This is a genomic window from Vibrio sp. 10N.247.311.13 (assembly GCF_041467595.1).
Taxonomy (GTDB): Bacteria; Pseudomonadota; Gammaproteobacteria; order Enterobacterales; family Vibrionaceae; genus Vibrio; species Vibrio crassostreae_C.
Window position 1 is genome coordinate 57672 of the sequence record NZ_JBFSUX010000001.1, and the last position, 115343, is coordinate 173014.

Annotated in this window: 95 protein-coding genes and 2 tRNA genes (2 of these 97 cut by a window edge); 33 read left to right on the forward strand and 64 right to left on the reverse strand. The window is 44.3% G+C overall.

The window, feature by feature from the left end:
- The 3 genes from galK to galE all read right to left on the reverse strand — a co-directional run.
- On the reverse strand, window positions 1-53 hold the start of the coding sequence (gene galK / locus AB6E52_RS00265; protein ID WP_017060799.1) for a galactokinase. It extends 1108 nt beyond the left edge of the window; the window shows 53 of its 1161 coding nt (coding positions 1-53); it begins with the start codon at window positions 51-53; its stop codon lies beyond the left edge, outside the window.
- Between the two features lie 191 nt (window positions 54-244).
- Entirely contained in the window at window positions 245-1300 is a 1056-nt protein-coding gene (locus AB6E52_RS00270; protein ID WP_017060800.1) for a UDP-glucose--hexose-1-phosphate uridylyltransferase, read from the reverse strand.
- Window positions 1301-1573: 273 nt separating this feature from the next.
- Window positions 1574-2593 (reverse strand): UDP-glucose 4-epimerase GalE, encoded by a 1020-nt coding sequence (gene galE / locus AB6E52_RS00275; protein WP_102319940.1) that lies wholly within the window; start codon window positions 2591-2593, stop codon window positions 1574-1576.
- A gap of 393 nt (window positions 2594-2986) precedes the next feature.
- Here galE and ebgR point away from each other — a divergent pair, with 393 nt between their 5' ends.
- The 8 genes from ebgR to AB6E52_RS00315 all read left to right on the forward strand — a co-directional run bounded on the left by ebgR (window position 2987) and on the right by AB6E52_RS00315 (window position 17090).
- On the forward strand, window positions 2987-3970 hold the full coding sequence (ebgR, locus tag AB6E52_RS00280) for a transcriptional regulator EbgR (protein WP_017069515.1): 984 nt from the start codon (window positions 2987-2989) through the stop codon (window positions 3968-3970).
- 324 nt (window positions 3971-4294) lie between these two features.
- Window positions 4295-7426: a beta-galactosidase subunit alpha gene (ebgA, locus tag AB6E52_RS00285; RefSeq protein ID WP_102319939.1), complete on the forward strand. Its 3132-nt coding sequence runs from the start codon at window positions 4295-4297 to the stop codon at window positions 7424-7426.
- A 3-nt stretch (window positions 7427-7429) separates the two neighbouring features.
- Window positions 7430-7882 carry a beta-galactosidase subunit beta gene (locus AB6E52_RS00290; RefSeq protein WP_017066026.1) on the forward strand — a complete coding sequence of 151 codons (453 nt, stop codon included), beginning with the start codon at window positions 7430-7432 and terminating at the stop codon, window positions 7880-7882.
- Window positions 7883-8024: 142 nt separating this feature from the next.
- The gene (locus tag AB6E52_RS00295; protein ID WP_102319938.1) at window positions 8025-9449 is read left to right on the forward strand and encodes an amino acid permease; all 1425 of its coding nucleotides are present in this window, start codon (window positions 8025-8027) and stop codon (window positions 9447-9449) included.
- A gap of 573 nt (window positions 9450-10022) precedes the next feature.
- A complete protein-coding gene (locus tag AB6E52_RS00300) occupies window positions 10023-11456 on the forward strand; it encodes an amino acid permease (protein ID WP_017069519.1) in 1434 nt (477 codons plus the stop codon).
- A 427-nt stretch (window positions 11457-11883) separates the two neighbouring features.
- Window positions 11884-12948 carry a protein YgjJ gene (ygjJ, locus tag AB6E52_RS00305; protein ID WP_102319937.1) on the forward strand — a complete coding sequence of 355 codons (1065 nt, stop codon included), beginning with the start codon at window positions 11884-11886 and terminating at the stop codon, window positions 12946-12948.
- 15 nt (window positions 12949-12963) lie between these two features.
- Complete coding sequence (ygjK, locus tag AB6E52_RS00310; protein WP_102319936.1) at window positions 12964-15357, forward strand: alpha-glucosidase; 2394 nt, start codon at window positions 12964-12966, stop codon at window positions 15355-15357.
- A gap of 392 nt (window positions 15358-15749) precedes the next feature.
- Window positions 15750-17090: an MATE family efflux transporter gene (locus tag AB6E52_RS00315; protein WP_017060807.1), complete on the forward strand. Its 1341-nt coding sequence runs from the start codon at window positions 15750-15752 to the stop codon at window positions 17088-17090.
- 93 nt (window positions 17091-17183) lie between these two features.
- Here AB6E52_RS00315 and AB6E52_RS00320 read toward each other — a convergent pair whose 3' ends face one another.
- Both AB6E52_RS00320 and AB6E52_RS00325 read right to left on the reverse strand, forming a co-directional pair.
- Window positions 17184-18878, reverse strand: coding sequence for a solute:sodium symporter family transporter (locus AB6E52_RS00320; protein WP_102319935.1), 1695 nt, complete (start codon window positions 18876-18878; stop codon window positions 17184-17186).
- 102 nt (window positions 18879-18980) lie between these two features.
- Window positions 18981-21083 carry an alpha-galactosidase gene (locus AB6E52_RS00325; RefSeq protein WP_102319934.1) on the reverse strand — a complete coding sequence of 701 codons (2103 nt, stop codon included), beginning with the start codon at window positions 21081-21083 and terminating at the stop codon, window positions 18981-18983.
- Window positions 21084-21333: 250 nt separating this feature from the next.
- On the opposite strand from AB6E52_RS00325, the gene AB6E52_RS00330 reads away from it, so the two are divergent.
- Window positions 21334-22407: a LacI family DNA-binding transcriptional regulator gene (locus tag AB6E52_RS00330; protein ID WP_102319959.1), complete on the forward strand. Its 1074-nt coding sequence runs from the start codon at window positions 21334-21336 to the stop codon at window positions 22405-22407.
- Window positions 22408-22640: 233 nt separating this feature from the next.
- Here AB6E52_RS00330 and AB6E52_RS00335 read toward each other — a convergent pair whose 3' ends face one another.
- On the reverse strand, window positions 22641-23567 hold the full coding sequence (locus tag AB6E52_RS00335) for a LysR family transcriptional regulator (protein WP_102319933.1): 927 nt from the start codon (window positions 23565-23567) through the stop codon (window positions 22641-22643).
- A gap of 100 nt (window positions 23568-23667) precedes the next feature.
- Between AB6E52_RS00335 and chrA the strand changes: the two genes are divergently transcribed.
- Entirely contained in the window at window positions 23668-24816 is a 1149-nt protein-coding gene (chrA, locus tag AB6E52_RS00340) for a chromate efflux transporter (RefSeq protein WP_102319932.1), read from the forward strand.
- 75 nt (window positions 24817-24891) lie between these two features.
- Here the strand turns inward: chrA and AB6E52_RS00345 are convergent, their stop codons facing one another.
- Genes AB6E52_RS00345 through AB6E52_RS00430 form a run of 18 tightly spaced genes read right to left on the reverse strand, consistent with a single transcriptional unit; the run spans window position 24892 to window position 40967 of the window.
- Window positions 24892-25605: a class I SAM-dependent methyltransferase gene (locus AB6E52_RS00345; RefSeq protein WP_102319931.1), complete on the reverse strand. Its 714-nt coding sequence runs from the start codon at window positions 25603-25605 to the stop codon at window positions 24892-24894.
- A gap of 9 nt (window positions 25606-25614) precedes the next feature.
- On the reverse strand, window positions 25615-26544 hold the full coding sequence (locus AB6E52_RS00350; RefSeq protein WP_102319930.1) for a glycosyltransferase family 2 protein: 930 nt from the start codon (window positions 26542-26544) through the stop codon (window positions 25615-25617).
- Window positions 26541-28304: a hypothetical protein gene (locus AB6E52_RS00355; protein WP_102319929.1), complete on the reverse strand. Its 1764-nt coding sequence runs from the start codon at window positions 28302-28304 to the stop codon at window positions 26541-26543. The genes AB6E52_RS00350 and AB6E52_RS00355 overlap by 4 nt, the downstream gene beginning before the upstream one ends.
- Window positions 28305-28338: 34 nt before the next feature.
- Window positions 28339-29343 (reverse strand): lipopolysaccharide assembly protein LapB, encoded by a 1005-nt coding sequence (locus AB6E52_RS00360; protein ID WP_102319928.1) that lies wholly within the window; start codon window positions 29341-29343, stop codon window positions 28339-28341.
- Window positions 29340-30311: a type II secretion system F family protein gene (locus AB6E52_RS00365; RefSeq protein WP_102319927.1), complete on the reverse strand. Its 972-nt coding sequence runs from the start codon at window positions 30309-30311 to the stop codon at window positions 29340-29342. The genes AB6E52_RS00360 and AB6E52_RS00365 overlap by 4 nt, the downstream gene beginning before the upstream one ends.
- Window positions 30312-30314: 3 nt before the next feature.
- Entirely contained in the window at window positions 30315-31280 is a 966-nt protein-coding gene (locus AB6E52_RS00370) for a type II secretion system F family protein (protein ID WP_102319926.1), read from the reverse strand.
- Window positions 31281-31289: 9 nt separating this feature from the next.
- Window positions 31290-32741: a CpaF family protein gene (locus AB6E52_RS00375; RefSeq protein WP_102319925.1), complete on the reverse strand. Its 1452-nt coding sequence runs from the start codon at window positions 32739-32741 to the stop codon at window positions 31290-31292.
- Between the two features lie 33 nt (window positions 32742-32774).
- A complete protein-coding gene (locus tag AB6E52_RS00380; RefSeq protein ID WP_102319924.1) occupies window positions 32775-33989 on the reverse strand; it encodes an AAA family ATPase in 1215 nt (404 codons plus the stop codon).
- Window positions 33990-34013: 24 nt separating this feature from the next.
- The gene (locus AB6E52_RS00385; RefSeq protein ID WP_102319923.1) at window positions 34014-34505 is read right to left on the reverse strand and encodes a TadE/TadG family type IV pilus assembly protein; all 492 of its coding nucleotides are present in this window, start codon (window positions 34503-34505) and stop codon (window positions 34014-34016) included.
- Window positions 34505-34933, reverse strand: a complete 429-nt coding sequence (locus AB6E52_RS00390) for a TadE/TadG family type IV pilus assembly protein (protein WP_050652461.1) — start codon at window positions 34931-34933, stop codon at window positions 34505-34507. The genes AB6E52_RS00385 and AB6E52_RS00390 overlap by 1 nt, the downstream gene beginning before the upstream one ends.
- Before the next feature lie 2 nt (window positions 34934-34935).
- On the reverse strand, window positions 34936-36204 hold the full coding sequence (locus AB6E52_RS00395; protein WP_102319922.1) for a Tad domain-containing protein: 1269 nt from the start codon (window positions 36202-36204) through the stop codon (window positions 34936-34938).
- Between the two features lie 16 nt (window positions 36205-36220).
- A complete protein-coding gene (locus AB6E52_RS00400; protein ID WP_061032538.1) occupies window positions 36221-36493 on the reverse strand; it encodes a hypothetical protein in 273 nt (90 codons plus the stop codon).
- Window positions 36483-37937 (reverse strand): type II and III secretion system protein family protein, encoded by a 1455-nt coding sequence (locus tag AB6E52_RS00405; protein ID WP_102319921.1) that lies wholly within the window; start codon window positions 37935-37937, stop codon window positions 36483-36485. Before AB6E52_RS00405 ends, AB6E52_RS00400 begins: the two co-directional genes overlap by 11 nt.
- A gap of 8 nt (window positions 37938-37945) precedes the next feature.
- A complete protein-coding gene (gene cpaB / locus AB6E52_RS00410) occupies window positions 37946-38695 on the reverse strand; it encodes a Flp pilus assembly protein CpaB (protein ID WP_059020093.1) in 750 nt (249 codons plus the stop codon).
- Window positions 38688-40037 carry an AAA family ATPase gene (locus tag AB6E52_RS00415; RefSeq protein WP_102319920.1) on the reverse strand — a complete coding sequence of 450 codons (1350 nt, stop codon included), beginning with the start codon at window positions 40035-40037 and terminating at the stop codon, window positions 38688-38690. The genes cpaB and AB6E52_RS00415 overlap by 8 nt, the downstream gene beginning before the upstream one ends.
- A 38-nt stretch (window positions 40038-40075) precedes the next feature.
- Window positions 40076-40606, reverse strand: a complete 531-nt coding sequence (locus AB6E52_RS00420; protein WP_061032534.1) for a prepilin peptidase — start codon at window positions 40604-40606, stop codon at window positions 40076-40078.
- A 9-nt stretch (window positions 40607-40615) separates the two neighbouring features.
- Window positions 40616-40768, reverse strand: coding sequence for a hypothetical protein (locus AB6E52_RS00425; protein ID WP_198594302.1), 153 nt, complete (start codon window positions 40766-40768; stop codon window positions 40616-40618).
- A 7-nt stretch (window positions 40769-40775) separates the two neighbouring features.
- Window positions 40776-40967 carry a Flp family type IVb pilin gene (locus tag AB6E52_RS00430; protein WP_102319919.1) on the reverse strand — a complete coding sequence of 64 codons (192 nt, stop codon included), beginning with the start codon at window positions 40965-40967 and terminating at the stop codon, window positions 40776-40778.
- A 193-nt stretch (window positions 40968-41160) separates the two neighbouring features.
- Between AB6E52_RS00430 and AB6E52_RS00435 the strand changes: the two genes are divergently transcribed.
- Window positions 41161-41904, forward strand: coding sequence for an AraC family transcriptional regulator (locus tag AB6E52_RS00435; RefSeq protein ID WP_102319918.1), 744 nt, complete (start codon window positions 41161-41163; stop codon window positions 41902-41904).
- A gap of 93 nt (window positions 41905-41997) precedes the next feature.
- Window positions 41998-43686 carry an AMP-binding protein gene (locus AB6E52_RS00440; RefSeq protein WP_102319917.1) on the forward strand — a complete coding sequence of 563 codons (1689 nt, stop codon included), beginning with the start codon at window positions 41998-42000 and terminating at the stop codon, window positions 43684-43686.
- A gap of 91 nt (window positions 43687-43777) precedes the next feature.
- Here AB6E52_RS00440 and AB6E52_RS00445 read toward each other — a convergent pair whose 3' ends face one another.
- Complete coding sequence (locus AB6E52_RS00445; protein ID WP_048658140.1) at window positions 43778-43984, reverse strand: DUF1127 domain-containing protein; 207 nt, start codon at window positions 43982-43984, stop codon at window positions 43778-43780.
- A 103-nt stretch (window positions 43985-44087) separates the two neighbouring features.
- Between AB6E52_RS00445 and AB6E52_RS00450 the strand changes: the two genes are divergently transcribed.
- The 7 genes from AB6E52_RS00450 to AB6E52_RS00480 all read left to right on the forward strand — a co-directional run bounded on the left by AB6E52_RS00450 (window position 44088) and on the right by AB6E52_RS00480 (window position 50959).
- Window positions 44088-45038 (forward strand): LysR substrate-binding domain-containing protein, encoded by a 951-nt coding sequence (locus AB6E52_RS00450; RefSeq protein WP_048615573.1) that lies wholly within the window; start codon window positions 44088-44090, stop codon window positions 45036-45038.
- A 45-nt stretch (window positions 45039-45083) separates the two neighbouring features.
- Window positions 45084-45299, forward strand: a complete 216-nt coding sequence (locus AB6E52_RS00455; protein WP_102319916.1) for a VF530 family DNA-binding protein — start codon at window positions 45084-45086, stop codon at window positions 45297-45299.
- A gap of 237 nt (window positions 45300-45536) precedes the next feature.
- Window positions 45537-46175 (forward strand): response regulator transcription factor, encoded by a 639-nt coding sequence (locus tag AB6E52_RS00460; protein ID WP_102319915.1) that lies wholly within the window; start codon window positions 45537-45539, stop codon window positions 46173-46175.
- A gap of 171 nt (window positions 46176-46346) precedes the next feature.
- The gene (locus tag AB6E52_RS00465; RefSeq protein ID WP_102319914.1) at window positions 46347-46931 is read left to right on the forward strand and encodes a hypothetical protein; all 585 of its coding nucleotides are present in this window, start codon (window positions 46347-46349) and stop codon (window positions 46929-46931) included.
- 88 nt (window positions 46932-47019) lie between these two features.
- Complete coding sequence (locus tag AB6E52_RS00470; RefSeq protein WP_102319913.1) at window positions 47020-47700, forward strand: molecular chaperone; 681 nt, start codon at window positions 47020-47022, stop codon at window positions 47698-47700.
- A 10-nt stretch (window positions 47701-47710) separates the two neighbouring features.
- Entirely contained in the window at window positions 47711-50101 is a 2391-nt protein-coding gene (locus tag AB6E52_RS00475) for a fimbria/pilus outer membrane usher protein (RefSeq protein WP_102319912.1), read from the forward strand.
- Window positions 50102-50104: 3 nt separating this feature from the next.
- On the forward strand, window positions 50105-50959 hold the full coding sequence (locus AB6E52_RS00480; protein ID WP_102319911.1) for a hypothetical protein: 855 nt from the start codon (window positions 50105-50107) through the stop codon (window positions 50957-50959).
- Between the two features lie 232 nt (window positions 50960-51191).
- Here AB6E52_RS00480 and fusA read toward each other — a convergent pair whose 3' ends face one another.
- The gene (gene fusA, locus AB6E52_RS00485; protein WP_017058825.1) at window positions 51192-53279 is read right to left on the reverse strand and encodes an elongation factor G; all 2088 of its coding nucleotides are present in this window, start codon (window positions 53277-53279) and stop codon (window positions 51192-51194) included.
- Between the two features lie 234 nt (window positions 53280-53513).
- Entirely contained in the window at window positions 53514-54893 is a 1380-nt protein-coding gene (gene radA, locus AB6E52_RS00490) for a DNA repair protein RadA (protein ID WP_102319910.1), read from the reverse strand.
- Window positions 54894-55054: 161 nt separating this feature from the next.
- On the opposite strand from radA, the gene AB6E52_RS00495 reads away from it, so the two are divergent.
- Window positions 55055-57400, forward strand: coding sequence for a PilZ domain-containing protein (locus AB6E52_RS00495; protein ID WP_017058827.1), 2346 nt, complete (start codon window positions 55055-55057; stop codon window positions 57398-57400).
- 122 nt (window positions 57401-57522) lie between these two features.
- Here AB6E52_RS00495 and serB read toward each other — a convergent pair whose 3' ends face one another.
- Window positions 57523-58503: a phosphoserine phosphatase gene (serB, locus tag AB6E52_RS00500; protein ID WP_017058828.1), complete on the reverse strand. Its 981-nt coding sequence runs from the start codon at window positions 58501-58503 to the stop codon at window positions 57523-57525.
- A gap of 109 nt (window positions 58504-58612) precedes the next feature.
- On the opposite strand from serB, the gene AB6E52_RS00505 reads away from it, so the two are divergent.
- Window positions 58613-59224, forward strand: a complete 612-nt coding sequence (locus AB6E52_RS00505; protein WP_076655999.1) for a YtjB family periplasmic protein — start codon at window positions 58613-58615, stop codon at window positions 59222-59224.
- Between the two features lie 127 nt (window positions 59225-59351).
- Here AB6E52_RS00505 and deoD read toward each other — a convergent pair whose 3' ends face one another.
- The 12 genes from deoD to AB6E52_RS00565 form a co-directional block, all read right to left on the reverse strand.
- A complete protein-coding gene (gene deoD / locus AB6E52_RS00510) occupies window positions 59352-60071 on the reverse strand; it encodes a purine-nucleoside phosphorylase (RefSeq protein ID WP_017066980.1) in 720 nt (239 codons plus the stop codon).
- A gap of 65 nt (window positions 60072-60136) precedes the next feature.
- A complete protein-coding gene (locus AB6E52_RS00515; RefSeq protein WP_017063284.1) occupies window positions 60137-61357 on the reverse strand; it encodes a phosphopentomutase in 1221 nt (406 codons plus the stop codon).
- Between the two features lie 76 nt (window positions 61358-61433).
- Window positions 61434-62762, reverse strand: coding sequence for a thymidine phosphorylase (deoA, locus tag AB6E52_RS00520; protein ID WP_017063283.1), 1329 nt, complete (start codon window positions 62760-62762; stop codon window positions 61434-61436).
- 223 nt (window positions 62763-62985) lie between these two features.
- Window positions 62986-63762, reverse strand: a complete 777-nt coding sequence (gene deoC / locus AB6E52_RS00525; RefSeq protein ID WP_102319909.1) for a deoxyribose-phosphate aldolase — start codon at window positions 63760-63762, stop codon at window positions 62986-62988.
- Window positions 63763-64282: 520 nt separating this feature from the next.
- Window positions 64283-65545: a NupC/NupG family nucleoside CNT transporter gene (locus AB6E52_RS00530; RefSeq protein WP_017058833.1), complete on the reverse strand. Its 1263-nt coding sequence runs from the start codon at window positions 65543-65545 to the stop codon at window positions 64283-64285.
- Between the two features lie 204 nt (window positions 65546-65749).
- Window positions 65750-66562, reverse strand: a complete 813-nt coding sequence (locus AB6E52_RS00535) for a TatD family hydrolase (RefSeq protein WP_102319908.1) — start codon at window positions 66560-66562, stop codon at window positions 65750-65752.
- Window positions 66543-66698, reverse strand: coding sequence for a DUF5363 family protein (locus AB6E52_RS00540; protein ID WP_157936683.1), 156 nt, complete (start codon window positions 66696-66698; stop codon window positions 66543-66545). The genes AB6E52_RS00535 and AB6E52_RS00540 overlap by 20 nt, the downstream gene beginning before the upstream one ends.
- Before the next feature lie 98 nt (window positions 66699-66796).
- Window positions 66797-68377, reverse strand: a complete 1581-nt coding sequence (gene prfC / locus AB6E52_RS00545) for a peptide chain release factor 3 (RefSeq protein WP_017059244.1) — start codon at window positions 68375-68377, stop codon at window positions 66797-66799.
- 150 nt (window positions 68378-68527) lie between these two features.
- Window positions 68528-68983 carry a ribosomal protein S18-alanine N-acetyltransferase gene (rimI, locus tag AB6E52_RS00550; RefSeq protein WP_017063281.1) on the reverse strand — a complete coding sequence of 152 codons (456 nt, stop codon included), beginning with the start codon at window positions 68981-68983 and terminating at the stop codon, window positions 68528-68530.
- Window positions 68976-69374, reverse strand: a complete 399-nt coding sequence (locus AB6E52_RS00555) for a DNA polymerase III subunit psi (RefSeq protein ID WP_017063280.1) — start codon at window positions 69372-69374, stop codon at window positions 68976-68978. The genes rimI and AB6E52_RS00555 overlap by 8 nt, the downstream gene beginning before the upstream one ends.
- Before the next feature lie 198 nt (window positions 69375-69572).
- The gene (locus AB6E52_RS00560; protein ID WP_017059241.1) at window positions 69573-70076 is read right to left on the reverse strand and encodes a GNAT family N-acetyltransferase; all 504 of its coding nucleotides are present in this window, start codon (window positions 70074-70076) and stop codon (window positions 69573-69575) included.
- On the reverse strand, window positions 70060-70587 hold the full coding sequence (locus AB6E52_RS00565) for an SCP2 domain-containing protein (RefSeq protein ID WP_029235120.1): 528 nt from the start codon (window positions 70585-70587) through the stop codon (window positions 70060-70062). The genes AB6E52_RS00560 and AB6E52_RS00565 overlap by 17 nt, the downstream gene beginning before the upstream one ends.
- 258 nt (window positions 70588-70845) lie before the next feature.
- Here AB6E52_RS00565 and AB6E52_RS00570 point away from each other — a divergent pair, with 258 nt between their 5' ends.
- The 3 genes from AB6E52_RS00570 (at window position 70846) to AB6E52_RS00585 (ending at window position 74964) form a co-directional block, all read left to right on the forward strand.
- Window positions 70846-72885 carry a bifunctional diguanylate cyclase/phosphodiesterase gene (locus tag AB6E52_RS00570; RefSeq protein WP_017059239.1) on the forward strand — a complete coding sequence of 680 codons (2040 nt, stop codon included), beginning with the start codon at window positions 70846-70848 and terminating at the stop codon, window positions 72883-72885.
- 168 nt (window positions 72886-73053) lie between these two features.
- Window positions 73054-74067: a peptidase U32 family protein gene (locus tag AB6E52_RS00580; protein WP_017068227.1), complete on the forward strand. Its 1014-nt coding sequence runs from the start codon at window positions 73054-73056 to the stop codon at window positions 74065-74067.
- Window positions 74068-74085: 18 nt separating this feature from the next.
- Window positions 74086-74964 carry a U32 family peptidase gene (locus AB6E52_RS00585; RefSeq protein WP_017059237.1) on the forward strand — a complete coding sequence of 293 codons (879 nt, stop codon included), beginning with the start codon at window positions 74086-74088 and terminating at the stop codon, window positions 74962-74964.
- A gap of 85 nt (window positions 74965-75049) precedes the next feature.
- Here the strand turns inward: AB6E52_RS00585 and AB6E52_RS00590 are convergent, their stop codons facing one another.
- The 17 genes from AB6E52_RS00590 to rlmE all read right to left on the reverse strand — a co-directional run bounded on the left by AB6E52_RS00590 (window position 75050) and on the right by rlmE (window position 93338).
- The gene (locus AB6E52_RS00590; RefSeq protein WP_017065966.1) at window positions 75050-76387 is read right to left on the reverse strand and encodes an MATE family efflux transporter; all 1338 of its coding nucleotides are present in this window, start codon (window positions 76385-76387) and stop codon (window positions 75050-75052) included.
- A gap of 89 nt (window positions 76388-76476) precedes the next feature.
- Window positions 76477-76884: a MarR family winged helix-turn-helix transcriptional regulator gene (locus AB6E52_RS00595; protein WP_017056675.1), complete on the reverse strand. Its 408-nt coding sequence runs from the start codon at window positions 76882-76884 to the stop codon at window positions 76477-76479.
- A gap of 153 nt (window positions 76885-77037) precedes the next feature.
- Window positions 77038-77961 (reverse strand): lipoprotein NlpI, encoded by a 924-nt coding sequence (gene nlpI, locus AB6E52_RS00600; protein ID WP_017059235.1) that lies wholly within the window; start codon window positions 77959-77961, stop codon window positions 77038-77040.
- Between the two features lie 124 nt (window positions 77962-78085).
- Entirely contained in the window at window positions 78086-80206 is a 2121-nt protein-coding gene (gene pnp, locus AB6E52_RS00605; protein WP_017059234.1) for a polyribonucleotide nucleotidyltransferase, read from the reverse strand.
- Window positions 80207-80584: 378 nt separating this feature from the next.
- Window positions 80585-80854 (reverse strand): 30S ribosomal protein S15, encoded by a 270-nt coding sequence (gene rpsO / locus AB6E52_RS00610; protein WP_010436144.1) that lies wholly within the window; start codon window positions 80852-80854, stop codon window positions 80585-80587.
- Between the two features lie 213 nt (window positions 80855-81067).
- Entirely contained in the window at window positions 81068-82021 is a 954-nt protein-coding gene (truB, locus tag AB6E52_RS00615; protein ID WP_017059233.1) for a tRNA pseudouridine(55) synthase TruB, read from the reverse strand.
- Complete coding sequence (gene rbfA, locus AB6E52_RS00620; protein WP_017059232.1) at window positions 82021-82434, reverse strand: 30S ribosome-binding factor RbfA; 414 nt, start codon at window positions 82432-82434, stop codon at window positions 82021-82023. Before rbfA ends, truB begins: the two co-directional genes overlap by 1 nt.
- 134 nt (window positions 82435-82568) lie before the next feature.
- The gene (gene infB, locus AB6E52_RS00625; protein ID WP_017059231.1) at window positions 82569-85259 is read right to left on the reverse strand and encodes a translation initiation factor IF-2; all 2691 of its coding nucleotides are present in this window, start codon (window positions 85257-85259) and stop codon (window positions 82569-82571) included.
- Window positions 85260-85281: 22 nt separating this feature from the next.
- Window positions 85282-86769 carry a transcription termination factor NusA gene (gene nusA, locus AB6E52_RS00630; protein WP_017059230.1) on the reverse strand — a complete coding sequence of 496 codons (1488 nt, stop codon included), beginning with the start codon at window positions 86767-86769 and terminating at the stop codon, window positions 85282-85284.
- Window positions 86770-86804: 35 nt separating this feature from the next.
- On the reverse strand, window positions 86805-87260 hold the full coding sequence (rimP, locus tag AB6E52_RS00635) for a ribosome maturation factor RimP (RefSeq protein ID WP_004738265.1): 456 nt from the start codon (window positions 87258-87260) through the stop codon (window positions 86805-86807).
- A gap of 234 nt (window positions 87261-87494) precedes the next feature.
- Window positions 87495-87571, reverse strand: a tRNA-Met gene (locus AB6E52_RS00640).
- Window positions 87572-87624: 53 nt separating this feature from the next.
- Window positions 87625-87709 (reverse strand) — tRNA-Leu (locus tag AB6E52_RS00645).
- A 16-nt stretch (window positions 87710-87725) separates the two neighbouring features.
- On the reverse strand, window positions 87726-88058 hold the full coding sequence (gene secG, locus AB6E52_RS00650) for a preprotein translocase subunit SecG (protein WP_017059392.1): 333 nt from the start codon (window positions 88056-88058) through the stop codon (window positions 87726-87728).
- A gap of 294 nt (window positions 88059-88352) precedes the next feature.
- Entirely contained in the window at window positions 88353-89693 is a 1341-nt protein-coding gene (gene glmM / locus AB6E52_RS00655) for a phosphoglucosamine mutase (protein ID WP_017059393.1), read from the reverse strand.
- 21 nt (window positions 89694-89714) lie between these two features.
- Window positions 89715-90545: a dihydropteroate synthase gene (gene folP / locus AB6E52_RS00660; RefSeq protein WP_102319906.1), complete on the reverse strand. Its 831-nt coding sequence runs from the start codon at window positions 90543-90545 to the stop codon at window positions 89715-89717.
- Window positions 90546-90633: 88 nt separating this feature from the next.
- Complete coding sequence (ftsH, locus tag AB6E52_RS00665; protein ID WP_017068905.1) at window positions 90634-92601, reverse strand: ATP-dependent zinc metalloprotease FtsH; 1968 nt, start codon at window positions 92599-92601, stop codon at window positions 90634-90636.
- A gap of 107 nt (window positions 92602-92708) precedes the next feature.
- Window positions 92709-93338: a 23S rRNA (uridine(2552)-2'-O)-methyltransferase RlmE gene (rlmE, locus tag AB6E52_RS00670; protein WP_017059396.1), complete on the reverse strand. Its 630-nt coding sequence runs from the start codon at window positions 93336-93338 to the stop codon at window positions 92709-92711.
- A 114-nt stretch (window positions 93339-93452) separates the two neighbouring features.
- On the opposite strand from rlmE, the gene yhbY reads away from it, so the two are divergent.
- On the forward strand, window positions 93453-93749 hold the full coding sequence (gene yhbY / locus AB6E52_RS00675; RefSeq protein WP_004738252.1) for a ribosome assembly RNA-binding protein YhbY: 297 nt from the start codon (window positions 93453-93455) through the stop codon (window positions 93747-93749).
- 125 nt (window positions 93750-93874) lie between these two features.
- Here the strand turns inward: yhbY and greA are convergent, their stop codons facing one another.
- Window positions 93875-94348 carry a transcription elongation factor GreA gene (gene greA / locus AB6E52_RS00680; RefSeq protein ID WP_017059397.1) on the reverse strand — a complete coding sequence of 158 codons (474 nt, stop codon included), beginning with the start codon at window positions 94346-94348 and terminating at the stop codon, window positions 93875-93877.
- Between the two features lie 513 nt (window positions 94349-94861).
- Between greA and AB6E52_RS00685 the strand changes: the two genes are divergently transcribed.
- Window positions 94862-95941 carry a porin gene (locus tag AB6E52_RS00685; RefSeq protein WP_102319905.1) on the forward strand — a complete coding sequence of 360 codons (1080 nt, stop codon included), beginning with the start codon at window positions 94862-94864 and terminating at the stop codon, window positions 95939-95941.
- Between the two features lie 111 nt (window positions 95942-96052).
- Entirely contained in the window at window positions 96053-97486 is a 1434-nt protein-coding gene (gene dacB / locus AB6E52_RS00690) for a serine-type D-Ala-D-Ala carboxypeptidase (RefSeq protein ID WP_102319904.1), read from the forward strand.
- Between the two features lie 110 nt (window positions 97487-97596).
- Here dacB and AB6E52_RS00695 read toward each other — a convergent pair whose 3' ends face one another.
- Window positions 97597-98442, reverse strand: coding sequence for a magnesium transporter (locus tag AB6E52_RS00695; RefSeq protein WP_017068902.1), 846 nt, complete (start codon window positions 98440-98442; stop codon window positions 97597-97599).
- Window positions 98443-98823: 381 nt separating this feature from the next.
- Window positions 98824-100011 carry a tyrosine--tRNA ligase gene (gene tyrS / locus AB6E52_RS00700; protein ID WP_102319902.1) on the reverse strand — a complete coding sequence of 396 codons (1188 nt, stop codon included), beginning with the start codon at window positions 100009-100011 and terminating at the stop codon, window positions 98824-98826.
- A 129-nt stretch (window positions 100012-100140) separates the two neighbouring features.
- On the opposite strand from tyrS, the gene AB6E52_RS00705 reads away from it, so the two are divergent.
- Window positions 100141-101430: a peptidoglycan DD-metalloendopeptidase family protein gene (locus AB6E52_RS00705; RefSeq protein ID WP_102319901.1), complete on the forward strand. Its 1290-nt coding sequence runs from the start codon at window positions 100141-100143 to the stop codon at window positions 101428-101430.
- Between the two features lie 77 nt (window positions 101431-101507).
- Here AB6E52_RS00705 and AB6E52_RS00710 read toward each other — a convergent pair whose 3' ends face one another.
- From AB6E52_RS00710 to erpA, 3 genes are all read right to left on the reverse strand, one after another.
- On the reverse strand, window positions 101508-104597 hold the full coding sequence (locus AB6E52_RS00710; protein ID WP_102319900.1) for an efflux RND transporter permease subunit: 3090 nt from the start codon (window positions 104595-104597) through the stop codon (window positions 101508-101510).
- A 10-nt stretch (window positions 104598-104607) separates the two neighbouring features.
- Entirely contained in the window at window positions 104608-105732 is a 1125-nt protein-coding gene (locus AB6E52_RS00715) for an efflux RND transporter periplasmic adaptor subunit (RefSeq protein ID WP_102319899.1), read from the reverse strand.
- Window positions 105733-106003: 271 nt separating this feature from the next.
- Complete coding sequence (gene erpA, locus AB6E52_RS00720; protein WP_004734539.1) at window positions 106004-106345, reverse strand: iron-sulfur cluster insertion protein ErpA; 342 nt, start codon at window positions 106343-106345, stop codon at window positions 106004-106006.
- Between the two features lie 296 nt (window positions 106346-106641).
- Between erpA and hemL the strand changes: the two genes are divergently transcribed.
- Complete coding sequence (gene hemL, locus AB6E52_RS00725; RefSeq protein ID WP_010436060.1) at window positions 106642-107937, forward strand: glutamate-1-semialdehyde 2,1-aminomutase; 1296 nt, start codon at window positions 106642-106644, stop codon at window positions 107935-107937.
- Between the two features lie 140 nt (window positions 107938-108077).
- On the opposite strand, the gene AB6E52_RS00730 is transcribed toward hemL, so the two are convergent.
- On the reverse strand, window positions 108078-108203 hold the full coding sequence (locus AB6E52_RS00730) for a hypothetical protein (RefSeq protein WP_004734537.1): 126 nt from the start codon (window positions 108201-108203) through the stop codon (window positions 108078-108080).
- 76 nt (window positions 108204-108279) lie between these two features.
- Between AB6E52_RS00730 and AB6E52_RS00735 the strand changes: the two genes are divergently transcribed.
- From AB6E52_RS00735 to AB6E52_RS00750, 4 genes are all read left to right on the forward strand, one after another.
- Window positions 108280-109365 (forward strand): AI-2E family transporter, encoded by a 1086-nt coding sequence (locus AB6E52_RS00735; protein WP_017059406.1) that lies wholly within the window; start codon window positions 108280-108282, stop codon window positions 109363-109365.
- Between the two features lie 110 nt (window positions 109366-109475).
- Window positions 109476-110498 (forward strand): 16S rRNA (guanine(1207)-N(2))-methyltransferase RsmC, encoded by a 1023-nt coding sequence (gene rsmC, locus AB6E52_RS00740; RefSeq protein ID WP_102319898.1) that lies wholly within the window; start codon window positions 109476-109478, stop codon window positions 110496-110498.
- Window positions 110499-110714: 216 nt separating this feature from the next.
- Window positions 110715-114104, forward strand: coding sequence for a response regulator (locus AB6E52_RS00745; RefSeq protein ID WP_017059408.1), 3390 nt, complete (start codon window positions 110715-110717; stop codon window positions 114102-114104).
- Window positions 114105-114815: 711 nt separating this feature from the next.
- Window positions 114816-115343: the beginning of an ABC transporter substrate-binding protein gene (locus AB6E52_RS00750; RefSeq protein WP_009847561.1), read on the forward strand. The gene runs 1155 nt beyond the window's last position; the window shows 528 of its 1683 coding nt (coding positions 1-528); it begins with the start codon at window positions 114816-114818; its stop codon lies beyond the right edge, outside the window.

The window sequence follows — 115343 nt, forward strand, 5'->3', positions numbered from 1 at the left end:
TAACCAAGGACTTGCTCAAAAGATGCTTTCACGTTTTGGATTAGGTCAGACATAAGTAAACTCTCTGGTTAAACTCTTTGTTCAATTGGTTATGGCCCCTTCACGGCACCACTTTAATTCTTTTAGATTCCCTATCTCATTCGTCTCTCACGGTAGGGAATGACAACATCAGCCTTTCACCTGCCGTCATTCCAGAATCGAGGGACGAGATATCAGGAATCTCGCTCGTTATCTACGAAGTAGGCTATTCCTGCTCTTTATAGTGAACGTCACTCAAATCACGCAGACGTTGCGCGGCTTGTTCTGCAGTTAAATCACGCTGAGACTCAGCCAGCATTTCGTAGCCGACCATGAACTTACGAACCGAAGCACTGCGTAACAGTGGCGGGTAGAACAACGCATGCAGTTGCCAGTGATCGATGTCGGTGCCTTCTTCGAAGAACGGTGCATAGTGCCAGCCCATTGAGTAAGGGAATGAACACTGGAACAAGTTGTCGTAACGACTGGTAAGCTTCTTAATCGCAAGCGCTAAATCATCACGCTGCTCGTCAGTCAGTTCACTCATACGGCGGATGTGTGTTTTTGGCAGCAACATGGTTTCAAATGGCCACGCTGCCCAGTAAGGCACCACAGCAATCCAATGTTCGGTTTCAACCACAGTACGAGAGCCGTCTTTCATTTCAGCTTCAACGTAATCCACTAAAAGATTAGAACCTTGTTGTTCGAAGTACTCTTTTAACAATTTCTCTTTGCGTTCAATCTCGTTGGGCAAAAAGCTGTTTGCCCATATCTGACCGTGCGGATGAGGCTGAGAACAGCCCATGGTCTCGCCTTTGTTTTCAAACGCTTGAACCCATAGGTAGTCTTTACCTAGCTCTTCAATCTGTTCATTCCATGTGTCGATAACACCGCGAATCTTGTTTACTGGTAACTCTGGCAGCGTTTTGCTGTGGTCCGGAGAAAAACAGATCACGCGGCTCAACCCACGTACACCTTGAGTCTTGAATAGAGGGTTATCAGACTCTGGAGCATCAGGTGAGTCAGGCATCAACGCCGCGAAATCATTACTGAATACATAAGTGCCGTCGTAATCTGGGTTTTCATCGCCCGAAATACGCGTATTGGTTGGGCACAAGAAACACTCTTTCTCATACGCAGGAAGCTGCGCTGTCGATGGCTTTTCATCTTGGCCGCTCCACGGACGTTTTGCGCGGTGCGGTGATACCAAGATCCATTGACCTGTTAATGGGTTATAACGACGGTGCGGATGGTCTACTGGGTTAAATTCAACTTTTGACATGTTTAGATTGCTCTCAAATTTTGTGTCTTGGTCAATTCACCAAGATGAATAATTCTTCTACAAGGAGATTCCCTATCACGCTCGTACCTCGCTGTAGGGAATGACGTGTAATCTCGTTGTGCTATTTGTGCAAAGGCAACCACTTCATAGCCTTATGCTCATCCGTCATTCCAGAATCGAGGCACGAGATATCTGGAATCTCGCTTTTCTCATATCTTGTCTTTGCCTTCCCCAAAGAAATTGGAGTTGCAGCTAACAACGCTGCGGCTTCAATTACGAAGGGGAATAGCCGTTCGGGTTATTCGACTGCCAATTCCACGTATCCGCTGTCATCTCCATCACGCTACGCGTCGCCTTCCAGCCAAGCTCGCGCTCTGCTTTTTCAGTGCTTGCCCAACATTCGGCAATGTCACCTGCGCGGCGTGGGCAAAGTTCATAAGGAACCGGTTTGCCCGATGCTTGTGCGAAGGCTTCAACCATCTCGAGTACACTTGAGCCTTTGCCCGTACCTAGGTTGTAAATGTGTAAGCCCGCTTTCTCGCCAACCACTTTTAGTGCTGCGACGTGACCGTCGGCTAAATCCATTACATGAATATAGTCACGAACGCCTGTGCCATCGACTGTTGGGTAATCGTTTCCAAAAACAGCCAGTTTTTCACGGCGACCGACGGCTACTTGAGCAATAAACGGCATTAAATTATTTGGGATACCTTGTGGGTCTTCACCCATAGTGCCCGATGGATGTGCGCCAACTGGATTGAAGTAACGCAGTAAAGTGACGCTCCAGTCGTTCTCCGCGTTGAACAGATCGCTCAAGCACTCTTCCACCATATATTTGCTGCGACCATAAGGGTTAGTTGTCGCGCCAGTTGGTGAAGTTTCAGTAATCGGCACTACTTCTGGATCACCGTAAACGGTAGCCGAAGAACTAAATACGATGCTTTTCACGCCCGCTTTCTTCATGCTTCGAGCTAACACTAGTGAACCATTAACGTTGTTATCGTAGTACTCCAAAGGCTTAGCCACCGACTCCCCTACCGCTTTCAGGCCAGCAAAGTGAATCACCGCTTGGATATCGTTTTCTGAAAACACGCCATCTAGAAAAGATTGGTCACGAATGTCGCCAAGATAAAACGTTGGTCGCTTGCCAGTTAACGATTCGATCCGTTCCAGCACTAGCTCTTTGCTGTTGCAAAGGTTATCAACAATGATCGGCTCCATACCTGCCTGTATCATTTGAATGCATGTATGACTTCCGATGTAACCCATACCGCCCGTAACCAGTACTTTCACAATCAACCTCTCTTTGTCGTCATTCGTGGGCTAACTCGAACTGACATTCAGCTCAGTAGCACCGTATGTCAGAAATAGTAGCAGCCATTTTGACTATAATTCTGTGATCAAAACCACGAAGTGTAAACGTTTACACTAACTTTCATCATTGGAACTGATCATGACATAGAGAGAACGTATAGCTGTTAACCTCTAATTTATTGAATTTTAATAAGATAATTATAGATAGTTAGATTTGAGACATCACAGATGAGTTGAGCATTTATTTTACTAAAAGTTAATGCAATGACGTCCAGTTTGATTACAATAGGTCTGTAGAATAAAGAGGTGCATTGCTTTTTTACTAAATACCAATTTCAAAGCAGCGCAATGTTCCAATAACAGGAAGTGAGTATGGCAACGTTAAAAGATATCGCGACTGAAGCGAATGTATCATTGGCTACAGTTTCAAGGGTTCTCAATGAAGATCCAACATTAAGCGTCAAGGAAGAGACCAAAAGGCGTATCTTTGAAATTGCAGAGAAGTTGGAATACAAAACCAGCAGCTCACGAAAAACCGTTAGCAGTAAAAAACAAAACCATCACTTCCTAGCACTGTATAACTACAAGCAAGAAGCGGAAGTTAACGACCCTTACTATCTATCGATTCGCCACGGGATTGAAACCCAATGTGAAAAGATGGAAGTTAAGCTAACCAACTGTTATGAAAGTAAAATACAGATCAATTCAGCACCAATCACAGGTGTTTTGTTGGTGGGTAGAATGACACCAGAGGTTATCGAGCAAGCTAAAAAGCTGAGCGATAATATCTGTTATGTCGATTTTACCGATCACTCAGAACCTTATGACTCTGTCGATATCGACCTGGCTTTGATCAGCAAAGAGATCACCAACTTCTTTATCAACCAAGGCTATGAGCGCATCGGCTTTATTGGTGGCCAAGACGACGTCAATACCCCTGATATTCGTGAAGTCGCTTTTGCTGAATATGGTGGCCTCAAGAACGTTGTCAGTGAGCAAGACATCTACCGTGGTGACTTCTCTAGCTCATCAGGTTACAAGCTTGCAAAACAGATGCTCGCGACGGGCGACTACCCTAAAGCCATGTTTATTGCGTCAGATTCCATCGCAATTGGCGTTTTACGAGCAGTTCATGAGCACGGATTAAACATTCCTGAAGATATTGCGCTGATCAGTGTAAACGACATCCCAACAGCTAAATTTACCTTCCCATCTTTATCGACTGTTCGTATTCACTCTGAACTAATGGGAATTCAAGGCGTTAACCTGCTAATTGAGAAAGTACGCGACGGCCGAACCATCCCATTACGCGTCTATGTACCAAGCAAACTTAAGCTGCGTGACACAACAAAATAATTAAATATATCAAATAGATAAATTAAGGCTGCCTTTGTTGAAGGTGGCCTTTTTTGTGCCCATCACATACATCAATCGACACATATCCCCCTCTTTAACCTGCTGCATAAAACAGCCAATAGCATTCTTTTAAGTGGATCACACAGCACCGTAAAAAGACCATAAAAAACGTGATGAAGTTAAAGTAAAACGTTTTCACCAATTTCATTTAGTAAAACTTTTACTAATAATTACCTCAGTCCAAAAATACTCGTATTCACTACGACCCAATTACGCATAAGAACGTCGGTCAGCAAACTGCATTCAGACCGAGAGAGAGGCAACGTGAACAACTGGGAAAACTTCCTGAACTTACATGAGAACCGTATAGCACCGCGTGCATACTTCTTCTCATACGCATCAGAAAAAAATGCAAAAACGTTTCAGCGTGAACTGAGCAGCCACTTCCAACTATTGAGTGGCCAATGGAATTTCAGCTACTTCACCAATCCGCTATTGGTTCCTGAAGAGTTTTATTCTCAGGAAATGAGCGACTGGGGCAACATCACGGTTCCAAACATGTGGCAAATGGAAGGCCACGGCGATCTTCAATACACAGATGAAGGTTTCCCATTCCCAATTGATGTGCCTTTCGTACCATCAGACAACCCAACCGGCGCATACCAACGCTCTTTCTTCCTTGGCGAAAGCTGGGACGAGAAACAAACCATCATCAAATTTGATGGCGTTGAAACTTACTTCGAAGTTTACGTAAACGGCGAGTACGTGGGCTTCAGCAAGGGCAGCCGCCTAACCGCTGAGTTCGATATCTCTAGCCAGGTAAAAGCAGGCAACAACCTACTTTCTATTCGTGTGATGCAGTGGGCCGACTCTACCTACATTGAAGACCAAGACATGTGGTGGACGGGCGGCATCTTCCGTGATGTTTACCTTGTTGGTAAAGAACAACTTCACGTTCAAGACGTTACCGTTCGTACTGATTTTGACGACGCTTACCAAAGCGCGACCCTTTCGTGCAACGTTGCTCTAGAAAACCTAGCAGCAGCGACTAACGCAACTCTTGAGTACGCATTGCTCGATGGCAGCCAAGTTATCTCCCAAGGCTCAGTAGATAACTTAACTGTTCCTAACCAACAGACTGGCGGCAATGCGAACACTCAATTCTCTATCGATGTCGTGAACCCTGTTCAATGGAATGCTGAAAACCCATACCTTTACCAACTGTTGCTTACGCTGAAAGATGGTGACGGCAAGGTGTTGGAAGTGATTCCACAGCGCGTTGGTTTCCGCGACATTAAAGTTCGCGATGGTCTGTTCTACATCAACAACAAATACGTGATGCTGCACGGTGTAAACCGTCACGACAACGACCACCTAAAAGGTCGTGCGGTTGGCATGGATCGCGTAGAGAAAGACTTAGTGTTGATGAAGCAGCACAACATCAACTCAGTACGCACGGCGCACTACCCGAACGACCCACGCTTCTACGAACTGTGTGATATTTATGGCCTATTCGTTATGGGCGAAACCGATGTTGAAACACACGGCTTTGCTAACGTTGGTGACCTAAGCCGCATCACTAACGATGCTGCATGGGAAGCGGTGTTTGTTGAACGTATCGAACGTCATATCCACGCTCAAAAGAACCACCCTTCTATCATCATGTGGTCTTTAGGTAACGAATCAGGCTACGGCTGCAATATCCGCTCTATGTACGATGCGGCAAAAGCGATTGATGACACCCGCTTGGTTCACTATGAAGAAGACCGCGATGCTGAAGTGGTCGACATCATTTCAACCATGTACTCACGTGCTCAACTGATGAATGCCTTCGGTGAATTCCCACACGAAAAACCACGCATTATCTGTGAATACGCACACGCAATGGGTAATGGCCCAGGTGGCTTAACCGAATACCAAAACGTGTTCTACAAGCACGATGCAATTCAAGGTCACTACGTTTGGGAATGGTGTGACCACGGCATTCTAGCGCGTGATGAAGCAGGCACAGAGTTCTACAAATACGGCGGTGACTACGGTGACTACCCGAACAACTACAACTTCTGCATGGACGGTTTGATCTACCCAGACCAAACGCCAGGCCCTGGCTTGAAAGAGTACAAGCAAGTGATTGCCCCAGTGAAGCTTCGCGATTTCGATGCACAAACGGGCACCTTCACGGTAGACAACAAACTTTGGTTCTCAAACATCGATGACTACACCATCACTGCGGAAATCCGTGCTGAAGGTGAAACCATTGCTGTGCAACACATCAAGATTGAAGAACTGGCAGAAAACTCGAGCCGTGAACTGACACTTAACTTGCCACAACTTGATGAGCGCGAAGTGTTTATGAACTTTACCGTGCGCAAGGATTCTCGTACGCCTTACAGCGAAGCGAACCACGACATCGCGGTGTATCAATTCCAAGTGAAAGAGAACACAGCACAGCTAGAAGCCTTCACTAACAACAATGCGACAGCACTGAATGTGGAAGAGTCTCGTTTAGCTTACCTAATCAAAGGCCACAACTTCGCACTGAACTTCTCGAAAGTGAACGGCAAGCTGACGTCATGGTTGGTCAATGGCGAAGAGATGATTAAGTCAGAACCACGAATCAACTTCTTCAAGCCAATGATCGATAACCATAAACAAGAGCACGATGGTTACTGGGAGCCTGCACACTTGCAAATTATGCAGGAGCACTTCCGTAGCATTGACCTTGAATGCGTTAACGTTGAACAGGTAAATGGCAAGGTAGAGATCACCACCACCAGCATCATTGCTCCACCAGTATTCGATTTCGGCATGCGTTGTGAATATCGCTACCAAGTTAATGCTGAAGGCCAATTGAACGTTGAGCTAAGCGGCGAACGTTACGGTGAGTACCCTCATGTAATTCCTGTGATTGGTTTTGATATGGGCATCAACGGCGACTTCGACCAAGTCCAATATTACGGACGCGGCCCTGAAGAGAACTACCAAGACAGCAAGCAAGCCAACATGATTGATGTGTACCAATCAACCGTTGCAGACATGTTCGAGAACTACCCGTTCCCACAGAACAACGGCAACCGCCAACACGTTCGTTGGGCTGCGCTTTCAAGCCGCGCGGGTAATGGTATTGCAGTAAAACCACAGCAAGAAATCAACTTCAGCGCATGGTTCTACACCAACCAAAACCTGCACCAAGCACAACACACCATTGAGCTAGAGAAAAGCGGTTACATCACGTTAAACCTAGATCACCAAGTGATGGGCTTAGGCTCTAACTCTTGGGGCAGCGAAGTGCTCGATTCTTACCGCGTTTACATGGACGAGTTCCGCTACGGTTTAACTCTGATTCCATTCCAAGCAGGCGATTGCGATGCGCAGCACCTAATCAATCACAACTTTGGCGATGAGTTTTTTACGGTGAATGCACCAAAAGCTCAACCACAACTGAACGAGGCATAAGCGATGATCGTTTTAGAGAACTTAGAACAATTTAAAGTCGTCTACCGCGATGGTCGTAAATGGCAACGCTGTGTAGAAGCGATTGAAAACATCGGAAACATCAAAGATGGCGTGATGTATTCAATTGGTGATTCACTGGCTTACATGATTGAAGACGGTGTGGCTCGTAACACAGAAAACTTCACCGGTAATCGTCGTTACTTCGACGTGCACTACTACCTAGAAGGCCGTGAAACGGTTGAATTCGCAGCGAAATCAGAGCTAGAGCAGATCCAAGCTTATAGCGATGAAACCGACCGCGAACACCTAATGGGGAACGGTGAAACTCGTGAGCTAGCTGAAGGCCAAGTGGCGATCTTTGACAACAATCAGGCTTACCGTTTCCACGGTGATAACCGAGTTCGAAAAGTGGTACTGAAAGTGACCATTGAAGACGGTTACTTCCTCAATAAATAAACAATAACGCTATCTATTCACAGTATGTATCGAGCCTTGCCGTTCAAGGCTCCAACATGCTGAACAAAGCCTCAATGCTTCTTCCCTACAAGGAAGCATTGAGAAATAACGACTATAATTACGTGATTCCTTGGAGGACACTATGTCTGAATCTGTACGCGGTAAGTTAGGCAAATTTGCCCTACTCTCCATGACATTTGCAGCGGTATTTAACGTTCGCAACATTGTAAACAACAACATCGAATTGGGATTGAGTTCAGCCCCTATCTTTTTGCTCGCGACCCTTATTTACTTCATTCCGTTCGTGTTCATCATTGCTGAATTCGTATCAGCAAATAAAAATTCTGAGTCAGGCATGTATGACTGGCTAAAAAAACCACTAGGCTCAAAAGCAGCCTACCTAGGTTCCTTCCTATACTGGTTCGTAAACCTTTTCTGGTTTGTATCCCTGCTACCAAACGTAATCGCCTATGCGTCTTACGCGATGTTGGGCTATGAATACGCCTTCTCGCCAGTCGTCACATCGGCTATCTCGATTGCTCTGTTTGCTGCAGCAACTCACATCTCAACCAAAGGCGCGAGCTGGCTAGGTAAGATTGCCGAGATCGTGGCCTACGGTGTATTCGCTCTGTTTGCAATCTACGTTATCGGTGCACTAATGGCACTGGGCAGCAACCATGAGCCAGTAGAACCAATCACGCTTGAAGCAATGACACCGACCATCAACTGGGCAACGCTAGGTATCATGTGTTGGATCTTCCAAGCAGCCGGTGGTGCAGAAACCGCAGCCGCTTACCTAAACGATGTTAAGGGCGGTCACAAGTCTTTCATCAAGGTTATCATTGGTGCAGGTATCGCAATCGGCGCAATGTACGCAGTGGGCTCTCTTCTAGTAAACGTATTCGTTGCTCGTGATGAACTGACCTACGCTGGCGGCATGGTTGAAATCTTCACAGGTATGGCGAACTACTTCGACATTTCACAATCTCTAACGGGTCGCTTCGTCGGTATTATCCTATTCGTTGCTATGTTCGGTTCGATGATGATGTGGACAGCAGCTCCAGTAAAAATTCACTTCTCTGAAATCCCTAAAGGTGTTTACGGCGAGAAGACAACAGAGCTTAACGAACACGGCGTGCCAGTACGTGCAGCTTGGTGGCAGTTCGCGTTTGTATTCGTGATGCTTGTGGTGAACGGCTTCGGCTCTGAATCTGTACAAGACATGATGAATACAGCAATCAATCTAACAGCAGGTACCGCAATGCTACCGCCAATCTTCATCATGGTGGCCTACTTTGTATTCCGCTTGAAACACGACGACACACCGCGTGATTTCCGCATGGGTACTCGAGTTCAAGGTATGGCAGTAGTATCGGTACTGATTGGTATCTTCATTGTGAGCATGACAGCATCGGCATTCCCGACAGGTGTTGACCTTGTTCAAGCCTTCTTCATCAACGTCTTCATGACAGCGGTATTCTCTGGTATCGCATGGTGGTGGATCTCTCGCTTTGAAAAGAAGCAAGCAGGTAAAGAAGCAAAGCTAGAAACGGCTAAGCAGTCGTAATCCAGAATCTATACATCTAGTTAAAAGCGCCTTAATTGGCGCTTTTTTTGTTTTAAATCAGATAATTAAAATAAAAAGCCCAAAAATAAAAACGGCGTTCCGTCAAGGTTTCAGTTCACGAAAAACACCAATTAATAGGTAATAAAACTCAAATAAAAACCAAGGTAAAACATTAACTAAATTTATTTACTCAAGGTCACATATTTGATCAATTTCGATTAACTTCCCGCCGCTTAATCTTTAATCTTCTTGCTGAAGAGACAAACTGATTCATATAAAGAAAGCGACAAAAAGCCCCTACACGCCTTATAAATCGTCGCTCATGAAACAAGCAATCTCTTCAATGAACTTCTTAATCTTTAACTCTTTGTTTTGGTAATAAGTTTACTGAAATACCAAAGAAAAAAATCCCAAAGAAGTCCGATCGTAAATCTATAAAAACAACAATGAGCCAACCCTGACAAAACAAAGCGGGTGTTTGCCAAACCAACATAACAATAAAAGTGCGGCCTAGAGCTTCCCTCTCTAGGACCAAGTTATAACGATCATCAACGTGATTCACCGGAGAACATCATGTCCGAAAATAAACGCAGTACGATAGGCAAATTTGCCCTACTGTCTATGACCTTCGCGGCGGTATACAGCTTCAATAACATCATTAATAACAACATCGAGATCGGCCTTTCCTCAGCTCCGATGTTCTTTCTAGCAACCATCTTTTACTTTGTGCCATTTTGTTTGATCGTTGCAGAGTTTGTGTCACTGAATAAAGACTCTGAAGCGGGTGTTTACTCTTGGGTTAAAAGCTCTCTAGGCGGCCGCTGGGCGTTTATTTCAGCTTACACCTACTGGTTTGTTAACCTGTTCTTCTTCACCTCTCTGCTCCCTAGAATCATCGCTTACGCGTCGTATGCGTTCTTAGGTTTTGAGTACATATTCACGCCAATGACCACCGCAATTCTAAGTACTATTTTGTTTGCGGTCGCGACTCATATCTCGAATAACGGTGCGAAATTACTGGGCCCTATCACCTCACTAACATCATCACTGATGCTGCTGCTAACGATGTCTTACATCTTGCTATCTGGCGGTGCTTTGGTAGGCGGTATCGAGCCAGCTGACCCAATCACCATTGAAGCCATGACACCAAGCTTCAACTGGGCATTCCTTGGCGTAATCACTTGGATCTTCATGGCGGCAGGCGGTGCAGAATCGGTCGCGGTTTACGTTAACGACATCAAAGGCGGTCACAAGTCTTTCGTTAAAGTCATCATCATTGCCGGTATCTTCATCGGTGCGCTTTACTCGGTAGGATCTGTGTTAGCAAACGTGTTTGTTTCGCGTGAAGAGCTTAAATTCACAGGCGGCTCAGTTCAGGTATTTGAAGGGCTAGCAAGACACTTTGGCCTGTCTGAAATCTTGATGAACCGTTTCGTTGGTGTGGTTTCATTCACGGCGATGCTGGGCTCTCTGCTGATGTGGACGGCAACACCCGTTAAGATTTTCTTCTCTGAAATCCCTAAAGGTATCTTCGGTGAGAAAACGGTCGCTCTAAACAAACAAGGCGTTCCAGAGCGTGCGGCTTGGATTCAGTTCTTGATTGTGATTCCACTGATGTTCATTCCGACACTGGCGTCCGATACGGTTCAAGATCTGATGAGTACCATTATCAACATGACAGCTGCAGCATCGATGTTGCCACCGCTATTCATCATGATCGCGTACCTTAATTTACGTTTGAAGTTGGATCACTTACCTCGTGATTTCAGAATGGGCTCACGTATGACAGGCATTACCGTGGTCTCGATTCTGATCGGCATTTTCACTGTTGGCTTCTTTGCGTCAACCTTCCCAACAGGTGCTGACATCATGACCATCATCTTCTACAACGTGGGCGGGATTGTTATCTTCCTTGGCTACGCGTGGTGGAAGTACGGAAAATATGAAAAAAGCTTATCTCCAGAAGAGAAAAAACTAGAAGCAAAACCTGAACCGGCGAACGCTTAGTTTACCCTGCACTCTGATTTAAACTTCGGGCACTCTGACTTAAACTTCAGGCACTCACATTTGGTGAGTGCCTTTTTATTTGTCGGTACATTTCCACTAACCATCTCGATTAAATCAAAGCCATTCAAGAATCAAAACATTCGAACCAACAATCTAACCACCCATCAAACAATTCACCTCCCGAATACTTACAACCCTAGCCATACCTCTGCAAATTCAACTGAAAGTCAAAATAAAAACAAAGTAAATATTTACTAAAAATAGATCACACTTTTAAGCTTAATTAATTTTAAACATCAAAATTATCATTAATATTGGTTTTGCGATCGTAAGTAACCTGACCAATACGCCTTGAAGAGCACCCCATATTAGAAGTCAGAACTGCTTGCGAACCTTCATTTATAACCCCGACACAGAAGTGATTAAAATGAAAAGTAGTTTTACTAAAAACACTCTTATTACAAGCTGTATTCTTGCTGCCTTAAGTACCACTGCCCACGCGGAAGAGTCCGCAGCAAACCACAGTGATACTCAGCCTCCTCAGACAGAAACTGAAACCCTATTTAACTTTTATGGTGAGCTTGGCCTTGGTGGTCACGTGGCACTCGAAGGTGATGATAAAGGCCGCTACGCAGACGGTACTTACATTGAAGCTGGCTTGGCTATCGAGCACGGTAATTGGTTTGGTCTTGCTTATATGGAGGGCTGGACAGTACAAGCCGATGACGAAGGCAATGCTTGGGCAACGGGCCACGGCTGGGGCGGTTTTGAAGGTGGTTTCAACCGCTTTTACGCTGGCTACCGCACAGATAACAAAACAGAATTCATGATTGGTCGTATGGACTCTTCATTAGATGACGTTCAATGGTGGGGTGACCCTACGGTTGAATACGGCTACGCGATCTCAAACACGCGAGACGTGCACCTTGGTGTGAAGATTCAAAACCTAGAAGGCAAGCTTCGCTACAGCGTTTCTTTCGCGCCAGAGTCTGACTTCTCTGAAGACGATGCCCTACTTCACTTCGGCAAGTACGATAACTTTGCAGACCAATGGAAAGACAAGAACGCCATGGTCAATGGTTACCTTCAATACGATATGACCGACGACTTAACCCTAATGGGTGGTGGTGAAGTTCGTAACAACGATGGTGGTGAACTATTGCTATTGGGTGCTGAGTACAAAAACTTCGCCACTCGTGTTTGGCACGATACAGATAAAGGCAACCAAGAGTCTTTCGGTAGCGAATCAGGTATTCAAACCAGTGCATGGTATGAAGCCGCACAAGGCGTTTACCTATCAGCAGCCTACAACTACGCAAACTTTGACGGTGACAATGGCGACAAAGAGATCACCTCTTACATCAATGCTGGCGTTTGGTACGAATACGGCAACGGCGCATTTGCGACTGCTTTTGATAGCCGCTTTGGCGTAGGCAGCGACACTGAAATCGGCGACGCTCAGGTGTTCGCAATGCAATACTTCTACTGGTAATAACAGGAATTGATCATGAAACTGAATAAATCATTCGCAGCTCTCGCTATCGGTGCAGCCCTTGTCGTTACTGGTTGTGCATCAAATTCCATCTCTGGCTCAAGTTCTGATACTGAGCAACTGCAAGCCAACGAGTTTAAGAACGTTATCGACCGTACTGGCTCGCCAGAATACATGCGAGATTACGACTTCGATGACCACCAACGCTTTAACCCATTCTTCGACCTAGGCGCATGGCACGGTCACCTACTGCCAGACAGTGCAGAAGGCATGGGCGGATTCCCAGGTACAGCACTGCTTACCGAAGAATACATCAACTTCATGGCTGATAACTTCGACCGCCTAAGCGTGTTCAAAGATGGCAAAAAAGTGGCTTTCACTATGGAAGCTTACAGCCTACCGGGCGCATTGGTTCAGACACTAAAATCTGACGATGTGACTGTAGAAATGACGATGCGTTTTGCTTCAAACCGTACCTCTCTACTAGAAACTAAAATCACCACTGATTCCCCGGTTGAATTAGTGTGGGATGGTGAACTACTAGAAAAGACCCACGCCAAAGAAGGCGTTTCGCAAACCGACAAAACAATCGCTGAAACTTACCCTGAGTATGACCGTCAAATCGTCGCAACCGACGATGGCCTAAAGGTGACCTTCGGTAAGGTTCGTTCGACATGGGATCTACTGACTTCTGGTGAGTCTGAATACCAAGTTCACAAGTCGATTCCAACGAAAACCACGGTTGATGGTTTAGCGTTTACTTCAGCGGCAAACATTGAAGCATCGACGACTATCTACACCACATACTCGCATGTTCTAACGGCAGAAGAAGCGCAAGCGGAACAGCCTGAAATCAAAAAGATCATGGCAAACCCTACCGACTTCTTAGCCGCATCAGCAGAACGTTGGGAAGGCTATCTTGAGATGGGTTTAACCAACCCGAACGCGACACCAGAGCAAGAGCGTGTTGCGGTTAAAGCGATGGAAACCCTAAACGGTAACTGGCGTGGCGCTGCAGGTGCGATGGAGTTTGACTCTGTGACACCATCCGTGACGGCGCGTTGGTTCTCGGGCAACCAAACTTGGCCTTGGGACACATGGAAGCAAGCCTACGCAATGGCTCACTTCAACCCAGATGTAGCGAAAGATAACATCCGCGCGATGTTTGCCTACCAAATTCAAGCTGACGATCCTGTTCGCCCTTGGGATGAAGGTTACGTGCCAGATCTATTGGCTTACAACCTAAGCCCAGAACGTGGCGGCGACGGCGGTAACTGGAACGAACGTAATACCAAACCAAGCCTAGCTGCATGGGCCGTGATGGAAGTCTACAAGACCACCAGCGATGAAGCTTGGCTAGAAGAGATGTATCCAAAGCTAGTGGCTTACCACGACTGGTGGCTACGCAACCGTGATAACAACGGCAACGGTGTTCCAGAATACGGCGCAGCACGCGACAAAGCACACAACACACCTGAAGGTGAAATGTACTTCACCGTGGTTCGTGGCGATAAGCACGAAACAGTCGTAGGACAAGCAGCACTGGATAAAGTGGTAGCAGAAGGCAACTACGATTACATCGAGAGCCCCGCACAAACGGCTGCATCTTGGGAATCAGGCCGTGACGATGCAGCCGCATTTGGCTTCATTGATAAAGACCAGCTAGACGCATACGTTGCAAACGGTGGTAAGCGCAGCGATTGGGATGTTGAGTTCGCTCAAAACCGCGCTGAAGACGGCACTTTGCTTGGCTATTCATTGCTGCAAGAGTCCGTTGACCAAGCAAGCTACATGTACAGCGATAACAAGTACCTAGCAGAAATGGCTGACATTCTAGGTAAAGACGCAGAAGCGAAAGAGTTCCGTGAAAAAGCAGAGCACCTATCGAACTACATCAACACCTGTATGTTCGACGAAGGCACTCACTTCTTCTATGACATTCGTATTGAAGACAAGCCTTTAGCCAATGGCTGCGCAGGCAAACCGATTGTCGAGCGTGGTAAAGGCCCTGAGGGTTGGTCACCACTGTTCAACGGTGCAGCAACACAAGCTCACGCTGATGCCGTGGTCTCTGTGATGAAAGATACCTCAGAGTTCAACACCTACGTTCCACTGGGCACAGCAGCGCTTTCTAGCCCAGCATTTGGCCCAGATATTTACTGGCGTGGACGTGTATGGGTAGACCAGTTCTACTTCGGCCTAAAAGGTATGGACAGCTACGGCTACCGTGACGATGCGATTGAAATGGCAGGCGCATTCTTCGACCACGCCGATGGCTTGGTACAAGACGGTCCTATCCGTGAGAACTACAACCCGCTAAACGGTGAACAACAAGGTGCTCCAAACTTCTCTTGGAGTGCTGCCCACCTATACATGTTATACAACGATTTCTTTACTGACGCAGAGTAAGTAAAAACCTATACCTGTCTTCTGAAATTCAATGAAAATCTAACCTCATAAATTTCAGACTTTGGCACTCAGTTTCTCGCTGAGTGCCTTTTTTATATCTGAAGTAACGTAAGCGAAAAACAAGCACTTAGACCATTTGGCCTACCATGATCCTTTTACTCTGTTCGTTGTACTCAGCTAACACAGGCAAGCTTTTACTCACAAAAAGCAAAGAGTGCTCTTGCTATGAAATCCCATTCAAAAATTTCATCACCCTCACTGAAATATTGAATTCTGAAGACTTATTCGAATTTTATTTATCCTTATTAGCCTTCCGGACATTAATTTGATAGTCGTTTACTAAATAATAGCTAAACTATAGCGTCGCCTACCCCTTTTTTGAGAAAACCTAAATGCCTAATGCTGATTCCACCCTAAACAAACGTATGGGAATCGTTGCGCTCACCTGGCCAATTTTTATCGAAGTTCTTTTAAGAACCGCACTCAACACCAGTGATGTATTCATGTTATCGGGATACTCGGACAAAGCCGTGTCTGCCGTTGGTGTTATTTCTCAGATATCCTTTTTCCTGATCATTGTCTCGACCATGGTCAGCAGTGGTACGGGTATTCTAATCGCGCAATACAATGGTGCTTCCCGCACTCAAGAGAGCGCTCACGTGGGTGTAGCAAGTATCATTCTGGCCATTATTGCCGGTGTGCTACTGAGTGTGATTGCCGTTCTTGTTGCTGAATATTTTATCCCACTTTATCAACTCGAACCTCAAGTCGAACAGTACGCGCAAGAATACCTGTTCATCAGTGGTGCTCTCACCTTCAATGTAACCATAGGTGTGGTTCTCACCACTATTTTGCGCAGTCATGGCTATTCAAAGTCACCGATGGTGATCAATATGATTGCAGGTGTCATCAACGTATTCGGTAACTACTGTGCCTTATATCAACCTTTTGGTTTGCCTGTATACGGCGTGCAAGGGGTTGCGACCGCGACCGTCATTAGCCAAGTAATCGGAATGTTGATCTTGATTGGTGTGGTCAGAAGCAAAGGGATTTATCTACCAGTGAAGCAGTTTAAATCTGTGCCGAAAGCCATCTATCAAAAAATCATGAAGATCGGCTCGATGAACGCTGGAGAAGTGCTCTCTTATAACATGGCTCAGATCAGCATTACCTTCTTTGTAGTGCAGATGGGTACGTCTTCACTGGCTGCGTTTACTTACGCACAAAACATCGCTCGCCTCTCTTTTGCGTTTGCACTGGCAATTGGTCAAGGCAGCCAAATCCAAACAGGCTATTACATTGGTAAGGGTTGGATCGACGAGATTACCAAGCGCGTGCAACGTTACTTTGTGGTTGGCTTTATCGCGTCAACCGCGATCACCTGCATGGTGTATGTGTTCCGTTTCGAAATTCTCGATCTGTTCACGCAAGATCCAGAGATCATTGCGCTAACGGCGGCACTGATTGCAGGTTCCATCATTCTTGAAGCTGGACGAGTATTTAACCTTATCTTTATCTCTTGTCTAAAGGCTGCTGGCGACATTAAATTCCCGATCAAAATGGGCATTCTCAGCATGTGGGGCATTGGGGTTGCCATGAGCTATTTGCTTGGCGTGCATTGGGGTTATGGCGTATTGGGTGCTTGGATGGCAATCGCGATGGACGAGTGGTTCCGTGGAATCATCATGGCCTATCGCTGGCGAGCTAAGAAATGGACTCGATTCTCTTTTTAGACTTTTTAGCCTTCCATTTATCTTCACAAGATCGAAAAACGCCGCTCCTATTTCCAAAGAGCGGCGTTTTCGTTTTTAATTACCCGAACTCATCTACGCGGTCGCAAGTGCTTTCTTTCGCTTTGCTAGTCGTCCAAAAATACCGAGCAACATAACAATGCCACACACGCCATAAACTTGCATGATGGTTGGATCGTCCGATACAAAACCCACATCCGAGAACATAACGTAAGCACCAAGCACCATGTAAAGAATAATAGCCGAAGCCTCGAAACGGAACTCCCAAGGTGTCACATCAATATTCTCATTGACTGGCATCACGTACTCAGACTCACGCGGCATAAAGTAACCAATGATGAACATCAACGCGGTACATACCACGAACAGAATCGCTAATTGATGTAGGAAGTGAATCGGAGTTTTGAACACCAACTGCATTGCAGCGTAAGAACTTACAAACACCACCAACGCCACTTTCGCCGCTACAGCTGGTACACGTTTAGAGATATAGCCGACAAACACGATAGTGAAGATTGGCACACTGAAGAAACCTGCCACCATTTGTAGATATTGGAACAAACCTTCTGGTGCGTACATGATGAATGGTGCGATACATACCGAGATAATCGCAATCACGACACCAAAAATACGCCCTTTACCCACTAGCTCTTCATCGGTTTTACCTTGTCCGAATAGCGGCTTATACACGTTCAATGCAAACAGAGTCGTTGAGCTGTTCAACACACCATTAAAGGTACTCAAAATCGCACCAAACATCACCGCAACGAAGAAGCCCACTAGCGGCTTAGGCAAAACTTCATTAACTAAACGGGTGTACATGGTGTCTGGATTACCCGCATCAGCGCCAAACATATGGAAAGCAATGATACCCGGAATGATCAAAAACAGCGGAGAGATGACCTTAATCGCACCGGCAAGGATTACACCTTTCTGACCTTCTTTCAGGTTCTTAGCACCCAATGCGCGTTGAATGATAGATTGGTCAGTACCCCAGTAATACAAGTTCACCAAAAGCAGACCTGTGAACAATGTTGAGAACGGCAGTGGATCGGTTTCTGTACCCACCGATTGGAGCTTCTCTGGCGCGGCATAAAGCAGAATATCTAAGCCAGCACCGAAACTCCCCTCGCCCAACACCATTAAACCAAATACAGGGATCATCATGCCGCCGACAATCAAGCCTACACCATTAATGGTATCTGCAATTACAACCGCCTTTAGGCCACCATAAATCGCGTAAAAGAAGCCAAGTAGACCAATCGTCGCCGAAATCAGTGCAATTGAACTAAACTCTGAAATATTTAGCAGGGCCTGAACATCGAAGATTTCACCCAAAACAACAGCGCCCGCGTAAAGTGTGGTAGGCAAAATGTTGATCACGTATTGGCACAAGAAAAGTAACGTCACAAACTTCTTCACCGACATGTCGTAGCGGCTCTCTAAGAAATCAGGAATGGTGGTGATACCTTGTTTCAAATAACGAGGAACTAACATTAAAGCAATAATCACCAAGGTGACACCAGAAGCCACTTCCCAACCCATGACACTCATGTTGTGGGTGTAAGATTGTGCGCTCATGCCCACGAAACTGGTGGCACTCAAGTTCGTTAAGATAAGTGAGCTGGCAATTAAGCCACCGGTTAAGCTTCTTCCGCCAAGAAAGAAACCATCTTGTGAGGTGTTTTTGTCATTTTTCACTTTGTTGTAGGTAAACGCGACTACAAACCCAGTAAATAACAAAAATGACAACAGAACGGTAATAGACATTTTGTTTTCCTTAAGTTGAGTTATTGCGGCAGCAATACCTCGCTGCCGATTATAATTTTTATATTTAGATTTTTATTTGTAGGGGTACTCAGAGTCAGAGATTCACATCTTTTTTAGATGCACAATCAAGGCAGACTCTGGGTCGAGAATAGGTAAGGTCAATCCAATCTCTTTGAGGTTATCGCCGCTTAAAGTCAGAGTTTTATCTAACCATTGAGGGCGTTGTTTCATGAGTTGGAAACTGGTTTGTGGCATCTCCACTAACTTCACTTGATACAGCGCACTGTCTTCCACGCAGCTAATACGAAGTGGTGATGGCAGAGCGTATTCAGGCATGGCCAACTGACACACGGTGATCAGCATTTCATCATCATTCTGCACCCCATAGATGTTCTGGTTTTTGTCCGCGGGATCCATGCGGAAACTACGACCTGAGTGCAAAATATGGCGGAACTGCTTATGCAGAGAGATGTAGTGAGAGAAAGCTTGCTTCTCTTGTTGCGACTCTTTAACCGGGTCAAGTTCAACGCCCATGTGCCCCATCAAAGCGGTGACACCACGCATATTGATACTGTGACGACGATTGGTTGAATGGCACTCAGCAGGGCCAATGTGCGCACCCATAACTTCTGGTGGGAAGAAGTAGCTCATGCCTTTTTGAATGGCTTGTCGTTCCAATGCATCGTTACAATCGGATGCCCAGAATCGATGTGTTCTTTTAAGGATTTCAAAATCAATGCGACCACCGCCTGATGAGCAAGATTCAATCTCGACCTTAGGGTGTGCTTGATTCAGTTGATCAACGAGACGATACAAGGCTTCAGTTTGACCATGCACCGCCGCCTTACCTTGGTGGCCCGGCTGAACTAATTCACGATTCATGTCCCACTTTAAGTAGCCGATATTGTACGTAGTCAGAAGCGTATCAAGGCGAGAGAACAAGTAGTCAAAGCACGCTTCATTCTGCAAGTCTAAAACATACTGCCAACGACCAGACGGTTGATGATAACCTTGCAAACCTAGGACCCAATCAGGATGGTTACGGTATAGGTTTGAGTCTTGGCTGACCATCTCAGGTTCAACCCACAACCCGAACTCCATCCCCTGTTGGTTAACGTGTTCAATCACAGGTTCTAAGCCATTTGGGTATTTCACTTCATCGAGATACCAATCGCCTAAGGCCGTTCGTTCGCCATCACGACCAATAAACCAACCATCATCAATAATGAATCGTTCAACACCCATTGCGCCGGCTTCGGTTGCCATCTGCATGATGTATTCCGGTTTATGGTCGAAGTAGATGCCCTCCCAAGTATTTAAGTGCACAGGGCGAGGTTTATCGGTAGGGAATTGAATAATGTTGTCACGAACAAACTGCTGAAAACGTTGAGCAATACCGTTCAAACCAGAGTTGCTGTAACAGCCATAGAGCCAAGGTGTCTGGTAAGTAGCCTCTGGTTCTAGAATCGATTCACCCGCTAACAATAACTCTCCCGCTTGTACAAAGCGGCGGCCATCACTGCGAACATCAGCACGCATTTGGTGGTTACCACTCCAACCTAAATGGAAGCCCCACACCAAACCATTCTGTTCTGAGAAACCTTGCGTTCCTGCAAACATGCCAGGGAAGTTTTCATGTGAAGTACGGCCGCGACGGTTCTCTTGCATGAAGCCACCATGCTCAAAACGCTGACGTTGCGTTTGGAACTCATGACACCAACGACCATGGAACGTCATCAATTCATTGGCGTGGTTTGGCAGCGGCAACGTTGATGACAGCTTATTTAAATAGTATTTACTGCCCCCTTTGTTGGTTACTGTGATGCGCTTTTGAACCACATCCGATTCGTAATCCAGTTTAATTTCAACCGTCAATTCAAGCTTAGACACGGTGTCTTCTAGAACAAAAGTGGCTTGCTGAACCTGAGCTTCCACGCGGACGGTATTAAAAACGGGTGCCCAATCAAAACCATCACGATGCCCTTCTATTCCCGGCGCATTAAAATGACCGCTACCCAATTCAGGACAAAGAGAAAGCGGTACATCGACATCAAGGCGTGCTTGAGAGATCGGTCTCTCGGTTGATAACAAAAGATCTTCATCAATACTGGCGATCTTTGCGCCCCAGTGAAGAACCTCTGGAGTACGGCCCGATTTGATGATCAAACTGTGGTTTTTACTTGTTAGATGAATAAATTCGCTCATAGCCAATCTCATATTGTTTTCGTAAACATAAACTAAAATTAATAGTGAACTTGAAGACTGAAATTAGTACTAAAAAGGCTAAATAACGTGATCTAAAAACACTTATTCGTTGCTAAAATTTGCACAAGATCGACTGTTTCCGGAAACATATTTAATGTTTCAAATGACATTTTTTTGAAAGGGAGCAGAGTTTCATTTCGCTAAATTGGATAAGCTCATCGAACGACGGGAATATTCGATGGACGGTGTGATGAGTGTAACTTTTAAAGATGTGGCGAAGCTGGCTGGCGTATCGACTCAAACAGTATCAAGGGTGACGAACGGTTCGCAAGATGTCGCAGAATCCACTCGAAACAAAGTGAATGCTGCGATAAAGAAGCTTGGATATGTGCCCAATAAAGGGGCTCAAATGCTCAGCCGTTCCAAGTCCACCAGCATAGGGTTAGTGACGCTCGATATGGCACTGCATGGCGCCGCAATGATCGCTAACGGTGTACGAATGCAGGCTCACGATATGGGGTATGGCACCGCTTTTTCTGTAGTATCCGAACCGAACCTCACCAACACCCGCGAGGCTATTCGTGAACTGATGGCTCAACAGGTCGACAGCATCATTCTCAATGTGCCTTTAAAGAGTGCAGACGCCGAATTGCTGGTAGAACAATATCAACACTTGAACCTCATCTTCATTGATGTCCCTTCTAACAGCCAAGTTAACTATATATGCGGCGATCACGCCGAGGGCGCAAAGCTGGCGGCTCAGCATCTTATTGAAAATGGTCGCTCTGAATACTTGTTGATCAGCGGGCCTAACGAATCCAGTGCCTCACAAATCCGTCTTCAGAGTTGGTTGGGTGTGCTATCAGATGCAAACTGTCAGGTACAGTTTCAACATCAAGGAAACTGGCAAGCGGAAAGTGGCTACCTTGGCATTCGAGACGCCGTTGCGAAACAAATCCCATTTGATGCTGTGTTGGTCGCCAGTGATCAAATGGCATTAGGGGTTTTACGCGCACTGCAAGAACTGCAGATTCCAGTCCCTGACAAGGTTGCGGTCGCCGGCTTTGATGGCATCGAGGACAGTGCGTTTTTTAATCCACCACTGACCACCATCAAACAAGACTTCACCACGATTGGTCGACAAGCTGTGGTACTTGCAGAGAAGCTCAACGCTAACTCACAAGATGCTTTACTGCAGCACCATATCGAAACTGCATTACTCCCAAGAGAAAGTAGCCAACCTAAGGTGACGGCTCACTATGAAAAACAAGAGATCGAGCAACTGCTGAAAAGAATTCAGACCCTTTTGCCAGAATCGACATAAAAGAAAAAGCGCTAGGGGGAGCTAGCGCTTTAAGACCAACTAAGTCCGTTTAGCCTGGTAGTTTTTTAAGCTATATCATGAGGATATAACCAATTTTTTTACTTAGGTAAATCAAAAAGCCTATTCTTTACGACTGCCTTGAGTCGTAAATTAAGTATAGTCGGGTTCTTATAATAAACCGGATTTTTCTAAAATTAATTCATATGAATTTGACGATTAACCGACACAATAAACTATTCGGAAATCACAGATGAGATCGCATTAGTAATCAACTTTCTAAGTAGTTTATTTTTATCATCTAAATGCTTTGCCTTTCTATAAACAAGCTGGATATCAAAATCTGGAACATCAATAGGTGGCTTCACAGCTAGTAAGGTTTCTTCACTATCAATATCCTTGCGCGCGACTAGCTTGGGGACAATACACAATAGTTCTCTGCCACGAATGAGTCGTTTAACAGTTAAAAAGTTACTGGAAGATATCGCGACTTTCCGGCTTAAGCCGAGTTCACCTAAACGAGTGTCCACTCCCGTCTTTAAAGCCCCTGCAGGGGAAACAAGCGCGTGCTCGACAGCAACAAATTGTTCTAGCGACATCGGCTCCTCAATAGATAGAACCGATTGATCAAGTAAACAAACATGTTGCTCCGTATACAAATGCTTTGTTCGATATTGCTTTGGTACCTCACCAAAGCTGCCTATCGTCATATCAAGCTTGGCATCGTCAAAGACTTGCTGGTAGTTACTCAGGTTTACATTGAACAACGCTACTTGAGAATAAGGAGAGGATTGCTTAATCAGGTCAAACAATATTGGAGCGAACATCTGCTCGGCATAATCAGTGAGACCAATCTTCCAAGTCCCTTTATAAGTCTCTGCATCAAACGATTTAGATAACAGAACTTCAGACTGGATGGTATTCAGTAGCGCGTCCACGGTACTTGATAGTTCAATGGCTCGGTCGGTCGCCTCCATCTTGCTACCTACACGCTCAAACAAAGGGTCATCAAACAACTTTCGTAGCCTTTGTAAGCTATGGCTCATCGCAGATTGGCTGACATAACAACGCTCAGCAGCCTTACTCACGCTATTCGTTTTATACAAAGCCTGCAGTGCAATCAACAAGTTAAGGTCGACCCCTTTCCAGTTAAAATCAGCCACAAATCAATCCCATATCATTCATAATTATAATTAAAACAATTAATTTGAATCATAGTTCAACTCCACCTAAATTACGCTAAACATTTATCTGGAATCGATCATGCTTTCAATTTTTAAAACCTTTTTCTGGCTTGGCTGGATTAGCTTCGGTGGACCAGCGGCACACATTGGCTACTTCCGTAAAACCTTTGTTGAGAAACTGAACTGGTTGTCCGACGAAGAGTACGGGCAGATTGTCGCTCTTAGTCAATTTCTACCGGGCCCAGGTTCAAGTCAGGTTGGCTTTGCGGTCGGCTACAAGAAAGGTGGATTAACAGGTGCTATTGCTGCATTTGTCGGCTTCACTTCCCCATCTGTGATTCTGATGCTGATATTGGCGTTAGTCAGCAACCAGCTATTGGAAGATCCACTTTTCAATTCAATCATTCACGGGCTTAAGTTATTAGCGGTAGTGGTTGTAGCTGATGCAACCTTTGGTATGTACAAGAACTTTTGCCAATCGAAGATAGCGACCGCCTTATGTGTGATTACCGCGATTGTACTACTACTGATTCCAGGCATCTGGCCTCAAGTTTTAGTGCTTCTATTTGCAGCAATGGTTGGCAGTAAGTTCTTGACGTCTCAAGAGCTCAAAACGATACCTTCAACGCAAAAAATATCGGTAACGCCTCTGGTGATTTTTGTTGCTTTGCTGGTTGGTCTGCCTCTATTCAGTGCTTACTCTCAAGGTATTGAAGTGTTTGGCCTGTTCTACCAAGCAGGTAGCTTAGTATTCGGTGGCGGCCACGTGGTACTTCCGTTGCTACAAAATGGTATTGGTGACCAACTGTCTCAAGATGCCTTCCTAACAGGTTATGCAGCAGCACAGGCAGTACCAGGGCCTATGTTTACACTTGCGACTTACTTAGGTTATGTATTGATGCCATCGGCACCGATCATAGGCGCACTACTCGCAACGATTGCTGTGTTCTTACCGGGCTTCTTATTGCTACTCGGTATATTGAAAAACTGGCAGGCGATTGCAAGCAAACCATTAGTTGCTGGTGCACTTACCGGTGTGAATGCAGCGGTAGTCGGGTTACTACTTGCGGCTCTGTATCAGCCAATCTTCACAAGTGCGGTGAGTGGCGGTTTAGACTTCGCTCTGATCATCATAGGTGTGTGGCTACTGAAAACGGTCAAGATGCCAATCGTAGGGCTTGTCGGCATGTTTATGCTATTCGGCGCTCTTACTGGCTTTGTTAACTAAAGATCTAACCGAAGCAAGAAGTTAGTGAATACCTAACTTCTTGCTTACGACTGAACGATAGGAGCCGTCGAACCTTTAACTAGCAGGCTTGATTCCATGGAAGTTAAAAAACAAATTGCAATCAATTAGCGGGATTGGGCTTAACGGCCAAAAAGAGTGTTTATTATCAGGGAGATAGTACTTTAAAAAGGCGATCAAATTATTGCAGGGATTAACATGTTCTCTCGCCATAATGTAATCGTAGTTCCACCCCTTTTTCACTCCAAGTTTTCTTGTCGTCATATAACGACCAACCTTCCATGCAATACCTGGGTCTGTAGGAATCAAAATGGACAAAGTGCCGCCCGGCTTTAATACCCTAAGCCATTCTTTAATCACAAGATGAGGCTCATAAAGGTGTTCCAATATATGTGTCGCAATAACACGATCAAAGCAGTTGCTTTCAAAGTCTAACGCTCGTGCATTCGTTACATTAAAAACGAGCTTGTCATAAGTACTGGTGTTACTGAGTTGCCTTTTTGCCACTTCAAGTGCGGCAGAATCGCCATCACTGACCGTATACTCGTCAAAACTATGCTGAACATGTCTCAAGTGTTCACCCGTTCCTGAACCCACTTCTAGCACCTTCGAGAAATGATCTCTGTTACTGAAAGGCTTCTCACACGCTATATGACCCGCCCTCATCACATAGCCTGTTGTACTGCTTTCGTAGACTCGCTCGTCATATTCATCACTGAAACGGGACAAATAATCGAGCCACTCCTTGTCTTCATCCTTGTTTATTCTCATTCCTGAATCCTATTGAGATGGCTTGTGATCGTGACTTCTTAATATTGAAAGGATCCTCATCTCTCGTCTGCCGCGCGACACGTTGTCGAGTATCAAGCCGCAAAAGAAAGACATCACCGCGATAAGTGCAATTGAACTAGACAGAATAGCTGTTGGGACTCTTTCAACGAGCCCGGTATCAATAAAATCGATAATAACGGGAATCCCTAATCCTAATGAAATAAAACAAAGCAACACTGACAACACACCGAAAAAAAACATCGGCTTTACGTCTCGTAGCAGGAACAAAATAAAGTTGAGGATTTTGATCCCATCACTCAATGTATTCAGCTTACTCGCCGTGCCTTCAGGCCTTGAGTGATAATGAGTGGGTACTTCTTTGATCGACATATTGTGGTGCAATGCATGCACGGTTAGTTCCGTCTCAATTTGAAAGCCGTCACTGAAAATAGGGACCGTTTTTACAAACCGGCGACTCATCACTCGATAGCCAGAGAAAACGTCATTCAATTGAGCATTGAACCCTTTATTTATCAGAGTCGAAAACATCTTATTACCCAAAATATGTCCTGCAGGATAAGCCTCGGAAGAGCGCTCTCGACTGCCAATGATCATATCGAGCTGTTCAGTAACCAGTTGTTCAATCAGTGTAGGGCAAATGGAGGCGTCGTAGGTATCATCACCATCAGCCATAATATAAATATCAGCATCAATATCTGAGAACATCCGTCGCACAACTTCACCTTTGCCCTGACGATACTCATGGCGAACAACAGCACCAGCTTGCAGCGCCTCTTCGACCGTGCCATCAGTAGAGTTATTGTCGTACACATAAACCGTCGCACTTGGTAGTGCACGTTGAAAGTCAGCCACCGTTTTTCCAACCGCTCCGGCTTCGTTATAGCACGGGAGTAACACCGCTATGGTTTGATTCTTCATGAGCTCTCCCTGACTCGAAACACTCGGTACCCATTTTCAATATTGTCGTACACAACATCTAACCAAGTTGGCGTATCTGAGCTGTACAGCTTATTGATCAATGCCTCCTCGCTAGCCGAGTCCTTTAAAATCAACAAATGCGGATCATTGCCAATAACAATGATATCGATGCTTTTCTCTATGATTTTCCGTTCGGCTAAGCTCAGATCTTCCTCTAGCATTACTTCAATAAGAAATTGGTTCCCAACAATATTTCGATGGTAAGGAGCAGCAATAATTCGATTATCCGTTTTTGCCAACACTGGAGCCCCCGTTTCAATCCCTGAAAGTATGGTGTGCGAATTTATATCGTTATCTTTTAACACCTTATGAATCTTCAGAGATTGCTCCTTTTGATCAAGAGTAGTTGTAATTTCTTCGGTTGGCGACAACGCGAGAATGACAAAGGCGACCGCTAGTGGTGCTCCAGAAGTAATAACCGCTGCTTTTATGATGGAGGAACGGATGTAATCTGCTAACTGAAGAATCACGTATGCTTGGAGGGGAGCCGCTAGCACAAAACACAACCTCATGACTCTAATCTGCCAAAAGATCGCAAGGGCTAAATTGAACATAAAGATGAGATACAAAATTGCGCAGTGGTGATTTTTACGCTTAAAAAGTGGATACAAAGTGGCAGGAATCACGAGCAAAGCGTAATTCTCTATCGAGAAAAAACCATGACTTGCGACATATCTAACGACCGATTTCGCTTCCGTCACTTGGTCTAACCAATAGACTTTAAGTATTGGAGGGTAATCAATTAACAACGCACTGCTGAGTGATGGATAAAGCACTGCCACTGGGATTAAAAATAGAACAGCTAGAAATACGAACAGAAAAACCTTTTGCAGTAGACTGTTATCTTCATTCATAAACCGATGATAAACATTAACGAAAAGCCAGCCACAGAAGAAAAGGATGATGAGAACAAATGATATTTCGTCGTACTTAAAAACGAAAAACTCATCGTAAGGCCGATTTAATAAAACCGCACAAATCCCAAACAGAGCGGAACTCGCATACAACTTAGAGATATAGCCAAACCACTCATGGCGAACAAGACCGTAATACACGGTGTAAATCGCGAAAAAAAACATGAATAGCAAAACATTATCAAGCCCCGTCCATAAAGATAGAGACAGCAAGATAGATTGCGCATACACACGCCACGCATGGCGCAACTGCTCATGATTCAATGGCGTTAAAGCTAGAAATAGGACCGCGAAGACCAGCTGAATATTATGATGATCAATAGAACCGGGTAAAAAATGGATAATTGAAGGCGAAGAAATCGCAAACATCATACTAATAAAGCGATACTTGGCACCGAAGAGGTGGTCAGCTAGGTAAAAGCATGACAGCGAAAAAAGTAGCAAGTAAAGCAGAGGGACAAGAGAAATGGATATTGTATAAGCAAGATTATCATCGACGATAAACAACAATGGAAAAGCTACGAGCGATAAGATTAAATCAGGAAAGCGAGACCAATGAATAACAATGCCATCAGCGGCATTAAAATTATTCATTGGCTCTAGGTACCAATGTCCAGTTGCCATCCAATCCTGAAATTGAACGAAACGCATATAGTCGTCATTATCATTCAGGTTAAGAGCTGAAACACTCTCCCACTTGTAAATAAAGATCACTGTGGCACAAACTAGCCAAATGACAGAGATAACAATGATATCTTTATTAAAACTCTCACTTTTAGGCGACATGAATATCCTTTTCACTGAGCCAAAATTTAAACGACTATTGCTCCATCTCTCTCACTTCCGCTAGTGCTCTGTTTAAGTTTTCGTTCGCAACTCTGTAATACGATGGTTTCTTGTCTATTGCTTGCTGAAGGTAAGGAACGGCTTCATCCGGCTTACCTTGTAATATTAGGAAATACCCTACATTATTCAACGCTTCAGGCGTATCCATATGTCGCATAAACATATTAGTGGCTTTCTTAACATCACCGGAAGCCAGATAAATGAGGGCTAGATTGTTTTGAGCCTTCTCACTATTTGGCTCTAACTCTAGAGCTGAACGCGTGTACTGATACGCTTCCTTGTAATTGCCGTACATGTAATGGGAGTAGCCCATATTCAACAGAGCTTTGAATGAGTTTTTGTCTATCTGCAGTGACTTTTTGAAGTACTCTTGAGCTATCTGATGCTTTCCGTCGACATCTTCCAACACACCAATTCCCATATATGCTGATGCAGGAGACATACTGTCAACCTTCAAGCTAGCGACTTCACTTTGGCTTAACGCTTGGTGGTTTTTAATCGTTTCACTGCTTTTCAAACGAACTTGGTCGGCATTAATCGCTTTAAAGAAATAACTTCGACCTTCATCCGTTCGTCGCTGCTTCGTATACAAAACGCCTAATTCCTCCAGTACCTCGGTATGTGCTGGATTGAAATCTAAGGCCGCCAAATACGCTTTCTCGGCAAGCGCTGAGTTGCCACGAGATGAATGGATTTTACCTATAGTAAACAGCGTTTTGTCGTGAAACTCTTGCTCAGGAAAAGACAGAGAGCGGATGTATTCATACAAGGCTAGATCGATGTTGTTGTCCCTTAATGCTACATCACCACGCATGATCGCTTCTTTCTCACTCAAAGGAGGGTCATCATTCGTTAACGTATCTATCGGTTTACCGGAATACAGTTCTGCATCAAATTGATTCGTTGGCTCATCAGATGATGCACAACCGAGTAGTAGTATTGGTAGGAAAAGTAGAAGGAACTTATTGTATAACATCATAAACTTGCTCCCGGCGCACTCAATGCGTCCATTACGATAAGTAGTCCTGGGCCAAGTGCAACAATGAAAAAACAAGGCCAAATAAAAATCAGCATAGGAAATAACATTTTGGTCGGTATTTTCGCCGCAATTTCTTCAGCGGCTTGCTGACGTTTATCTCTAAAGTCTTCAGTATAATCACGAAGCGTTTGCGCTAAGCTACCGCCCATTCTCGATGCATGAGAAAGCAAAGAAACCAACCCTTCCAATTCGACTAAACCGGTTCGCTCGATAAGCTGTCTAAGCGCATCAGGCATAGTGACACCCGCTTGGATTTTAGCAAACACAGTCTCTAGTTCATCCGCAAGTTCCGGCTGAGAGACATAGATCTCAGATGCGACACGTCCAAGGGCTGCATTAAAACCAAGCCCAGACTCGGTACACACAACAAGAAGATCAAGCGCATCAGGGACACCATTTCTTATTTTTTTCTGACGCTCTTTTTGTAACTTGTTCAGAATAATATTTGGCGTAAATGTTCCGAGAAAAACACAAGTCATGATGAGTAAATTATTGTAATCTCCACCCAACGATATGTAATAGACCATAAAAGCAGCGACGATGCCTATTAAACTAGATAAAACCTTCAACGCGTAGAAAACTGATAACGAGCTCTTCTCATGGAACCCAGCATGCATCAGCTTTTCTGAGTAAGTTTCATTGTCCTTTTTATTACCTTTACTTATAAAGGGGCTTAATGATTCTAACGTATTAGAAAAATCATAAGGTTTTCGACCACCAGTACTCCCCTCTTCAGATATTTGTCTTAGCTTCTTATCTAAAGGAGATCTAGCACCTAAAAACAAGAACCCAATAGTCAATGTTAATAAGACAGTAGTGAGCAAAATCATCGCATAGATAACAGCCTGAGAGCTGATCCCAAACTCTGCTAACATCTGCTTCCAGACTTCAATATTTAATAATTCCATAAGTTAAATCTCTATACTGATGATCTTTTTAATCCACAAGGCTCCGATCGCCAAGAGAACAATACCGACACTGACCATCGATAGACCGCGAGGATCTTTGTAAAGTGGCTCGATATATTCAGGACTGGCTACCTTTAAGGCAAAAAATAAACCAAAAGGGGATAAGGTTAAGATCCATGCTGACAGACGGCTTTCAGCAGAGAGCGTTTTTACTTTCCTTTCTAACTTAAAGCGGGCTCTTAGTACTTCAGATACCTTTTGCAGGTTCTCTGATAGATTCCCCCCAGTTTCTTTTTGTAGCATTACTGCACTAGAAAAAGCCAACATTGATACGGTGGGAACTCGCTCTGCCATCTGTAAAATAGCTAAACGTAAGTCATAACCGTAATTAAGTAAGTTGTAGGTATTTTTAAACTCAGCACCGATAGGTTCAGGAAGTTCTTCACCAACTTCATTAAATGATTGAACAAGCGGTTGCCCTGCTTGCAGTGCTCGTCGGATAATATCTAAAGCCTCTGGAAGTTGCTCTTCGAATCGAGCCATTCTATAAGCCACTCGATTTTGTACATACAGATAAGATATAACCCAAACAGAAATGAATGCTGCTAAACTAATAAACCATTCTTGATTGGTCATTATTGATATCAATGTGAGCAAGACACCACAAAGAGAAACAATAAGTAAAAACCGGCTCAATGCTAATTTAAAACCAGCTAATTCCAACATTTTTTTTAATCCAGCAAAGTATGGAATAACTATTAACTTACGGTCTATAGGAGATAATTCTTTGTTATAATGTTCTTTTAATAAAGATAGACTCTCTTCATCGATATTACGTTGCGCCTCCTTCAAACGCCGAGACAACTCTTTATGCTTCGCTTTTTTCCCTGCAGCAGGTAATAACAAAGCTTGAGAGATAAAAAGCACCGCAATGAATAACAGACCTAATGAAACGCTTACATTATCCATAACCTCTCCTTAACCGTGAGTCTCAGTAAAGAGCTCGAAAGGCAGGTCGAGTCCACGTTTGACTAACTGGTCATGATATTGAGGAACTACCCCCGTTGCTGTGTAATAGCCGATAATATTGCCATCTTCATCAATACCTTGACGTTGGAAACGGAAAATTTCCGACATCGTAATCACCTCACCTTCCATACCATTGATCTCTTGGATGCTCACCATACGACGCTTACCATCTTCTTGTCGTTCCATCTGTACGACGAGGTGGATAGCCGAAGCTATTTGAGCTCGTAAGTTTTTGGTTGATATGTTCCACCCAGCCATCGAGAACATGTTTTCGACACGGCTCAAAGCATCACGGGGGGTATTCGCGTGAATAGTAGCAAGAGATCCATCATGGCCCGTGTTCATCGCAGCCAGCATATCAACCGCTTCGCTACCACGAACCTCACCAACCACGATTCGGTCGGGGCGCATACGCAGGGTATTTTTTACGAGTTCTCGCTGGTTGATTTCGCCTTTACCTTCAAGGTTTGCTGGGCGAGTTTCCAATCGAATAACATGAGGTTGTTGAAGTTGAAGCTCCGCAGAATCCTCAATGGTAATTATTCGTTGATCACGTGGAATAAAGCCAGAGAATATGTTTAACGTGGTGGTTTTTCCTGAACCTGTACCACCTGAAATCAATATATTGAGCTCGCCTTTTACTGCAGCTTCAACAAACTTAGCCATTTGGGGTGAAACTGAATTGTAGTCAATAAGGTTATCCATCGTTAAGCGATCCACAGCAAAACGGCGGATAGAAACAGAAGGGCCATCAAGTGCGAGAGGAGGGATAATAGCGTTCACACGTGAGCCATCAACCAAGCGCGCATCTACCATAGGTGATGCTTCATCGATTCGGCGACCAACCTGGCTTACGATACGGTCAATGATATTTCTTAAGTGGCGATCATCAAGAAAAGTATACGGCGTCTTTTCAAGTTTACCTCTTCGCTCGACATAAACGCTTTTAGGACCGTTGACCAAGATATCTGAAACGGTTTGGTCAGCGAGTAAAGGCTCCAACGGCCCAAGACCAAACACCTCATCTTCTATCTGCTTTATAACCCGCTTTCGCCCTTCAGCACTCAGCGCATGACTACCATCGTCAGCCATCAACTGTAAAATGGCTTCATGCAAGTCAACCTTAGCCCGCTCTTTTTCCAAACTTGAGAGTAATCCTAAATCTAGGGTCTCAAGCAGTTGCTTATGAAAAAAGTGTTTGATTGATAACTCTTGCTCTAACACTTTTCGAGCTTCATCAATCGCCTTTTCCTTTTCTACATTCGCTTCAGAACTGCGAGATTGACTAGACGTATCAACACTGGATAAACGCTCAACAGGGTTGGTATCTTCTGAGTCATGCGAAATCTGTTCTACTCTTTTTTCAAACTCTGGATTTACATTTTTTCGTTTAAAGAACATCACAATCCCTCGTGTTCACTATTCATCTACCCGTTATGAAAACCACTTTTTCAACCAGCCTTTTTCTTCTTGCTCTGGTGGTGAAAGAACGTGAGACAAATCGATGATAGAACGAGTAATTGAGCTTTTCTTTCTCGACTGAACTAACGGTTGCCCCAAATTGGCACTCTCTAGTGCCACTTTAAAATCATTAGGCATCAGGTGGATGTCGTGATTGCCCACCGCCTGCTCAATGTCTTTTAACTTTATAGAATGTCGTTTTTCGTAACGGTTAAGGATTACCTCTATTGCGTCGCTTTGTAAGCCGTACTCAAACTTCAGAGACTTAATTAATCTACTTGTGTTTTTTACTGACACTAAACTCTGCTGTAAAACCAGAAGCACTTTCGTTGCAGGTGATATAGCAGATGCAAATACATGATCTAACCCTCTAGATAGGTCGATCACCACATAAGGGTAAAAACGGCGCAATATAGGCAGCAGTCTGCCTATTTTTTGTGCCTGCTCGAAATCATCAGCATTGTTTTCATGTTTAAAGCTTAGAACATGAAGACCAGATTCATGTTTATTGACCAAAGTACCTAAGGAGATTTCATCTAGGTCATTCGCGCTATTTATTGCATCAGAAACGCTGTAGGTGGGAATAATATTTAAGTAATCAGGAATTACTCCAAATTGGAGATCAATATCGAGTAAGAGAACTTCATTTGGGTGTTGATTAGCCATCTCAATAGCGGTATTTAACGCTAAAGTGGTTGCTCCCATCCCTCCCTTGGTGTTCAAAAACAAGATAAATTCTCCATAACTGGAGTTTTCAAGCTTTTCGGAAGCCGTTTTCTTAAGCAAAGGGAGTAAGTCTGAAATAGTGACATTATGAGATAAGAAATCTGAGGCTCCTAAGCGAAGCGCAATTTTTAATGACCCGTTATCACTTTCGTCCCCGAGTACAACTAAAGATAAATCCTTATCCTCGAGCGATAAATCATACCCCTGTAACTCCACCATTTTTTGTGCCCAACTTCCACTTGCTTCTACAAAGATAAGCTCTGGAACATCAGCATTTTTTAGGTATTCCTCGCTCATTGCTGCGAGAGAAAATGATGTAACATGTACATTTCGACATTTCTTTAATTCAAGACTCATATGTGAAAGAAAACCTTCTGAGCTGTATATTAACCAGACCTTAAGGTTTGTTTTCAAACGCACAATATCACTCTCATTTGGCGTTATTTTAATTGCTTCCCCCATGCTACAACTCCTGTATAAAATAACTCATGGACATCTATTCCTTGTTTCGGAATCAGCTCTAACAACTCCTAAACTCTCAGCTGGCAAAATAGTTTCGAACGAAGGAGCTGTAAGATACCCACTAGTACCAAAAAAACTCAAATCTCCGATTAACTGAACGCCATATCCAGTTGCACTCGCCCTTACAAATTTAATGGTACTAAATACTGGATCAGTGTCGTAACCTGACGTAATTTCATTCCCATCAATATCTAAATAAGCAACTTCTAAATTGGCAGCGGTAAATCCTACAAGAGGAATATCTCCCACAACCATTGCGGCAATATTATCTCTATCTGCTACATAGCAAACCGTTGCTAACCTTGCTGCTTTCCTCGTGGCTTCACTTACCATCTGCAACGAAAACATATAGGCACCCAATGCCAAGATTATAAAAATCAAGAGAAAAATCAGCCATGACACTAATGTGAACTCTATGATAGCAAGCCCTTCAATACACCTTTTTGACTTTCTCATCACAGCACCCTCATAACCGAAGTGACGCTTAACGGAATCGAAAAACTCTCCGAGGAAAAGGGAATAGACAAGAAATGTGGAACATAATCATAGGTAACACTTACCCGTACATAACTATCTCCTGACGGTGGCGTAACGGTAACATCTGCAGTCGTCAATGAAGATAACACCGCAGTCCCTACACTATTCTGTCCGTAAACCACCACATTTTGAATTTCGGAAGTCGGCGCAATAGTTCCACCGATCGTTCCATAGACTTCACTAACTGCGTAACGAGCACCGTTTTGCACAGATTTAGATATCACATTGTAATGGACTAAAATATTGCCAAATTCCAGCACCAATATCAGAAAGAACAGTAATACCGGGGTCGCTATAACCACCTCAATGGCTGCAAAACCACCCTGTAATTTATTGAATAGTTTCATGGTTACGACTCCCCACTATCTGGGTCCTTATACAATACGATTTTGTATGTCCCTTCCGTAGTCGAGTTAGTACTGCCAGATCCGCTAGCTACGCTACAAGAGTGTATAAATTCACCAAAAACTGCAGGCGTTCCTGAGTTATTGGTCGGCGCTTTTTGTAGCAAGAAGAAACAACCAATTTTGTTCACCGTAAATTCAGTCGCACCGCCACTTTTACCTGAACAATCCACCATAGGTATAGGTAATATACGACGCCAAGCAACACCATTAGCCGCACACCCAGAACCATTATTAGCTATGCATGTGTTAGTCGCTGATTCATATTGAGCATAGGTATAACTGCCGTCAAAATCGATATCTCCCGTACTAGCATCGATCGTAATCTCATTAGTAGGCTCAGTCGTTACATAATCAGTGGGGTAATCTGATGCCGATAATCCTCCACCATAATCACCAAATCGAGTATTTAAGCCATCACCGGTAGGACCAACCGTTCCTCCTGGTTTGGTGGTTATATCGTCACCTATTGCAACAGGATAACTATAGTCCCCCCCTAGACCTTCTTTTACCGTTTTACCACCAGAGCCAAAGTCCAATAGGTGGTAATTTCCATTACCCATTTCAGATAGTTTGTTATCTCCAACTTTCAAAGCATGAACGGTACCGACTTCATAGCCAAAAACATTCGTTATTTCTTCACCAGTTACATCATGAAAGCCATCTTCAGGATCTATATCATTGTCAGATGTCCCATCACCAATACATACACCTATTGGTACAACGTTATTTACAACTTCTTGCCCTGAACTGGGGCCCGCAACAGCACTAGCAGATACCTCTTTATCAAGGCCAAATAATTGAATAAAGAATTCACTCATACCCAATGAATCTACTCGAACACGCACATAAACATCATCGTCGATGCCAAAAGTAGCCGTGCCCGTAAAGTCTTGAGGATCATTAGAGTAATCGATACTGATTGAAGCGGTTGAAAAATCAAACTCGTGGTTTCCCGTCGAGCCAGCCATGGCATTTAATGCAGTGCCAACCTCGGCATCTACTGCATCTTTATCCTTACTATTATCCAAAATAGTTGCGGCAGCTAAAGCAGCTGAATCTACCGCATTTTGTAACCGTGTTTTGTTCACAACCATATGGTTGATATCTACAGCTAACGCTGAGACAGCTAAAAAAACCAACAAAGCGGCTGTAATCATGACTACGACTAAGCCTTGTTGCTTTTTGGGGCTTTGTGATACTCGATACAACATGTGAGTACCTCCAGATTTAGTTAAACTCTTCTAGGATCTGGCTACTACTGCTTCCGGACAGATCATTTTCACCTCTGCCAACATATCGGTCGTAACCAGCCTGCATCCGCTCCCCTGTACCGTCCGGTACTTCGAGTAGATTCTCTTGGGTCGCATTAGGGTTATATGTTTGTTCTGTTTTCACTAGTGCTACTGAATGTCCCAAACGGGCATCATTAGCACAGCCAACTAGCACCATCACGAGAAAGACCATCATTATTCTAATCATATCTATCTCCTTATAAATCATGACCAAATGAGCCTTCACTACCGCCGTCGGTTGGCGATACGGCCTGTGCTGATTGAGATTGCTCTGAAGTGGATTCAGACGGTTCAGCAATGTAAGCGCTTCGGCCTAACAAATAATATTCCAAGTCATTAGGGTCGACGAAAGCATCTGTTGGTAATGTCACTTTCGTGCGGTCGATTGGCTTGGCAAGCCTTGGAGTCACAAGAATAACCAGTTCGGTTTCGCCAGATACATACTCTTGGCTGTTGAAAAGCTGCCCTAAAATCGGCACATCACCAAAGCCTGGCATCTTGTTGCTGATATCTCTCACATTCTCACTCAGTAAACCTGCAATACCGATAGTCTGGCCATCTGCTAACTCAAGAGTTGAAGATGCACTACGACGCGTAATAGGTGGAATGAAGTAAGTCGCGTTGGTAGTACCAGGATCAATCGTTAGCGAGCTACTATTCGCAATTTCACTCACATCAACAGCCAAGTTCAGGTTGATTTTTTTATCACTAAGAACCGTTGGGATGAATTTCAGCCCTACACCATATTCTTTGTATTCAATGGTGATGCCGTCTTCATCAGGCACAGGGATTGGGAACTCACCGCCCGCTAAAAATTCAGCTTTTGAACCACTTAACGCGGTTAGATTCGGCTCAGCCAAAACTTTGGCTACACCATTCTGCTTTGCAACATCCAAAGCAAAGGTAAACAATGTATTGCTATCGATAAAAGAACCTAAAATCCCATAATCTGTTGAGGTGGGAATATCAAAAATCGGCGTTGCACCCAATACACCAGCAGGCACAGAAGACGCTCCCCATGAAAAATCAGAACCACTGGTTTGGAAGAAATGGAAGTTAGCATCGAATTTTCGAACTAAGCTTCTTTGCACTTCAGCGACAGTGACCTCTAGCATGACTTGCTGAGCACCACCAATCGACATTAAGTTGATGACCCCAGTCGCCGCAGCTTGCTCACTACCACTCTCTTTTGACTCATCTGCGGTTTGCCCGGAGGAGTAAGTTTCTGCAATTCTCATCGCGACATTCATCTGCTGTTGGTTGCTCACCTGACCGCTCAGCAACAAACGGTTTTGCGCACTATGTACTTCGATAGTTTCATCAGGAAGGAACTCATATAACTTCGCCTTTAAACTATTAAGATCATGAGTAACCTCAATGTTAATAGACTCAATCAACCGACCTCGAGAGTCCCAAGCCATTAGGTTTGTCGCACCTAATTTTTTACCAATTAAAAACACTTCATTTGATTTTAAAATTACAATATCTAAAACTTCAGGATCACCAAGAGAAACCTTCGCCGCTTTTCCCGACAGCACGACATGCGTAGATTTATGATGTGGAACCGTGACTGTTTTTCCCGTTTGTAACGCCGCAACACTGGCCGTCGAAATACAAATTAGGCTCAAAACACACGCAATTAATATTCTCATATTTCACCTCAATCCTTGACGCGCACATTAGATGTTTCTGTACCTTTGATAATGGTGACACTTGGTCTAGGCACATATCGACGAACCACTTTTTTCTCAACTTCATGTGGGTTTCTCAAAGTCAGCTGAATACTGCCTTTGCTTTTAGCCGTGAGAAGTTTCTCGGCCTCTTTCGGCGTCATCTCAAGAGTTACCGCTCGTACAATAATTGGACTGTTTTCATTCGTTTTAGCCGTTTGATCTACAGCCAAAACCTTAATATCTTTAAGAACCGTTTGAGTAGCTGCAGAATTTTTTCCGTAAGAAACCGTATTGAGAATATCAACCTTGTTACCCGGTAATAAGAAACCTGCCACACCAATAACATCATCAACACGTATCGTTACCGCACGTTTATTTTCAGGGATAAGAGCTGCAAGCGTTGACCCTTCTCCTGGTACAGTAAATCGTAACTTGTGAAGCACCTCTCCGGCATAAATGGTATTAGCGACAACCTTACCGATTAGCTCAGATTGATCCGAATAGTTGTTTTCATTGATCCAATCAACTTCCATCAACTTCGTCGTTAAATACTGCTCTTCAATTATGGTTCCAGCTTCGATTTCTTGTGAGGCGACAACAACGGGGTGACGCTCGACCGTTTCAACTTCAACGGTTGGCTGAACTTGATCATCCATCCACTGCTTAGCAAAAAATACAGCCGCTAAGCCGAATACTACGGACAGTAAAAACAGTAGGAAAACTTGACTCTTATTCATTATTCTCTTCCTCGTGTCCATCAGAGGTAAAATAAACTTCCCATGCCATGGAAAGAATATCGAATGTGATAACAGGTGGTAGCTGCTCAAACGAAAGAATATCTTTGCTTATACCAACGAGATCTTTCGGTAAACATGGGAAAAGTGGCACCTTAAGCAGCGTGTGCATTTGAGACAAACGCTCAAAAAAACCGTCTTGAAGCTCGACCTCTTTATCAGCAACGACGCTCATCCATAAAGCTTCATAATCTCGCTGATTAAGTGGCTTGAATTCAATCTTGTAACCTAAACGACGTAAAAAGGCAGGATCGCTTATTTTCTTGGGGTTTAGATTGGTAGAAAAGGCAAGAGTTAATACAAATGGCATCGTAATTTGCTGACCGTTGGGCAGCGATAGATAATCAAAAGCGTACTCCATCGGCACTATCCATCGATTCAGCAATGTGTCTACAGGCATAGGTTGACGGCCAAGATCGTCTATCACGAAAATTCCATTGTTTGCCATCATCTGTACCGGGGCTAACCAGACTCGACTGTTTTCTGAGTGATTCACCTCAAGCATATCCATGGTGAGCTCACCACCGACCTGGATATTCGGTCTCTCACAGTTAAGCCAGCGCTTATCGTATTGATCTTTTAGCGAGATAGCTTTGGTACTGCCGTTTCTATCTAAAGGTTTATGGTGTTGTGCAGAGAAAACCTTGATGATATTGCCAAGCGCATAGACGGCATAAGGAATAAACACCGAAGTGTGCAAAGCGTTGACAATACGGCTAGCAACAAAGGTTTTACCAGTACCAGCATGCCCATATAACAAAAGGGCTCGCCCTGAGTTTATTGCCGGCCCTAGGACGGAAATCATTTTATCGATGCCATAGACATCACTTAACGCCGCCTCGACATGTGGACGAGTCACGAGCTCAGCCCTAAGGTCTTGCTGCTTGACCACCTCACTATATTGCTCAAGAGAAACTGGGGCTGGACCTAAATAAGCATCACGCTTGAAAGCTAAATCGGCTTCTTCTAGCCCTTTCTCTGAGAGAGAATAACGAACATGACTATGTGATGCAGATGAGAGAGAAAGATCTGAGGTAGGTTGAAAAACCTCAATTAGAGATTTTTTCCTCAATACCGCCAAAGCACTTTCCACAATATGAGTCACAACACATATATGGTTGGAAAGTTCTAAAACGTCCGATTTAGGGTATGCAGACAAATGCTTAAGTACGAGATTTTCAATCACGACTTCAGGAATTCCCAACGTATCAAGTGATGTTGGGACAACAGGAGCTGATATTTGCGGTTTTAATGTTGTTGAAGCCGTATGCCCTATAATATCCATTATATTATTCCTCTCCACAAAGCTTACCAACAACAGCTTTAATTAAAATAGCTATACATCGCTAATCCTATGACAACAGAGGGGGCAAAAGGCATTGTCACTTTATTTAAGTATCGATTATGAAAATTAGTACGCTCATCTTTGACTGGTGAAACACCACTCAATAAAATAAGTTTATTTTGGAAATAACCTTTAATGCTGACACTACTTGAGTTAGCGTAGTTATACAGTAAATAAAAGGATCCGATCATCCCAGAAGCAAGTAAGATAAAGTACGATGCATCAAGTATTTGTCCCCACCCAAGATACATTCCAACAACGCCCAATAACTTCACATCACCTGCAGACATTGCTCTCATAAAATACAAAAGCAAACCAAACCCAAAAAGTACTGCAAACCCTGCTAATGAAGACAAGAAAAAGCCCAACGTATAATTGCTATCAAACATTGACAAAAAATAAACAAACAAAAGAAGTATCAATATTTTATTAGGTATACGATGCTTCTCAACATCGTATACCGAAACTGCAATTAGCAGCGCCCAAAAAGCAGAAGGCTCATTAATCATATTTTCTATTTATACACTCGATATAATACTCTGGAACTTACTAAGTAAGGCTGTTGCCATTCCAGAAAAAATAAATCCAACAGCAAGAACAAGTGAAGCAGCACCAATCACGTATTCGACCGTAGTAAGCCCTTTTTGCTGTCTTGCTCTTTTCTTATCCATGATCGTATCAACCACTACTCGTAGTGTTACCAACGTTAGCAACAATAGCGTTTAATTTATTTGCCAGAGTATTACCTAGGCCAGAAAATACAGTTGTTAAGCCTAAAACCAATAATGCTGCACCGATTACATACTCGATTACAGTCAACCCTTCTTCATCTTTCATGAATTCTTTGCAATTATTCAAAAACTTACCCATGACAACCTCTCCTTGATTTTCATAACAGGCTTCGTTTACCTGTAAAGTAAATCTAGAGGTGAGTCACACATTCGGTTAGGATTTTTTTGCCATTTACTTGCACTTTTTTGTTGTACTTCTAATCTCTGTAATAACTCCCTTATTTCTAAATTTTCACATCTGGCCCTTTATATATGATACAGGTTTAGTAGAAATGAAATTAATAACACCACTGCTATCAGATATAGATAGCGAGTTTAATTCAATTATTATAAATAAAATTAGTCGCTACTTCCCTGTGGAAAATTTTCAACAAGATATATCAGTTATCAGTAACTTAGATGTAAAAATTGTATTTTTCATTTTAAATAGAGAAAGTGAAATTCAATTACTTACCATGGCATTATCTATTTGTAAAAACCTAAACAAGCGGATAGTTTTAATTTCTCCATTTGAGATACCTAATATCATTCGAAATCATAAGAATATATTTTTCATTATAGAAACGAGTAACAATCATCTGACCAGTGCCTTCGAAGAATTAAAGAGTAAAACACAGCATATCTTTGAAGCACACTTCGACCTCGATAGAGACATGAATAGCAACAACCAGGAGCCGACCAAGCAGTTTACTTCTGAAGTTGTTAATTTTGTTATGGATAACATTAACAAGGAAATAAGAGAAACGGACATAGCTGAAAAATGTCACTGTTCAGCAACCTATTTTTCTAAAAAGTTTCATCTACACTTTGGAGTAAGCTTTAGAGACTTTGTGTGCGATAAACGAATACTGTTAGCCAAAAAGTTGATTGAGGCGGATACCGAATCAAAAATAGCTGTAATTTCTTATCAATGTGGCTACAAGGATGTGTCGTATTTTTCAAGAATTTTTAAGAAAAGGACGGGCGTAACCCCTGCAAGCTACAGACGTGCCTGCACAGATAACAGAAAACGCTAATTTTACTCCCTAAAAGAAAAAATCATGGTACATTTAACATGATTTTAACAAAAATAACCAAAAATAACTTAGCGAAAAACATGGAGTTAGACAATGATTCAGCCTAACGAGTTTAGCCAAGAACAAGCAACAGCTCTCCCTACACCCAATGACATGATTTTAAAATGGGCAGAAGATCGCCCAGATGAAGTCTATTTGAAACAGATTATTAACCGTCAATTTGTCGAATTTACTTATAAAGAAGTAGCCGACAAAGCACTGAAACTGGCGTCAGCATTAGAAGGACTCGGAGCCCAACCTGGCGATCGAGTCGCTCTCGTATCGAAAAACTGTGCAGAGTGGTTCATCTGCGATCTTGCCATGATGTTAGGAGATTTTGTCAGCGTCCCAATCTTTCCAACAGCAGGTGCAGATACCATTCAGTACTGTATTGAACACAGTGAATGTAAAATTGTGATTGCGGGTAAGCTTGACGATCCTAAAGCCACTCAAAAAGTACTTGATGACAACCCGAGCTTGGTGAGTATTTCACTGCCATACGACAGCGCAGCGAAGTGCCAACACACTTTCGAGCAGCTCATTGAGACACATGAACCATCAACCAAACGCCCTCAGCATCACGACGATAAGCTGATGTCACTTGTTTATACATCGGGTACATCAGGGTTACCAAAAGGCGCAATGCTCACCTACGGCGCGTTTACTTGGTCTGTTCAAAGGTTGATTGACCATATTGGGATCCAACCTGGCGATCGCCTGTTTTCTTACCTACCGCTTGCTCATATTACAGAACGCGTTTACATCTTTGGTTCTTCAGTAATGGGGGGCGTGGTTACGGCTTTCCCTGAATCTTTAGACACCTTTATTGATGATGTGAAAATGCATCGCCCTACGCTGTTTATTTCAGTTCCTCGCTTATGGACTCTGTTCCAGCAGCGAATCCAAGACAAATTGCCACAGAAGAAACTGAACTTCTTACTGAAGATTCCGTTTATCAACAACATCATTAAGAAGAAACTTGCTGATGGCTTAGGGTTAGACCAAGCTCGCGTTCTTGGATGTGGTTCTGCACCTGTATCACCCGCTCTACTCGCATGGTATGAGAGTGTTGGCCTGCACATTACCGAGGCATGGGGCATGACAGAGTCTTTCGCCTACAGCACGCTCAACTACCCATTCAGAGCCGATAAAATTGGTACGGTTGGTAATGCAGGTCCAGGGATCGAACTCAAAATAGCTGAAGATGAAGAGATTCTAGTTCGAGGCAAAGGCTTATTCTCTGGTTACTACAAGAATGATATTGCAACCCAAGAGTCTTTTAACTCGGATGGTTGGCTTCATACCGGTGATATCGGTGATATCGATAGTGAAGGTTACCTAACGATTCGTGGGCGTAAGAAAGATACCTTTAAAACCGCTAAAGGTAAGTTTGTTGCCCCTGTACCAATCGAAAACAAACTGTTTGAGTACAGCCGCGTAGAAATGATGTGTTTGATAGGTCTTGGCCTACCTGGTCCAATCCTACTTGTGGTACCGCATGACTTCCCTAATTTCGATCGAGCTCGCTATGAGAAAACGACAAAGCGCGTTATCGAGAAAATGAACGAGCAGCTTGGTTCACACGAGAAGATCAAAGGTGTATTGATGATTAAGGAACCATGGAGCATTGAGAATGGCGTGTTAACCCCGACTCTCAAAATCAAGCGACATATCCTTGAGCAGAAATACCATGAAGTTGGTCATAACTGGCCGAAAGATAAATTGGTGGTTTGGGAAGAATAATTAAAATCGAGAGGGAGCCATTATGGCTCCTTTTTTGGCAGCAAAGTACGCTCAACCTTAGATTAGCCAGTCCCTCCCCTAACACTCCCACTCACTCCCAAAACGATTTTTTCAGTTCCTTATCAACTTGTTCCTGTGTAATCCCTACATCTCTCAACAAATACTCTGGTAGCTCAGACAGCTGCTTTCTGGTTCTACGATTTTGAAAGTACATGCCTAATTTAGAATAGAATTTCTTAATTGATAATGATGATAAAAATGAATGGTTGGTATTTGCTGTTGCTGTGATCGTATTCATAGCCTTTCTCCTGTTGATCTTTTGCTTTGTTATGGTCAATAATCGACCAACAGAGCAACATCGACAAACGATAGATACTGGCATTCAGTTAAGGAAAACTAATGTGAGAGAGCGTACCCCACCATTCCAAGGGATCTACTATTTTTACACGGCGGCAGAAACAGGCAGTTTTAAACTCGCCGCACAAAAGCTATTTGTCACGGCTGCAGCAGTCAGCCAACAAATTCGCCAACTTGAAGAGTGGTTAGGCGCAGATCTGTTTATTCGCCAGCACCGAAAAATAGTATTAACCCATGAAGGTGAAGTGCTTTACCTGCAAGCGAAGAAAGGCTTTGCTCATATTCAAGATGGGGTGAGACGAATCAACCAAGATCCTAACCCCACTCAACTGTCGATCTCTACCGTGCCTTCCTTTGCTCAGCATTGGCTCGTACCAAGAATTGGCGACTTTCGCGATCGCCACCCTGATCTATCCATGCTAATTGAGCCGACCAATAAGCTAGTCACATTTGAAGATTCTAATGTCGATATCTGCGTTCGATACGGTCATGGAGACTACCCAAACATCGAATCACGTTGGTTGATGGACGAGGTCATTTACCCGGTTTGCCACCCTATTTATCAAGAGAAACATGGTATCTATGACATCGACGATCTGCATAAAGCGGAACTTATTGAAGACCGTTGGCCTGATATGGATTGGAATCTCTGGTTACAAGTCGCAGGGGTAAAAGCTGGCCGAACATCACTGCAATTTGATGGCTCTCATTTTGTGTTAGAAGGTGCGCTATCCGTTCAAGGTGTCGCGCTTGTTAAGCACAGCTTGGTATACCGCTATTTACAAGAAAAGAAATTGGTGCGAATCGGAAACATCGCGCTGAAGCCTAAGTACAATTATTTTTTGTGTGCGCCTCCAGGTTACTTTCATCGAGAAAAGATAAAACGCTTCGAAGAATGGATGCAGGCTCAAGTTAAATTGTTTGGTGACACTGGTAGAGAAGAGCTGTCGATTATCCACACCGATTACGAACTTAAATGGTCTGATAATTCATAAAGCGAAACTGGTATACTGAGCTCAAATAAATGGCGAGAACATCTCATGACACAAGACAATAATCCACTTCACGGTATCACTCTACAGAAGCTACTGACTGAATTGGTTGAACATTACGGTTGGGAAGAGTTGAGTTACATGGTGAACATCAACTGCTTTAAAAAAGACCCAAGCATTAAATCGAGCTTAAAGTTTTTGCGTAAAACAGATTGGGCTCGTACCAAGGTAGAGCAAATCTACATCCAACTAAAAACTAGCTAGTCCCTACCTTTAACAAACGCACCATTTACGGTACTAAAGTATGAACCCATTGGTGCGCATTCCATTCAATTTTGTTATTTTCCTTTGAAAATCAATAATTAAAACAAATAGCACATCCATTCCATTGAATAATGCTCAATCAATACTAATATTATTGAACCAGAGACAGTGGGATAACTCCCCATTAACCTAGCGATTAATAAAGATTTTGTGTATGAGTAAATAGAGAGGTCAATCATGGAAGTTGATTCTGAACTCGCGTTAGACATTCATGTCCTTACCCGCAATAATTCATACTATAGGGTGATAAAAGACCTACTTTCGGTATCTATTCCTAGCGCGCAAATCACTCATTCCCAATGCTTTGTGCAAGTACCGAAACTCGAACCTGAAACGGTTGTTTTATTTGATATTCAAACAATGCCATGCCCCAAAAGATACGGATTTATCCTACATGAACGAAACGAATTTTGGTTAGCAGTCAATGTGAATGACAATACCTCTACAGTATGGCTAGAGAAAGGCTTTTCAGGGCAAGTCGGTCAGCACTTTGAGTTTATATCGAAAGCAATTTTATCTGTTTATCAAGAAGATATATGGTTCCCAAGGTCAGTGTTAAATAAGCTGGTTTCTTCCTATCAAAGCAATGAGCCTAATTATGAATCAGCTTGCGAAAATATAATCAATTACAAAGAGTTAACTAAAAAGGAAAGGGATACCTGCACATTGATGCTAAAGGGGCTTTCAAACTCTCAGATTGCATCTCAGCAGCACGTCAGTATCAATACAGTGAAAACTCACTCATCAAACTTACTTCGTAAATTAAACTTACGATCGAGATATGAACTTCTTGCTCAAGTAAAAAGCGCTAACTAGGTAGCAACAAGGTTAAATCAAAAGAAAAATGAATTATGACAAAACTCATTCTAAACTCACCCTATGCAAACGATATTTTTCACTCCATGTGATGAGGTTTGACTAACCGTTCCCTCGTAGTCTTTAGAGGCGATGCACAGATATGCATCTTAACTAACGAGGGATTGAGTTATGAAAAAGTTACTTCTTGCTACTGCTGTAGCAGCCGCTTCACTTTCTTTTGGCGCTTCTGCGGTTCAATTTAATAATGCTGTGGACTTTACGACACTGAGTAACACGGACCAAAAAACGATTCGAATTGAAGGCCGAGTTCCAAAACGCTGTCTACTGCGAATAGGTAAGAAAGATGTGAAGAATAACGTTCTACGCAAAGCGAACAAAGTGCACGAGGATTCATGGTCCAATGGCTTCAACAATAAGGAAGTTTTGGTAGGTAACTTGCGTGCATGGTGTAACTACGGAACTGATTTGGAGTTTTCAGTAACAGCTTACCAGCTAAACGGCGTAACCAAGCACAATATGAGTGAAAAAATTAACTACGCAGTGATAATTGGTTCAGATACGGTGGCGAACACCGAAAACGACCATGGCATGGAGGTAACGGCGTCGCCAATTCCATCATTGGGCGAACACTTGGTGAACAAAATCAACAAGCATCCAATTTATGTACAACCTGAAGATTCAGGCTTTGCACGAGCAGGTAAATATAAAGGTAAAATCAAAGTGAGTCTTGCTGCAGCAGGTCCAGCAAGCTAATAACCGAATGACGCTTTATGGATAATGTCTTTTAGGCAAGAAACTTGGCTCGGTTCTCGAGCCAAGTTTATTTTATGGAGAAATATCAATGACTAGGATTATAACTCTTCTATTTTCTTTATTGTTCAGCTCAGCCCTTTTCGCGTACGAAGTCAGCCCAATCTATCTAGAACTTGATGATGTTGGTCGAAATGCACAAGGCTTGTATAAAGTGACTAATGTGGAAGAAGAACCAATCCTCTTAGAAGTAAATGTCTATCAAACTGATTTTTCTACTGGCGAAGAAATTTTAACACCATCGGAAGATGAGTTTCTCGTCCTTCCACCTCAAGCTAAAATTGACGGGCAAAAATCTCAGACTTTCCGCGTACGTTACATGCCAACAGGACCTATAAAACAAACCGTCACCTACCGTATCGTCTTTTCGCAAATTGAACTAGAAAATCAAATTGAGGAAGATGACGACAGTTCTATTTCCATGTTATTAGAGTTTGCGACTTTGGTTTTTGTCTCTCCCACATCCAGTAAATCAATTCCAACTACTACACTCCAAAATCGCCAGGTTGCTATCCGTAACGATGGCAAACGAGTACTGAACATGAATGGTATGGAGTTCAGCTTCTCTGGTGACAAAGCAAACAAAACGGTCGATTGGGAAGTATTAAGTAAAAAGACAAGCGCTTACTTAATGCCAGGAACAACCGTCAAGTACACCTTACCAAGTGAATTAGGGCAGCCAGAGAAAGTTTCTGTTAAAACAATAGACTAGTGAGGTTTTCATGAAAAATCTCATTTTATGTCTCACTCTCATTACTGTTATACAAACCGCGCTCGCGCAAAGTTGGTTGTTCCCATTCCCAGTAACTTGGGGGGAAAACACTATCGGCGAAGTAAATGCGTATTCTGATGGTATGACTGTTGGATCCATTAACGTAGAACAGCTTGTGCAGGCAACTGAAAAGCTGATCAACCCTGAGACATTGGTGGCGCTACGAAATTTCTCCGAAGAGTACATTACGATAGAACAACTGAACCATATGGGTATCAGTGCAACCTTCAATTCCTCCGATCAAAATATTAACCTAGTTATTGATGAAACCGCTGCTGCTGAGTTTTTGCTTTCGTTTGGTAGCAAATATGAACCCGCCCAATACTCAGAAAGCGCTTTTTGGACAATGCAAAATACATTAAATGCCAGTACTGACTACTCCTTGTTTAACGACTCTAATACAGAGGACACCCAAACGTGGCTTGGTGAATGGTTATTAAAAACCAATATTGGCGGCGTTCGAGGCGCTAATATTGACATTTCCGGTTTTGTTACTGGTGGTAACGATATCAACTCTGACGTCTATCGTGGCGAAGCTCGTCTTTTCTTCGATGAACCGACAACCCCTTTTCGACTTACCTTTGGCGATGTAACCCAAGCAAGTGCCGGACACCTTCCTAGTACACCTCTCGGTGGACTTGCTTTTGAACGTTTGTACCAAGACTTACAACCTACCCGGAATATCCAAAATGGCGGAACTCAACCACTGGTACTGAATGAGAGTGCTGATATAGAAGTCTATATTAACGACGTTTTTCTCACTGAAATTCGCTTACCTCCAGGTCGATATACACTAGACGACTTGCCTCTCGTTTCTGGTACCAATGATGTTCGGTTGGATATTAGTTATCAATCAGGTCGAACCGATACCATCGTTTATAGCCAGTTCTTTAACTCGCGTTTGTTACGCGAAGGTATTTCAGATTTTGGATTCTACTCTGGTTTAACGTCGACGATTGAAGATAACAACTTTAAGTATGACGACGAGCAATGGGTAACTTCTGGTTATTATGACTATGGTATTAGCGATACCTTAACAGCCGGTGCAAACGCTTTGTATCACCCTGAAGGACAGCAACTAGGCGTGATTGCAACAATAGGTTCTGATTGGGGGAATTTAGGCGTTAGAGCTTCAGCACAAAACAACAAGCCCAATAACGATACAGGTAGCATCTACAGCTTAGATTATTCCCATCAACTATGGGGAACAGACAGTTATGGCTCCCCAAACTTTCGCCTTGGTAGTGAATACCAGGATAATTATTTTGCACTACCCTGGCAGATTGCAGATGCGAGTACTGGACTTCGTGTCTTTTCAAACTACGTTTTCAGTATTACGGATAACCTTAGTTTAATCCTGAGCGGTGACTATCGTGATTTTGAAGAGGCTGAAGTGCAATGGCAGGCTTCTACTGAAGTTGCTTGGCAATTTTATAATATATCACTCTCTGCTGGTATAGAGAAAGAAGATAACCCAAATGAAAACATTGACGAAACCCGTTTTACTTTTTCAGCAGATTGGGACTGGAACTCTGACAATGGAGAATACAATGCAAATATATCCTACTCCAACGAACCAGATACCTATCGAGCTCAATTTCAACGCCCATCAGAGGACTATACGGGCAGTTATGGCTATGCGATGACTGCTGAAGGCGAGAGCGACTCTCAAACTTACTCTTTCGAGGGTAATTATGTGGCAAACCGTTTTATCACAGATGCTAAGGTTTCTCACCTAGCATTTGATAACTCAGCAAACTACCAAACCGCTTCTTTACGAGCAAGTACAGCGCTTACCCTGGCTGACGGTAACTTAGCTTGGTCACGTCCCATCAATGGTCCAGTGGCAATTATTGCCGTTCATAACTCGTTAGATGCTGATGTAGAAATTAATGCGGTTGCAGATGATCCTGCAGAAGCAATATCTACCTATACTATTAGTAATGCCGTTCAGTTGTCTGGAGGGCACCAATTGTCCAGTATCTACATTGATGTGCCAGACGCACCGATAGGTTATGACTTTGGCTCCCACGAGTACAGCATTACGCCAGGATCACAAACAGGCCATCTAATAAAAATCGGATCGGCAGCATCGAAAACCATCATTGGTAAAATTGAGATCGGACAAGAAAAACCATTAAAGCTCTTCCAAGGTCAGTTGGTTGGACAACAGAAAACGTATGAATTTTTCACTAATCGATCAGGCAGGTTCGTTGTGGAAGGCGTTGCACCGGGCAACTACACCATCGTCATAGATGGCTTTAGCCCAACAAAATTGAACGTCCCAGAAATCAATGACAACCTGATTTATCTACCAACTTTACTTATTAAAGAGGGATAAACCATGAAACACTTTCTAAAGATCTCAGTGTTCGGTTTAGCCATGTTATCTCAACCAATTTGGGCCGCCGAATGCAATGGCAAGTGGATGCTAAACATCGACAGAAGCAATGTTGAATTTAAGCGAGATTTAGGCGCTTATATTCCTGTTTATTTAGAGTTGTCACGTGATATTCAGAACTGTCGATTCCCAATGGCCATAGTATCGGTCAACAATAAACAATCTAGCTACTTAAGTTCAATTGGAACGAATTTGCCCCTTACTATTCTGGACAAGAACTTCCGTCAATTGAGTCACTTTCCTAGCAAAGGTTTTCAACTACCTCTGGATAATAGCCAAAGGACGAAGTTTTGGATAAAGGTACCAGAAGCTAAAGTAGCAGCATCTGGTAACTATAACGGACTTCTTGAAGCCTCTATTTCCTTAGATAGAAAGCAAGAGACCAAAAATGCCAAAGTTAAACTCAAAGTCCCAGCGTTTGTAGCTTTCAACTCAGTGCCAAATGCGCCACACGTTCAACGTTCAGGGAGCTCAGGTTATCGCTTCCAACTTGGTGATCTTGAATCTAACCGCACCTACCGTTCTGATTTTGATCTTCTTTCAAACTCGAATGTAAGGTTAGTTGTAAAGCAAAAATATGGAGAGTTAAAGCAGAAGTCGGAACCCAATATCTCGATCCCATATACGTTGCGATTTAATAATGCTTTGGTAAACCGGAAGTCAGTTTATACCTTCTCAAACAATGATGAAACCAAGCGTTGGGGGCTCCCCCTTGAAGTAATGCTAGGTAACATAGACTTTGCGAGAGCTGGTAAATATCAAGATACGATAACGGTTGAAGTTAAAGCTATGCCATAGATACACGTGATGAAGAAACCTACGGTTTAGTCAGTGGACAGCTAAAAATATTAACGAACACCGTATATGGCTCTACCACTATCCTATGAAAAGAAATTAATGCATCACTGTAACTTTAAGTTTTTGGATATAAGCACTTAAGATAAGAGAGCAGAATTAGTTTTGTTGAAAATAAAAAGCCCCGCAAGCTTTCACTTGCGGGGCTTTTTTAGCTAATTGAGAAAAGGGCTAATTACTTACCAGCTTCTTTTTCTGCTTTAACTTTTGCAATCACTTCGTCAGCAACGTTAGTTGGACATGGTGCGTATTGTGCGAATTCCATAGAGAATTGGCCACGACCAGAAGTGATAGTACGTAGGTGACCGATGTAGCCGAACATCTCAGAAAGAGGTACGTCAGCTTTAATACGAACACCAGTTACGCCAGCTTGTTGATCTTTGATCATGCCACGACGACGGTTAAGGTCACCGATAACATCACCAACGTGATCGTCTGGAGTGAACACGTCAACGTTCATGATTGGCTCAAGAAGTTGCGCGCCAGCTTTAGGCATAGATTGACGGAATGCGCCTTTCGCTGCGATTTCAAATGCGATAGCAGATGAATCGACTGCGTGGAAACCACCATCGAAAAGTTCAACTTCAACGTCTAGAGTTGGGAAGCCAGCTAGTACGCCGTTTTCCATCATAGATGCGAAGCCTTTCTCAACTGCAGGCCAGAATTCTTTAGGAACGTTACCGCCCACAACTACAGAGTTGAACTTGAAGCCAGAACCTGCTTCGCCTGGTTTGATACGGTAATCGATCTTACCGAATTGACCAGAACCACCAGATTGCTTCTTGTGCGTGTAGCTATCTTCAATTGCTTGAGTGATAGTTTCACGGTAAGCAACTTGAGGAGCACCTACAGTTAGGTCAACGCCGTATGTACGCTTAAGGATATCTACCTTGATGTCTAGGTGAAGTTCACCCATACCTTTCAGGATAGTTTCGCCAGTCTCTTCGTCAGTCTCAACTTGGAAAGATGGATCTTCTGCAACCATTTTACCGATAGCGATACCCATTTTCTCAGAACCGCCTTTATCTTTTGGAGATACAGCGATTGAGATTACTGGAGTTGGGAATACCATTGGCTCAAGCGTTACTTGGTGCTTAGGATCACATAGAGTGTGACCAGTTTGCACGTTCTTCATACCAACGATCGCAATGATGTCACCAGCTTGTGCGCTAGTTAGTTCGTTACGGTCATCAGCTTGCATCTCAACCATACGGCCAACACGTTCAGTCTTGCCAGTGAATGAGTTAAGAATCGTGTCACCTTTGTTCAGTTTACCAGAGTAAATACGAACGAAAGTTAGAGCACCGAAGCGGTCATCCATGATTTTGAATGCAAGCGCTTTGAAAGTCTCATCTGTAGAAACGATAGCGTGTTCGCCAGTTTCTTCACCGTTCTCATCCATTAGAGGCTGAGGGTCAACTTCAGTTGGTGCTGGTAGGTAATCTACTACAGCATCAAGGATAAGTTGCATACCTTTGTTCTTGAACGCAGAACCACAGAACGTTGGGAAGAATGCGATATCACGAGTACCTTTACGGATACAACGCTTAACGTCTTCAATAGAAGGCTCTTCACCTTCCATGTAAGCTTCCATTAGGTCATCGTCTTGCTCTACAGCAGTTTCGATTAGCTCTTCACGGTATTGCTCAACGTCATCAACCATGTCCGCTGGAACATCTTTGATTTCGTAGTTTTCAGGAAGACCAGTGTCATCCCAAACGTATGCTTTACGGCTTAGTAGGTCTACAACACCAACGAACTCGTCTTCACGGCCGATTGGTAGAACCATTACTAGAGGAGTTGCACCTAGAACGTTTTTAACTTGGTCAACAACGTTGTAGAAGTCTGCACCCATACGGTCTAGTTTGTTAACGAAGATCAGACGAGATACTTCTGATTCGTTAGCGTAGCGCCAGTTAGTTTCTGATTGAGGTTCAACACCACCAGAACCACAGAATACACCGATACCGCCATCAAGAACTTTAAGAGAACGGTATACTTCAACTGTGAAGTCAACGTGTCCAGGAGTATCGATAACGTTTAGACGGTGATCGTTCCAAAAACAGCTTACAGCTGCTGATTGGATAGTAATACCGCGCTCAGCTTCCTGTTCCATGAAGTCAGTCGTTGATTCGCCATCATGTACTTCACCAGTCTTGTGGATTTGACCAGTTAGCTTAAGGATACGCTCAGTGGTAGTTGTTTTACCCGCATCAACGTGCGCGAAAATACCAATGTTTCTGTATTTCGATAAATCTGCCATTGTCTTACTCTGTTAATAGGATATAAAATGCGCGCAGAGTATATCACAATCTGTGAAGACTGATAGCTTTGCATGCATTTGGGACTAAAAAACTTTGCCTTTTTCTAACATATAGAAAAAGGCACTCAGTAGTAACAATCTAAATGATTGTTAATTATAGTGCTAACCTAAAGCCTAATCGGCGTTAAGGTTAGGCTGAATTGCTGCTGTATAGAGTAGCTGAAGTGAGTTCAATTACAACTCATCAAAAGCATTAATTGCTTCCGATAATTTTTTCACACCGTGGATCTGCATTCCTGGAATGCCACCTTTAGGCATGTTAGCCGCCGGTACAATCGCTTTCTTAAAGCCGTGTTTAAATGCTTCATTTAAACGCTCTTGTCCGCTCGGTACAGGTCGAATCTCACCCGCTAGGCCTACTTCTCCAAATACCACCACATCTTTTGGTAATGCGCGGTCTCTGAAACTAGAAAGTAGAGCCATCACCAACGCAAGATCAGCACTGGTTTCGGTTACTTTAACACCACCGACGACATTCACAAACACATCTTGGTCAGCCATTTGTAAGCCGCCGTGTTTATGCAGCACCGCTAATAACAAAGAAAGCCTGTTTTGCTCTAGGCCTACAGCGACGCGACGTGGGTTAGCCAGCTGTGAATAATCCACCAGCGCTTGGATTTCGACAAGAAGTGGACGCGTCCCTTCCCACACCACCATGACAGAACTGCCCGAGGTTTCTTCTTCACCACGAGACAAGAAGATAGCGGATGGGTTGCTGACTTCTTTTAGCCCTTGGCCTGTCATCGCAAACACACCCAGTTCATTCACTGCACCAAAACGGTTTTTGTGGCTGCGTAGCGTTCTAAAACGGCTATCGGTTCCGCCATCTAATAAAACAGAACAGTCAATAATGTGCTCAAGTACTTTTGGCCCTGCTAAGGTGCCGTCTTTAGTTACGTGTCCAACTAAGAACACAGCAACGTTATTCTGTTTTGCGTAGCGCGTTAATGCGGTTGCCGATTCACGAACCTGTGCAACACTGCCCGGAGAAGATTGAACATCCGCAACGTGCATAACTTGGATCGAGTCGATAACCATGATCTTAGGTTGTTCTTTTTCTGCAACCTGACAAATCTTATCCACGTTCGTTTCTGAGAGCATCTTTAGGTGCTCTTTTGGCAATCCAAGTCGAGACGCACGCATCGCGACTTGTTGCAGAGATTCTTCCCCGGTTACATAGAGAGTCGGTAATTGAGAAGAAAGCTGACACATGGTTTGTAATAGCAGCGTTGATTTACCGGCACCCGGGTTACCACCAATCAGGATCGCAGCACCCGGTACGACACCACCACCAAGTACGCGGTCTAGCTCTTTAAAGCCACTGCTAAAACGTGGGACTTCTTGCAGATCGATTTCTGACAGCGTTTGAACCGAAGATTCAGTTGCACCGCCCGCATAACCACTCAATCGTTCATTACGTGCGACCTGAGGTGAAGCGGCTAACCTAATTTCTGTAATCGTGTTCCAAGCACCACATGCATTGCACTGCCCCTGCCAACGTGGAAAATCGGCACCACAGTCATTACACACATAAGCTCGCTTTGCCTTCGCCATAAAACCTCAATAATTTACTCAATTACACAATGATGTTGTCAATTTGTGACTTATTTGACCGTACGGATGAAAATAAAAGTTGCAGTCATACCACTTATACTTAAAGATCGATTTAAACTAGTCGATAACATAAACGCACCGTCCATTCTAACAAGAAAAGTATGCAGCAATCTGAAATTCTATCTGTAGCAGAACGTTTAATCCCGGCTTACCACGCCGAAGATTTCGAATTCCTTCTTTCTCAAATGACAGAAGGGGAATCGCCGTCTCTGAAGCTGCTCGTTAAAATGGAACTGAATCGTATCATGGCTCCGTGTACAAAGAGCATTGATTTACGCGGGCGTATTGATAATGAGTGTCGTCAGTTCACTCTCGATGGCCGTAAGCACTGGCTCGATGATATCGCTTTAAACGCATATCAACGTGGTACGAAAAAGTTTAAAGGTTACACAGAAGGCGCATGGGAGTTAGTAATGACTCCGCGAACTCAGCCTCTGAGCGTTGTTAAAACATCTTCTCAAGGTAACCACGACATTACTAGCGCTAATAGCCCGTACGAAGCGGAAGCTATTAACCTAGGTTACGACTTAAAACGCCAAGAGAACAGACTCAAGATTAGCTCGCAGGTCGAGATCACCACATCGAAAGGGCAAAGCCTACATGGTGTAACGGTTGATATCTCCCCGTCGGGTGCAAAGTTCAAAGTACCGAGCGCCTTTCGATACAACCTCGGCGAGATCATCAGCGTTAAGTTCTCAGAGCTTATCGAAAAGTCCCAAGAAAACGATGTTAACCAAGCGGTTGAATTTCGTGTTTTGGGTATCGACGAATCTTATGAGAACAACGCGGTCAAATTTCTAAGAACCATCAAGGTAAGCGACAACAATATTGTGGCTCGCTTACTCGATGAGTCTTTAAATAGCACCAGTAAGAAAACCAGCCATGAGAATCAAGATAGGATTATTCGAACTCGTACTCGAGGAATCGAACATACCTATCTAAAGCATACTTGTAACCTACCCCTGTTTTTCAGCGGCAGCGAACTAAAGCTTGCCCTACTGACGGATAACAACCATCCATTATGGCAATATTGGCACGACGAACGAAATCAACAAGCGCTGGGTACCCTGTTCAACGAGCAACGTATGAACCTGTTGGCGAAACCAGGAGTGAAGGGAACCAGTAACGTTATCTACTCTTTTACCCATGAACACCAAAACAAGACCTTGTTCTATTCAATGATGCTGCCTGAAGCCTCTCGTGAACAAAGACAGCTGTTCTGGCACATCGGTGGCAAACGTAAAAGTTGGAAGGCGTTCAAGTTCTCGGTTTTCGAACTTTCAGACACTGAGCGACAAGCATTAGCTAAACACTCGGATACGCTGGCTCAAAGCTCAGCTCAACTGACGCATTGCGGAATCTTGCAAGAGATTGGCGATCACGAAAGTGCGGCGGACTATCTTCTGAGTGAAAAGCCACGCATTCCAAGCAGTGAATTGAACCGCTTCCGTCACCCGCGTACTGTCGTCGGCAATATTCAAAGCATCTACTTTGACTCTCAGACTCGTCGTAAAGAGCCGAGATACCAATTTAAGTCACCGTTGCAACTTACATCACAAGATGGCACAGCGGCGAACGGACACACCTTAGATATTTCGAAGCGTGGACTGAGCATTAGCCTTGAACACCCAATGGTACTCAAGATTAATGATCCGGTATTAGTGAACTTCAATGAACTGCAGCTCTATGACAAGAACCTGCCACTGAGCACAGTGCCTTACCACGTAATTCGAGTGAGTCCGAATGGTCGCAACGTGCAGTTGGTTATTGCCGAGAACGCCAAGACAATGCGTACCATCGCTTTCCTTAATGGGCTTATCGATCAAAACCAAAGTAAGCTGATTAAGAAGCAAGAGATACTGCCAACACATTCGCTACTCGAATCACTGCACAACATTTTGTTGAGCAAGATGGTCAGTAACCCAATATTCATTGATAAGCCAAGTTCAACGCTGCGCTGTAAGATCATTGGTGTGAATTTCCCACTGAATAAGCATCTAACGTTACTTGCTAAACTTGGTCACAACCAAAAGTTCTCACTCGAGCCAATCTTCAAGGGTCACACCAACTCACTGTTGGCTGAGCCACTAAAAAGAATTGAAGGTGCGGAGCCTAAGCATCATGACGTGTACATTGCTGCAGTGAAGTTTGGCGACAAAATCCAGTCGGTACACACCAAGTTGGTCAAAGACTTCGCCTCAGCAAAGGAACGCATCTTATTCATCAAGAAAGCGCAGCACTTAGGTGATGTGTATGTATTGCGAGTCACCACGGCACCTATCTTTAATCCGCTAACGAGTTTATTCCAGTCGGATTTAGAAGAGCTTTCACGCATCAGTATGCATCAAGCTAAGAAGCTAGAGAATGAGGTGACGGCGTTTATCGGTTATGGCGAGATAGAGGACATTACCGATGAAGTGCTGATTCGATTGGAGCTAACACGCTAGCCTCGAGTGGCGTATTAACTTAAGCATGAAAATTGAAAAAGCAGGCTGATAGCCTGCTTTTTTTGTGTCTGAGCCACTATTGCTAAATAAGATACATAGCCAATAGCACTTAGGTAGAGCCCCTAAGGTTTCGCTTGCCAGCTGATCTTCTGTTGCTTAGCCAATACACCCGACAAGATACACAGCACACCGCCTAAACCTGCGTAACGAACAGCAGTTTGAGCTTGCTGCTCTACTTTTGGTTTTGCGTGGTAGGCAATGCCTAAACCTGCAGAGCCCATCATCACCAAGTCATTGGCACCATCACCAACGGCAACGGTATTATGTAGTTCCAATTCGTACTCTTCAGCCAACTCTACCAAGATATCCGCTTTGGTCTGCGCCGAAACAACATCGCCTAATACTTCACCCGTCAACTTACCGTTGACGATCTCAAGCGTGTTTGATTGAGCATGGTCTAGATCAAGGGTATCTTTCAGGTAGTCAGAGAAGTAAGTAAAACCTCCTGATGCAATCGCTGTTTTCCAGCCAAGCTTATTTAGAGTATTCACCAGCCCGACCAAGTCTGGCATGAATGGCAATGACTGACGCACTTGCTCTAATATCGACTCATCCGCACCTTTCAGTGCTCCTACTCGTTGGCGCAGGCTCTGTTCAAAGTCGAGCTCGCCTTGCATCGCTCGTTCTGTGATTTCAGAGACTAACTCTCCCACTCCAGCTAGCTTGGCAATCTCATCAATGCATTCAATTTGAATCGCTGTGGAATCCATATCCATCACGATCAAACCTGGCTTAGATAAGTCTGGGACCTCGCTAAGGCAAGCATAATCAAGCTTTAGCGCTTGGAGGATTTCTTCGTGTGCTGGCGTTAGATTGCCTGACATCAAAGCCACTTCATAATGCCCAACCTTCCACGTATCGAGGATGGTGTTGTAAGTGCCAGTGAAAAAGTCGATGTCATCGAAAGATTGTGGAGATAGGTACTCACCAAACACAATCCAATTGGCCTTGGATTTAGCGAGTTGAGAAGCGAAACGAGTCTCGGGGAGTCGAGTTAATAATGTCGTATGCCTTTTTATCGGCAGATATTTCTGAGCGTCCATGTGTATGATTCCTAATTAACTATGCTAAACGTTAACCTATTGCAATTTGAAAACGCAAGTCTCAATATGTCTTAATCATAACATTTGTTTATTTCAGGCTTCGTGAAACATGAATGAATCATTGTTCTCAATACGTAACGCTTTACGAATGCTAGCCCTCATTTTGTTGGCTACCATGTTCGTTGTAACGATTAAAAATACGGTCGTGATCAGTAAAGGTAACGAGAAGATCCAAGCAAAACAGTTGGAAACTCTTACCAAGCTGCTTATCTCTCAGGCATCACTTTCAGCCAGCAAGATGATCACGCAACAAGACCAAGAGCGATTGCTTGATCTGACTAACCAGCTATCTCAAGACCGACTGGTGTTCGATACCACCATCTATGATGCAGAGGGTATTCGACTGGCTTCGAGCGAAAAAGCCCTCTCGGTACGTGAGGTTCTTGGCTTAGATACACCACTTTCAACAGCAAGTATCGGCAGACAACAGTTAGTTGAACCTATTTATTCTCCAGAGAAAACGATCATCGGCTTTATTCGAGTGACTTTTGAAACCGGTAAGATGACGGCGATTTCTGATCACCACTACCGCAAAAGTGATCGCTACATGATCGGTATGGTGTTGATGGGGTTTGTGAGTGGCGTGTTGTTCATCATGCTGATTCGCAGAAGACCAACTAAGTCTGGTGAGAACTTACTATTGAAAAATGTAAGCTCATAAACACACTAGGCTGACAATTAATACTAGACTCAGAATAAGTACAGCAATCCAATAAAAAGCCCCGACGCTCAGGCAGCAACGGGGCTTTTTGTTATCTGTTAACTTATCAAGCTAAGACAAATCAAGATTATTCTTGGTCACCAAGCAACACTGAGTCTAGTGCGATAACCATCATGTCGTTGAAAGTCGTTTGACGTTCATCTGATGTCGTTTGCTCACCGGTCTTGATGTGATCAGAAACAGTACAAATCGTTAGAGCTTTGGCGCCATATTCAGCACATACACCATAGATGCCTGCAGCTTCCATCTCTACGCCAACAATGCCGTATTTGTCCATTACTTCGAACATCTCTGGATCTGGCGTGTAGAACAACTCAGCCGAGAACAGGTTACCGACTTTTACGCCAACACCGCGAGCTTTGGCTGCATCTTCTGCCGCGCGCACCATCTTGTAATCCGCAATAGCTGCAAAGTCATGACCTTTAAAGCGAATACGGTTCACTTTAGAGTCAGTACATGCGCCCATGCCGATCACCACATCACGCACTTTGATATCTTCGCTCACTGCACCACAACTGCCGACACGAATGATCTTCTTCACACCAAAGTCTTTGATCAGCTCAGTCGCGTAAATAGAACAAGATGGGATACCCATACCATGTCCCATTACGGAAACCTTACGACCTTTGTAAGTACCGGTGTAACCAAACATGTTGCGAACGTCGCACACTTGAACCACTTCTTCTAGGAAGGTTTCAGCAATGTATTTAGCACGTAGCGGGTCGCCTGGCATTAAAACTACGTCAGCGAAATCACCCATTTCAGCATTAATATGTGGAGTAGCCATTGAAAATATCCTTAATCTCAAAACAAAAAAAGAAGAGAGAGGTTTCCCTCTCTCTTCGTTAACTATTATAGAAAGCTTGTACCGTGTCCCATTGGCGATGTGCCAAAGTATGACGCTAAGCTTTGACCGATATCAGCGAAAGTATCGCGACGGCCTAAAGAACCTGCTGGAACCTTTTGACCGTAAACAATTACAGGGATGTGTTCACGAGTATGGTCAGTACCTGGCCATGTCGGATCACAGCCGTGGTCAGCCGTTAGGATAAGCACATCATCTTCTTTCATCATATCGATGATTTCATTGATGCGACCATCGAAGTACTCAAGTGCCGCTGCATAACCAGCAACATCACGGCGGTGGCCGTAAGCTGAGTCGAAATCAACGAAGTTAGTGAACACGATAGTGTTGTCGCCTGCTTCATTGATCGCTTCTTTGGTTGCTTCAAATAGCGCAGGAATACCTGTTGCTTTGGTTTTCTGAGTGATGCCACAACCCGCGTAGATATCAGAGATCTTGCCGATTGAGTGAACGTTACCGCCCTTCTCATCAACCAACTTCTGAAGAATGGTGGCTGCAGGTGGCTCAACAGAAAGATCACGACGGTTACCAGTACGTTCGAATTGACCTTTACCTGGGCCAATGAACGGACGAGCGATAACACGACCAATGTTGTAATCTTCTAGCTCTTCACGAGCAATCTGACAAAGATCTAATAGGTTTTGCAGGCCGAATGTCTCTTCGTGACAAGCGATCTGGAAAACAGAGTCTGCAGAAGTATAGAAGATTGGCAGACCAGTCTTCATGTGCTCTTCACCTAGGTTATCTAGGATTTCCGTACCAGATGAGTGGCAGTTACCCAAGAAACCAGACAGGCCTGCACGCTCAAGGATGCGGTCAGTCAGTTCTTTTGGGAAGCTGTTCTCTTTGTCGGTGAAGTAGCCCCAGTCAAACAGTACAGGAACACCTGCGATTTCCCAGTGACCTGATGGCGTGTCTTTACCAGAAGACAGCTCAGCAGCGTGACCGTAAGCGCCAATGATCTCAGCGTCTGCATCCATACCAGGAGCAAAACGACCCGTAGACTCTTTGTGAGCCATCGCTAGACCTAGCTTAGACAGGTTTGGCAGTGCCAGTGAACCTTTACGATCTGCATTGTCTGCAAGACCTTGGTCACAATGATCTGCGATGTGGCCCATAGTGTCAGAACCTACATCACCAAATTTGTCTGCATCCGCTGTTTCACCGATACCGAATGAATCTAAAACTAAAATAAATGCTCTTTTCATTTTCTTCACCAACTTATTGCTCTTTGCACCAGAACTCTGTTTATCGGTATACGCGAGGTATACCGATACCTGTTATTTACACGTCTTCAGAACGAATCTGACGGTAAACGTCTGGCGTTGCTGTATATTCTCCGCCCACAGTGATTGCATTTTGTAATGCTGTTGCAGCTTCTTGCCACTGTTGTTCGTTACGAGCATGAATCATTGCTAATGGCTTATCTTCACTTGCTACTTCACCTAGGCGAATGAAGTGATCAAAACCGACTGCGTAATCAATGCTGTCAGTTGCTACACGACGACCGCCGCCCATACCAACCACAGCCATACCAATTGCACGAGTATCCATTGCTGATACCACACCGCTTTCTAACGCGTACACTGGCTTAATAATGTCTGCTTTTTCTAGGTAGTTATCGTAGTTCATTACGAAATCAACTGGACCACCAAGGCCCGCTACCATTTTACCGAAGCACTCTGCTGCCTTACCGTTATCCAGTACTGCCATCAGTTTTTCGCGCGCTTCGTCTGAGTCTTTAGCTAGGTTACCGAGCACCAGCATTTCAGCACACGATGCTAGAGTGATCTCTAACAAGCGAGGGTTACGGTATTCACCCGTTAGGAACTGAACCGCTTCACGAACTTCTACTGCGTTACCCGCTGAAGAAGCCAGCACTTGGTTCATGTCCGTTAGGATTGCTGTTGTTTTAGTACCCGCACCGTTTGCTACTGCAACGATAGATTTCGCTAGCTCTTCAGATGCTTCGTAAGTCGGCATGAATGCGCCTGAACCTACTTTTACATCCATCACTAGAGAATCAAGGCCCGCAGCCAGTTTCTTAGATAGGATTGAAGCCGTGATCAGCGAGATGTTATCGACTGTTGCTGTGATATCACGAGTTGCGTAAACACGCTTGTCAGCAGGCGCTAGATCGCCTGTTTGACCGATGATAGCCACGCCAGCATCTTTCGTTACTTCACCGAACACATCGTTGGTTGGTGTAATGTTGTAACCCGGAATAGATTCCAGCTTGTCTAGCGTACCGCCAGTGTGGCCTAAACCACGACCAGAGATCATTGGAACGAAACCGCCACATGCTGCCACCATTGGGCCAAGCATCAGAGAAGTAACGTCGCCAACACCACCAGTAGAGTGTTTATCAACGATTGGGCCATCAAAGTTCATGTGGCTCCAGTCAATCACCATGCCTGAATCACGCATTGCACACGTTAGTGCGATACGTTCTGGCATCGTCATTTCATTAAAAAAGATAGCCATTGCGAATGCGGCAATTTGGCCTTCAGAAACCGTGTTCTTAGCCACACCTTGAATGAAGAAGTTAATTTCTTCAGCTGTTAGGACTTCACCGTCACGTTTTCTGCGAATAATTTCTTGAGGTAGATACATTAGTGCCTCCCAAACTCTAGTGAGTATGGTTTGTAGGGAAAAGAGGTAATATGGAGTGGCTTGACGCCACTCCATCAAACAGACTTATTATGTTCAATACTCTAAATATTTGGCGTTGCAGTTAGGCGACCAGTGAGTTCATTCCTATGAGCATAGAGGCTCTATGTGATTAGGAGGAACTTACGCAGTCAACAACGCTGCGGTGTCAAATATGACGAGTAAATTAGTATGCTGCTGGATCAGCAGTCTGGTCTGTCACTTCTAATGTATTAAGAAGGTTAGTTAGTAGGCTTGAAGCACCAAAACGGTAGTGCATGTTGTCTGCCCACTCAACGCCTAGTAGCTCATCAGCCATTGCTAGGTATAGTGCTGCATCTTCAGCAGTACGTACGCCACCAGCTGGTTTGAAACCAACTGTTTTAGCAACGCCCATGTCACGGATAACTTCAAGCATCATGCGCGCGTACTCTGGAGTCGCGTTTACTGGCACTTTACCTGTTGAAGTTTTGATGAAGTCTGCACCTGCTTCGATACAGATTTGAGAAGCTTTCTTGATTAGTGCTTCTTCTTTCAGTTCACCTGTTTCGATGATCACTTTAAGCGTGATGTCACCACAAGCTGCTTTACACTGTTTAACTAGCTCAAAGCCAACTTCTTCGTTGCCAGCAATAAGAGCACGGTATGGGAATACTACGTCAACTTCGTCTGCGCCGTACGCTACCGCTGCTTTTGTTTCTGCAACAGCAATTTCGATGTCGTCATTACCATGAGGGAAGTTAGTTACAGTCGCAATGCGTACTTCTGGAGTACCTTGCTCACGCAACGCTTTCTTAGCTGCTGGGATAAAGCGAGGGTAAATACAGATTGCAGCGGTGTTGCCTACTGCAGTCTTCGCGTCATGACAAAGCGCCACTACTTTTTCAGTAGTATCGTCGTCATTTAGCGTAGTTAGGTCCATAAGTTTAAGTGCACGTAGAGCTGCTGCTTTTAAATCGCTCATTTCTATCTCCGATCAATATATTCAAATAGTTAACTACTTCGCCCTCCATCCAGTATAGATGGATATTTTAGTAATGCTCAGTAGCCACAAATGAACGGACTTGGTTCCCTGAAGACTTGATAACTTTCGCTACCAATTGCAATCCTTGTCACCGCACAGTACCAGTTTGGTCTATGGCACAACAAATCAGTCATGTTGTGTCTAACATCTATAGCGTATCGCTAATTTTGGCTTAATCCCAGAAGAATAACGTTCGAGTTGATTTCGAGGTTACTTTCTTGCCAACAGAGACATCCTATCCCTTTAGCTTATACATTATAGGTATCCATCAATAAATTGTAGTGCTCCTTAGAACGCAAACGGTTTGTATCTCAAAAAAACATTCTAGACCCTACATCGAATCTAAGCATAAGCGCGTGCATATACTAAAAACGGCAGGCCTAAAAACAAAAAAGCCCCGCAGCAATTTCTTGCTACGGGGCGATATTATTATGGCGTCTATATATCGATTTCTAACTAATTAGAAAGACAGGAAGAAGCCAGCAATTGTTGCTGCCATCAGGTTAGATAGAGTACCAGCAATTACCGCTTTAACACCCATACGTGCGATGTCGTGGCGACGGCTTGGTGCAATACCACCTAGACCACCTAGAAGAATCGCAATTGAAGAAAGGTTTGCGAAACCACATAGTGCGAATGCGATGATAGCTTGAGTCTTCTCAGACATCACTTGACCAGTTGCTGCAACAACTTGAGCGTTTTCACCAACGTATGGTACGAAGTTTAGGTATGCAACGAATTCGTTAACAACTGTCTTCTGACCAATGAAAGAACCAGCGATAGTTGCTTCTTCCCATGGAACACCAATGATGAATGCTAGCGGTGCGAAGATCCAACCTAGAAGAAGTTCTAGAGTTAGGTTTTCCATACCGAACCAACCACCGATGCCACCTAGGATACCGTTGATTAGAGCAATTAGACCGATGAATGCTAGTAGCATTGCACCAACGTTAAGTGCTAGTTGTAGACCAACTGATGCGCCACCTGCTGCTGCGTCGATAACGTTAGCTGGTTTGTCATCGCCACCGTCCATTTCGTCAGCGATGTTGTCGTCTGGCGTATCTGTTTCAGGCTTGATGATTTTAGCGAATAGTAGACCACCTGGTGCTGCCATGAATGATGCTGCTACAAGGTACTCTAGAGGTACACCCATAGATGCGTAACCCGCTAGTACACCACCAGCTACAGAAGCCAAACCACCACACATTACTGCGAATAGTTCAGAGTTAGTCATTTTAGGAACAAATGGACGAACAACTAGAGGTGCTTCAGTTTGACCAACGAAGATGTTTGCTGCTGCAGACATAGACTCGGCGCGAGAAGTACCTAGAGCTTTCTGAAGACCACCACCAAGAACTTTGATTACAATTTGCATAACACCAATGTAGTAAAGTACAGAGATAAGTGCAGAGAAGAAAATCAGAGTTGGTAGTACTTGGAAAGCAAAGATGAAACCGATACCGTCAACTGAGAAGTTAACTAGGCTGCCGAATAGGAAACCAGTACCGTCTTTACCGTAGTCGATCACGTTTGCTACACCAGCAGAGAAACCTGCAAGTAGATCACGACCCCAAGGGATGTAAAGTACGAATGCACCAAGTGCGAATTGGATAGCGAAAGCGCCACCCACTGTTCTTAGATTAATAGCTTTGCGGTTGTCAGATAGTAGTACTGCGATTGCGATCAGTGCAACCATTCCGACTAGGCTCATAAACAGGCTCATAGTTTATGACTTCCTTATTAGTTATTTATTGGCGTGTTACAAAATGGGGCTATAAAGCGGAGGCAATTATACTCATGCGACCACTAATAAAGTAATGCCGTCCTCACACTTTCGTAGAAGATTCATGTACCATTCACACGCAAATGTGACCCAAATCACAAGCTCAGTGCAATTTACGCAAACGATAAACAAAAACCTTCGATTTTATTCACATATACCGAATGCGCGATGGCTATTTTGCCAAATTTGCGCTGCAATCGATTGCTTTGGCTCTTTTCTAAGCAAAAAAAGTTCATTTAAGATCGTAACTAAATATTTGGAATGATTAACATTTCCTTGGTTTCCATACATGGGCATGTCCGGAGCATCCGTTTCCAATACCAGACATTCAAGGGGCAATTTTGCGATGGTTGTGCGTGTTTTTTGCGCTCTTGGGTAAGTTATCGTTCCACCGACGCCAATATAGAAACCGAGCTTGATCCACGCCAAAGCTTGCTGTTCACTCCCAGAAAAACCGTGAATCACACCACCTAAGGTGAACTTATGCTGCTTTATTAGCTCGATAAGTCGGTTGTAAGACTTCCTCTCATGGATGATTAAAGGCAGGTCAAACTCCTTCGCAAGCTCCATTTGTTGGATGAAAAAGCGCTCTTGTTTCTCTCGTTCAACGTCCACAAAAAAGTCGAGCCCGCACTCACCTATCGCGACACATTGGCTGTTTTTTGAAGCGAGTAATTGGCGAAGTTCCGAAAATTGTTCGTCATTGGCCGGTTCTAAAAAGTAAGGATGGAAGCCTAATGCATAGTAAATATTGGGGTGAGATTGAGCGATTTCATCGAGCTTCCTCCAGTTACGTTGGCCGATAGAAGGGATGATTAACTTCTCGACTTGCGCTTGTTTCGCTTCTTTAAGATAGCCATCAATAGTTTGATCAGGTGTAAAACCTTGCTCAAACGCCTCAAAATCCGCGTGGCAATGAGTATCAAACAGCGGAAAGTCACTTATTTGCTGTGTCATTTTCCCTACTCTCCATTTGTTTCCCTTGAGGATCACGACGATAAGCAACACAACTGCGCTTGTTTTCAGGCGTTAGCCCAAGCTCTTCACACCACTTATCGTATTTCCTAACCCAAGCTTTTATCCAACCGAACATATTTACCTCAAGCTTATTGTCTAAAATGGCACGCATTAAAAAACGCCTATTGCAGAACAATAGACGTTTTTGTTTAACTCGAATAGAGATCGAAGAAATTAGTGCTCGCGCGTCGCTCGGAACTGAACTTCAGGGAAGCGTTCAGAAGCTAGGTTCAAGTTCACCATAGTTGGTGCGATGTAAGACAGGTTGTCACCGCCATCTAGCGCTAGGTTAGATTGGTTCTTACGTTTGAATTCTTCTAGTTTCTTAGCGTCATCACATTCAACCCAACGAGCTGTTGCAACGTTAACACCTTCGTAGATAGCTTCTACGTTGTATTCCGCTTTCAAGCGCGCTACAACCACGTCGAACTGAAGGACACCAACCGCACCAACGATCAGGTCGTTGTTCTGCATAGGACGGAATACTTGTACTGCGCCCTCTTCTGAAAGCTGAACTAATCCTTTTAGAAGTTGCTTCTGCTTAAGTGGATCGCGTAGGCGAATACGACGGAATAGCTCAGGTGCGAAGTTAGGAATACCAGCGAACTTAAGGCTCTCACCTTGAGTAAAGGTATCGCCAATCTGGATTGTGCCATGGTTATGCAGACCAATAATGTCACCCGCGTATGCTTTTTCAGCACGTGCACGGTCACCCGCCATAAAGGTTACCGCATCAGAGATACTTACACTCTTGCCTGTACGAACATGGTTCATCTTCATACCTTGGTTGTAAGTACCCGAAACGATACGCATGAATGCGATACGGTCACGGTGTTTAGGGTCCATGTTTGCTTGGATCTTAAACACGAAACCAGAGAATTTCTCTTCTGTCGCTTCTACATCACGCTCATTCGCTTGGCGCGTTTGAGGTGCAGGAGCCCACTTCGTTAGACCATCAAGCATGTGGTCCACACCAAAGTTACCCAATGCAGTACCGAAGTAAACCGGCGTTAGCTCACCCGCTAGGAATAATTCATGGTCAAACTCAGGACAAGCACCGATAACAAGCTCTAGCTCTTCACGTACGCTTTCCGCAAGATCAGCACCTACTGCTTCATCTAGCTCAGGGTTATCTAGACCTTTGATGATACGAACTTCTTGGATCTCGTGGCCGTGGCCAGATTCATACAAGATCGTTTCATCACGGTGAATGTGGTAAACACCTTTAAACTCTTTACCGCAACCAATTGGCCATGAGATTGGAGCACAAGCCATACCTAGCTCGCTCTCTACTTCATCAAGCACTTCCATTGGGTCACGAACGTCACGGTCAAGTTTGTTCATAAACGTTACGATTGGCGTATCACGCAGACGTGTTACTTCCATTAGTTTACGAGTACGATCCTCGACACCTTTCGCAGCATCGATAACCATCAAACATGAATCAACCGCTGTTAGCGTACGGTACGTATCTTCCGAGAAATCTTCGTGTCCTGGAGTATCTAGTAGGTTTACTAGGCAATCATTGTATGGGAATTGCATTACCGACGTAGTTACCGAGATACCACGTTCTTTTTCCATCTCCATCCAGTCAGATTTAGCGTGCTGGTTAGAGCCACGGCCTTTTACGGTACCCGCTTTTTGAATCGCGTTTCCGAATAAAAGAACTTTTTCAGTAATCGTGGTTTTACCCGCATCCGGGTGAGAGATAATCGCAAACGTTCTACGTTTGCTCACTTCTTGTTGGAAAGACATAGTCGCCCTTTGCTGATCTAAAGCGTAAAAAGGGCAAGTAGATAATACTTGCCCTTGAATTCTGTGTGCGGATTATACAGAAAGCGTATCACTTTCTAAAGGGTCAGTTTACACCCTATTTTTTGGCTAATTTTGTGATTAGCTATCTAGTTAGCTAAAAGACATAAAAAGATAGCTCATAATGATGGCATCTTCGTTGCCTTGTTTAGTTGGATAGTAATTACGACGGCGATCAACTTCGTTGAAGCCTGCCTTTTCGTAAAGATTAAACGCGTTCACATTACTTTCGCGAACTTCTAGCCAAGCACTTTCCGCGTCAGCTTGCTCACACATATCAAGGAAATGTTCCGTTAACGCTTTTCCATACCCTTTGCCTTGCTGGCTTGGGTCTACCGCGATATTAAGCAATGTGACTTCGCCAACGATGTTTTGCGCGAAGAAATAGCCCACCACTTGTCCATCAACTTCAAGGACATGATGACAAGCGCCTCGGCTATCAAGATCTCGGATCATATTTTCAGACCAAGGGTGAGAATGCGCGGCCTGCTCTATCTTCCAAATGGCGTCTAGGTGTTGTTGTGAAGTCGGTAAAAATTGATTAGTCATAAGCACAAATTTGTTGCCATAAGTCGCGGCGGTGTTGGTTGTTACCGTTAATGTCAGACAGTAATGGCGATTGAAGTGTTTTAGCCTTCAGCTCTTGAGCCGACTCACAACCAGCAAACCATATCCACTCAACCGAACCTAAATCCACAGTAGACAAGTGTTGCGGTTGAAGGTGTAAAGCCTGAGATAAGTCGAGCTTGATACTTTTGAGTACTCGCTCAAACATCACGGCGAGATCTTCCTGAGGTTTTTCAGGCGAAACCAACAGTAACTTGCAATCGCTCGAGAGCGGAGTCAATTCAGATTCATAACCTGCTAAACGCTCTGGGTGACTTAGTTCCCATTGGCTAATGCCCATCTCATGTAGGTATTGCGCGTGTGTTTGTGACATATCTAGCGGTAGTAACCTTAAGTTTATTGGAGCCAAAGTTTATTGAAACCAGAAGTTTGTTAGAACTAGTTTTGTGAAAGCTGCCTCTATTGAAAGAGCGCTTATTAGAGCAGGGCTGATACTAACAAAAAATAAAGGAGCATCAAGCTCCTTTATTTAGACTAAATCAGTTTGTATCTTGTTGCGTGATAAATCAGCTTATAAGTCGTTGAACTCAGGACTGTAAGCAATCTCACCAGAATGCCCTGCAAGCGCACCTTCAACTAACTCGATAGCTTGGAAAGCTCCTTCAGGTACATCCCAAGTGCAGCTCAAACCAAATTCACTCGCAGCCTTGAAACCAAAGCGACCGTAATAGGCAGGATCACCAAGCACGACACAGGCTGGGTAACCAAAATCAACCAAAGTAGAGAAAGCATCTTCAACCAGTGATTTAGCAATGCCTTGGTTGCGGAACTCTTCTTTCACAGCAAGTGGTGCAAGCCCCTGCCAGTTGTGATCGTCACCTTTAAGGGTAATTGGGCTAAACATCAGGTGACCAACCACCTCGCCTTCATCAGAACAAGCCACCAGCGATAGCGTTAAATGGCTATTCTCACGCAAGCTCATAACCAAGTTAGCTTCTGCATCTGTTTCAAAAACAGATTTCAATAAACGATCAATGACAAGTATATCTGCCGGTGCTTCAGTTCGAATAAGCATTCATTACCTCACTTTGTGTATCTGGGGATTGTACTCCCTTCTGCACAAAATCAGCTAATTGATTTAACAAAGTTTTCATAGGAGTCGGCAATAAGTCCAAATCTACGCTATCCATCAAGTTTTTAACTTCTAAACCGAGCTCGGTATCGCCTTCAATAGACAGTCTACGTTGGAAGAAAAGCGTATCTGGGTCTTCTTTACGCCCCGCAATCAACACAAGATCGTTAAGATTGCCGCTAAAGCTTACATCTTCAACCACCTCTTTATCAGCTACAACCAGTTGCTCATTTTTGTAGCTAATACACCAACTTAACCCCATGTCTTTTATTGAGACTTTCAGCCATTTGTCTTCTAAAAACTCAAAGTCACCGTCCTCTAAAGCTTCCTTGAATACATTCTTAAGCGCCTCCAATAAGGCTCTTTTTTGTACTGTTTTAGGCAATAACTGGACTGGAGATCGCAAAATTGATGCGGCATTTTGAACTAGTTGAGTGCGAATCTTGTTTATCACGTGACTTATCCGTAACTTTGTCAATAATATGGAATGCATCATAGATGATGTTGAGATCTCAGTTACTGTTATGTATCAAATTAACTTCTGTTTGATACTCGACCTTTAATATCCTGAAAATCACAGTTATAGTAACTCAGGTAATGAGAATTACAGCGGATCGCTGCACTCACAGGTAAATATCGATAGCCACACAAAAAGTAATAAATATTTATCGATAGTGAATATTCAAGCTCTTGGAGAATTGGTAGTACTTTGATGCCTCCCCAACAACTACAACATTGGTTTACCCAGCTAACTGCAAATAGTCCGTTCTTTTTTGCAGTACTTGATGCTCAACATAACTATTTTATGGTGAATGAGCGTTACTGCGATATTGCTGGTTTGAGTCAAACAGAGCTTGCAGGCATGAATGATCGCCAAACATTGGGCGAACAGTTCTACCAACATCTCAAGCCTTACTATGAGCGTGCATTCAGTGGCGAAACGATTGAGGCCGAAGTCACCCTCAACGAAACAGACCTCGATACCAGCCTTCATTTCAGCCTATCTCCGCTTACCAATGGCAACAAAACCGACTACATCGTCTTTCACGCCTTCGACACATCAGAAAACCAAGTACTTGTCCGTTCTTTAGAAGAATCCGAAGCCAAATTCCACAAACTATCTCAACTACTCCCTGACGGATTACTGCTCGTTGAAAGTGACTATATCTTGTCATCCAACCCAGCGGCAGCGCGCCTGCTTGGCTTTAACTCAACCACAGAGTTAATTGGCGAACAGCTGGGACGCCTATTTATCGATGAACAAACCAAAACAGTCTTCAATAATAACCTCAGCTCTATTATTTCTGAGTCTGGTTTGGTTTGCTTAACGGGTGCGCGATGCGGCTTTGAACGTAAGGTCCAGCTCAACATCGACTCCACCACCGTTCTTGGAAGCAACACTCAGCTGGTGCTTATTCAAGACGCACAAGAAACCGCAAAACAATACACACCAGCAAACAGTGAAGATGCCTACATAGATGCACTGACCAAACTCTACAATCGAGTTGGGTTTACTAAGCGTCTTGAGCAGTTCATTCACAACGATACGCCGGTGGTGATGCTCTACTTAGACATTGATAACTTTAAAAATATCAATGACTCACTTGGTCATCACATCGGTGACAAGGTGATTAAAGAGGTCGCTTCGCGTCTTAAACGCTTACTGCCTCGTAAGGCCGTGATTGGACATTTAGGCGGGGATGAGTTTGGTATTATCCTTCCAGAACCTGAACATCAGCGAACACCTGAAATGCTCGCTGAAAAGATCATTTCCCTGATCAATCAACCCTTCGATCTTCACCACTTTAGCAAGCGCTTAGCCTGCTCTATTGGTAGTGTGAGCTTTCCTCAAGATGGTACTGATGCTCGTATCTTGCTGCAAAATGCAGACACAGCAATGTATGAAGCGAAAGATCGTGGTCGTAATCGTCTGATCAAGTTCAACGAACAGATGAATAAAGAAGCGCGTATGCGACTGTGGCTTGAGATAGAGCTCCAAAAAGCACTGCAACAAAATGGACTTGAGGTTTGGTATCAACCGAAAGTGAATGCCCGTGATTTCACCATCAACGGCGCTGAAGCTCTGGTACGTTGGAAGCATCCTGTCGAAGGTTATATCAGTCCGGCCGCGTTCATTCCTGTGGCGGAACGAGCAGGGCTTATTGAACAACTTGGCCGAGTGGTAATGCGTGAAGTATTTGCTACGGTTAAGCGCTGGAAGATGCAAGGTATCCTTCCAGGTCGAGTGGCTATCAACCTTTCACCAGAACAGTTTGGTAACCCGAAACTGATTGATTACATGGAAAAGCTACTGCGTTCGACCGAGCTTGATCCAAGTGCGATTACGTTCGAGCTAACGGAAAGTGCGGTGATGAGTGATAGTGAACACACACTCCAAATGCTTAACGCCATCAAGAAACTTGGCTTTGCTCTCTCCATTGATGATTTTGGTACAGGTTACTCTTCACTGTCTTACCTTGCTCGCTTCCCAATTGATGAGCTTAAGATAGACCGTGCTTTCATCTCTGATATCGATACCCTACCAAAGCAAATCACCGTAATTGAAAACATCATCAACCTAGGTAAATCTCTCGATTTGACCGTGGTTGCTGAAGGTGTCGAAACCAGTGAGCAAGCAACTCTGCTATCGAACCTCAACTGTAGTTCGATTCAAGGCTTCCACTTCTACCGTCCGCAACCAAAACAAGATGTCGAAGAGTTGTTTGCCCAAAACCGCCGTCATAAGAACTAATCAAGTACCTCATATTTAAACCAAGCCAACATGTAAAACGGTCACTCGTCAGTACCTCAAACGGAGTAAAAGCAGATTTATCCATCTAAACCTGCCTTACATCAATTCCGTCATTCACAATTCTTCATAAAATGCTCGCTTCAACTTAATTCTACTGGTAGTGAGCAAATGGAACTCTTATGCCCAGCGGGTAACTTACCTGCTTTGAAAACCGCTATTGATTGTGGTGCGGATGCTGTCTATATCGGATTCAAAGACGATACCAATGCCCGACACTTTGCAGGCCTAAACTTTGCGGGTAAAAAGCTCGATCGTGCTGTGCAGTATGTACATGACCACAACAAGAAAATTCATGTTGCCCTAAATACGTTTGCTCACCCAAATGGCTTCGACCGTTGGACTAATGCCGTAGACAACGCCGCTGCTCTGGGTGTTGATGCGCTGATCATCGCAGACATCGCGGTGCTTGAGTACGCAGCAAATAAGTATCCAGATCTCGAACTGCACCTATCAGTGCAAGCATCTGCGACCAATGCGGCGGCTATCGACTTCTACCATAAAAACTTCAACGTTAAGCGTGTCGTACTGCCGCGTGTGTTGTCGATTCATCAGGTCAAACAGCTTTCTCGTAACATCACTTCTGACGTTGACCTTGAAGTATTCGCTTTTGGTAGCTTGTGCATCATGGCAGAAGGCCGTTGCTACCTCTCTTCATACATGACAGGCGAATCACCAAATACCGTTGGTGCTTGTTCTCCCGCAAAATACGTTCGCTGGCAAGAAACAGAAACTGGCCTCGAGTCTCGCTTGAACGAAATCCTTATCGATAAGTATGAAGCAGGTGAGAACGCAGGTTACCCAACGCTGTGTAAAGGCCGCTTTGAAGCCGAGATCGATGGTGAACGTAAGCGCTATCACGCACTTGAAGAGCCCACCAGCCTCAACACGCTATCCATGTTGCCTGAGCTTTTCGCGGCAAACGTTGCCTCAGTGAAGATTGAAGGTCGCCAACGCAGCCCGGCTTATGTTGAACAAGTCACTCGCACTTGGCGCGCAGCTATCGATCGCTACTTAGCGAACCCAGAACAATACCAAGTGGAACAAGCTTGGAATGCGACACTGGCGAATGTATCTGAAGGTACACAAACCACGCTTGGCGCTTATCACCGTAAATGGCAATAGAGCCAAATGGAGAACTCAATGAAATACGCATTAGGCCCTCTACTTTATTTTTGGCCAAAACAAGACGTTGAAAGCTTCTATGAGCAAGCGAAATCAAGCTCTGCCGATATCATCTACCTAGGTGAAGCGGTGTGTTCAAAGCGTCGTGAGATGAAAGCGAAACACTGGATGGACATTGCTAAAGAGCTGTCGGCTTCAGGTAAGCAAGTCGTACTTTCCACCATGGCATTGCTAGAAGCACCAAGCGAAGTCAACATCATGAAGAAGTACATCGATAACGGTGACTTTGCGATCGAAGCCAATGATGTGTCTGCTATTCAACTGGCCAGCGAAAGCAAAGTACCTTTCGTGGTTGGCCCGGCAGTAAACACCTACAACGCACGCACCCTGAACCTATTCTTGAAACAAGGCATGACGCGTTGGTGTATGCCGGTTGAGCTTTCTCGCGAATGGCTAAGCAACGTAATGACCCAGTGCGAAGAGCTAAATATTCGTAACAAATTCGAAGTTGAAGTGTTTAGCCACGGCTACCTGCCGCTTGCTTACTCAGCACGCTGCTTTACCGCTCGCGCGGAAAACAAAGCTAAAGACGATTGCGAAACCTGCTGTATCAAGTACCCAACAGGGCTACAAGTAGAAAGCCAAGAAGGCCAATCAGTATTCAACCTTAATGGTATCCAGACGCAATCAGGCTACTGCTACAACCTAGTCAATGATTTGCCAAACATGCACGACCTGGTTGATGTGGTTCGTTTAAGCCCACTCGGTATCGATACCTTCTCTGAAATCAACAACTTCAGAGCGAACGAGCAAGGTCAAAAACCGATGAAGATTGAAAGCCGCCAATGTAATGGTTACTGGCATCAGCTTGCAGGTTTAGACGTTAAGAACATCTAGTTCCTCGCATTGGACTAACCAGCAACAGATACAAAAAAGGTCTAGCGTTCGCTAGACCTTTTTAATGCGACTTAAGAAACACGGCCTATGCCGTCGCTGTTTCCATCGGTGAGGCATCGAGCTTCTTTAAGTCTTTGTAGAGCATTACCATCACCACCACACTTAGTGCGATGTTAGACAGTGGGTACGCAATCCAGATCCCCGGCACACCATACAACTTAGGCATAATGTACAAGAACGGTAGTTGGATAAGCATATTACCTATAGTCACAAACATCGCCTTGCTGCCCTTGTTCACCGCTTGATAGTAAGCAGCTGCGACTACCAAGAAGCCATCCAGCGCCAGTGCAAACATGTGAAGGCGAATACCCAACACGGTGTACTCAACCAACTGAGGTTCGTCTGAGTTAAATACTGATACAAACTCACGTGGGAACGCATTGAGAAGCAGCACGAACGCCACACCAATCAATACTGAACTCATCATCGCTATCTTAAGTAACTTACGGATGTTCGCTTGGTTACGCGCACCATGGTTGTAGCTCACCAAAGGTTGCATGCCGTTGGCGATACCTTCAGCCGTGAGATAATAAACCGTCACGATATAGCCCAAAATCGCGTACGCACCAATCATCAACTGGTCGCCATATTGAGAGAACAACGCATTGTGAAGCGCCACCATCATCGAACCATAAGCGTACATAAAGAAGCTTGATGTACCAATGGCGAAGATTTGTGGAATCACATCCAGCTTCAATCTCAACTCATTCCAACGTAAACGTAGGTTTGCTCGACGCGAGAAGAAGTAAGCCAAGCCGAGAGCCGTTACTACAAACTGGGCAATCGCTGTTGCTAATGCTGCACCCATCAACTCCCAGCCATAGAGAGCGATAAACAGGTAATCGAGCACGATATTAATCACCGCACCAACGATCATCAGTATCGTCGCTAAGTTCGGACTGTCATCGTTACGCAGTAGAAACGGCATCGCGATCGAACCTAGCGTGAAGACACTAGCACCAATCAGAATGTGTAAGTACTGCAGACCAAGTTCATACACTCGCCCTTCAGCGCCCTGCCAAAGCAAGAAGTTATCAGCAAACAAGAACAGCAATGCAGAGACAATAGGCGTTATCGCTAACAACAAGGTTAAGCCCGTTGCTAAGATCTGCTTAGCGCCTTGAGTATCTTTTTCACCTTGGCGAATCGAGACAAGCGCACCTGTGCCCACACCCACCAACATACCAATACCAAGAATCGAACCAATCACAGGCCACGCAACATTGATACCTGCAAGTCCATCAGCCCCCACATAGCGGCCAATGAAGATGCCATCCACCACTTGGTACAGGCCATTAACCAACATGGCCGCCACGGTAGGGATTGTGTATCGCCAAAATTGACGACTAATTGAGTTACTCATTTCTTACTCTACTTTCATTTGTGAGTCGCATATCAACAAGATATGACTCGAAAAATTAGTTAACAAGGCTAACTAAATATCTAAATTATTTACTTTAAAGCTTTATTTAATAATAGGTTTAACTGCTGAGATTCTTGCTCAGACAAACGGCTTTCCAGTATCTGTGCCATGACCTGATAGATCTTACTTTCTTCTTCCAATCCGACTTCCGCTTTGCTGGTCAGTACGACCAACTTAGACCTCGCATCTTCGAGCGAAGCTTTACGCTCAACGAGACCTTTTCTCTCTAACCTTTGAACCATAGTAGTTGCTGAAGGCTTGGTTACTTGCATTTCAATCGCCAGATCTGTCAATCGGATCGGTTCAGGAGAGGCTTGAATGACCTTCAAATAGTCATATTCATTGAAGCTCAATTGGCAAATAGGATCTTCATTTACCTGAGTGCGCCATATCTTAGAGGCGAAGCGCTCAATCTTTTCTAAATTCTGGTTCAGCATACTCACCTAATCAAAGAATGGCATTTAGTTAGTAAGACTAACTATTTTAGTGTTGTTTAAATAAAAAGCAATCAAAACGAGATGAAGATCATAAAAAAGGAGCATAAAAAAACCGCTGACAGGCAGCGGCTTTTCGGAATCAAAATGTGTTGCTTACTTAGCGTTAGCTTCTTCTTCGGCCTCAGCTAACTTAACTTGTGCTAAGTGCTCAGCTTTAAGCGTGGTGAAGATACGGCTTAACTCTAAGAAAGAGTAACGGTGTTCTACGTATTCATACACGTTAAAAGAAACCGCTAACTTGTACAAAGAGATAGCATTCGCGTAATCACCATTCATATGGTAACGCTTAGCAAGGTAGAAGTACGTCTCTGTTAGACGCTGCGCAAGTAACGTGTTGTCACGAGTACCGGTTAAGATCGCCTTGAAAGCCTGCTCTTCAGTAATGTCATCAAGCATAATCGCGACTAATACCCAACCCCACTGCTCATCACGGCTCTCGTAACGTTTTTGCAAATCAAGCTTAGCCTGCTCTGGCGTCAGCTCATGCTGAATGATGTACAACCACAGAGCGCGAAACGGATCGCTAGGATCGTCGGCATAGTGCTTCATCATCTCTTCATTGGCTAAGTCGTAACGCTCGCCATAGTAAAGCGCGATAGAGCGGTTCCTTTCTGCGTAAGAGTTTGCAGGATCAAGCTCTAACGTAGAATCAAAAGATTCATAAGCCGCATCAAACTCCCCTACCTGCGTAAAGTAAACACCCAAAAGATTGAAGATATCAGGTTGAGCAGGGTTCAATGAAAGAGATTGGTTGAAGTCGAGACGCGCGAGATCACGCAGGCCAACACTGTCGTAGTAGTTACCACGTTCAAACAGCATCTTAGCTCGAACTTCATCGTTCAAATCTGGGCGCTGTAATAACTGACTAAGACGTGCAATTTGAACTTCTTGCTGAACGCTTGGTTGCAGTGGCACAGCCATCGGTGGATAAACCCAACTTGAGGTGTTATCTGATGTTGTCGCACAACCTGTTAGTACAAGCAGTAAACACATACTCGCGGTTTGAAACCATTTCACAAATAATTACTCCTGTTATGACCGCAATAAAAAAGGGGAGCGATATGCTCCCCTTTATAACATGCTTTGTTGACGATAGGTTAGAAATCACTAAAAAGCGATATCACCATCGACACACTGAGAATTACTCAGCAGCAGGTGCTTCGCCTTCAGCTGGCGTTTCAACTGCTTCTTTCATGCTTAGACGTACACGGCCTTGACGGTCAATTTCAAGAACCTTAACAGGAACTTCTTGACCTTCAGTTAGGTAGTCAGACACTTTCTCAACGCGCTTGTCAGCGATTTGAGAGATGTGTACTAGACCATCTTTACCTGGAAGGATAGTAACGAATGCACCGAAGTCAGCTAGACGAGCAACTTTACCTTGGTAAATGCGGCCAACTTCAACTTCAGCTGTGATCTCTTCGATACGACGGATAGCTTCTTTAGCAGCTGCGCCTTCAGTAGCAGCAATCTTGATTGTGCCATCGTCTTCGATTTCGATTGTAGTACCAGTTTCTTCACAAAGAGCACGGATAACTGCGCCGCCTTTACCGATAACATCTTTGATCTTATCAGAGCTGATTTTCATTGTGTGGATACGTGGAGCGAATTCAGAGATATCTTCACGAGCACCAGAGATAGCTTCATCCATTACAGAAAGGATGTGCTTACGTGCACCTTGCGCTTGGTTAAGTGCAATTTGCATGATCTCTTTAGTGATACCTTCGATCTTGATGTCCATTTGAAGTGCAGTGATACCAGCGTTAGTACCTGCTACTTTAAAGTCCATGTCACCTAGGTGATCTTCGTCGCCAAGGATGTCAGAAAGAACAACGAAATCGTCGCCTTCTTTAACAAGACCCATTGCGATACCCGCAACAGAAGCTTTGATTGGAACACCAGCATCCATAAGAGCTAGAGATGTACCACATACAGAAGCCATTGAAGAAGAACCGTTAGATTCTGTGATTTCCGATACAACACGAACTGTGTATGGGAATTCTTCAACAGAAGGCATTACTGCTTGGATACCACGTTTAGCAAGCTTACCGTGACCAATTTCACGACGCTTAGGAGAACCAACGAAACCAGTTTCACCTACACAGTATGGAGGGAAGTTGTAGTGTAGAAGGAAGTTGTCTTTCTTCTCACCCATCAGGCTGTCGATGATTTGAGCATCACGTTGTGTGCCAAGCGTTGCAGTAACAAGTGCTTGAGTTTCACCACGAGTGAATAGAGAAGAACCGTGTGTACGTGGAAGAACACCAGTACGTACGTCTAGCGCACGAACCATGTCTTTTTCACGGCCATCGATACGTGGGTTGCCAGCGATGATGCGGCTACGTACTACGTTTTTCTCTAGAGAACCAAGCATGCCGCGGATCTCGCGCTCATCTAGGTTTTCGTCTTGTGCAATTAGAGCTTCAACAACGTCGTTCTTGATTACGCCAACTTGCTCGTAACGAGCCATTTTCTCAGTGATCTGGTACGCGTCAGATAGACGAGTTTCAGCAAGTTCAGCAACTTGAGCTTTAAGCTCAGTGTTAACTGCTGGTGCTTCCCAGTTCCAAGATGGAGTTGCAACTTCAGCAGCAAACTCGTTGATTGCTTTGATTACAACTTGTTGTTGGTCGTGACCGTAAACAACAGCTGAAAGCATTTCTTCTTCAGATAGGTTATCTGCTTCAGATTCAACCATAAGTACTGCGCCTTCTGTACCAGACACAACTAGGTCTAGTTTAGAGTTTTCAAGCTCAGTATTTGATGGGTTAAGAACAAGTTCGCCGTCGATGTGACCAACACGTGCAGCACCGATAGGACCATTGAATGGAGCACCAGAGATAGCAAGCGCAGCAGATGTTGCGATCATAGTGATCATGTCTGGGTTTACGTCAGGGTTGATAGAAACAACCGTAGCGATAACTTGAACTTCGTTTTTAAACGCACTTGGGAAAAGTGGACGAATTGGACGGTCAATCAGACGAGCTGTTAGTGTTTCGCCTTCAGATGGACGACCTTCACGCTTGAAGAAACCACCAGGGATTTTACCCGCAGCGTATGTACGCTCTTGGTAGTTTACTGTTAGTGGGAAGAAGTCTTGACCTGCAACTGCTTCTTTCTTAGCAACAACAGAAACGAATACTGAAGTATCGTCCATAGTCGCCATTACAGCAGCAGTAGCTTGACGTGCAATTACGCCCGTTTCTAGAGTAACGGTGTGGTTACCGTACTGGAACGATTTTACAACTGGTTTTTCAAACATTGTATATCCTTAGCTCTAAAGTCAGACTTTAGATTAAGTGAATAATGACTCAAGACATTACCAATCGCGACTAGTGAAAAGGGACTTAGGATGGTGACTCTTTGTATGTGTTCATACGCCGAATTAAGACCAAATCCGCCTTTGAATAGTCGCGACCTATTGGCCGACATCTGTGACTGTAATCTCTTGAGAGGTTGATTGCCAAACGCTGAAAACGCTATAGGCGGGCGTAGTATAAACTATTTTTATTAGGAGATATATTTCCTATCAGAAAAAGCCAGATGATATTCTGAGCATCCAGCCTAGCATTTTCTTACAGGCACAAAAAAAGGAGCATAAATGCTCCTTTTCTTCAAACTGTCTTTGCAGACATCGCTATTAGCGACGTAGGCCTAGACGCTTGATTAGGTCTTGGTAACGAGCAAGGTTTTTGCCTTTCAAGTAATCAAGAAGCTTACGACGGCTAGAAACCATACGTAGTAGACCACGACGGCTGTGGTGATCGTGTTTGTGCGCTTTGAAGTGACCTTGTAGGTGGTTGATAGAAGCAGTAAGTAGTGCTACTTGTACTTCTGGTGAACCTGTGTCGCCTTCAGATTGTGCGTATTCTGCAACGATTGCTGCTTTAGTTTCTGCATTCAGAGACATAATTCTCTCCTGATAAGAGTAAGTTTATATTTGTAGCAGCCAATCTCTGATTCAGCCGCTACGCGAGCCGAGGATTATAGGGAAGTTTGTCAGTTGGCGCAATAACAATCGAACCCATTAAAAACGAAAAAAGCGAACCACCTAAATTAGGCGTTCGCTTTCTATCTTATTTGCTCGCTTTTCACGACTCAGCGCTAAGATCCGATGTAAGCGCTACGCTTGTGGCTCTTCATCTCTGAAAACAACCAAACGCTTCGGTGCAACTCGGCCATCTTCAGCAATCTGAGCTACGCCGACAAACAGCTTCTCTTCGCCACTTGTCATACGAACCGTGCCTTCAGTTGGCGCACCAGCAACCTGAACTGGCATACCGTGCTGAACTAGGTCAGTCAGTTCCGCGTTCAGGTTTACTTCTGGTAAGTCTTCAACGGCAGTGTCCATTGGCATCAGCAGTGGATCAAGCAGCTCTTTCGGTGCAATTTCTTGCGCCTGTGCTTGCTCTAGGATCTCGTTTAACTGCTCCAAAGTCACCATACGCTCGTATGGGTACTTTGCGACACCTGTACGACGAAGCATGGTCACGTGAGCACCACAACCTAGCATTTCACCAAGGTCGTCGGTAATTGTGCGGATGTATGTGCCTTTCGAACAATGCACTTCCATTTCAACTTCATCACCTTCAAAGCGAAGCAGTTCAATAGAGTACACAGTGATCTTACGAGACTCACGAGGAACCTCGATACCTGCACGTGCGTATTCGTACAAAGGCTTACCTTGATACTTCAATGCCGAAAACATTGATGGTATCTGATCGGTTTCACCCTTGAAGCTCGCAATGCAACGTTCAAGCTGTTCTTGAGTCACGTTAACATCACGTGTCTCTACCACTTCACCATCAGAGTCAGAGGTATTGGTACGCTCACCAAGCTTAGCGATAACAACGTAGCGCTTATCAGAATCTAGAAGAAACTGAGAGAACTTCGTTGCTTCACCAAGACAAATTGGCAGCATGCCAGTCGCAAGAGGATCCAGAGCACCGGTGTGCCCTGCCTTCTCTGCAAAGTAAATACGCTTTACTTTTTGCAGTGCATCATTAGACGAAATGCCAGTCGGCTTATCTAATAGAATTACCCCGTTGATAGGGCGACCTTTACGACGGCGAGCCATTACTCTTCGCCCTTAGACTGAGCTTCGTCAGTGCGGCCAGCTTCTTCTTGCTTACGCTTATCATCGTTCAGAACTTCACTTACTAGGTTAGACATACGCATGCCTTCTACTAGTGTGTTGTCGTAAGTAAAACGAACTTCAGGCGTTAGACGGTGGCGAATACGCTTACCAAGAGCCATACGAACTGGCACTTCATGCTCTTTAAGAGCTTTAAGGCATGATTCCGGTGTTTGCTCACCAACACATAGGAAAGTCACGAACACTTTTGCGTAAGCAAGGTCACGAGACACTTCTACGTCTGAGATAGTTACCATACCAATACGTGAGTCACGAACTTCACGTTGTAGGATAAGCGCAAGCTCTTTTTGAAGCTGCTGAGACACACGTTGTGTGCGGCTAAATTCTTTTGACATTTTCTTTTCTCACTTAGAAAGATGGGGGGCTTGGTAATAACCAGCCCCCCATGGTGTATTCAACAACCGATTACTTATTACCTTTACTAGTAATGTTAGTAACCTTAGTCAATATGTCGAGTCGTACAGACTGATTAGTCTAGAGTACGTTTAACCTCAACGATTTCGAATACTTCGATCTGGTCACCAACGCGAACGTCGTTGTAGTTCTTAACGCCGACACCACACTCGTAACCGTTCTTAACTTCTTGAACGTCATCTTTAAAGCGACGAAGTGACTCTAGTTCACCTTCGTAGATAACAACGTTTTCACGAAGTACACGGATTGGGTTGCTACGCTTAATCGTACCTTCAGTCACGATACAACCAGCGATTGCACCAAGTTTAGGCGACTTAAATACGTCACGAACTTGTGCAAGACCAATGATCTCTTGACGGAATTCAGGAGCAAGCATACCGCCCATCGCCTGTTTAACTTCGTCAATTAGTTGGTAAATGATTGAGTAGTAACGTAGATCTAGGTTTTCGTTCTGAACCGTGTTACGCGCAGTTGCGTCAGCACGAACGTTGAAACCAAGGATGATAGCGTTAGAAGCTGCAGCAAGCGTTGCATCAGTTTCAGTAATACCACCAACACCAGAACCTACGATGTTCACTTTCACTTCGTCAGTTGACAGTTTCAGTAGAGAGTCAGCAATCGCTTCTACAGAACCTTGAACGTCAGCTTTAAGTACCACGTTAAGCTCAGCAACTTCGCCAGCCGTCATGTTCGCGAACATGTTCTCTAGTTTCGCTTTTTGTTGGCGAGCTAGTTTAACATCACGGAATTTACCTTGACGGTAGTTCGCAACTTCACGCGCTTTACGCTCATCACGTACAACAGTCGCTTCATCGCCTGACGAAGGAACACCAGAAAGACCTAGAATTTCTACAGGAATAGATGGACCTGCAGTTTCGATGTCTTTACCGTTTTCATCACGCATTGCACGAACACGGCCGTACTCTTGACCACAAAGAACGATATCGCCTTTGTTTAGAGTACCAGACTGTACTAGTACTGTTGCAACTGGACCACGACCTTTATCAAGACGAGATTCAACAACAACACCAGACGCCATGCCTTCTTTAACCGCTGTAAGTTCAAGAACTTCAGACTGAAGAAGGATAGCTTCTAGAAGACCATCGATGTTTGTACCCTGTTTAGCAGAGATGTGAACGAAGATGTTCTCACCACCCCATTCTTCAGGGATAACGTCGTATTGAGCTAGCTCATTCTTAACGTTGTCTGGGTTTGCACCCTCTTTATCGATCTTGTTCACAGCAACAATCAGAGGAACGCCTGCCGCTTTCGCGTGCTGGATTGCTTCGATTGTTTGTGGCATTACGCCATCGTCTGCTGCAACTACAAGTACAACGATATCTGTCGCTTGAGCACCACGAGCACGCATAGCGGTAAACGCCGCGTGTCCAGGAGTATCAAGGAAAGTGATCATGCCGTTGTCAGTATCTACGTGGTAAGCACCAATGTGCTGCGTGATACCGCCAGCTTCCCCAGAAGCAACGTGTGCTTTACGAATGTAGTCAAGTGTTGAAGTTTTACCGTGGTCAACGTGACCCATGATAGTAACAACAGGAGCACGACCTTCAGCGATAGCATCGCTATCACGGTCAGCTAGTACTGCTTCTTCAAGTTCGTTTTCTTTACGTAGGATTACCTTGTGACCCATTTCTTCAGCAACAAGTTGTGCTGTTTCTTGGTCGATCACTTGGTTGATAGTCGCCATAGCGCCCATCTTCATCATTACTTTGATAACTTCAGTTGCTTTAACTGACATTTTGCTAGCCAGTTCAGAAACAACGATAGTTTCGCCGATAGCAACGTCAGATTTAGCAACAGTTGCTGACTTATCGAAGCCTTGCTGCATTGAAGTTGGTTTAGCAAGCTTACCTTTACCGCCACGACCACGTTGGTTACGACCACCACGGTTGTTTGCAGGTTGGTTAGCAGGAGCTGCTTTCTTCTTGCGACGACGAGGTGCTTTCTCATCTTTCTTATCTGCCGCATCTTCAGCTTCACGAGCGTAAGTAGAAGTAGTCACATGGTAATCCGCAGATTTCTCTTGCTCTTTCTTCTTCTTCTCTTCTTCAGACCAACGTTCTTGGTTCTCTTCTGCTAACTTACGAGCTTCTTCAACAAGCTTAGCTGCTTCAGCTTCTGCTTTACGAGTTGCTTCTAGCTCTTGACGAGCTTTAAGTTCATCCGCTTCTTTTTTCGCTTGTGCGTTAGCGTCTGCATTTTTTGAATTCATGTCTTTTTTAGCCTTTTCAGCTTGTGCGCGTTGAGCCTTCTCTTCAGCTTCACGTTTTGCATCCGCTTCACGTGTTACTTTTTCTTCGGCTTCGCGCTGTGCTTTCTCTGCAGCATCACGTTTCGCTTGCTCTTCAGCATCGCGTTGTGCTTTCTCTTCCGCTTCACGATTAGCTACTTCCTCAGCTTCACGTTTCGCTTCATCTTCAATAGTGCTGCGCTTCACGTAAGTACGCTTTTTACGTACCTCTACTTGAACATCCTTACTCTTACCGCCTCCAGCGGCAACACTTAGCGTGCTGCGGGTCTTGCGTTGAAGAGTTAAACGAGTCGGTTCTGTTTCGCCTGAAGTATCGCCGTGCTCCTTTTTAAGGTGCGTTAGCAATGTTTGCTTCTCTGAATCAGTCACTTGATCCGACCCTGCTTTCTTCATGCCTGCATCAGCAAGTTGTTCAATTAAGCGGTCAACTGGCGTACCAATCTCTTCACTCAGTGCTTTAACTGTTAATTGTGTCATACCGCTTTCTCTCCTTGCTGAATTATTCTTCGTCGCCGAACCAACAGATGTTACGCGCAGCCATAATTAGCTCGCCTGCACGCTCTGCAGTTAGGTCTTCGATGCCTTCTAGTTCATCAACGCCTTGGTCAGCTAGGTCTTCCAGTGTCGCAACGCCTTTTGCTGCTAGCTTGTAAGCCATTTCACGCTCAAGACCTTCAAGTGCAAGTAAGTCTTCAGCAGGCTCAACACCGTCGAAAGTTTCTTCTTTCGCTAGCGCTAGAGTAGTCAGTGCGTCTTTTGCGCGGTTACGTAGTTCTTCAACGATACCTTCGTCTAGACCGTCTACTTCAAGAAGCTCGTTCACAGGAACGTATGCTACTTCTTCAAGCGTAGAGAAGCCTTCTTCAACAAGCATTTGAGCAAAGTCTTCTTCAATGTCTAGGTGCTTCATGAAGTTTTCAATAGAAGCAACTGCTTCTTCTTGGTGCTTCTTCTCAAGATCAGCAACAGTCATTACGTTCAGTTCCCAACCAGTAAGTTGAGACGCTAGACGTACGTTTTGACCGCTACGGCCAATCGCTTGTGCTAGGTTATCCGCTTCAACAGCGATATCCATAGAGTGTGCGTCTTCATCAACGATGATTGAAGCAACATCAGCAGGAGCCATTGCGTTGATTACGAATTGAGCCGGGTTATCATCCCAAAGAACGATATCAATACGCTCACCACCAAGATCGTTAGAAACAGCTTGTACACGTGCGCCACGCATACCAACACACGCACCAACTGGGTCAATACGTTTGTCGTTTGTTTTCACAGCGATTTTAGCACGAGAACCAGCGTCACGTGCAGCACCTTTAAGTTCAATTAGCTCTTCACCAATCTCAGGCACTTCAACACGGAATAGTTCAGCTAGCATTTCTGGCTTCGAACGAGTAACGAAAAGCTGGAAACCACGAGCTTCTGGTTTAACTGCGTAAAGAAGACCACGAACACGGTCACCTGGACGGAAGTTTTCACGAGGAAGTTGGTCATCACGAAGGATTACCGCTTCAGCGTTGTTACCTAGGTCTAGAATAATAGTGTCACGGTTAACTTTCTTAACTGCGCCAGTTACTAGCTCGCCTTCGTTATCGATGAACTGCTCAACGATTTGAGCGCGTTCAGCTTCACGTACTTTCTGTACGATAACTTGCTTAGCCGTTTGAGTCGTAATACGGTCAAACGTTACTGATTCGATATCATCTTCAATGAAACCGCCAAGTTCGATCTCTGGGTCATCGTACTTTGCAGCTTCAATAGAGATTTCTTTTGTTGGGAATTCAACTTCCTCAACAGCTTCCCAACGACGGAAAGTTTCGAAATCACCCGTTTTACGGTCAATTTCAACACGAACTTCAATTTCTAGTTCGCTTTTCTTTTTTGTTGCCGTTGCAAGCGCGATTTCAAGCGCTTCAAAAATACGCTCACGAGGAACTGCTTTCTCATTTGAAACAGCTTCTACTACCGCCAAAATTTCTTTGTTCATTAATCTAGCCTCTTAAGCTCTTCTCTCTAGGAGAACTAAAATTTAGGGATCAGGTTAGCTTTCGCAATATTGCTCAGGACGAATTCTTCTTCTTGTCCTTCAACCAATACTTTCACTGTCTCGCCTTCGATAGATTGGATATCACCTTTCCATTTACGACGGTTGCCGACAGCCATTTTCAAAACGATGCTTACCTCGTGACCAATAAATTGTTGGTAATGCTCTGCTTTGAACAGTGGTCTCTCTAAACCTGGTGAAGACACTTCAAGGTTATAAGCCACTGAAATTGGATCTTCAACGTCCATTACGGCACTTACTTGGTGGCTAACTTCAGCGCAATCATCTACATTGATACCGTTTGGTGAATCGATGTAAATACGTAGCGTTGAGTGCTCACCAGCACGAATAAATTCTAATCCAACTAACTCATAACCTGATGCTGCTACTGGAGCGTCAAGCATTTCAGTAAGTTGTCTTTCTAAACCAGTCATTTAACCACTCCAGAAACAAAAAAAGGGCTCAAAGCCCAATTTAAATTCCAAGCAAACATTATCTAAATACATTTACAAATGCTTAGATAACAAAAAACCCCGTATAAGCCGGGGTTTTTGTTGCTGGACCCTTATATGTTAAGTGCCATCACATTCGATATCGCACCTAACTCACAGTGAGGTTCACACTGTGCAAACTTGCTACCAATACAAGCTATATAATAGCATTGAAATTGGTTGCGGGAGCCGGATTTGAACCGACGACCTTCGGGTTATGAGCCCGACGAGCTACCAAACTGCTCCATCCCGCGTCCGACTTGCGAGCATTATACGCCCAACAAGATGTTTTACAAGTTTGTAAACATGGTGCCGAGAGAGGGACTCGAACCCTCACACCCTAAGGCACTAGCACCTCATGCTAGCGTGTCTACCAATTTCACCATCTCGGCATCAAATCTTTACAGATTATTGTGGAATTTCGTCGCCTTGCGCCGGAACTTCACTCACTGCATCATCAGCTTGTTGAATCACCTGACCTTGGGTCGGGTCAATCCATTGTGACTCAGTTTTATGTGTAGACATATTACCAAGCACTAAGCTAAGGATAAAAAATGTAGTTGCAAAAATTGCAGTCATTCGGGTAAGGAAATTTCCTGAGCCACCAGCACCAAACACAGTGTTTGAAGCGCCAGCACCGAAAGAGGCTCCCATATCTGCGCCTTTACCTTGTTGAATCAACACTAGGCCAATTACACCAAGCGCTGCCAACAGGTAAATCACAAGTAGAACTGTAAACATTTTTCCACCTATGTTCCTAATTGTTGAGCCAGCGCCGTTCAAAAAACTATTTTTAAGAACAAGGCTAGCGACCTCCTAACTGAAGGCCGAGCAATACTAGCGAATGCGACGATGGCTGACAAGGAGAATTTGCTAAAAAATAAGCCTTTACCAAGTGAATGGTCAAAAAAAGGTCAAAAGCGACACAAAACTCATTTACGTATCTTTTGACCGTTATATCTTTTGACCGTGATATAAGTCAACCACTTCTAATCACAGGCGCTATTCGCTGCGCCAGCTAAGTAAAAGGTTAAATTAGCAGTTTGCTTTTACTGCATCTGCAATCTTAAGCGCTGATGCTTGAACAAGCTCTGCATCTTCGCCTTCAACCATGACACGCAGTAGTGGCTCGGTACCAGACTTGCGTAATAGCACACGACCTTTCTCGCCAAGCTCAGCTTCTACTTCAACAACCGCTGCTTTTACCGCTTCAGCTTCCAATGGGTTTGAATCTCCGCTGAAACGAACGTTTTCTAGAACTTGAGGGTATAACGTCATGCCCTGAGACAGCTCATTCAGCGTCATTTCACTATCAACAACTGAAGCCAACACTTGCAGAGCAGCAACGATAGCATCACCCGTCGTCACTTTATCTAGTAGGATAACGTGCCCCGAGTTTTCAGCGCCGATCTTCCAGCCTTTAGCAAGAAGCTGTTCCATTACGTAACGGTCACCAACAGCAGCACGTACAAACGGAATACCTAACTGCTTAAGGCCGTTTTCCATACCCAGGTTGGTCATTAGTGTACCAACAACGCCGCCTTTCAACTCACCGCGACGCAGTGCATCACGAGCAATAATGTAAGCGATTTGGTCGCCATCAACTTTGTTGCCTAGCTCGTCAACCATGATGATACGGTCACCATCACCATCAAAGCCAAGACCTAATGCCGCTTTTTCTTCAAGCACTTTTGCTTGCAGAGCACGTACATCCGTCGCACCGACTTCGTGGTTGATGTTAGTACCGTTTGGCTCAACACCAATCGCAACGACCTCAGCACCCAGTTCTTTAAATACAGCAGGCGCAATGTGGTAAGTCGCACCATGTGCACAATCGATAACGATCTTCATGCCAGCTAATGTCATTTTATGTGGGAACGTACTTTTACAGAACTCGATGTAACGGCCAGCCGCATCGTTCAAACGTACTGCTTTACCTAGCTCTGAAGAATCAACACATTCGATGTCTTTATCCAACTCTGCTTCAATTGCCAACTCGATATCGTCCGGCAGTTTTGTTCCCTCAGAAGAGAAGAACTTGATACCGTTATCGTAGTATGGGTTGTGTGATGCAGAGATAACGATCCCTGCTTCAGCGCGGAAGGTTTGAGTTAGGTAAGCCACAGCAGGTGTTGGCATTGGGCCAGTAAACGTAGCCTGAAGACCAGCAGCAGCAAGGCCAGCTTCTAGCGCTGACTCAAGCATGTAACCAGAGATACGAGTATCTTTACCAATGATGACTTTCTTTGTGCCTTGCTTCGCAAGAACACGACCCGCAGCCCAGCCAAGCTTCAGAACAAAATCAGGTGTAATCGGGTACTGGCCTACTTTGCCACGTACACCATCTGTGCCGAAGTAACGTCTCTTATCAGACATATTGATTTTCCTTAATTATGATTAGTGATTGTTATTCATCACTTCGATTATCTTCATCGCTTCCAATGTATCTTCAACATCATGAACGCGAATAATTTGTGCGCCTTTGATTGCAGCAATGGTAGCGCAAGTGACGCTAGCAACCATGCAATCTGCTGGAGCTTTGTCTAGTAGCTTAAAGATCATCGACTTTCTCGACATCCCCGCTAAGACTGGCAACCCAAGCCTGTGAAACTTTTCAAGGTGCGCTAATAGGTGGTAATTATGCTCAATGGTTTTACCAAAACCAAAACCAGGATCCAGAATCAGCTGATCTTTTGATATACCAACAGCCTCACAAGCCTCCACCCTTTCTTTTAAGAACGCTTCAACATCCATTAGGACATCATCGTAATTAGGGTTAGCTTGCATGGTTCTTGGCTGACCTTTCATGTGCATCAGGCAAACGGGCACATTAGCATCGGCGGCCGCTTCTAAAGCTCCGGGCTCTTGCAGTGCGCGCACATCATTGATCAAATCAGCCCCCGCTTCAACGGCTTGGCGCATCACTTCAGCTTTACTGGTATCAATGGAGATCCACACATCAAACTTAGCGCGAATTGCTTTAATGGCAGGAATAACGCGAGCGAGCTCTTCTTCTAAAGGAACGTCAGGCGCTCCCGGGCGAGTTGATTCACCACCAATGTCAATAATGCTAACACCAGCTTGAATCATTCGCTCTGCTTGCAGTAAAGCATTATCTAATGAATTGAATTTTCCGCCATCAGAGAAAGAGTCAGGCGTAACATTGAGGATACCCATCACATGTGGGCGGTCTAAAACGAGCGTTTTATTATGTGCTTTTAATATCATGGAAGGTGGGTCTTAAAGGTAAAAACATCTAGGGCTAGAAACAGAAAAACCCTGAGCGTACTCAGGGTTTTAATTTATAACTTAGCGATTAAGAATCTTTGTTTTGAGCATCATCTGTTTCAGATTTAACTTCTTCAACTTTCGACTCTTCAGCTTTTGGTTCCGCTTTAGCTTCTTCTGCCTTAGCTTCAGGTTTTGCTTCTTCCTTTGTAGGTTCAGCTTTTACCTGATCACCCCAACCAGCTGGATCACGAATCTCTTGCTTACGCTCCATCAAGTCATCAATTTGACCTGCATCGATCGTTTCGAACTTCATTAGAGCGTCTTTCATCGAATGCATGATATCCATGTTATCTTCAAGAATCTTCTTAGCTCTATCGTAGTTACGGTCGATAAGGATACGAATCTCTTCATCGATAAGCTTAGTCGTGTCATCAGAAACGTGCTTAGCTTGGCTCATGCCGCGACCTAGGAAAACTTCACCTTCTTCTTCTGCGTAAAGAAGAGGACCCAATTTCTCAGAGAAGCCCCACTGCGTAACCATCTTACGAGCAATATCAGTTGCACGTTCGATATCGTTAGACGCACCAGTTGACACTTTGTCTTTACCGTAAATAAGTTCTTCAGCAAGACGACCACCGTACAGGCTAGAAATCATAGACTCTAGATGTTGGCGAGACATGCTCACACGATCTTGCTCTGGCAAGTACATGGTTACACCAAGCGCACGACCACGTGGAATGATTGACACCTTGTACACTGGATCGTGTTCAGGTACCAAACGACCAACAATTGCGTGACCCGCTTCGTGGTAAGCCGTTGACTCTTTCACTTCTTCAGACATAACCATTGAACGGCGCTCTGCACCCATCATAATTTTGTCTTTCGCAAGTTCAAACTCAACCATAGATACATTGCGCTTGTTACCACGAGCAGCAAATAGCGCCGCTTCGTTCACAAGGTTCGCAAGATCTGCACCAGAGAAGCCTGGAGTACCACGAGCGATCAGCGACGGTTCAACATCACCTGATAGTGGCACTTTACGCATGTGTACTTTAAGAATCTGTTCACGACCACGTACATCCGGTAGACCAACCACAACTTGACGGTCAAAACGACCAGGACGAAGTAATGCAGGGTCTAGTACGTCTGGACGGTTAGTCGCAGCGATAACGATAATACCTTCGTTACCTTCGAAACCATCCATCTCAACCAACATTTGGTTCAGTGTTTGTTCACGTTCATCGTGACCACCACCAACACCAGCGCCACGTTGACGACCTACAGCATCAATTTCATCGATAAAGATGATACAAGGTGCCGCTTTCTTCGCTTGTTCGAACATATCACGCACACGAGATGCACCAACACCAACAAACATTTCAACGAAGTCAGAACCAGAGATAGTAAAGAACGGTACTTTCGCTTCACCGGCAATCGCTTTTGCAAGCAATGTTTTACCCGTACCAGGAGGACCAACCAACAGGATACCTGTCGGGATCTTACCACCTAGCTTTTGGAAGCGGCTTGGGTCACGAAGGTAGTCCACAAGCTCTTTCACGTCTTCTTTTGCTTCGTCACAACCAGCAACATCAGCAAACATGGTTTTGATTTGTTCTTCGCTCATCATTCGAGCTTTACTCTTACCGAAAGACATCGCGCCTTTACCGCCGCCGCCGCCTTGCATTTGACGCATGAAGAAAATCCATACACCAATCAGTAAGATCATTGGGAACCATGAGATGAAGATAGTGCCAAGCAGGCTCTGCTCTTCAGGTGGTGTACCCTGAACTTTTACGTTTTGATTAATTAAGTCATCAAGTAGCTTTTGATCATAAACAGGCATGTAAGTTACATACTTAGAACCACCACCACGACGTGTGAAAGTGATTTCGCTGTTATTGAACTGTGCGTCTTGAATCTGGCCTTGGCCAACTTCCTGTACAAACGTGGTGTAATCTACTGCTCTGCCGTTACTTTCCCCAGGGCCGAAGCTCTGGAATACCGACATCAACACTACCGCGATAACAAGCCACAGAATTAAATTTTTTGCCATGTCACTCAAGGTGTAAGCCTCTCGATAACTAATTGTAATTAAAGGTAGGGTACTACAGTTTGTAACCTGTAGCCATGTTGTTAACTCTCACTCTTGGAAGAGAATCGTTAACCTTTGTAACCAGTGGCTACGATAAACACTTCACGAGATCGAGCTCGAGAAGAGTCGGGTTTTCTAACTTTTACTGTTTTAAACATCTCGCGGACGTCCTTAACGTATTGGTCAAACCCTTCGCCTTGGAATACTTTTACAACAAAACTACCATTGGTAGCTAGAACTTGTCGACACATATCCAAAGCTAATTCAACTAAATACATAGCTCTTGGCTGATCCACAGAATTGTTGCCTGCTATATTAGGTGCCATATCTGACATCACGACATCAACCATGTTTGGTTGTATACGTTCCAACAAGGCATCTAGCACAGCTTCTTCGCGGAAATCGCCTTGTAAAAAGCTAACACCAGCAATCGGATCCATTGGTAACAAGTCACACGCAATGATTTGTCCGTTGTCTCCAACAATCTTAGCAGCATATTGAGACCAACCGCCAGGTGCTGCACCCAAATCCACAATGGTCATCCCAGGAGACAGCAATTTATCTTTCGTTTGAATCTCTTCCATTTTGAAATAAGCACGTGAACGATAGCCTTTCTTTCTTGCTTCATTTGCGTACTTGTCGTCGAAGTGTTCCTTCAACCAACGGCCTGAACTGGCCGAGTGTTTCTGTTTGCTCATTGGATACCTAAATTGGAGGAAAGTACTAATTGCTGAATAAATTATAGTCTTCAGCTTTAGATGGCGTTAAAATAGGTTTTTTCAACCCTAATAGTAAAGAAAATTGGCCGCGTAATGAACCTAAGTACCAAACAAAAGCAGCATCTAAAGGGCCTAGCTCACAGTTTAAAACCTGTTGTGCTAATGGGCGCAAATGGACTTACTGAAGCTGTTCTAGCGGAAATCGAATTAGCTCTAGACCACCACGAACTGATCAAGATTAAAGTTGCATCAGAAGACCGTGAGACTAAGCAACTGATTATCGATGCAATTGTACGTGAAACTAAAGCTGAGAAAGTACAGACTATCGGTAAAGTTCTAGTACTGTTCCGCCAGTCAGAAGCACGTAAAATCGAGATTCCACGTAAATAAGCGAGTTTGATATAAGCTAACTTCACTAATAGGAAGCCACAGCGCTTATCTTTTAGTGTAGCGTGAGAAACGAAAAAGGTCGCATTTAGCGACCTTTTTACTTATCAGAAACAAAGAAAATTCAATTAGATATATTCTACTTTGTCGATTTCGAAGTCTTTGTCACCACCAGGGGTAGAGATCATGACTTCGTCGCCTTCCATTTTACCGATAAGACCGCGAGCAATTGGCGATTTCACAGAAATGCGACCCGTTTTGATGTCTGCTTCGTCTTCTGAAACGATTTGGTAGCGGAACTCATCATCGGTATCCACATCAATCAGTGTCACTGTCGTACCAAAGATAATCTTGCCCGTATTATCCATTTGCGTTACATCGATGATCTGAGCCAGTGATAGCTTATATTCAATATCACGGATCTGAGCTTCACAAATACCCTGCTCTTCACGAGCGGCGTGGTATTCAGCATTCTCTTTCAGGTCACCTAGTTCACGTGCTTCACCAATAGCTGCTGAGATAACAGGGCGTAGCTTAAGTAGGCGATCTAATTCGTCACGTAGCTGCTGAGCGCCACGTACTGTCATTGGAACCTTTTCCATTTTTTACCTCTATGCCAAAGCTTTCTTTGGCCAACATAAATACACCCAACGTATTTATTGGGTAGTAGAAACAAAACGATTTGGCTTAGTGTAAACAAACTTTATGGCTAAATCATCTTTATTCCACTTTGCGTTATAAAAGCTGTATCTAGGTCTAAATTACAGATATCACAAAAATGAATAATAACGCCCCAATCAATAAGACAACAAGAAAATACCTAAAAAAACAAAAAACAAACAAAATAAACACAGATCACACTTTTATAAAAGACACATTAAAACAACAACTTAAATAACAACAAATATAATAAAACAGTGTTCATTTTTTGGTTTTATATCATTTTACTAACTGGCTATGGAACTTTAGAGGTAAAACGTAACCCATGGATTGCACTGGCATTTTTCAGACTTCTGTTCTAATCATGATTATGAAGCCTGATTAATAGAGGCAATACACAAAAGGGTTCAAATCCTTAATAAAACTTCTATGGACAGTAATTAGGAAATAATAACATGAACAAGACTATGATCGCGCTTGCTGTATCTGCTGCAGCTCTTGCTACTAACGCAGTGGCAGCCGACGGTAAACAAGCTGGTGATATTGCCGGTACTTCTGTATACAGCTCAAACGGCACTTCTCTAGAGATCGGTGGTCGTGCAGAAGCTCGTCTATCGATGAAAGATGGCAAAGCTGACGACAAATCACGTGTACGTCTTAACTTCCTAGGTAAAGTTGAAATCCAAGACGGCCTATACGGTGTGGGTTTCTACGAAGGCGAATTCACAACTGCTGAAAACGGCGGCTCTACTGATAACAACGACGGCGACATCACTAACCGTTACACATACGCTGGTATCGGCGGTACATTCGGTGAAGTAACTTACGGTAAAAACGACGGTGCGCTAGGCGTAATCACTGACTTTACCGATATCATGTCTTACCACGGTAACTCTGCTGCAGACAAAATCGCAGTAGCTGATCGTTCAGACAACATGCTTTCTTACAAAGGCCAATTCCAAGACCTAGGCCTAAAAGCAAGCTACCGCTTTGCTGACCGTTCTGAAACTAGCGGTGAGTTCAACGACAACGGTAAAGATGGCTACTCTCTATCTGCTATCTACGCAATCGGTGATTCTGGCGTTAAGCTAGGTGCTGGTTACGCAGACCAAGATCAATCTAATGAATACATGCTTTCTGCATCTTACCGCATGAGCAACTTCTACTTCGCTGGTGTATTTACTGATGGTGAAAAACAAGCAGTTTTTGAAGATGCACAAGGTGACGTTTTTGAGTACAGCAACAAATCTGTAGACTACACAGGTTACGAATTTGCAACTGCATACACGCTAGATAAGACAGCGTTTACTCTAACGTACAACAACGCAGAAACTGACGGTGAAACTTCTGCAGATAACGTTGCAATTGATGCAACTTATTACTTCAAGCCTAACTTCCGTACTTACATCTCGTACAACTTCAACCTAATCTCTGAAGGCGACAAGATCGGTACAACAAACCTAGTGAAAAACGGCAAAGCAAGCTCTGCAGACGCTGAAGACGAAATCGCTCTAGGTCTACGTTACGACTTCTAATTCTGATTACCTAATTGATTAATTAGTTAATTGAGAATCAAAACGCCCGCTATCTAGCGGGCGTTTTTTATATCTGTATACTGAAAACATCAGCCATCCAAGAAATCTTCTATGCGCCTTCTATCCGCACTACTTGTATGTAGTTTTTCCATTAGCGCTTTCTCAGTTAACGCTTTCGCTTATTCACCACTAGATAAACTGCCTGATGGCAGTAGCACAAGTGTAATTTTGGCATCCCTGAAAAGCGATTCAAACAAAATGAATTCCAACAGTGATGGCTTTTACCCACCCGCTAGTACGTTAAAGCTGGTGACTGCTTTGGCGGCTAAGTTGGAGTTAGGGGATGACTTTCACTACACCACCAGCATTGTTCGTTCTGGTAATGACTCAATCATTTCATTTAGTGGCGACCCAACGCTGCAACGAGAACAGCTTAAAAGCCTTTTAGCTCAATACGCTAAGTCTCAATCCAGAACTATCAAAGGCAACTTATACCTAGATAACTCTACTTTTACGGGCTATCAGCGAGCCGTTGGCTGGCCTTGGGATATTCTAGGGGTTTGTTACAGCGCGCCTTCTAGTGCAATGACCTTGGACAGCAACTGCGCACAAGCCTCTATTTATACAAAAGATAATGGTGCGACACGCGTTTATATTCCCGCTCACTACCCGATAGACGTGACAACCACTGCCGCCACGGTAACTCGCTCTGGGCAGAAGGCGACACAATGCGACTTAGAGCTCACCACCACACCAGATAACGCTTACAAGCTCTCTGGTTGCTTAGTTGAACGTAAAAAGCCACTGCCACTCAAGTTCGCGATTCAAAATCCAGAGCTTTACACTTATCAAGTTGTTACATCGCTTCTCAAAGAACTGAAAATCGGAGTAAAAGGTGATGTGATTATTGGTAAAAAAGCGAAAGCAGACAAAACCACGTTAGTCGCTAGTCACAACTCAGAAAAGCTTCCTGAACTGCTCGATATCATGCTCAAGAAGTCAGATAACCTTATCGCAGACAATCTAACTAAAACTTTGGGTGCGACCTTTTATGTTCAACCGGGCAGTTTCAATAACGGTACTGAAGCGATTAAGCAGGTCTTGCTAACCAAGGCTAATATTGACCTCAGTAAAGCGCAGCTCGTCGATGGTTCAGGGCTATCTAGAAATAACCGAATGAGGTCACAGACCATGGCTCAAGTGCTTCGTTATATCTGGGAAAACGATCAACAGCTCAACCTGATTGAGGCTATGCCTACATCAGGCACTGATGGAACGCTCAAATACCGTCAAAGCATGAGAAAAGCACCGATTCAAGGCAACATTATCGCCAAAAGTGGTTCTCTATACGGCAGTTACAACATGGCGGGATACGGATTAGATAAAGCGGGAAAACCGAACTCTCTGTTCGTACAATTTGTTCGTGATTACTTCCCTGAAGAACAAGATCCAGACAAACAAGTGGAAGCACCAATCACCCAGTTTGAACGTGCTTTCTACAAAGATGTGGTCGAGTTCAGTCAAACACAAAGCAAATCTAAGTAATGCTTAGCTCTGTGTAAACTTCTACTTTAATAACAAAAATGGCGCTGAAGACCTTCAATCTTCAGCGCCAATTTTATTTCTCAGATGTATTTAGCTATTTTTATCAGCTTTTAAGCGATTCCTAGGAATGAGTTCACGACAGTGAAGTAGATCCACATTCCTGAGATATCCACTATCGATGCAAGTACTGGGCTCACTAACACCGCTGGATCAAGCTTAAATAGCCTAGCAACTATCGGTAACCCTCCGCCGAGTACGGTAGATATGGTCACCTGAATAAACAGCGCTACCGCAATCGCTAACGCAATCATGTTGATATCATAACCACCTGTCGATTGGTTTTCACTGAATAGCAGAATACGCCCAATCATCACTACGGCAATCGCTAGAGCTAAACAAATAGCAACTCTAAACTCTTTCCACAGAACGTTAGCCCATTGGCGTTTTTTCAACTCACCTGTGGCTAAGGCTCTGATAACCAAAGTCGCGGCTTGTGTTCCGGTGTTACCACCAGCAGCAGCAATTACCGGCATGTAGATAGCCAAAAGTACCAATTGACTGAGAATGTCTTCATACTGAGCAATGATAAGCCCTGAGACAATTCCCAATAGTGCTAACGCAATAATCCAACCGATACGCTGCCTAACGTGGCTCATGACACCAGTAGAAAGGTAGCCCTGCTGAGGTTCTACCTCTGAGTAGATCAGCCCTAGTTGGTGAGCTAGGTGTCGAGAACGCTTCTCAAAGCCCTGCTCTTCTAGCTCACTAAGTAAAGTCTGAATCGTACTAAGAGAGCATTGCCCCAGCACTAGCACCGCATCTTCAAGCGGCATTCGGTTCAAAAGGTTAATTTGTTGTTCACGTCCGTACTGTTGAAATGCATTCGATACAGCTTGGATGTCTTGCTCTGAGTACAGAGCTTCAATAGATAAAAAAGTGTTGTTCATTACCGTCATGGCGAATCTCCCGATTGGCAAAGGTAACGACCATCAAAACAAATAGCCTATAGCTAATACACCAAGAGCGTACAGCTAAGCGCACCAAGAGCTGAAAGCTACTGATGTGTCTACTTGTTAGAATCTAGTGTGTGGAAAAGAATGCGGGGGGAAACAAAGATACCCTACCTGAACGGCAGGACAATAGATCAATACCGAGACAGGTTATTCTTCTCCATTCAAACTAGGAGGATGGTCGGTATTGTTCATAAAAATCTCCAGAATTACTGTCAATTTGACAGCGCGCATAGTGTAGCAATAGGCGTTTCAAAGTTTCGTCAATTTTAAGTCAATAAAAAAGGCATCCGTGGATGCCTTTGGTTCAATTATTGATGTGCATTATTACTTAATAGTAATACGAGCAAACTTACGCTTACCTACTTGGTAAACGGCAGTACCTGCTTCAGGCACGAATTTGCTGTCTTCAATCTTCTCGCCTTCAAGCTTAGCCGCACCTTGCTTGATCATACGCATCGCATCAGAAGTCGAGTTTACAAGACCCGCTTCTTTTAGAACGTTCGCAATTGGCAGGCCTGCTTCGAATTCAAACTCCGGCATTTCATCAGGAACTTGGTTCTTAGCAAAACGGTTAACGAACTCTTGCTCAGCGGCTTCAGCATCTGCTTCACTGTGGAAACGAGCGATGATCTCTTTAGCAAGAAACACTTTAACGTCACGCGGGTTCTTACCTGCATCAACGCCAGCTTTCAGTTCCGCAACTTCTTCAAGAGGACGGAAAGACAGCAGCTCGTAGTAGCTCCACATTAGATCGTCAGAGATAGACATGATCTTACCAAACATCTCGCTTGGTGCTTCGCTAATACCGATGTAGTTATGCGCAGACTTAGACATCTTCTTAACACCGTCTAGACCAACAAGTAGTGGCATCATTAGTACCGCTTGTGGTTTTTGACCTGCTGCTTTTTGCAGTTCACGACCCATTAGAAGGTTAAACTTCTGGTCAGTACCGCCAAGCTCAACGTCGCTCTCTAGTGCAACAGAGTCGTGACCTTGTAGAAGTGGGTACATGAATTCGTGGATTGCGATCGGTTGACCACCAGCGTAACGCTTTTTGAAGTCATCACGCTCAAGCATACGAGCAACAGTTTGGTTAGAAGCAAGACGAATCATGCCTTCAGCGCCAAGCTCAGATAGCCATTCAGAGTTGAAACGAATTTGCGTCTTCGCAGGATCTAGAATCTTGAATACTTGCTCTTTGTAAGTTTCAGCATTCTTCAATACGTCTTCGCGGCTTAGCGGTGGACGTGTTGAGTTTTTACCTGATGGGTCACCAACCATTGCAGTGAAATCACCGATAAGGAATGTCACTTCATGACCAAGCTCTTGGAAAGCGCGAAGCTTGTTAAAGATAACCGTATGGCCTAGGTGGATATCTGGAGCTGTTGGATCGGCACCCAGCTTAATGCGTAAAGGACGACCTTCTTTTAGTTTTGCAATCAGTTCGTCTTCTGGAATCAGTTCTTCTACGCCACGTTTGATCTCGGCTAGTGCAGCTTCAATACTCGCCATTCTTGTTCACTCCCACAGATTTGGCAAAAATACATTAATTAGACATCTTACTTGAATAGCGATGTATTTTGAAACCAGTTACACTATTCCGTCGTCGATTTTCATAATATTTACAGAACGAACTGGAACATGTTGTCTATTTTTGCACGCCTTCCTATTTTGCACCGGGCTTTTATCGCATTTTTTAGTGCCATAATTTTCGTCGCGATTTTCTTACTCCCCGACGTCAACAGTTTGCGTGACGATTCGGGCGCTTTAGTTGTAGGAAAACATTACCCACTGACTATCAATGCCTCTGCACTTATTAGCTCAAGTGACGCTCCACCGACCGCAGTGCTCAACTGGGAGAAATACACTGTTCGCTCTGGCGAAAGTACCTCTGTTTTATTTGAACGTATTGGCCTCTCATACCGCCTGCTGATCACGCTACTCAATACCAATGATGATATTAAGAAGCAGCTGTCTAACCTAAGACCTGGTGATGTCTTGCAGTTCGGCTTTGATGAAAACAACGACCTTATTCAGTTAAAACGACAACTTAGTGCGTTTGAAAGCTTCAAGATCACTAAATCTGGCGATTCTTTCTCATCAAGTTTCGACAAAAAAGAAGTGGTCTACCAATACAATTATGCCGAAGCCAACATCACCTCTAACTTCTGGAACGCTGGTGTAAGCGCAGGTTTAACCGCAAACCAAATTATGGAACTGGCGGGCATCTTCGGTTGGGATATCGACTTTGCGTTAGATATTCGTAAGAACGACAGCTTCAAAATCTTATACCAAGAGAAAGTGGTTGAAGGTGAAGTGGTTGGTCGCGGTAAGATCATGGCAGCCGTATTCAAAAACCAAGGCGATTCATTTACCGCGGTATTGGATGATAAGAGCGGCAACTACTTCGATGAGAATGGTCGTGCGATGAAGAAGGCGTTCTTGCGCTCACCAATTGATTTTCGTCGCGTGACATCGAACTTTAACCCTACCAGGAGACACCCAGTAACCGGTAAGATTCGAGCTCACCGCGGTACTGACTACGCAGCCCCTGTTGGCACGCCTATCTGGGCAGCCGGTGACGGTATTGTTCAGAAGTCAGGTTACAACCAATTCAATGGTAACTACGTGTTCATCCGCCACAGCAACACCTACATCACCAAGTACCTGCACATGAAGCGACGTATGGTGAAAACAGGTCAGCGCGTAAAACAAGGCCAAACCATTGGTACTTTGGGCGGTACAGGCCGTGTGACTGGTCCGCACTTACATTATGAATTCTTGGTTAATGGCGTACATAAAAATGCACGTACCGTGAAATTGCCTCAATCTAAGTCGTTAACGGGTAAAGCAAAAGCAACCTTTATTGCCAACTCAGAGATTCGACTGAATAACCTAGAGCGATACGGCCAGTTACTCGCGACTAATTAGGTTAATAGCTATATAAACCAACGAAAAGAGCGCCCGTCAAGGCGCTCTTTTTTATGTTCATCGAACCACTACATCTACTATTTTTCAGGCTTCTTGTCTCGGCCTAGCATTAACAGACATGGTGTCAGTACCAAGGTTAGTACTGTCGCAAAAGCTAAGCCCCCCGCAATTGCCGTAGCGAGTTGTGACCACCACTGCGTACTCGGAGCGCCGAATTCTATCTTTTGATTAATCAAATCGATGTTCATCTCTAACACCATCGGCATCAAGCCTAAAATGGTGGTGACCGTAGTCAGCATTACAGGTCTTAAACGTTGAACACCGGTTCTTAGAATCGCATCTCGCTTGTCCAAGCCTCTTTTGATGAGCTGATTATAAGTATCAATCAACACGATGTTGTTGTTCACGACTATGCCGGCGAGCGCTATTACCCCAATTCCCGACATCACAATGCCAAACGGACGTTGGAAGATCAGTAAGCCAACGAACACGCCAACGGTCGAAAACAATACAGCACTCAGAATCAAAAACGCTTGATAGAAGCTATTGAACTGAGTAATCAGAATCAAAGCCATTACCGCCAAAGCAACCAAGAAAGCACTTTGTAAAAAGGCTGACGAGTTTTCTTGTTCTTCGTTTTGACCACGGATGCGAAATTCCACGCTACTCGGCAGCCCTAGCTCACTCAATGCTTGTTCGATCTTTGGTAGTTCGAGAGCAAGGTTATACCCTTCTTCCATATCCGCCATGATGTTCACCACACGCTTGCCATCAAGGCGTTTAATGGTGTCTTGCTTATGGTCGGGAACGATCTGAGCGAAATTAGTAATAGGTACTAAACCTGCTGGCGTTTTCACCCTAAGCTGGTCGAAGCGCCCGATATCACGCTTATCATTAGGGTAGCGCACCAAGATATCGACCTCTTCTGAAGAGTCATCGGGCAGATAATCACCAATCTTGAGACCATTAGTCACGAATTGAACGGTATTACCCACTAAGGTCGCATCAGCTGCAAAGCGCGCAGCATCGTCGCGGCGAATATCCACCTTCCAATCGATGCCATCTTTACTCGCAGTATCGCTGATATTGGTCAGTGCTTTATTTCCATCAGCCCAACCTCTCACAATTTTTGCAGCCTGATTGAGCTGCTCTGGAGTTCTTGCCGACAGCTCAATCACTAAGTCATTTTCAACCGGAGGCCCAGCATCAGGGAACTTATATTCAATCTCAACACCAGCGTATTGATCGGTTTGTACCTTCAACTCATCAATAATCGCCTTAACGCTGCGTCGATATTGCCAGTCAACAGGCGTAATTGAGATCAAACCAATCTGGTCGTCACCACCAGTACGCGTGTAAACGGTATCGAACTCATCATGATTGAGCATCATCAGTTCAATATCACGCATGATGTCATCCTTTTCTTGGATAGACAGATCCCCATGCGAGCGAACTTTGACATTAAAGAATGGCGGATCAACTTCTGGGAAGAACTCTGCACCTAGACCCGCTTTTGAATAAGTAAAACCAACTGCAACCGCGAGCAGTGCCGCACTGAACAAAATCTTAAAGGGGTGTTTAATCGCTAAAGAAAGCGTGTGGTAGTAAGCCTTGGTTAAACCAGTAGCCTGTGAAAAGTCACCATTATGCAGTGCGACCATTCGAGCTTGGCTTTTAGACGATACGTATTGAGGTTTGCCAATCAAACCGCCCAGCACGGGCACAAACAACAACGCCATGATCAATGAGGCAGTTAAAGTCGCGATCAGAGTTAGTGGTAAGAACTTCATAAATTCGCCCGTCACATCAGGCCAAAACAGTAACGGAGCAAATGCGGCTAAGGTTGTGGCAGTCGATGCGGTTATCGGCCACGCCATCCGTTTCGCTGCATCTCGGTAAGCGGCTTTGCGCCCTTCACCCTCTTGCATTCGCCTGTCTGCAAATTCGGTCACCACAATCGCACCGTCTACTAGCATCCCCACCGCCATAATCAGAGAGAACAGCACTACGATGTTGACGGTTAAGCCAAACACCGAAAGAACCAATAACCCGGTTAGGAATGAGCCTGGAATGGAAATACCCACTAACAAAGCGGTACGCACACCAAGAATCGCGATGATAACGATCACCACCAGAATAATGGCGGATAAGATATTGTTTTGCAGATCATTAAGCATGATCTTCACATCTTTAGATTCATCCCAGGTGTATTTGACCAACAGGTTATTTGGCCATTCCGCTTGCTGCTGAGCACCAGCCATTACCGCTTTGACTAGCTCAACGGTTTCGATGATGTTCTCACCTGCACGCTTCTTGATATCCAACACCACCGCAGATTTGCCATCTAAACGAGCAAAACTTTCAGGATCTCGAAACGCTCGACGAACCGTAGCGACATCGCCAAAAGTGACCACCTGCTTGCCATCCACTTTAATAGGCAACTCAAGCACGTCTTTTAAGGAGTTAAATACCGAAGGGACTTTGACAGAAAAACGTCCGTAGCCAGTATCAACAAAACCTGCGGCCACCACTCGATTGTTCAGAGCGATCAGATTATAGATGTCCGCTTGATCTAGGCTGTAACTCTCCATCAACAGCGGATCGACAATGATCTCGACGATGTCATCGCGATCGCCCGCAATATCGACTTCAAGGATCTGACGATAACTTTCGAGCTTATCCCCAAGTTCTCGAGCAATTTGCACTATGGTGCGCTCAGGCACGGTACCAAACAGAACCACAGACAACACAGGCTGCTCAGAAGCGAGGGTAACTTCATTTACAGTCGGCTCATCGCTATCTTCTGGCAATTTGGGCTTAGCCAGATCAACAGCGTCACGAACATCAGCCATCGCTTTAGTAAGATCGACGCCAACATTAAACTCTAACACCACAGAGGCATGCCCTTCTGCTGCGGTTGCTGTCATCTCTTTTACGCCTTCAATCGACCTCAGCTCTTGCTCAATAGGTCGAACCAATAAACGTTCTGCATCCGTTGGCGAGATCCCTTGGTGCCCGACCGAAACATAGATAATTGGGATGGTAATGTCTGGGCTCGATTCCTTAGGTATCGTGATATAGGTGACGACACCGGCTACAAGGATTAACGCTAAAAGGGAGAGCATTGTTCGAGCACGAGACAAGGCTGCATCAATAATTGAATACATCGGTTATCTCCTACTCTGCGGTTACGTTAGAGAGTTCAGCGACTTGCTCAACAGCAATCACCGAATCACCATCACGCACAAACCCTTGGCCTACTGTGATGATATCGACGCGTTGACCTAGCCCCGTGAGCCACACTCCATCTTGTTCGGCCTTTACTAGCTGAATGCCTACAAACTTCACCGTTGGTGAGTCATCGACTGAAACCAAGGTTTTGACCCCTAGGTTACCCGCCTCATCCAATGCTAGCATCGCCGGTGTTATCTTTATTGCATCTCTTGTTTCTAGGTTGAGTTTAACTTCGGCACTGACACCTGCTGGTAATAGGCCTTTAGAGTTATCGATTTCTATCTCGATTGGGAAGGTATTAGTAGCAACAGAAGAGATACGAGAAACATAGCGTAAACGGCCTTCCGCTTCTTCTCGCCCTAACAAACGAACCAAAGCAGATTGATTGACTAGCAAATGTTGGATATGACGCTCACTGACATCCGCCTCAATAACCAAAGGATCGAGGTCAATCACGCCAGCAACAGGATCGCCAACACTAACGAAATCACCGAGCTCCACCATCAAATCTTGAACCACACCCGAAAAAGGCGAAGTAATCACAGTATTCTTTAAAGCCAACTCCGCATTGCGCATCATGGCTTTTGCTTCTGTTAATGAAGCCTCAGCTGTGGTGTAGGCGATTTCACCTTGCAGTCCTCTTTTCTTCAGTGACTGCGCCGCTTTGAACTCTTTCTGCTTCAAGCGATATAACGCAGATGCTCGCTCTAGTTGAATCTCTAAATCACCCTTATCTATCTGGGCAATGGCTTGTCCTGCTTTAACCATATCCCCCTTAACAACATTCAATCTGACAATCTTACCCGCGACTTCTGCACCTAGACGAGCATGCCTATCGGGCGCCGTTCTTCCATAGAGATCAATCGTTTTAAAGGTCGGTGATGAGGTGAAGGTTTGAAAGGAAACCTTAGCCAGCGGAATTTCTGTTGCCTTTTTTTCAGGTGACTCTTCTGCTTGCCCTACGCCGAAACCAAGCCAGATCGACAACAACACGACTAGAGTCAGAGAAACCAGCCACGGCTGCTTCAATTTCTGAAAAAGTGGTGAGTTAGAAAATAGAGTGGGCATAACAAATCCTTTTGTCCGATGTCATTCAGGCGCGCTAGTTGGCTTAATAGCGTGATGTGCAACTTCCTTATGCACAAAGGTAACCTTAACAGACCAATCCTCAACGAAGTTGGACGCTATCGACAGTTTAAAAAATATGCCGTGTACTAAAAATGAGAGGAATGCTTTGAAAAGTAATAAGTTACTAAGTAAAAACAAAAACGCCGAACATAAGTTCGGCGTTTGAAATGTATCTAATACAGCTTTGAGCTCAAGCTATTTTCAACTCATGCTATACGCTGAATGATGCGCCACAACCACATGTTGTTGTAGCGTTCGGGTTGTTCACAAAGAAGCGTGCGCCTTCTAGGCCTTCAGTGTAATCAACCATGCCGCCCATTAGGTATTGTAGGCTCATTGGATCAACAACTAGCGTTACACCGCTGTTTACAATTGTAGTGTCGCCATCATTTACTTTTTCATCAAATGTGAAGCCGTATTGGAAACCGCTACAACCACCACCTGTAATGTATACACGCAGTTTTAGTTCTGGGTTTTCTTCTTCAGCAATTAGCGTTTGTACGCGGGTAGCTGCTGCATCAGAAAAAGACAATGGGATATTTACTTCGCTCACGACAACCTCTCTTACCTGTGTCAAAAACAACATGATACAAATCTAATTCGAGACCATAGTTGTTGAGTATTTTCTTATATTCCGGTGATTATCTAATACCTGACTGAAACGTTCAAGTATTCACCACAGGATCGGTCCTTTTACTGCTGTAAACTCGCCAATATCTAACAATTAAAACGTGTAACCACACAAAACAACCAGATTCGGGTGATTATCTGGGCGAAAGCATTCCTAGTTGGATTAGGGATAGGTACAATGCGTGCCAATTGGTCCGACAGTCAAAAGAGGATATATCAATGACCAAATCAGCAGAGCTGTACGAAAAAGCACAGCAAACCATTCCTGGTGGCGTAAACTCTCCAGTTCGTGCATTCAATGGCGTAGGTGGTTCTCCAATCTTCGTTGAACGCGCTGATGGCCCACTTATTTTTGATGCTGATGGTAAAGCGTATATCGATTACGTTGGCTCTTGGGGTCCAATGATCCTTGGTCACAACCACGCGGTTATTCGTGACGCAGTTATTGCAGCAGCTCAACGCGGCCTTAGCTTCGGTGCTCCAACCGAAACTGAAATCAAAATGGCTGAACTGGTATCTGAGATGGTTCCATCAATGGAACAGCTACGTATGGTGAGCTCAGGTACAGAAGCAACAATGAGCGCGATTCGTCTAGCTCGTGGCTTCACTGGTCGTGACAAAATTCTTAAGTTTGAAGGCTGCTACCACGGCCACGCAGACAGCCTACTTGTAAAAGCTGGTTCTGGCGCACTGACTTTAGGTCAACCAAGCTCTCCAGGCGTACCGGCTGATTTTGCGAAACTAACGCTAACAGCAACCTTCAACAATCTAGATTCAGTACGCGAAATCTTCGCAGCAAACAAAGGCGAGATCGCTTGTATCATCGTTGAGCCAGTAGCGGGTAACATGAACTGTATCCCTCCTGTAGAAGGCTTCCACGAAGGTCTACGTGAAATCTGTGATCAAGAAGGTGCATTGCTAATCTTTGATGAAGTAATGACAGGTTTCCGCGTTGCTGAAGGTTGTGCTCAGGCTTACTACAACATCAAGCCAGACCTAACGTGTCTTGGTAAAGTGATTGGCGGCGGCATGCCTGTCGGTGCTTTCGGTGGTCGTAAAGACGTGATGCAATACATCGCACCAACTGGCCCTGTTTACCAAGCGGGTACGCTTTCAGGTAACCCTGTTGCAATGGCTGCTGGCTACGCATGTTTGAACCTTCTACGAGAAGAAGGCAACGAAAAGCGTCTAGCTTCAAAAACTAAGCAGTTGGCAAAAGGCTTCAAGCAACTTGCTGACAAGCACGGCATCCCGATGCTAGTTCATCAAGTTGGCGGTATGTTTGGTTTCTTCTTCACAGATCAAGAAACTGTGACGTGCTACGAAGATGTAACTAAGTGTGATGTAGAACGCTTCAAGCGCTTCTTCCACCTAATGTTAGATCACGGTGTTTACCTTGCACCTTCAGCATTCGAAGCAAGCTTTACTTCTCTTGCTCATGGTTCAAAAGAACTTGATGCAACACTAGAAGCTGCTGACCGCTCTCTTGCGATCATTGCTGCTGAAAGCAAATAATCGAAAGCACTTTATAAGTCGCTAACCGATTGAATTTAGGGCTGCATTAAATGCAGCCCTTTTTTATATATCGCGCTCACCAGCCACAAATATGACAGCTTATTTAGCCGTCGACTAAGGCTAAAGCTGAACCAAAAGCATTAACGTTCCCAGAAAAGGAAAACCAACAACATCAAGGTACCAAGGAACATTCTGAACCAAGGGATCTCTTTTTTTGTTTGCTGTTCTTCGTCTTGGCATTTCTTATCTTTATTACAGCATCCCATTATCAAAACTCCTCATTGCTAACTCTCTGTTTTGCAGCCATTATAAACTCAGAACGCAAATATAGAGACCATTACCGTGTCAGAAAAACTCAAAATCAATTCCAGCCACTGGGTGATCATCATTGCCCTACTCGCGGCGGCTTATGCTTGTTACTTGCTTATCGAGCCATACGTTAACTCTATCGTGATGGCCTTTATCATTTCACTATTGATGTTCCCAATCCATGAGTGGCTTGAAAAAAAGCTCCCGAATAAAGAAAACATCGTCTCTCTGCTGTCTTGTATCATACTGACCTTCATTATTGTTATCCCTTTATTGGCAGTATTCGCAGCAATTGTTCAGCAAGGTTCTCTGTTCTCTCAGAATACTTACCAATGGGTGACCCACGGTGGCATTCAGACTCTGTTTGCTCATCCGTTAGTGGTCAAAGCGCTGTCATTTGTGAATAACTACCTGCCTTTCGACAACATTGAGCCCCAAGCCATCGCACAAAAAGTCGGTGAGTTTGCGACCAGCTTTGGTTCTAAGCTAGTTGGTATCAGTGCGAAAATCTTAGGTGACGCAACCAATTTCTTGATGGATTTCTTCTTGATGCTGTTCGTTTTGTTCTTCTTATTAAGAGATCATGACAAAATCATCAGTGTGGTTCGTCATATTCTGCCGCTGTCTCGTAGCCAAGAAGACAAACTTCTAACAGAGATAGAACAAGTATCTAAATCAGCAGTAATGGGCTCATTCTTAACCGCAATCGCGCAAGGTTTTGCCGGCGGTTTAGGTATGTGGATTGCCGGTTTCCCAGGTCTATTCTGGGGTACTATGATGGGCTTTGCCTCTTTCATCCCAGTTGTGGGTACCGCATTAATCTGGATTCCAGCAGCAACCTACTTGTTCCTAACTGGTGATACAACGTGGGCGATTTTCCTAACGGTTTACTGTGTAGCGATTGTTGGTTCAATTGATAACCTTCTGCGTCCGCTGCTAATGCAAGGCAGTGCAGGCATGAATACCCTGATGATCTTCTTCTCACTATTGGGTGGTATTCAACTGTTTGGCCTAATTGGTCTTATCTACGGACCATTGATTTTTGCGATTACCATTGTCCTATTCAACATCTACGATGAAGAGTTTAAGGACTTTTTAAACCAGCAAGACAAGAGTTAACGAACTTGACGTCAACTTGATTGGCGAACCCGTATTAAACACTTCAAGCTTTGGGCGGATTATGCGAAAATCCGCCCTCATTTTTTGCTAACGATTCAACAGAGTGTCCTATGTCAGCTTATATTGCACCAAGCCAGATTGCTCAACGCCAACTCGCCTACTTTGAAGGCAAACATGTTTTAGTTGCCGGTGAGGCAGAAGACTTGTTCCCTGTTGAGTTAGCGAAGCATTGTGAATCTGTCTCTGTGTTTACTTCTAATTACAGCTACTACCGTCAATTAGAAGGCTACAACACCATCCAACGTTTTTATGGTGCGGAGTTTACCGAAGAGACCAAAGCCGACTTAGTGATGTTGTACTGGCCAAAAGCCAAAGCGGAAGCGGAATTTTTGTTGGCGATGCTATTTGCCAAGCTAGGCAAAGATACCGAGATCGTCGTGGCTGGTGAAAACCGTTCAGGCGTGAAAAGCATCGAGAAGATGTTTGCTCCTTACGGCAAAGTTGTTAAATACGATTCAGCGCGTCGTTGCTCTTTCTACTGGGGTCAATGCTTCGAGCAACCACAAGCGTTCAACCTGCAAGACTGGTTTAAGACCTACACGGTTAACATTGGTGAGCAATCACTTACGGTAAAAAGCCTTCCTGGCGTCTTCAGTCACGGTCAATTCGATGTCGGTAGCCAACTTCTGTTGGATACTCTGCCAAAACTAAAAGGCAAGGTACTGGATTTTGGCTGTGGTGCAGGCGTATTGGGCGCGGTGATGGCATCTCGTAACCCAGATATCGAGCTAGAAATGTGCGACATCAGTGCATTTGCCGTGGCATCAAGCCAAGCAACGCTAGAAGCGAATGGTTTAACGGGTAAAGTATTCGCTTCAGATGTCTATTCTGATACCGCACAAGACTATCAGTTCATCATCAGTAACCCACCATTCCATTCAGGTTTAGACACTAGTTACAGCGCGACTGAGACCTTGCTTGCTCAGGCTCCTAAGCATTTGAAGCGTTCTGGTGAGATGATTATTGTTGCGAATAGTTTCTTAAAATACATTCCAATTATTGAACAAGCGTTTGGAAAATGCGCGACTCTAAATAAGACCACTAAATTCGCGATCTATCACGCAAACAAATAACCTCTCTAGCACAGCGCAGGGTCATTATCTGCGCTGTCTGTTCATATTTTTGTCAAAACTCTATAAAAATGAGCTTTTGCACACGCTTTAAATACCACTTACTTGTCAAAGTAAAAAAACTCGTTAATTTCGTTAAATTGGAACCCGTTAATTCTATTCTCTGTACTTGTTTTCGCCCCTTTTAGCAGTACATCAAAGGAAAGTAGTACCCAATTTATGTTTAGATTCTATCGTAAGCAGAAGTTTAAGCGCCTTCAAAATACCCTAATGCTGGCATTTCTTGTCCTCAGTATTACCCCTGTGACACTTATCGCGATATTTTTCCTCCAATCGCACAGTCAGGATCTCCAGGAACAAAGCACCTCACACCTTGTTTCGGTTCGTGATACTAAGCAGCAGCAAATTGTCGATTACCTACAAGCTCAAGAATCCCAAGTGATGGGCTTTGTTCGCTCAGAATTGGCCAATGCCAGTGGCGGGCGATTTTATGGTTTGATCAATGCATTTCAACGATTGGGGTTAGATATTGACGAGGCACGCAGTAATGCACAGCAGCGCTATATTCAAGGCTCTGGCGATCAAATCAAAACGTCGATCCTCCCTGAATCCAGCAGCTTTATTGGCAGCGAGCGTTATCGCCTGCTCCACAAGCGCTACCATAATGCTTACCTAGAACTGCTTAAACGCTCTGATTTTGACGATATTCTCTTAGTTGATATCAACGGTAACGTCGCTTATTCCGTCTTTAAAAATGACGATTACGGCACCAATCTGCTGACAGGAAAATACAAGGACTCCAACCTAGGTATTACCTTTCAACGACTAGCCAAAGACGTAACCGACCGACGCAAATCTAACGAAGATTACACGCCGGTTATCGTTTCTGACTTTAAAGACGAGAATGGCAAACAGACCGCATGGCTAGGCGCACCTATCGTTCAACAAGGCTACCTACACAGTTACGCGATGTTTAGGCTACCAATCAACGGCATTACTAAGTTGATTGCGGATCTCAACAAGAGTTCGAATATTCAAACGCTGCTTGTAGGTGATGATCACCTACCGCGTAGCCTTGCTCATTCACAAGAATCTATCAACTTGAGCCTAGATGTTGTCGATAAAGCATTGGCTGGCGAAACAGCGGTTGGCACCTTCGACAACACCCTAGATCAAGCGATCATCGCGGCATATACGCCAATTGAGCTGAAATACGCAACATGGGCTCTTGTCGTAGAGCTGCCAGAGAAAGAGGCGTTTGCCCGTATTCATCAGTTAGAAAAGATCTTCGTGATCGTGATGCTAACGGCGATCATTCTGGTAGTCGTTGCATCGCACTATCTGTCTAACTTCATCACATCCCCACTGCTTAAACTGACGTGGGCTGCCGAAAAAGTATCGGCGGGTGATCTCGATGAAACCATGATCAATACCGAGCGCAAAGATGAGATAGGCCGACTCGCGGTGAGCTTCGAAAGAATGCAGCGATCTATTCGTGAAAAAATGCAGCTCATCAAAAGCCAAAACGATGAGCTTGAGGACAACCTTAAGACCATTCAAAAGCAAAACGAAGAGTTACAACTGGCCAATAAACTCAAAGATGAGTTCTTAGCGACTACTTCACATGAATTGAGAACACCACTGCATGGCATGGTGGGTATCGCTGAAGCGTTGATATCTGGAGCTAACGGCCCTATTCCTGCTAATCAGAAATATCAGTTGGATATCATCATCAATAGCGGTCAGAGATTGGCGACCTTGGTTGATGATCTGCTTGATTATCACAAGATGCGCTATGGCAGCTTAGATATTAAGAAATCAGCCGTTGATTTGTCGGCAGCCACCAGCTTGGTCCTAGAGTTGTCTCATCACCTATTGGGCAATAAGCCAATCCGTATTATTAACCAAGTCCCAAGTGATTTAGGTCTGGTTTCATCGGATCCTCAACGACTTGAGCAAGTGATGTATAACTTGGTCGGCAATGCCATCAAGTACACCTCAGAAGGTAAAATTGTTATCTCTGCCAGCGTTATCGATGACAACATTCGTGTGCAAGTTGTCGATACTGGCCAAGGTATACCGGCCGAGTACCTTGAGCACATCTTTGAGCCATTGATTCAAGCAGGCCAAGATGCGAGTAACTACCGCCAAGGTGCAGGGCTTGGACTATCGATCAGCCGTCAGTTGATCGAGCTAATGGGCGGTTCACTGTACGTAAGTAGCCAACCAATGCTTGGCACTACGTTTAGCTTTACCCTGCCCCTAGCGACTCAAGGTGAGCTGGACAGTTACAACGAATCCGGTCATTACTCGCACTTCCAAGCGCCTGATTTAATTGATAACAGCCAACAAGAAAACAGTGTTATCAGTGAAAACCCAGATGGCCCGTTATTGGTTATCGCCGATGATGAGCCGGTTAACCTGCGAGTATTAGACAGCTTCTTGAAGTTAGAAGGTTATCGAGTACGTACTGCATGTGATGGCCCTGAAACCATTGAACTGATTGAAAAAGAGAAGCCAGAGCTGCTTCTACTCGACATCATGATGCCAGGAATGAGCGGCTATCAGGTTTGTGAAGCACTGAGAAAGCAATACGATCATGCTCAGTTGCCAATCATCATGCTAACGGCACTCAACCAAGCAGAAGACCGTGTTCGAGGTTTCGAAGCGGGTGCCAATGACTACTTGTCTAAACCGTTCAACAAACAAGAACTGGCGGCTCGAATTACAGCACATCTATCAGCAAGCAAAGCTGAACAGAGACGCCTTGAAAACGATCAACTGCAACTCGAACTCAAACATAGAGCGATGGTTGAAGCTAACTTGTTAGAAACTCAAGGCCGCTTATTAGAGCAGCTAGAATCGGCACCTGAAGCCATCATCTGTATTCGCGATGACCAACGCATTCGTTTTGCTAACGAAGCCGCGGCGAAGCTATTCAGACGCGGACAGGAGCAACTCAAACGCTCAATGGCTGACGAGATCATTGCACCTAAATACCTTAAGGTAGAACAAGCCCACTACTGCGGTGATATTGATATCTATATAGACGATACACGTCAGCGCATACCAAGTGACATCCTTAAGCTGCCTGAAGGCTCAGGGCTCGACACCATGTATATCTTTAATGTAGGTGGTGGTGTTAACTCAAACCGAATCAATAACCTTGAAACGGCGGTTGAGGCTCTCTCTAGTTATGCCTTTGAAGGCGACAAAGATAAGTTACAGCAGCTGAAAGAGCTTGGCGGAGAATTTACTCGTCTTGCTGACAAGGCAACCGGTGAAGGTAAAAACAAGCAAGAGTTAATGCGTGAGGTACTGGTCGATGCGATGACGAATGCCATCATCTACTGGGAATCGGTGACTGGTGAAACCAAGTTTGCTTTCGCCGAGAAGAGTGGCTTGTGGCGCGTCTACTTAGACCGCAGTACGCTGCAAACTCGAACGCTAGACAAATACCTACGCGTAGAAACCCTACCGAAAACGCCTCGCTGGCGAACGGTACTGAGCTCAATCGAATTCATTCTGGAACACTGCAAAGAACAGACACCAGAAAGAACCCACATTGAGATGCTAAGAGATAAACTGCAGAAACTACTGACCAGTTAAACCCTGAACCAACATCACGATACTTTGAATAATGGAGCCCACCTAGCGTGGGCTTTTTTGTACGCCTAATAATCACAAAAAGTAGAATCCCAACGCTTGCAACGCACTTTTTTTACGCCTTTAAACAAGGGGAAATTCACGCTAATTACTCACAGTGCGTGCTGGTAACCGTCAGTACTTTTCGTTCTATTCTCAATCATATCTGACCGTTATCTGACTCTTTGTTGCAGTTTGAGAAGCGAGTCACAACAGAACGGCAGATTTAATTTTCTAGGGAAATTTAACGTAAAACTGGCAAGTGACCGAGATCTACAATTATACCAACTTAGGGTAAAGCATTATAATAAAAAGCCTTTAAAGTTAGTGAATACTTACAACCTGCAAGAACCTCAAAACCAAATGCGAGTCACATCACTTTAACAATTGCGTACAAAAAACCACCAAAGCAACCTATTTTGACGTTAATGACGTGGGGTTGTGTGTTTTTAACGTTTTTGACGGGAAACGAGTTTGATTAATTCATCGATAAGGTGTTTTCTTACTCCTGCCAAAGGCCTACAGGCCACTCTTACCACTTCTCAGAATCAACGATGAATCTGGAGCAACGAAGAAGAGGTAGGCCTTTAACCAGAGTGTGTATCTACTAAACAATTTAGCGACAGATAACATTCAATCCATTAGTGAAATGAAAGCAAATAGTAAGGAACAGCTATGCTTGCCAATATAAAAAAAACAGCAATAGCAACAGCAATTATTGCAACTGCTACAACAGGTTTTGCATCAGTAGCAACCGCTGCAGAACGCAGTGAACTGACCGTTCACCCGAAAGAGTACACTACATTCGTACGTAACTTTAACCCGTACCTTGGTGCTACTAACCTACATACTACAACTGACTTCATGTATGAGCCGCTAGTAGTATTTAACGAAATGCACGGTAACACTCCAGTGTTCCGTCTAGCTGAAAACTTCAAGATGTCAGATGATCTGATGAGCGTTGTTTTCGACATTCGTAAGGGTGTTAAATGGTCAGACGGAGAAACTTTCTCTGCTGATGATGTTGTTTTTTCTTTCAACCTTGTAAAAGAGAAGCCAGAGCTTGACCAATCTGGTATCAACTCTTGGGTAACTTCTGTAGAAAAACTGAACGACAACCAAGTTAAGTTCACACTAACAGAAGCAAACTCAAACGTACCTTACGAGATTGCTAAAGTACCTGTAGTACCTAAGCACATCTGG

Bases quoted from the DNA above. Each gene is read 5' to 3' on its own strand.
- AB6E52_RS00290 (WP_017066026.1), top strand. From the start codon at position 7,430: ATGATCGTTTTAGAGAACTTAGAACAATTTAAAGTCGTCTACCGCGAT.
- AB6E52_RS00555 (WP_017063280.1), bottom strand. From the start codon at position 69,374: ATGTCACAAACACACGCGCAATACCTACATGAGATGGGCATTAGCCAA.
- pnp (WP_017059234.1), bottom strand. From the start codon at position 80,206: ATGTTTGAAAAACCAGTTGTAAAATCGTTCCAGTACGGTAACCACACC.
- AB6E52_RS00270 (WP_017060800.1), bottom strand. From the start codon at position 1,300: ATGTCAAAAGTTGAATTTAACCCAGTAGACCATCCGCACCGTCGTTAT.
- rimI (WP_017063281.1), bottom strand. From the start codon at position 68,983: ATGACTAATCAATTTTTACCGACTTCACAACAACACCTAGACGCCATT.
- rsmC (WP_102319898.1), top strand. From the start codon at position 109,476: ATGTCAGCTTATATTGCACCAAGCCAGATTGCTCAACGCCAACTCGCC.
- ygjJ (WP_102319937.1), top strand. From the start codon at position 11,884: ATGAAAAGTAGTTTTACTAAAAACACTCTTATTACAAGCTGTATTCTT.
- AB6E52_RS00535 (WP_102319908.1), bottom strand. From the start codon at position 66,562: ATGACACAGCAAATAAGTGACTTTCCGCTGTTTGATACTCATTGCCAC.
- AB6E52_RS00365 (WP_102319927.1), bottom strand. From the start codon at position 30,311: ATGGAATTATTAAATATTGAAGTCTGGAAGCAGATGTTAGCAGAGTTT.
- ftsH (WP_017068905.1), bottom strand. From the start codon at position 92,601: ATGGCAAAAAATTTAATTCTGTGGCTTGTTATCGCGGTAGTGTTGATG.
- yhbY (WP_004738252.1), top strand. From the start codon at position 93,453: ATGAACCTAAGTACCAAACAAAAGCAGCATCTAAAGGGCCTAGCTCAC.
- AB6E52_RS00390 (WP_050652461.1), bottom strand. From the start codon at position 34,933: ATGAAACTATTCAATAAATTACAGGGTGGTTTTGCAGCCATTGAGGTG.
- AB6E52_RS00420 (WP_061032534.1), bottom strand. From the start codon at position 40,606: ATGATTAATGAGCCTTCTGCTTTTTGGGCGCTGCTAATTGCAGTTTCG.
- AB6E52_RS00360 (WP_102319928.1), bottom strand. From the start codon at position 29,343: ATGATGTTATACAATAAGTTCCTTCTACTTTTCCTACCAATACTACTA.
- AB6E52_RS00515 (WP_017063284.1), bottom strand. From the start codon at position 61,357: ATGAAAAGAGCATTTATTTTAGTTTTAGATTCATTCGGTATCGGTGAA.
- deoD (WP_017066980.1), bottom strand. From the start codon at position 60,071: ATGGCTACTCCACATATTAATGCTGAAATGGGTGATTTCGCTGACGTA.
- AB6E52_RS00715 (WP_102319899.1), bottom strand. From the start codon at position 105,732: ATGCCCACTCTATTTTCTAACTCACCACTTTTTCAGAAATTGAAGCAG.
- AB6E52_RS00585 (WP_017059237.1), top strand. From the start codon at position 74,086: ATGAAATACGCATTAGGCCCTCTACTTTATTTTTGGCCAAAACAAGAC.
- AB6E52_RS00570 (WP_017059239.1), top strand. From the start codon at position 70,846: ATGCCTCCCCAACAACTACAACATTGGTTTACCCAGCTAACTGCAAAT.
- AB6E52_RS00530 (WP_017058833.1), bottom strand. From the start codon at position 65,545: ATGAGCCTGTTTATGAGCCTAGTCGGAATGGTTGCACTGATCGCAATC.
- tyrS (WP_102319902.1), bottom strand. From the start codon at position 100,011: ATGGCGAGTATTGAAGCTGCACTAGCCGAGATCAAACGTGGCGTAGAA.
- AB6E52_RS00440 (WP_102319917.1), top strand. From the start codon at position 41,998: ATGATTCAGCCTAACGAGTTTAGCCAAGAACAAGCAACAGCTCTCCCT.
- deoA (WP_017063283.1), bottom strand. From the start codon at position 62,762: ATGTATCTACCTCAAGAAATTATTCGCAGAAAACGTGACGGTGAAGTC.
- AB6E52_RS00465 (WP_102319914.1), top strand. From the start codon at position 46,347: ATGAAAAAGTTACTTCTTGCTACTGCTGTAGCAGCCGCTTCACTTTCT.
- glmM (WP_017059393.1), bottom strand. From the start codon at position 89,693: ATGTCTGATAAGAGACGTTACTTCGGCACAGATGGTGTACGTGGCAAA.
- ebgR (WP_017069515.1), top strand. From the start codon at position 2,987: ATGGCAACGTTAAAAGATATCGCGACTGAAGCGAATGTATCATTGGCT.
- AB6E52_RS00475 (WP_102319912.1), top strand. From the start codon at position 47,711: ATGAAAAATCTCATTTTATGTCTCACTCTCATTACTGTTATACAAACC.
- AB6E52_RS00730 (WP_004734537.1), bottom strand. From the start codon at position 108,203: ATGGGATGCTGTAATAAAGATAAGAAATGCCAAGACGAAGAACAGCAA.
- AB6E52_RS00415 (WP_102319920.1), bottom strand. From the start codon at position 40,037: ATGGATATTATAGGGCATACGGCTTCAACAACATTAAAACCGCAAATA.
- AB6E52_RS00425 (WP_198594302.1), bottom strand. From the start codon at position 40,768: ATGGATAAGAAAAGAGCAAGACAGCAAAAAGGGCTTACTACGGTCGAA.
- serB (WP_017058828.1), bottom strand. From the start codon at position 58,503: ATGGACGCTCAGAAATATCTGCCGATAAAAAGGCATACGACATTATTA.
- AB6E52_RS00380 (WP_102319924.1), bottom strand. From the start codon at position 33,989: ATGGGGGAAGCAATTAAAATAACGCCAAATGAGAGTGATATTGTGCGT.
- AB6E52_RS00370 (WP_102319926.1), bottom strand. From the start codon at position 31,280: ATGGATAATGTAAGCGTTTCATTAGGTCTGTTATTCATTGCGGTGCTT.
- chrA (WP_102319932.1), top strand. From the start codon at position 23,668: ATGCTTTCAATTTTTAAAACCTTTTTCTGGCTTGGCTGGATTAGCTTC.
- rlmE (WP_017059396.1), bottom strand. From the start codon at position 93,338: ATGAGCAAACAGAAACACTCGGCCAGTTCAGGCCGTTGGTTGAAGGAA.
- AB6E52_RS00745 (WP_017059408.1), top strand. From the start codon at position 110,715: ATGTTTAGATTCTATCGTAAGCAGAAGTTTAAGCGCCTTCAAAATACC.
- AB6E52_RS00455 (WP_102319916.1), top strand. From the start codon at position 45,084: ATGACACAAGACAATAATCCACTTCACGGTATCACTCTACAGAAGCTA.
- deoC (WP_102319909.1), bottom strand. From the start codon at position 63,762: ATGAGCGATTTAAAAGCAGCAGCTCTACGTGCACTTAAACTTATGGAC.
- AB6E52_RS00385 (WP_102319923.1), bottom strand. From the start codon at position 34,505: ATGAGAAAGTCAAAAAGGTGTATTGAAGGGCTTGCTATCATAGAGTTC.
- AB6E52_RS00460 (WP_102319915.1), top strand. From the start codon at position 45,537: ATGGAAGTTGATTCTGAACTCGCGTTAGACATTCATGTCCTTACCCGC.
- AB6E52_RS00330 (WP_102319959.1), top strand. From the start codon at position 21,334: ATGAGTGTAACTTTTAAAGATGTGGCGAAGCTGGCTGGCGTATCGACT.
- hemL (WP_010436060.1), top strand. From the start codon at position 106,642: ATGACCAAATCAGCAGAGCTGTACGAAAAAGCACAGCAAACCATTCCT.
- rpsO (WP_010436144.1), bottom strand. From the start codon at position 80,854: ATGTCTCTGAATGCAGAAACTAAAGCAGCAATCGTTGCAGAATACGCA.
- radA (WP_102319910.1), bottom strand. From the start codon at position 54,893: ATGGCGAAGGCAAAGCGAGCTTATGTGTGTAATGACTGTGGTGCCGAT.
- nusA (WP_017059230.1), bottom strand. From the start codon at position 86,769: ATGAACAAAGAAATTTTGGCGGTAGTAGAAGCTGTTTCAAATGAGAAA.
- AB6E52_RS00495 (WP_017058827.1), top strand. From the start codon at position 55,055: ATGCAGCAATCTGAAATTCTATCTGTAGCAGAACGTTTAATCCCGGCT.
- AB6E52_RS00355 (WP_102319929.1), bottom strand. From the start codon at position 28,304: ATGTCGCCTAAAAGTGAGAGTTTTAATAAAGATATCATTGTTATCTCT.
- AB6E52_RS00435 (WP_102319918.1), top strand. From the start codon at position 41,161: ATGAAATTAATAACACCACTGCTATCAGATATAGATAGCGAGTTTAAT.
- AB6E52_RS00430 (WP_102319919.1), bottom strand. From the start codon at position 40,967: ATGGGTAAGTTTTTGAATAATTGCAAAGAATTCATGAAAGATGAAGAA.
- AB6E52_RS00480 (WP_102319911.1), top strand. From the start codon at position 50,105: ATGAAACACTTTCTAAAGATCTCAGTGTTCGGTTTAGCCATGTTATCT.
- AB6E52_RS00395 (WP_102319922.1), bottom strand. From the start codon at position 36,204: ATGTTGTATCGAGTATCACAAAGCCCCAAAAAGCAACAAGGCTTAGTC.
- AB6E52_RS00315 (WP_017060807.1), top strand. From the start codon at position 15,750: ATGCCTAATGCTGATTCCACCCTAAACAAACGTATGGGAATCGTTGCG.
- secG (WP_017059392.1), bottom strand. From the start codon at position 88,058: ATGTTTACAGTTCTACTTGTGATTTACCTGTTGGCAGCGCTTGGTGTA.
- AB6E52_RS00695 (WP_017068902.1), bottom strand. From the start codon at position 98,442: ATGACGGTAATGAACAACACTTTTTTATCTATTGAAGCTCTGTACTCA.
- folP (WP_102319906.1), bottom strand. From the start codon at position 90,545: ATGATATTAAAAGCACATAATAAAACGCTCGTTTTAGACCGCCCACAT.
- AB6E52_RS00560 (WP_017059241.1), bottom strand. From the start codon at position 70,076: ATGCTTATTCGAACTGAAGCACCGGCAGATATACTTGTCATTGATCGT.
- rimP (WP_004738265.1), bottom strand. From the start codon at position 87,260: ATGACTGGTTTAGAAAGACAACTTACTGAAATGCTTGACGCTCCAGTA.
- AB6E52_RS00685 (WP_102319905.1), top strand. From the start codon at position 94,862: ATGAACAAGACTATGATCGCGCTTGCTGTATCTGCTGCAGCTCTTGCT.
- cpaB (WP_059020093.1), bottom strand. From the start codon at position 38,695: ATGAATAAGAGTCAAGTTTTCCTACTGTTTTTACTGTCCGTAGTATTC.
- AB6E52_RS00590 (WP_017065966.1), bottom strand. From the start codon at position 76,387: ATGAGTAACTCAATTAGTCGTCAATTTTGGCGATACACAATCCCTACC.
- truB (WP_017059233.1), bottom strand. From the start codon at position 82,021: ATGGCTCGCCGTCGTAAAGGTCGCCCTATCAACGGGGTAATTCTATTA.
- AB6E52_RS00540 (WP_157936683.1), bottom strand. From the start codon at position 66,698: ATGTTCGGTTGGATAAAAGCTTGGGTTAGGAAATACGATAAGTGGTGT.
- AB6E52_RS00375 (WP_102319925.1), bottom strand. From the start codon at position 32,741: ATGTTCTTTAAACGAAAAAATGTAAATCCAGAGTTTGAAAAAAGAGTA.
- AB6E52_RS00325 (WP_102319934.1), bottom strand. From the start codon at position 21,083: ATGAGCGAATTTATTCATCTAACAAGTAAAAACCACAGTTTGATCATC.
- AB6E52_RS00705 (WP_102319901.1), top strand. From the start codon at position 100,141: ATGTTGTCTATTTTTGCACGCCTTCCTATTTTGCACCGGGCTTTTATC.
- AB6E52_RS00400 (WP_061032538.1), bottom strand. From the start codon at position 36,493: ATGATTTATAAGGAGATAGATATGATTAGAATAATGATGGTCTTTCTC.
- AB6E52_RS00345 (WP_102319931.1), bottom strand. From the start codon at position 25,605: ATGAGAATAAACAAGGATGAAGACAAGGAGTGGCTCGATTATTTGTCC.
- dacB (WP_102319904.1), top strand. From the start codon at position 96,053: ATGCGCCTTCTATCCGCACTACTTGTATGTAGTTTTTCCATTAGCGCT.
- infB (WP_017059231.1), bottom strand. From the start codon at position 85,259: ATGACACAATTAACAGTTAAAGCACTGAGTGAAGAGATTGGTACGCCA.
- AB6E52_RS00350 (WP_102319930.1), bottom strand. From the start codon at position 26,544: ATGAAGAATCAAACCATAGCGGTGTTACTCCCGTGCTATAACGAAGCC.
- AB6E52_RS00300 (WP_017069519.1), top strand. From the start codon at position 10,023: ATGTCCGAAAATAAACGCAGTACGATAGGCAAATTTGCCCTACTGTCT.
- AB6E52_RS00580 (WP_017068227.1), top strand. From the start codon at position 73,054: ATGGAACTCTTATGCCCAGCGGGTAACTTACCTGCTTTGAAAACCGCT.
- AB6E52_RS00595 (WP_017056675.1), bottom strand. From the start codon at position 76,884: ATGCTGAACCAGAATTTAGAAAAGATTGAGCGCTTCGCCTCTAAGATA.
- prfC (WP_017059244.1), bottom strand. From the start codon at position 68,377: ATGTCTTTCCAACAAGAAGTGAGCAAACGTAGAACGTTTGCGATTATC.
- AB6E52_RS00505 (WP_076655999.1), top strand. From the start codon at position 58,613: ATGAATGAATCATTGTTCTCAATACGTAACGCTTTACGAATGCTAGCC.
- ygjK (WP_102319936.1), top strand. From the start codon at position 12,964: ATGAAACTGAATAAATCATTCGCAGCTCTCGCTATCGGTGCAGCCCTT.
- fusA (WP_017058825.1), bottom strand. From the start codon at position 53,279: ATGGCAGATTTATCGAAATACAGAAACATTGGTATTTTCGCGCACGTT.
- AB6E52_RS00445 (WP_048658140.1), bottom strand. From the start codon at position 43,984: ATGAATACGATCACAGCAACAGCAAATACCAACCATTCATTTTTATCA.
- AB6E52_RS00320 (WP_102319935.1), bottom strand. From the start codon at position 18,878: ATGTCTATTACCGTTCTGTTGTCATTTTTGTTATTTACTGGGTTTGTA.
- AB6E52_RS00470 (WP_102319913.1), top strand. From the start codon at position 47,020: ATGACTAGGATTATAACTCTTCTATTTTCTTTATTGTTCAGCTCAGCC.
- AB6E52_RS00295 (WP_102319938.1), top strand. From the start codon at position 8,025: ATGTCTGAATCTGTACGCGGTAAGTTAGGCAAATTTGCCCTACTCTCC.
- rbfA (WP_017059232.1), bottom strand. From the start codon at position 82,434: ATGTCAAAAGAATTTAGCCGCACACAACGTGTGTCTCAGCAGCTTCAA.
- AB6E52_RS00710 (WP_102319900.1), bottom strand. From the start codon at position 104,597: ATGTATTCAATTATTGATGCAGCCTTGTCTCGTGCTCGAACAATGCTC.
- AB6E52_RS00405 (WP_102319921.1), bottom strand. From the start codon at position 37,937: ATGAGAATATTAATTGCGTGTGTTTTGAGCCTAATTTGTATTTCGACG.
- greA (WP_017059397.1), bottom strand. From the start codon at position 94,348: ATGGAAAAGGTTCCAATGACAGTACGTGGCGCTCAGCAGCTACGTGAC.